The organism is Cupriavidus metallidurans CH34 (assembly GCF_000196015.1).
Classification (GTDB): domain Bacteria; phylum Pseudomonadota; class Gammaproteobacteria; order Burkholderiales; family Burkholderiaceae; genus Cupriavidus; species Cupriavidus metallidurans.
Genome location: NC_007974.2, coordinates 515,165 through 629,222, shown reverse-complemented (window position 1 = coordinate 629,222; position 114,058 = coordinate 515,165). Strand labels below are relative to the sequence as shown.

The 114,058-nt window shown below is 63.9% G+C and carries 108 protein-coding genes (2 of these 108 cut by a window edge); 64 read left to right on the top strand and 44 right to left on the bottom strand.

What is annotated here, in order from left to right; genetic code table 11:
* From napA to RMET_RS32595, 16 genes are all read left to right on the top strand, one after another.
* On the top strand, positions 1–1,361 hold the 3' portion of the coding sequence (napA, locus tag RMET_RS21010) for a periplasmic nitrate reductase subunit alpha (protein ID WP_011518558.1). The gene continues 1,135 nt to the left of window position 1, outside the view; only the last 1,361 of its 2,496 coding nucleotides appear in the window; its start codon lies off the left edge, out of view; it ends in the stop codon at positions 1,359–1,361.
* Between the two features lie 17 nt (positions 1,362–1,378).
* Complete coding sequence (locus RMET_RS21005; RefSeq protein WP_011518557.1) at positions 1,379–1,870, top strand: nitrate reductase cytochrome c-type subunit; 492 nt, start codon at positions 1,379–1,381, stop codon at positions 1,868–1,870.
* Positions 1,871–1,890: 20 nt separating this feature from the next.
* Positions 1,891–2,478, top strand: coding sequence for a cytochrome c3 family protein (locus RMET_RS21000; RefSeq protein WP_008644358.1), 588 nt, complete (start codon positions 1,891–1,893; stop codon positions 2,476–2,478).
* 3 nt (positions 2,479–2,481) lie between these two features.
* Positions 2,482–3,117 (top strand): cytochrome c biogenesis heme-transporting ATPase CcmA, encoded by a 636-nt coding sequence (gene ccmA / locus RMET_RS20995; protein WP_011518556.1) that lies wholly within the window; start codon positions 2,482–2,484, stop codon positions 3,115–3,117.
* Positions 3,114–3,782: a heme exporter protein CcmB gene (gene ccmB, locus RMET_RS20990; RefSeq protein ID WP_011518555.1), complete on the top strand. Its 669-nt coding sequence runs from the start codon at positions 3,114–3,116 to the stop codon at positions 3,780–3,782. Before ccmA ends, ccmB begins: the two co-directional genes overlap by 4 nt.
* A 4-nt stretch (positions 3,783–3,786) precedes the next feature.
* On the top strand, positions 3,787–4,566 hold the full coding sequence (gene ccmC / locus RMET_RS20985) for a heme ABC transporter permease CcmC (protein ID WP_011518554.1): 780 nt from the start codon (positions 3,787–3,789) through the stop codon (positions 4,564–4,566).
* Positions 4,563–4,709, top strand: coding sequence for a heme exporter protein CcmD (gene ccmD / locus RMET_RS32600; protein WP_011518553.1), 147 nt, complete (start codon positions 4,563–4,565; stop codon positions 4,707–4,709). The genes ccmC and ccmD overlap by 4 nt, the downstream gene beginning before the upstream one ends.
* A complete protein-coding gene (gene ccmE / locus RMET_RS20980) occupies positions 4,706–5,155 on the top strand; it encodes a cytochrome c maturation protein CcmE (RefSeq protein ID WP_011518552.1) in 450 nt (149 codons plus the stop codon). Before ccmD ends, ccmE begins: the two co-directional genes overlap by 4 nt.
* Positions 5,152–7,194 (top strand): heme lyase CcmF/NrfE family subunit, encoded by a 2,043-nt coding sequence (locus RMET_RS20975; protein WP_011518551.1) that lies wholly within the window; start codon positions 5,152–5,154, stop codon positions 7,192–7,194. Before ccmE ends, RMET_RS20975 begins: the two co-directional genes overlap by 4 nt.
* Positions 7,191–7,742, top strand: coding sequence for a DsbE family thiol:disulfide interchange protein (locus tag RMET_RS20970; protein ID WP_011518550.1), 552 nt, complete (start codon positions 7,191–7,193; stop codon positions 7,740–7,742). Before RMET_RS20975 ends, RMET_RS20970 begins: the two co-directional genes overlap by 4 nt.
* The gene (locus RMET_RS20965) at positions 7,735–8,769 is read left to right on the top strand and encodes a cytochrome c-type biogenesis protein CcmH (protein ID WP_011518549.1); all 1,035 of its coding nucleotides are present in this window, start codon (positions 7,735–7,737) and stop codon (positions 8,767–8,769) included. Before RMET_RS20970 ends, RMET_RS20965 begins: the two co-directional genes overlap by 8 nt.
* 98 nt (positions 8,770–8,867) lie before the next feature.
* On the top strand, positions 8,868–9,953 hold the full coding sequence (locus tag RMET_RS20960) for an AI-2E family transporter (RefSeq protein ID WP_011518548.1): 1,086 nt from the start codon (positions 8,868–8,870) through the stop codon (positions 9,951–9,953).
* Positions 9,954–9,965: 12 nt separating this feature from the next.
* Positions 9,966–10,868, top strand: a complete 903-nt coding sequence (locus tag RMET_RS20955) for a LysR family transcriptional regulator (protein ID WP_011518547.1) — start codon at positions 9,966–9,968, stop codon at positions 10,866–10,868.
* Between the two features lie 156 nt (positions 10,869–11,024).
* Positions 11,025–11,636, top strand: a complete 612-nt coding sequence (locus RMET_RS20950; protein ID WP_029310069.1) for a glutathione S-transferase family protein — start codon at positions 11,025–11,027, stop codon at positions 11,634–11,636.
* Positions 11,637–11,691: 55 nt separating this feature from the next.
* Positions 11,692–12,684 (top strand): pyridoxamine 5'-phosphate oxidase family protein, encoded by a 993-nt coding sequence (locus tag RMET_RS20945; RefSeq protein WP_011518545.1) that lies wholly within the window; start codon positions 11,692–11,694, stop codon positions 12,682–12,684.
* A gap of 7 nt (positions 12,685–12,691) precedes the next feature.
* A complete protein-coding gene (locus RMET_RS32595; RefSeq protein ID WP_011518544.1) occupies positions 12,692–12,901 on the top strand; it encodes a hypothetical protein in 210 nt (69 codons plus the stop codon).
* 16 nt (positions 12,902–12,917) lie between these two features.
* Here RMET_RS32595 and RMET_RS20940 read toward each other — a convergent pair whose 3' ends face one another.
* The 3 genes from RMET_RS20940 to RMET_RS20930 all read right to left on the bottom strand — a co-directional run bounded on the left by RMET_RS20940 (position 12,918) and on the right by RMET_RS20930 (position 16,312).
* Positions 12,918–13,418 (bottom strand): hypothetical protein, encoded by a 501-nt coding sequence (locus RMET_RS20940; protein WP_029309338.1) that lies wholly within the window; start codon positions 13,416–13,418, stop codon positions 12,918–12,920.
* 17 nt (positions 13,419–13,435) lie between these two features.
* Entirely contained in the window at positions 13,436–14,413 is a 978-nt protein-coding gene (locus tag RMET_RS20935; protein WP_017512336.1) for a Bug family tripartite tricarboxylate transporter substrate binding protein, read from the bottom strand.
* Positions 14,414–14,482: 69 nt separating this feature from the next.
* The gene (locus RMET_RS20930; RefSeq protein ID WP_029309337.1) at positions 14,483–16,312 is read right to left on the bottom strand and encodes a gamma-glutamyltransferase family protein; all 1,830 of its coding nucleotides are present in this window, start codon (positions 16,310–16,312) and stop codon (positions 14,483–14,485) included.
* Positions 16,313–16,470: 158 nt separating this feature from the next.
* Between RMET_RS20930 and RMET_RS20925 the strand changes: the two genes are divergently transcribed.
* Genes RMET_RS20925 through RMET_RS20910 form a run of 4 tightly spaced genes read left to right on the top strand, consistent with a single transcriptional unit; the run spans position 16,471 to position 20,953 of the window.
* Entirely contained in the window at positions 16,471–18,153 is a 1,683-nt protein-coding gene (locus tag RMET_RS20925; protein WP_011875634.1) for a Mu transposase C-terminal domain-containing protein, read from the top strand.
* Positions 18,154–18,155: 2 nt separating this feature from the next.
* Entirely contained in the window at positions 18,156–19,064 is a 909-nt protein-coding gene (locus RMET_RS20920) for a TniB family NTP-binding protein (RefSeq protein WP_009687862.1), read from the top strand.
* Positions 19,061–20,278: a TniQ family protein gene (locus RMET_RS20915; protein WP_011517528.1), complete on the top strand. Its 1,218-nt coding sequence runs from the start codon at positions 19,061–19,063 to the stop codon at positions 20,276–20,278. Before RMET_RS20920 ends, RMET_RS20915 begins: the two co-directional genes overlap by 4 nt.
* Before the next feature lie 60 nt (positions 20,279–20,338).
* The gene (locus RMET_RS20910; protein ID WP_011517527.1) at positions 20,339–20,953 is read left to right on the top strand and encodes a recombinase family protein; all 615 of its coding nucleotides are present in this window, start codon (positions 20,339–20,341) and stop codon (positions 20,951–20,953) included.
* Positions 20,954–21,019: 66 nt separating this feature from the next.
* Here RMET_RS20910 and RMET_RS20905 read toward each other — a convergent pair whose 3' ends face one another.
* The 8 genes from RMET_RS20905 to RMET_RS20870 all read right to left on the bottom strand — a co-directional run bounded on the left by RMET_RS20905 (position 21,020) and on the right by RMET_RS20870 (position 26,584).
* A complete protein-coding gene (locus RMET_RS20905) occupies positions 21,020–21,451 on the bottom strand; it encodes an EamA family transporter (RefSeq protein WP_005797960.1) in 432 nt (143 codons plus the stop codon).
* Positions 21,452–21,479: 28 nt separating this feature from the next.
* Positions 21,480–22,832: an ATP-binding protein gene (locus RMET_RS20900; RefSeq protein WP_029310059.1), complete on the bottom strand. Its 1,353-nt coding sequence runs from the start codon at positions 22,830–22,832 to the stop codon at positions 21,480–21,482.
* On the bottom strand, positions 22,808–23,473 hold the full coding sequence (locus RMET_RS20895) for a response regulator transcription factor (protein WP_005797956.1): 666 nt from the start codon (positions 23,471–23,473) through the stop codon (positions 22,808–22,810). The genes RMET_RS20900 and RMET_RS20895 overlap by 25 nt, the downstream gene beginning before the upstream one ends.
* Positions 23,474–23,495: 22 nt before the next feature.
* Complete coding sequence (locus RMET_RS20890) at positions 23,496–24,254, bottom strand: COG4705 family protein (RefSeq protein WP_005797954.1); 759 nt, start codon at positions 24,252–24,254, stop codon at positions 23,496–23,498.
* A gap of 9 nt (positions 24,255–24,263) precedes the next feature.
* Entirely contained in the window at positions 24,264–24,713 is a 450-nt protein-coding gene (locus RMET_RS20885) for a hypothetical protein (RefSeq protein WP_005797953.1), read from the bottom strand.
* A gap of 29 nt (positions 24,714–24,742) precedes the next feature.
* Positions 24,743–25,525, bottom strand: coding sequence for a COG4705 family protein (locus RMET_RS20880; protein WP_005797951.1), 783 nt, complete (start codon positions 25,523–25,525; stop codon positions 24,743–24,745).
* 70 nt (positions 25,526–25,595) lie between these two features.
* Complete coding sequence (locus tag RMET_RS20875; protein ID WP_011517526.1) at positions 25,596–26,192, bottom strand: undecaprenyl-diphosphatase; 597 nt, start codon at positions 26,190–26,192, stop codon at positions 25,596–25,598.
* A 56-nt stretch (positions 26,193–26,248) separates the two neighbouring features.
* The gene (locus tag RMET_RS20870) at positions 26,249–26,584 is read right to left on the bottom strand and encodes a PepSY domain-containing protein (RefSeq protein ID WP_011517525.1); all 336 of its coding nucleotides are present in this window, start codon (positions 26,582–26,584) and stop codon (positions 26,249–26,251) included.
* Between the two features lie 259 nt (positions 26,585–26,843).
* Here RMET_RS20870 and RMET_RS20865 point away from each other — a divergent pair, with 259 nt between their 5' ends.
* Together RMET_RS20865 and RMET_RS20860 are read left to right on the top strand one after the other, a co-directional pair.
* Entirely contained in the window at positions 26,844–27,782 is a 939-nt protein-coding gene (locus RMET_RS20865) for a LysR family transcriptional regulator (protein ID WP_041240731.1), read from the top strand.
* A gap of 37 nt (positions 27,783–27,819) precedes the next feature.
* Entirely contained in the window at positions 27,820–28,137 is a 318-nt protein-coding gene (locus RMET_RS20860; RefSeq protein ID WP_011518539.1) for a YnfA family protein, read from the top strand.
* 84 nt (positions 28,138–28,221) lie between these two features.
* Here the strand turns inward: RMET_RS20860 and RMET_RS20855 are convergent, their stop codons facing one another.
* Together RMET_RS20855 and RMET_RS20850 are read right to left on the bottom strand one after the other, a co-directional pair.
* The gene (locus RMET_RS20855; RefSeq protein WP_011518538.1) at positions 28,222–28,611 is read right to left on the bottom strand and encodes a c-type cytochrome; all 390 of its coding nucleotides are present in this window, start codon (positions 28,609–28,611) and stop codon (positions 28,222–28,224) included.
* Positions 28,608–29,015, bottom strand: coding sequence for a VOC family protein (locus RMET_RS20850; protein WP_011518537.1), 408 nt, complete (start codon positions 29,013–29,015; stop codon positions 28,608–28,610). Before RMET_RS20850 ends, RMET_RS20855 begins: the two co-directional genes overlap by 4 nt.
* A 346-nt stretch (positions 29,016–29,361) precedes the next feature.
* Between RMET_RS20850 and RMET_RS20845 the strand changes: the two genes are divergently transcribed.
* Positions 29,362–31,779 carry a DUF3772 domain-containing protein gene (locus tag RMET_RS20845; protein ID WP_029309920.1) on the top strand — a complete coding sequence of 806 codons (2,418 nt, stop codon included), beginning with the start codon at positions 29,362–29,364 and terminating at the stop codon, positions 31,777–31,779.
* 396 nt (positions 31,780–32,175) lie between these two features.
* On the opposite strand, the gene pip is transcribed toward RMET_RS20845, so the two are convergent.
* Positions 32,176–33,132 (bottom strand): prolyl aminopeptidase, encoded by a 957-nt coding sequence (gene pip / locus RMET_RS20835; RefSeq protein WP_011518534.1) that lies wholly within the window; start codon positions 33,130–33,132, stop codon positions 32,176–32,178.
* Between the two features lie 132 nt (positions 33,133–33,264).
* On the opposite strand from pip, the gene RMET_RS20830 reads away from it, so the two are divergent.
* Positions 33,265–33,984, top strand: coding sequence for a DUF2076 domain-containing protein (locus RMET_RS20830; RefSeq protein ID WP_011518533.1), 720 nt, complete (start codon positions 33,265–33,267; stop codon positions 33,982–33,984).
* A 64-nt stretch (positions 33,985–34,048) separates the two neighbouring features.
* Here RMET_RS20830 and RMET_RS20825 read toward each other — a convergent pair whose 3' ends face one another.
* On the bottom strand, positions 34,049–35,314 hold the full coding sequence (locus RMET_RS20825) for an MFS transporter (protein ID WP_029309921.1): 1,266 nt from the start codon (positions 35,312–35,314) through the stop codon (positions 34,049–34,051).
* A 361-nt stretch (positions 35,315–35,675) separates the two neighbouring features.
* Here RMET_RS20825 and RMET_RS20820 point away from each other — a divergent pair, with 361 nt between their 5' ends.
* Entirely contained in the window at positions 35,676–36,083 is a 408-nt protein-coding gene (locus RMET_RS20820; RefSeq protein WP_011518530.1) for a hypothetical protein, read from the top strand.
* A gap of 122 nt (positions 36,084–36,205) precedes the next feature.
* Here RMET_RS20820 and RMET_RS20815 read toward each other — a convergent pair whose 3' ends face one another.
* The gene (locus tag RMET_RS20815) at positions 36,206–37,102 is read right to left on the bottom strand and encodes a LysR family transcriptional regulator (protein ID WP_011518529.1); all 897 of its coding nucleotides are present in this window, start codon (positions 37,100–37,102) and stop codon (positions 36,206–36,208) included.
* A gap of 93 nt (positions 37,103–37,195) precedes the next feature.
* Here RMET_RS20815 and RMET_RS20810 point away from each other — a divergent pair, with 93 nt between their 5' ends.
* Positions 37,196–37,981 carry an NAD(P)H-dependent oxidoreductase gene (locus RMET_RS20810; RefSeq protein ID WP_011518528.1) on the top strand — a complete coding sequence of 262 codons (786 nt, stop codon included), beginning with the start codon at positions 37,196–37,198 and terminating at the stop codon, positions 37,979–37,981.
* Here the strand turns inward: RMET_RS20810 and RMET_RS20805 are convergent.
* The 3 genes from RMET_RS20805 to pobA form a co-directional block, all read right to left on the bottom strand.
* Entirely contained in the window at positions 37,978–38,274 is a 297-nt protein-coding gene (locus tag RMET_RS20805; protein WP_008648027.1) for a nicotinamide mononucleotide transporter, read from the bottom strand. The genes RMET_RS20810 and RMET_RS20805 overlap by 4 nt on opposite strands.
* A 124-nt stretch (positions 38,275–38,398) precedes the next feature.
* A complete protein-coding gene (gene surE, locus RMET_RS20800; RefSeq protein WP_011518527.1) occupies positions 38,399–39,178 on the bottom strand; it encodes a 5'/3'-nucleotidase SurE in 780 nt (259 codons plus the stop codon).
* A gap of 166 nt (positions 39,179–39,344) precedes the next feature.
* Positions 39,345–40,541 (bottom strand): 4-hydroxybenzoate 3-monooxygenase, encoded by a 1,197-nt coding sequence (gene pobA, locus RMET_RS20795; protein WP_011518526.1) that lies wholly within the window; start codon positions 40,539–40,541, stop codon positions 39,345–39,347.
* A 127-nt stretch (positions 40,542–40,668) separates the two neighbouring features.
* Here pobA and RMET_RS20790 point away from each other — a divergent pair, with 127 nt between their 5' ends.
* Complete coding sequence (locus tag RMET_RS20790; RefSeq protein WP_011518525.1) at positions 40,669–41,598, top strand: helix-turn-helix domain-containing protein; 930 nt, start codon at positions 40,669–40,671, stop codon at positions 41,596–41,598.
* 3 nt (positions 41,599–41,601) lie between these two features.
* Here RMET_RS20790 and pcaDC read toward each other — a convergent pair whose 3' ends face one another.
* The 4 genes from pcaDC to pcaH all read right to left on the bottom strand — a co-directional run bounded on the left by pcaDC (position 41,602) and on the right by pcaH (position 45,578).
* Complete coding sequence (gene pcaDC, locus RMET_RS20785) at positions 41,602–42,780, bottom strand: bifunctional 3-oxoadipate enol-lactonase/4-carboxymuconolactone decarboxylase PcaDC (protein WP_011518524.1); 1,179 nt, start codon at positions 42,778–42,780, stop codon at positions 41,602–41,604.
* A gap of 33 nt (positions 42,781–42,813) precedes the next feature.
* Complete coding sequence (locus RMET_RS20780; protein WP_035821481.1) at positions 42,814–44,169, bottom strand: 3-carboxy-cis,cis-muconate cycloisomerase; 1,356 nt, start codon at positions 44,167–44,169, stop codon at positions 42,814–42,816.
* A gap of 121 nt (positions 44,170–44,290) precedes the next feature.
* Positions 44,291–44,860 carry a protocatechuate 3,4-dioxygenase subunit alpha gene (pcaG, locus tag RMET_RS20775; protein WP_011518522.1) on the bottom strand — a complete coding sequence of 190 codons (570 nt, stop codon included), beginning with the start codon at positions 44,858–44,860 and terminating at the stop codon, positions 44,291–44,293.
* 4 nt (positions 44,861–44,864) lie between these two features.
* Positions 44,865–45,578, bottom strand: coding sequence for a protocatechuate 3,4-dioxygenase subunit beta (gene pcaH / locus RMET_RS20770; protein ID WP_011518521.1), 714 nt, complete (start codon positions 45,576–45,578; stop codon positions 44,865–44,867).
* Positions 45,579–45,683: 105 nt separating this feature from the next.
* Between pcaH and RMET_RS20765 the strand changes: the two genes are divergently transcribed.
* From RMET_RS20765 to RMET_RS20735, 7 genes are all read left to right on the top strand, one after another.
* Positions 45,684–46,637, top strand: coding sequence for a LysR substrate-binding domain-containing protein (locus RMET_RS20765; protein ID WP_011518520.1), 954 nt, complete (start codon positions 45,684–45,686; stop codon positions 46,635–46,637).
* Between the two features lie 278 nt (positions 46,638–46,915).
* Positions 46,916–48,295 (top strand): aromatic acid/H+ symport family MFS transporter, encoded by a 1,380-nt coding sequence (locus RMET_RS20760; protein ID WP_011518518.1) that lies wholly within the window; start codon positions 46,916–46,918, stop codon positions 48,293–48,295.
* A 127-nt stretch (positions 48,296–48,422) separates the two neighbouring features.
* Positions 48,423–48,929 (top strand): shikimate kinase, encoded by a 507-nt coding sequence (locus tag RMET_RS20755; protein ID WP_029309323.1) that lies wholly within the window; start codon positions 48,423–48,425, stop codon positions 48,927–48,929.
* Between the two features lie 99 nt (positions 48,930–49,028).
* On the top strand, positions 49,029–49,406 hold the full coding sequence (locus tag RMET_RS20750) for a hypothetical protein (protein WP_011518516.1): 378 nt from the start codon (positions 49,029–49,031) through the stop codon (positions 49,404–49,406).
* Positions 49,407–49,421: 15 nt separating this feature from the next.
* A complete protein-coding gene (locus tag RMET_RS20745) occupies positions 49,422–49,913 on the top strand; it encodes a type II toxin-antitoxin system VapC family toxin (protein WP_011518515.1) in 492 nt (163 codons plus the stop codon).
* A 65-nt stretch (positions 49,914–49,978) separates the two neighbouring features.
* Positions 49,979–50,365, top strand: a complete 387-nt coding sequence (locus tag RMET_RS20740) for a cupin domain-containing protein (RefSeq protein ID WP_011518514.1) — start codon at positions 49,979–49,981, stop codon at positions 50,363–50,365.
* A 62-nt stretch (positions 50,366–50,427) separates the two neighbouring features.
* The gene (locus RMET_RS20735; protein WP_232310528.1) at positions 50,428–51,024 is read left to right on the top strand and encodes an MliC family protein; all 597 of its coding nucleotides are present in this window, start codon (positions 50,428–50,430) and stop codon (positions 51,022–51,024) included.
* 127 nt (positions 51,025–51,151) lie between these two features.
* Here RMET_RS20735 and RMET_RS34550 read toward each other — a convergent pair whose 3' ends face one another.
* The 3 genes from RMET_RS34550 to RMET_RS20725 form a co-directional block, all read right to left on the bottom strand.
* A complete protein-coding gene (locus tag RMET_RS34550) occupies positions 51,152–51,583 on the bottom strand; it encodes a fimbrial protein (protein ID WP_409365170.1) in 432 nt (143 codons plus the stop codon).
* 507 nt (positions 51,584–52,090) lie between these two features.
* On the bottom strand, positions 52,091–53,110 hold the full coding sequence (locus tag RMET_RS20730; protein ID WP_011239917.1) for an IS30-like element IS1086 family transposase: 1,020 nt from the start codon (positions 53,108–53,110) through the stop codon (positions 52,091–52,093).
* Positions 53,111–53,700: 590 nt separating this feature from the next.
* Positions 53,701–54,429, bottom strand: a complete 729-nt coding sequence (locus RMET_RS20725) for an aspartate/glutamate racemase family protein (protein WP_011518511.1) — start codon at positions 54,427–54,429, stop codon at positions 53,701–53,703.
* A 195-nt stretch (positions 54,430–54,624) separates the two neighbouring features.
* Between RMET_RS20725 and RMET_RS20720 the strand changes: the two genes are divergently transcribed.
* The 6 genes from RMET_RS20720 to RMET_RS20695 all read left to right on the top strand — a co-directional run bounded on the left by RMET_RS20720 (position 54,625) and on the right by RMET_RS20695 (position 61,146).
* On the top strand, positions 54,625–55,839 hold the full coding sequence (locus RMET_RS20720; RefSeq protein ID WP_011518510.1) for an EAL domain-containing response regulator: 1,215 nt from the start codon (positions 54,625–54,627) through the stop codon (positions 55,837–55,839).
* A gap of 237 nt (positions 55,840–56,076) precedes the next feature.
* Positions 56,077–56,586 carry a sigma-70 family RNA polymerase sigma factor gene (locus RMET_RS20715; RefSeq protein WP_011518508.1) on the top strand — a complete coding sequence of 170 codons (510 nt, stop codon included), beginning with the start codon at positions 56,077–56,079 and terminating at the stop codon, positions 56,584–56,586.
* The gene (locus tag RMET_RS20710; protein WP_029310137.1) at positions 56,583–57,560 is read left to right on the top strand and encodes a FecR domain-containing protein; all 978 of its coding nucleotides are present in this window, start codon (positions 56,583–56,585) and stop codon (positions 57,558–57,560) included. Before RMET_RS20715 ends, RMET_RS20710 begins: the two co-directional genes overlap by 4 nt.
* A gap of 96 nt (positions 57,561–57,656) precedes the next feature.
* Complete coding sequence (locus RMET_RS20705) at positions 57,657–60,122, top strand: TonB-dependent siderophore receptor (protein ID WP_011518506.1); 2,466 nt, start codon at positions 57,657–57,659, stop codon at positions 60,120–60,122.
* Between the two features lie 9 nt (positions 60,123–60,131).
* The gene (locus RMET_RS20700) at positions 60,132–60,842 is read left to right on the top strand and encodes a hypothetical protein (protein ID WP_011518505.1); all 711 of its coding nucleotides are present in this window, start codon (positions 60,132–60,134) and stop codon (positions 60,840–60,842) included.
* A gap of 73 nt (positions 60,843–60,915) precedes the next feature.
* Positions 60,916–61,146, top strand: coding sequence for a DUF3820 family protein (locus RMET_RS20695; protein WP_008643829.1), 231 nt, complete (start codon positions 60,916–60,918; stop codon positions 61,144–61,146).
* Between the two features lie 12 nt (positions 61,147–61,158).
* Here the strand turns inward: RMET_RS20695 and RMET_RS20690 are convergent, their stop codons facing one another.
* Complete coding sequence (locus tag RMET_RS20690) at positions 61,159–62,730, bottom strand: glucan biosynthesis protein G (RefSeq protein WP_196776422.1); 1,572 nt, start codon at positions 62,728–62,730, stop codon at positions 61,159–61,161.
* 246 nt (positions 62,731–62,976) lie between these two features.
* On the opposite strand from RMET_RS20690, the gene bglX reads away from it, so the two are divergent.
* Positions 62,977–65,301 (top strand): beta-glucosidase BglX, encoded by a 2,325-nt coding sequence (bglX, locus tag RMET_RS20685; RefSeq protein WP_011518503.1) that lies wholly within the window; start codon positions 62,977–62,979, stop codon positions 65,299–65,301.
* A 6-nt stretch (positions 65,302–65,307) separates the two neighbouring features.
* Here bglX and RMET_RS20680 read toward each other — a convergent pair whose 3' ends face one another.
* Positions 65,308–65,541: a hypothetical protein gene (locus tag RMET_RS20680; protein ID WP_011518502.1), complete on the bottom strand. Its 234-nt coding sequence runs from the start codon at positions 65,539–65,541 to the stop codon at positions 65,308–65,310.
* Positions 65,542–65,685: 144 nt separating this feature from the next.
* On the opposite strand from RMET_RS20680, the gene RMET_RS20675 reads away from it, so the two are divergent.
* The 5 genes from RMET_RS20675 (at position 65,686) to RMET_RS20655 (ending at position 71,212) form a co-directional block, all read left to right on the top strand.
* The gene (locus RMET_RS20675; RefSeq protein ID WP_011518501.1) at positions 65,686–66,576 is read left to right on the top strand and encodes an alpha/beta hydrolase; all 891 of its coding nucleotides are present in this window, start codon (positions 65,686–65,688) and stop codon (positions 66,574–66,576) included.
* Position 66,577: 1 nt separating this feature from the next.
* Positions 66,578–68,641 carry a penicillin-binding protein 1A gene (locus RMET_RS20670; RefSeq protein WP_011518500.1) on the top strand — a complete coding sequence of 688 codons (2,064 nt, stop codon included), beginning with the start codon at positions 66,578–66,580 and terminating at the stop codon, positions 68,639–68,641.
* 11 nt (positions 68,642–68,652) lie between these two features.
* On the top strand, positions 68,653–69,912 hold the full coding sequence (locus RMET_RS20665) for an arsenic transporter (protein ID WP_011518499.1): 1,260 nt from the start codon (positions 68,653–68,655) through the stop codon (positions 69,910–69,912).
* 107 nt (positions 69,913–70,019) lie between these two features.
* Positions 70,020–70,745 carry a GTP cyclohydrolase I gene (gene folE, locus RMET_RS20660; RefSeq protein ID WP_011518498.1) on the top strand — a complete coding sequence of 242 codons (726 nt, stop codon included), beginning with the start codon at positions 70,020–70,022 and terminating at the stop codon, positions 70,743–70,745.
* A gap of 23 nt (positions 70,746–70,768) precedes the next feature.
* Positions 70,769–71,212, top strand: coding sequence for a BLUF domain-containing protein (locus RMET_RS20655; protein WP_011518497.1), 444 nt, complete (start codon positions 70,769–70,771; stop codon positions 71,210–71,212).
* A gap of 57 nt (positions 71,213–71,269) precedes the next feature.
* Here the strand turns inward: RMET_RS20655 and RMET_RS20650 are convergent, their stop codons facing one another.
* Entirely contained in the window at positions 71,270–71,524 is a 255-nt protein-coding gene (locus tag RMET_RS20650; protein WP_008643850.1) for a hypothetical protein, read from the bottom strand.
* Between the two features lie 258 nt (positions 71,525–71,782).
* On the opposite strand from RMET_RS20650, the gene RMET_RS20645 reads away from it, so the two are divergent.
* The 4 genes from RMET_RS20645 (at position 71,783) to RMET_RS20630 (ending at position 78,808) form a co-directional block, all read left to right on the top strand.
* Entirely contained in the window at positions 71,783–72,718 is a 936-nt protein-coding gene (locus tag RMET_RS20645) for a hypothetical protein (protein ID WP_011518495.1), read from the top strand.
* Between the two features lie 378 nt (positions 72,719–73,096).
* Positions 73,097–73,750 carry a response regulator transcription factor gene (locus RMET_RS20640; RefSeq protein WP_011518494.1) on the top strand — a complete coding sequence of 218 codons (654 nt, stop codon included), beginning with the start codon at positions 73,097–73,099 and terminating at the stop codon, positions 73,748–73,750.
* 8 nt (positions 73,751–73,758) lie between these two features.
* A complete protein-coding gene (locus tag RMET_RS20635) occupies positions 73,759–77,229 on the top strand; it encodes a hybrid sensor histidine kinase/response regulator (RefSeq protein ID WP_011518493.1) in 3,471 nt (1,156 codons plus the stop codon).
* Positions 77,230–77,419: 190 nt separating this feature from the next.
* Positions 77,420–78,808 carry an MFS transporter gene (locus RMET_RS20630; RefSeq protein WP_080710387.1) on the top strand — a complete coding sequence of 463 codons (1,389 nt, stop codon included), beginning with the start codon at positions 77,420–77,422 and terminating at the stop codon, positions 78,806–78,808.
* Between the two features lie 55 nt (positions 78,809–78,863).
* Here the strand turns inward: RMET_RS20630 and RMET_RS20625 are convergent, their stop codons facing one another.
* The 3 genes from RMET_RS20625 to RMET_RS20615 all read right to left on the bottom strand — a co-directional run bounded on the left by RMET_RS20625 (position 78,864) and on the right by RMET_RS20615 (position 81,612).
* Positions 78,864–79,811: a Bug family tripartite tricarboxylate transporter substrate binding protein gene (locus tag RMET_RS20625; protein WP_409365169.1), complete on the bottom strand. Its 948-nt coding sequence runs from the start codon at positions 79,809–79,811 to the stop codon at positions 78,864–78,866.
* A 108-nt stretch (positions 79,812–79,919) separates the two neighbouring features.
* On the bottom strand, positions 79,920–80,732 hold the full coding sequence (locus RMET_RS20620) for an SDR family oxidoreductase (protein WP_011518490.1): 813 nt from the start codon (positions 80,730–80,732) through the stop codon (positions 79,920–79,922).
* A gap of 37 nt (positions 80,733–80,769) precedes the next feature.
* On the bottom strand, positions 80,770–81,612 hold the full coding sequence (locus RMET_RS20615) for an IclR family transcriptional regulator (RefSeq protein ID WP_011518489.1): 843 nt from the start codon (positions 81,610–81,612) through the stop codon (positions 80,770–80,772).
* Positions 81,613–81,920: 308 nt separating this feature from the next.
* On the opposite strand from RMET_RS20615, the gene RMET_RS20610 reads away from it, so the two are divergent.
* The 5 genes from RMET_RS20610 (at position 81,921) to RMET_RS20590 (ending at position 86,558) form a co-directional block, all read left to right on the top strand.
* Positions 81,921–82,784: a branched-chain amino acid ABC transporter permease gene (locus RMET_RS20610; RefSeq protein WP_011518488.1), complete on the top strand. Its 864-nt coding sequence runs from the start codon at positions 81,921–81,923 to the stop codon at positions 82,782–82,784.
* A 19-nt stretch (positions 82,785–82,803) separates the two neighbouring features.
* The gene (locus RMET_RS20605; RefSeq protein WP_011518487.1) at positions 82,804–83,832 is read left to right on the top strand and encodes a branched-chain amino acid ABC transporter permease; all 1,029 of its coding nucleotides are present in this window, start codon (positions 82,804–82,806) and stop codon (positions 83,830–83,832) included.
* Complete coding sequence (locus RMET_RS20600) at positions 83,825–84,589, top strand: ABC transporter ATP-binding protein (RefSeq protein WP_011518486.1); 765 nt, start codon at positions 83,825–83,827, stop codon at positions 84,587–84,589. Before RMET_RS20605 ends, RMET_RS20600 begins: the two co-directional genes overlap by 8 nt.
* On the top strand, positions 84,576–85,283 hold the full coding sequence (locus tag RMET_RS20595; RefSeq protein WP_011518485.1) for an ABC transporter ATP-binding protein: 708 nt from the start codon (positions 84,576–84,578) through the stop codon (positions 85,281–85,283). The genes RMET_RS20600 and RMET_RS20595 overlap by 14 nt, the downstream gene beginning before the upstream one ends.
* Before the next feature lie 102 nt (positions 85,284–85,385).
* A complete protein-coding gene (locus RMET_RS20590; protein ID WP_011518484.1) occupies positions 85,386–86,558 on the top strand; it encodes an ABC transporter substrate-binding protein in 1,173 nt (390 codons plus the stop codon).
* Between the two features lie 193 nt (positions 86,559–86,751).
* Here the strand turns inward: RMET_RS20590 and RMET_RS31820 are convergent, their stop codons facing one another.
* Positions 86,752–89,259: a DUF6600 domain-containing protein gene (locus RMET_RS31820; RefSeq protein WP_011518483.1), complete on the bottom strand. Its 2,508-nt coding sequence runs from the start codon at positions 89,257–89,259 to the stop codon at positions 86,752–86,754.
* Positions 89,260–89,447: 188 nt separating this feature from the next.
* On the bottom strand, positions 89,448–90,773 hold the full coding sequence (locus RMET_RS20580; RefSeq protein ID WP_011518482.1) for a putative bifunctional diguanylate cyclase/phosphodiesterase: 1,326 nt from the start codon (positions 90,771–90,773) through the stop codon (positions 89,448–89,450).
* Positions 90,774–90,996: 223 nt separating this feature from the next.
* Here RMET_RS20580 and RMET_RS20575 point away from each other — a divergent pair, with 223 nt between their 5' ends.
* The 8 genes from RMET_RS20575 to RMET_RS20540 all read left to right on the top strand — a co-directional run bounded on the left by RMET_RS20575 (position 90,997) and on the right by RMET_RS20540 (position 102,490).
* A complete protein-coding gene (locus RMET_RS20575) occupies positions 90,997–92,667 on the top strand; it encodes a methyl-accepting chemotaxis protein (RefSeq protein ID WP_051723380.1) in 1,671 nt (556 codons plus the stop codon).
* Positions 92,668–92,694: 27 nt separating this feature from the next.
* Positions 92,695–93,168 (top strand): chemotaxis protein CheW, encoded by a 474-nt coding sequence (locus tag RMET_RS20570; RefSeq protein ID WP_011518479.1) that lies wholly within the window; start codon positions 92,695–92,697, stop codon positions 93,166–93,168.
* Positions 93,165–94,454, top strand: a complete 1,290-nt coding sequence (locus tag RMET_RS20565; RefSeq protein WP_011518478.1) for a CheR family methyltransferase — start codon at positions 93,165–93,167, stop codon at positions 94,452–94,454. The genes RMET_RS20570 and RMET_RS20565 overlap by 4 nt, the downstream gene beginning before the upstream one ends.
* Positions 94,447–95,199: a chemotaxis protein CheW gene (locus RMET_RS20560; RefSeq protein ID WP_011518477.1), complete on the top strand. Its 753-nt coding sequence runs from the start codon at positions 94,447–94,449 to the stop codon at positions 95,197–95,199. Before RMET_RS20565 ends, RMET_RS20560 begins: the two co-directional genes overlap by 8 nt.
* The gene (locus RMET_RS20555; RefSeq protein ID WP_011518476.1) at positions 95,196–97,502 is read left to right on the top strand and encodes a hybrid sensor histidine kinase/response regulator; all 2,307 of its coding nucleotides are present in this window, start codon (positions 95,196–95,198) and stop codon (positions 97,500–97,502) included. The genes RMET_RS20560 and RMET_RS20555 overlap by 4 nt, the downstream gene beginning before the upstream one ends.
* On the top strand, positions 97,499–98,515 hold the full coding sequence (cheB, locus tag RMET_RS20550) for a chemotaxis response regulator protein-glutamate methylesterase (RefSeq protein ID WP_011518475.1): 1,017 nt from the start codon (positions 97,499–97,501) through the stop codon (positions 98,513–98,515). Before RMET_RS20555 ends, cheB begins: the two co-directional genes overlap by 4 nt.
* A 23-nt stretch (positions 98,516–98,538) precedes the next feature.
* Positions 98,539–99,546 carry a response regulator gene (locus tag RMET_RS20545; protein ID WP_011518474.1) on the top strand — a complete coding sequence of 336 codons (1,008 nt, stop codon included), beginning with the start codon at positions 98,539–98,541 and terminating at the stop codon, positions 99,544–99,546.
* 745 nt (positions 99,547–100,291) lie between these two features.
* Positions 100,292–102,490 carry a TagA domain-containing protein gene (locus RMET_RS20540; RefSeq protein ID WP_035821184.1) on the top strand — a complete coding sequence of 733 codons (2,199 nt, stop codon included), beginning with the start codon at positions 100,292–100,294 and terminating at the stop codon, positions 102,488–102,490.
* Between the two features lie 222 nt (positions 102,491–102,712).
* Here RMET_RS20540 and RMET_RS20535 read toward each other — a convergent pair whose 3' ends face one another.
* The 4 genes from RMET_RS20535 to RMET_RS20520 form a co-directional block, all read right to left on the bottom strand.
* Positions 102,713–103,012 (bottom strand): helix-turn-helix transcriptional regulator, encoded by a 300-nt coding sequence (locus tag RMET_RS20535; protein ID WP_029309297.1) that lies wholly within the window; start codon positions 103,010–103,012, stop codon positions 102,713–102,715.
* Between the two features lie 171 nt (positions 103,013–103,183).
* Entirely contained in the window at positions 103,184–104,686 is a 1,503-nt protein-coding gene (locus RMET_RS20530; protein WP_011518471.1) for a tripartite tricarboxylate transporter permease, read from the bottom strand.
* Positions 104,687–104,699: 13 nt separating this feature from the next.
* On the bottom strand, positions 104,700–105,161 hold the full coding sequence (locus RMET_RS20525; protein WP_008644611.1) for a tripartite tricarboxylate transporter TctB family protein: 462 nt from the start codon (positions 105,159–105,161) through the stop codon (positions 104,700–104,702).
* A gap of 413 nt (positions 105,162–105,574) precedes the next feature.
* Positions 105,575–107,053, bottom strand: a complete 1,479-nt coding sequence (locus tag RMET_RS20520; protein ID WP_011518469.1) for an MATE family efflux transporter — start codon at positions 107,051–107,053, stop codon at positions 105,575–105,577.
* 232 nt (positions 107,054–107,285) lie between these two features.
* Between RMET_RS20520 and RMET_RS20515 the strand changes: the two genes are divergently transcribed.
* On the top strand, positions 107,286–108,713 hold the full coding sequence (locus RMET_RS20515) for an NAD-dependent succinate-semialdehyde dehydrogenase (RefSeq protein ID WP_011518468.1): 1,428 nt from the start codon (positions 107,286–107,288) through the stop codon (positions 108,711–108,713).
* An 88-nt stretch (positions 108,714–108,801) separates the two neighbouring features.
* Here the strand turns inward: RMET_RS20515 and RMET_RS20510 are convergent, their stop codons facing one another.
* The 6 genes in view from RMET_RS20510 to RMET_RS20485 are tightly spaced (at most 59 nt apart) and all read right to left on the bottom strand, a layout consistent with a single transcriptional unit that may run on beyond the window.
* A complete protein-coding gene (locus tag RMET_RS20510; protein WP_011518467.1) occupies positions 108,802–110,001 on the bottom strand; it encodes a DUF2252 domain-containing protein in 1,200 nt (399 codons plus the stop codon).
* Positions 110,002–110,060: 59 nt separating this feature from the next.
* Positions 110,061–110,414 (bottom strand): cytochrome C oxidase subunit IV family protein, encoded by a 354-nt coding sequence (locus tag RMET_RS20505; protein ID WP_011518466.1) that lies wholly within the window; start codon positions 110,412–110,414, stop codon positions 110,061–110,063.
* 8 nt (positions 110,415–110,422) lie between these two features.
* Complete coding sequence (locus tag RMET_RS20500; RefSeq protein ID WP_011518465.1) at positions 110,423–111,127, bottom strand: heme-copper oxidase subunit III family protein; 705 nt, start codon at positions 111,125–111,127, stop codon at positions 110,423–110,425.
* Positions 111,128–111,139: 12 nt separating this feature from the next.
* Positions 111,140–111,808 (bottom strand): cytochrome c oxidase subunit 3 family protein, encoded by a 669-nt coding sequence (locus RMET_RS20495; protein WP_011518464.1) that lies wholly within the window; start codon positions 111,806–111,808, stop codon positions 111,140–111,142.
* Positions 111,805–113,562, bottom strand: a complete 1,758-nt coding sequence (gene ctaD / locus RMET_RS20490) for a cytochrome c oxidase subunit I (protein ID WP_011518463.1) — start codon at positions 113,560–113,562, stop codon at positions 111,805–111,807. Before ctaD ends, RMET_RS20495 begins: the two co-directional genes overlap by 4 nt.
* 37 nt (positions 113,563–113,599) lie before the next feature.
* Positions 113,600–114,058, bottom strand: the end of a protein-coding gene (locus RMET_RS20485; RefSeq protein ID WP_011518462.1) for a cytochrome c oxidase subunit II. The gene runs 717 nt beyond the window's last position; 459 of the gene's 1,176 nt are visible here — the last part of the coding sequence; its start codon lies beyond the right edge, outside the window; it ends in the stop codon at positions 113,600–113,602.

Genomic DNA, 114,058 nt, shown 5'->3' with positions numbered 1-114,058 from the left:
AGCACACGCGCGGCACGTGGGTCAACAACATGGCCTACAACGTCCACCTGCTGACGGGCAAGATCGCCACGCCGGGCAACAGTCCGTTCTCGCTGACAGGGCAGCCATCCGCCTGCGGCACGGCACGGGAGGTAGGCACGTTCTCGCACCGGCTGCCGGCCGACATGGTCGTCACCAATCCCAAGCACCGCGAGGAAGCCGAACGTATCTGGAAGCTGCCGCCGGGGACTATCCCCGACAAGCCCGGCTACCACGCCGTCCTGCAGAACCGGATGCTCAGGGACGGCAAGCTCAACGCGTACTGGGTGCAGGTCAACAACAACATGCAGGCGGCAGCCAACATGATGGAGGAGACCCTGCCCGGCTACCGCAATCCGACGAACTTCATCGTCGTCTCCGACGCCTACCCGACGGTCACCGCGCTGTCGGCCGACCTGATCCTGCCCACCGCGATGTGGGTCGAAAAGGAAGGCGCGTACGGTAACGCGGAACGCCGCACGCAGTTCTGGCACCAGCTCGTAGACGCCCCGGGCGAGGCGCGCTCCGATCTCTGGCAGTTGATGGAATTCTCGAAGCGCTTCAAGGTCGAGGACGTCTGGCCGGCGGAACTGATCGCGAAGAAACCCGAGTACAAGGGCAAGACGCTCTTCGACGTGCTGTATCGCAACGGCCAGGTCGACAAGTTCCCGCTCAAGGAAACCGCCTCCGACTACAACAACTACGAGTCCAAGGCTTTCGGCTTCTACGTCCAGAAGGGCCTGTTCGAGGAATACGCGACCTTCGGCCGTGGCCACGGCCACGACCTGGCGCCGTTCGACATGTACCACGAGGCACGCGGCTTGCGCTGGCCGGTGGTCAACGGCAAGGAAACGCGCTGGCGCTATCGCGAAGGCTCGGACCCGTACGTGAAGGCGGGTACCGGCTTCCAGTTCTACGGCAACCCGGACGGCAAGGCCGTGATCTACGCCCTGCCCTACGAGCCGCCGGCCGAGTCCCCGGACAAGGAATACCCGTTCTGGCTGGCCACGGGCCGCGTGCTCGAACACTGGCACTCCGGCTCGATGACGCGGCGCGTGCCGGAGCTGTACCGCGCCTTCCCGAACGCGGTGTGCTTCATGCATCCGGAAGACGCCAAGGCACTGGGGCTGCGGCGCGGGGTGGAAGTGGAAGTGGTCTCGCGTCGCGGCCGTATGCGCACGCGCATCGAAACCCGCGGACGCGACGCGCCGCCGCGCGGTCTGGTATTCGTGCCCTGGTTCGATGCCAGCCAGCTGATCAACAAGGTCACGCTCGACGCCACCTGCCCGATCTCGCTGCAGACCGACTTCAAGAAGTGCGCGGTCAAGATCGTCAAGGTATGAGTACAGGAGGACACGCCATGTTGCCAAGCCGATCCTGGGTCCCCCTGCCCCTGCTGGTCCTCATGCTGGTGGTCATGCTGCTCAGCGTGCCGCTGGCGCGCGCGCAGGGCCTGGTGGACTCGATGCGTGGCCCCACGCCGGTGGCCAACGAGACCTCGCCGCCAATACTGTTCCCGACCGAGAACAAGGACATCCGCCGTACCCGCAACTACACGATGCAACCGCCGACGATCCCCCACAAGATCGACAGCTACCAGCTCGACAAGGACTTCAACCGCTGCATGTTCTGCCACGCGCGCACGCGCACGGAGGAAACGCAGGCCATCCCGGTCAGCATCACGCACTACATGGATCGTGACAACAACGTGCTGGCCGAGATCTCGCCACGGCGCTACTTCTGCACGCAATGCCACGTGCCGCAGGCCGACGCCAAGCCACTGGTGAACAACACGTTCGTCGATGTGGAGGCGATCCTCAAACGCAGTGGCGGCACCAAGGGTGCCAAATAACCAGGCGACGGTGACCGATCATGTGGGACCTGATCAAGCGCTACTGGCATACCATCAACCGCCCCAGTGCCTACTTCAGCCTGGGATTCCTGACCCTGGGCGGCTTCATCGCCGGCGTGGTGTTCTGGGGCGCGTTCAACACGGCGCTGGAACTCACCAACACCGAGCAATTCTGCACCGGCTGCCACGAGATGCGCGACAACGTCTACCAGGAACTGCAGGGCACGATCCACTTCACCAACCGCAGCGGCGTGCGCGCCAAATGCTCGGACTGCCACGTGCCGCACAACTGGACCGACAAGATGGCGCGCAAGATGCAGGCGTCGAAGGAAGTCTGGGCCAAGATCTTCGGTACCGTGGACACGCGCGAGAAGTTCCAGGCGCACCGGCTGGAGCTGGCGCAGCACGAATGGGCCCGCTTCAAGGCCAACGATTCGCTCGAATGCCGCAATTGCCACGACTACCAGTCGATGGACTTCACGCGCCAGAGCCCGCGCGCGCAGGCCATGCACTCGACCTATCTGGCCAACAAGGAAAAGACCTGCATCGATTGCCACAAGGGGATCGCCCACCATCTGCCTGACATCTCCAAGGCCGAGGAGCAATAGCCTATGGCCGACGCGGTACTGGAGGCCCGCGAGCTTGGCGTCCGGCGCGGCCATTGCGCTATCTTCCGTGGCCTCGGCATTTCCCTGGCACCCGGCGACCTGTTGCAGGTGATGGGCCCGAACGGTGCTGGCAAGACCAGCCTGCTACGCGTGTTGTCCAGCCTGATGCCACCCGCCGAGGGCGACCTGTACTGGCGAGGCCGCGCGGTGCGGGCCGGAGACCCCGACTATCTCGCGCAGGTTGCCTACCTCGGCCACGTCAACGGCATCTACCCCGACCTGTCCGCTTTCGAGAATCTTCAGTTCGCCGCTCGCATGGCTGGCCAGCAGCCCGATGCGGATGCCATGCACCATGCTCTTGCCCGGTTCGGTCTCGATCGTGTCGCCGATGCCCCGGCGCGCACGCTCTCGCAAGGACAGCGCCGCCGCGTGGCGCTGTCCCGGCTGGCGCTGACGCCACGCGCGCTATGGCTGCTCGATGAACCGCTGACTTCGCTCGACGACGCATCGACCGACTGCTTCCACACGCTGCTCGCCGAGCACCTGCAGCGGGGCGGCATCGCCGTGGTCGCCACGCATCAGCGGCTGCCCGCCGAGGGTGCGGTGCTCGATCTCGCCACAGACGCGGGTTCGCCATGATCCAGGCCATCGGCACGATCATCGCGCACGACCTGTCGATCGCATGGCGGCGGCGCACCGGGCTGCTTTCCAGCCTGGTCTTCTTCGTCATCGCCACGAGCCTCTTTCCGCTGGCCATCGGCCCGGACCCGCAGCAATTGCGCGCGCTGGCGCCGGGCATCCTGTGGGTGTCGGCACTGCTCGCGTCGATGCTGTCGCTGTCGCGGCTGTTCACACAGGAACACGAGGATGGCAGTCTCGACCAGCTCCTGCTGTCACCCCACCCGCTGGCCTTGCTCGTGCTGGCCAAGATCGGCGCGCACTGGCTGACCAGCGGCCTGCCGCTGCTCGTGCTGACGCCGCTGCTGGCCCAGCAATACAGCCTGCCGGCCGGCTCCGCGCTGCTGCTGTCGGCCTCGCTGCTGGTGGGAACCCCTGCACTTAGCCTGATCGGCGCCGTTGGCGCGGCATTGACGCTGGGCGTACGCGGTGGCGCCGTGCTGTTGTGCATCCTGGTGCTGCCGCTGTCAATTCCTGTGCTGGTGTTCGGCGCCAGCGCGGGCGCGGCGGCCGATGCCGGACTCGACGTGATCCCGCAATTTTCGCTACTCGGGGCCTGCCTGGCGCTATCGCTGTTCCTGTGTCCGCTGGCCACGGCGGCAGGCTTGCGCATCGCCATGGAGTAACACGATGCAGCGCGACATTTCCCTCGACGCCAACGCCCATTCCCCACGCACCGCGCGGGCGCGCTGGCTGGCCTTTGCCGCGCCAGTGCGCTTCTACCCGCTCGCGGGACGGCTTGCGCCCTGGTGTTTCGCCGTTGCGGCGCTGTTCCTGGCCCTCGGCCTGTACCTCGGATTCGTGGTGGCGCCCACCGATGCCCAGCAGGGCGAGGTCTACCGGATCATCTTCATCCACGTGCCGGCAGCGTGGATGTCGATGTTCATCTACGTGGTCATGGCGGGCTGGTGTGCGCTGGCGCTGGTGCTGCGCACGCGGCTGTCCTCGATGATGGCGTCGGCGCTGGCGCCCACGGGCGCGATGTTCACGGTCATCGCGCTGTGGACCGGGGCACTCTGGGGCAAACCCACGTGGGGCACGTACTGGGTCTGGGACGCACGGCTGACGTCGGAGCTGATCCTGCTGTTCCTCTACCTCGGCTACATGGCGCTGGAGGCGGCCATCGACGAGCCCCGTCGCGCCGAGCGCGCCTGCGCCGTGCTGGCGTTGGTCGGCGTGGCGAATGTGCCAGTGATCTACTTTTCCGTGCAGTGGTGGAACACGCTGCACCAGGGCGCATCGGTCAGCCTGACCGCCGCGCCAACCATGGCGGCCACGATGCTGGCCGGCATGTTGACGATGACGGTGGCCTGCTGGCTATACGCGATCGGCGTGGCGCTGGTGCGCCTGCGCTGCATCCTGCGCGAGCGCGGCGAGATTGACACCGGCACCCTGGAGACCATGCCATGAGCACGCTGAATCTCGACATGCTGGCCGGACACGCCGGCTATATCGCAAGCGCCTTCGGCATGACCTTCGTGCTAATCGCCGCGGAACTGATCCTGCTCTGCGCGCGGCGCCGCAACAGCCTGCGGGCACGGTCGCGCCGATGACGCGCAGGCAACGTCGCCTCGGTCTGCTGCTGGCCGCGCTGCTGTGCGGCGGCACGGCACTGGCATTCGTACTGAATGCGTTTCGCTCCAATCTCGTCTTCTTCTTCAGCCCGACCCAGGTGGCCGCGCACGAAGCGCCGGCGTCACGCAATTTTCGTCTCGGCGGCCTGGTCGCCCCCGGCTCGCTGAAGCGCGATCCAGAAAACCTGACGATCCGCTTCGTCGTGACCGATACACGGCACGACATACCCGTGGTCTACCGTGGCCTGCTACCGGACCTGTTCCGCGAGGGCAAGGGCGTGGTGGCACGCGGGGCACTCGATCGCGACGGCACGTTCGTCGCCAGCGAAATCCTGGCCAAGCATGACGAGAACTACATGCCGCCCGAAGCCGCCGACGCGCTCAAACGCGCCGCATCGGACAACCCCACGGAAAAAACGCGATGAATCCGGAACTGGGCCACTTCGCACTGATCCTGGCCATGCTCGTGGCGCTGGTGCTGGCAACGCTGCCGATGGTGGGCGCGGCGCGCGGCAATGTTGCCTGGATGTGCCTTGCACGGCCCGCCGCCTTCCTGCATGGCACGCTGCTGATCGCGGCCTACCTCTCGCTGACATACGCTTTCGTCGACAACGACTTCAGCGTGCTCTATGTGGCGGCGAACTCTAACAGCGCGCTGCCACTGATCTACCGCATGGCGGCGGTATGGGGCGGCCATGAGGGGTCGATGCTGCTGTGGTCGCTGATGCTGGCGCTGTGGGCAATGGCCGTGGCTGGCTTCAGCCGCCGCCTGCCACTGGCGTTCGTCGCCCGCGTGCTTGGCGTGATGGGGGGCATCAGCACCGGACTGCTGCTGTTCGTGCTGTTCGCATCGAATCCGTTCCTGCGTCTGTTGCCCCGCGCGATGGAGGGGCGCGACCTCAATCCGCTGCTGCAGGACCCCGGCATGGTGTTCCATCCGCCATTCCTGTACATGGGCTACGTCGGCTTCGCGGTGGCATTCTCATTCGCGGTGGCGGCCTTGCTTGAAGGACGACTCGACGCGGCCTGGGCACGCTGGTCGCGCCCGTGGACGATCCTGGCGTGGATGTTCCTGACCATCGGCATCGCGATGGGCAGCATGTGGGCCTACTACGAACTGGGCTGGGGCGGCTGGTGGTTCTGGGACCCGGTGGAGAACGCGTCGTTCATGCCCTGGCTGGCCGGCACCGCGCTGATCCACTCGCTGGCGGTCACCGAGAAGCGCGGCGCGTTCCGCGCCTGGACCGCTCTGCTGGCGATCTTCACGTTCTCGCTGAGCCTGCTCGGCACGTTCCTGGTCCGCTCTGGCGTGCTTACCTCGGTCCACGCGTTCGCGGTGGATCCCCGGCGCGGCATCTTCATCCTGACGTTGCTGGGACTGGTCACGGGGCTGGCGCTCGCGCTATTCGCGTGGCGCGCGCCCCGGCTGACCCAGCGCACCGATTTCAACCTGACCTCGCGCGAGTCTTTTCTGCTGGCCAATAACGTGCTGCTGGCCGTGGCCGCCTCGGCGGTGCTGCTCGGCACGCTGTATCCGCTGCTGCTCGACGTGCTGGACCTCGGCAAGGTATCGGTCGGCCCCGAGTACTTCGAAGAAGTGTTCGTGCCGCTGATGGCCCCCGCCGTGCTGCTGATGGGTGCCGCCCCGCTGGCACGCTGGGGACGCAGCGACCTGCCCGACATGGCCAGGCGACTGCGCTGGGCGGCCGTGGCAAGTGTGGTCATCGCGCTTGGGCTGCTGGCCGTGCTGCGCAACAGCTCCGCCATGACCGGGCTCGGCCTCACGCTGGCCGCGTGGTGTGCAATGAGCGGGCTGGCCAGCCTGGCCACGCAGATGCGGCACGCGCGGGACTGGCGCTCCGGCCTGCGCCAGTTGCCGGCCGGCTACTACGGCATGTTGCTGGCCCACATCGGCGTGGGCGTGTTCATCACCGGCGTCACGCTGGTCAAGAGCCAGGAGAGCGTGCGCGAGTTGTCGATGCGCGTGGGCGATTCGGTCGCGGTTGGCGGCTACGATTTCCGCTTCGACGGTGTGGCGCCGGTCAGGGGACCGAACTACGACGCGCTGCGGGGCACGGTCACGGTGACGCGGCAAGGCCGTCCGGTCACCACGCTCGCCACCGAGCGGCGCGTCTACCGCAGCCAGGACATGCCGACCACCGAGGCCGCCATCGACACCGGGCTCGCACGCGATCTCTATGTGGCGCTCGGCGATTCGTCGGATGCCACGTCCGCCGATGCCCGCTGGGCGCTGCGGGTCTACGTGAAGCCCTTCGTCTCGTGGGTCTGGGGCGGCTGCGCGTTGATGGCGCTGGGCGGACTCCTTGCCGCCAGCGACCGCCGATATCGCGCGCGCCATCCGGCGGCAGCGGTCACGTCTGCGGTCACGGCCAATGACGATGCGGGGGCCCGGCCCGCCACGCCACCGCTGACGCTGCCTGCTGGCAAGGAGTCCGAAGCATGATGCGCTTCCTGCTTCCATTGGGCGTATTCCTGGCGATCGTGATCGCCCTGGCGGCGGGGTTGCGCCACGATCCGCGCGAGCTGCCTTCTTCGCTGGTGGACAAGCCTGCGCCCGCATTCGTGCTGCCGGTACTCGAGACCTCTGCAAACGCCAATGCGCAAAAATTCGACCCGGCCAGCCTGCGCGGCAAGGTCTGGGTGTTGAATGTCTGGGCGTCCTGGTGCACCGCGTGCCGCGCCGAGCATCCGGTCCTGCTCGGCATGGCCGGGCAAACGCAGGTGCCGCTCTATGGCCTGAACTACAAGGACACGCGCGGCGCGGCGCTGGAGTGGCTGCAACGGATGGGCGACCCGTACAAGGCCTCGGCCGTCGATGCGGATGGCCGCGTCGGCATCGACCTTGGCGTGTACGGCGTGCCGGAGACCTTCATCATCGACGCAGCGGGCGTGGTGCGCTATCGCCAGGTCGGCCCGGTCACGCAGCAGGTTCTCGAACAGAAGCTGCTGCCACTCCTGAAATCGCTCGAAAACGGGGGCAGCCGTGCCTAGAACCTGGCTCTCCACGCTGACGCTGCTGATCGCGCTCCATGCCGGGGCGGCATTCGCGCTGACGGATGCGGAACTCGACGCGCGCGTGCTGGCGCTCTCCTCGCAGCTTCGGTGCCTGGTCTGCCAGAACCAGACACTGGCTGATTCGAACGCCGACCTGGCCGTCGACCTGCGCCGCCAGATCCGGGCCCAGATGGCGCAAGGGGCCAGCGACGACGCGATCAAGACCTATCTGGTGCAGCGCTACGGCGACTTCGTGCTCTACAAGCCGCCGTTCAAGCCGCAGACGTGGCTGCTGTGGCTCGGCCCCTTCCTCCTGCTCATGGCGGTGCTGGCCTGGCTCTGGCGCGGCAGGCGCCGCCAGATGGCCGCAGGCAATGCCGTGGAGGAGACGGAGCGGGACATGCAATCGCCCGCGCGCCGCCAGTCGCTGCTGACCAATGCGATGCTGTTTACCGTGTTGCCACCGGTGGCCGTCGCGCTGTATCTGCACCTGGGCTCGCCAGTATCGCTGCTCGGGTCTGCGGTGGCGCACGATGGACCTCATGGCCCCGATGGCGAGGTCACCTTGACGGCGGCCCGCGTCGAGGACATGGTCGACCAGCTCGCCGCGCGCCTGCGCAAGAATCCGAACGACGCCGAGGGCTGGGTCATGCTGGGGCGTTCGTACACCGTGCTCGAACGCAACGACGACGCGGCGGAAGCATTCGCCCGCGCGGTGGCGCTGGAGCCGAAGGTGGCGTCGCTGCGTTCCGACTACGCGGACGTGCTGGCCAGCGTCAACGGCGGATCGCTGGAAGGCCCGGCGATGGCACAGATCGACGCCGCGCTGCGGCTCGACCCCGACGACCCGAAGGGGCTGGCGCTGGCCGCCAGCGCCGCGGCCGAACGCGGCGACAAGGCCGGCGCGATCGCCTACTGGGAGCACCTGTACCGGCTGCTGCCCCCGGATTCGCAGACCGCCGGCCGGGTCGCCGCCAATCTGGCGGCCGCCCGGTCGGTAGCGGAACCCGGACAGCGCAAATAGCGCCATTCACGGCCGTGCGGCCACACCTGGCACATGTCACGGGTGGCGACCTCACGGCATCGTAGAATGGCTGCTGGCTTGCGCTTAAGGATTCCACCATGGCCGAATCACCCGGTCTGTATCACAAGACGTTCCTGCTGTTGCTCGCGGCGGTCTCCATCGCGTTCTTCTGGATTCTGCTGCCCTTCTATGGCGCCGTTTTCTGGGGCGCCGTCCTCGCCATCATCTTCGCCCCGCTGCAACGGCGCCTGACGGCTGGGCTGCGTGGGCGCAACAACGTGGCCGCGCTGCTCACGCTGCTGCTCGTGCTAGTGCTGGTCATCCTGCCGCTGACGATCATCACCGCCTCGCTGATCAACCAGGGCGTCAGCCTCTACGACAGCATACGCTCGGGCCAACTGAATTTCGGCGTGTACTTTCAGCGCGCCGTGGACGCCCTGCCGCCCTACGTGCGCACGCTGCTGGCGAAGGTGGATCTGACCAGCATTGCGGACTTGCAGGAAAAGCTGAGCGCCAGCGCGTTGCAGGCCAGCCAGTTCGTGGCTACGCGGGCGCTGAGCATCGGCCAGAATACGGCCCAGTTCGTGATCAGCTTCGGCATCATGCTGTACCTGCTGTTCTTCCTGCTGCGCGACGGCCCGCGGCTGTCCCGCAAGATCCGCACGGCCGTGCCGCTCAGCGATTTGTACAAGCAGCACCTGATCCAGAAGTTCACCACCGTGGTACGCGCCACCGTGAAGGGCAACGTGGCTGTGGCACTTGTGCAGGGGACACTCGGCGGCGGCATCTTCGCGGTCCTTGGTATCCAGGGCGCGCTGCTCTGGGGCGTGATCATGGCGTTCCTGTCACTGCTGCCCGCCGTGGGCGCAGGTCTGATCTGGGCGCCCGTCGCGGTCTACTTCCTGCTGACCGGATCGACGGTCACGGGCCTGGTGCTGATTGGGTTCGGCGTGCTGGTGATCGGCATGGTCGACAACGTGCTGCGCCCGATCCTGGTTGGCAAGGACACCCAGATGCCGGACTACGTGGTGCTGATCTCCACGCTCGGCGGCATGGCGCTGTTCGGGCTCAACGGCTTCGTCATTGGGCCGCTGATCGCCGCGCTGTTCATCGCCTGTTGGGACCTGAACGCCCACGGTATCGACGAGAACGGCGATATCGGCAGCAACGGCCCCGCCGCCTGACGGAGAACGACGGTGGATCGCCTGCAGGCCATGAAGACGTTCGTAACCGTGGTGGATACGGGGGGTTTTACGCCCGCGGCCCGGAAGCTCGACGTGTCGCTCTCGGTGGTCAGCCGGGTCATCACCGAGCTGGAGACACACCTGGGCGTGCGCCTGCTCACGCGCACCACGCGGCTGGTGCGCCCGACGGCAACCGGCGCCACCTACTACGAAAACTGCCGCCGCATCCTGGCCGAGATCGAGGAAGCCGAGCTTGCCACCACGGGCGCCCATGCCGCGCCGCGCGGCAAGCTGTCGATCACGGCTTCGGTCCTGTTCGGCCGTCGGTTCGTCACGCCGATCGTGGTCGAGTATCTGCGACGCTATCCGGAAGTCGATGCCGAATGCCTGTTGATCGACCGCAACGTCAATTTTGTCGAGGAAGGCATCGACGTCGGGGTCCGCATCGGCCCACTGCCCAGTTCGTCGTTACAGGCCATCCCGGTCGGTCGGGTCCGCCGCGTGGTCTGCGCCGCGCCTGACTATCTGGCCCGGTTCGGCACGCCAGCCACGCCCGACGATCTTGCCCACCACACCGTCATCCAGACCACGGGTATCTCCACCCTGCCCGAATGGCGCTTCATGCGCGATGGGGAGACCGCGCCCACGCGCCTGACGCCGCGCCTGGCCACCTCGACCAACGACTCGGCCATTGGCGCGGCGGTTGCGGGCTTCGGGCTGGCGGCGGTACTCTCTTACCAGATCGCCGACGAAGTCCGCGACGGCAAGCTGCGCATCGTGCTCGATAATTTCGAGCAACCGCCGCTGCCGATCCACGTGATCCATCGCGAAGGCCGCCATGCCATGCACAAGGTGCGCGCCTTCATCGATCTGGCCGTTGATACGCTGCGCGGCACGGCGTCGCTGAATCCGTAGGACGCCCCATCGTCGGGTTCTCCGCGGATTCTTCTCGAATCCGCAAGAGTCACTTCTTCCCCCGGCCGTTTTTCGTGGCACGGGACGCCCCTATATTTGATGCGAGCCCGGCATTTGCCGTCGCGCCGAACCATCGCATCCAAGGACGTCCCGACCATGAAACTCTATGTGCACCCGCTTTCCGGCCACGCCCACCGCGCACAGCTGCTCCTGTCCCTGCTCGGCCAGCCGGCAGAACTGATCGAAGTGGACCTGATGACCGGCGCGCACAAATCGCCCGAGTTCCTGAAGCTGAATCCGTTCGGCCAGATCCCGGTGCTGGTCGATGGCGAAACGGTCGTGCCCGATTCGAACGCGATCCTGGTCTACCTGAGCAAGAAGCTTGGCCGCACCGACTGGCTGCCCGAAGCACCGGCGACGGCAGCGGCTGTGCAACGCTGGCTGTCGGTCGCCGCAGGCGACATTGCCTTCGGACCTGCCCGCGCTCGCATCGCCACGCTGTTCAACGCGCCGTACGATCTGGATGATGCTGTCGCGCGGGCCCACGTCGTGCTCAAGCGCATGGACGATGCGCTGGCCGATCGTCCATGGATCGCCGCCGATCATCCAACGATTGCAGACGTGGCGCTCTACAGCTACACCGCGCGGGCGCCGGAGGGCTTTGTCGATCTGCGGGACTACGGCAAAGTGCGCCAATGGCTGGCTCGCGTGGAGGCCCTGCCGGGCTTCGTGCCGATTGTGAAAAGCCCGGTCGGACTCGAAGCCTGAATCCGCCTGCCTGCCTGAAATCGCCTGTCCGAGAAGTCGCCACCTGGAGCGCGCCATGAACCGTCAACCTGCCCCCCATGCGGAGCTGCTGCCCGGCACGCCCTGGCATACCGGCGAGCGCATCCTGCAATCCCGGGCCGGCGTGGAAGAGCGTCTGGCCGAAGTGGGTCCGCGCGTGGTGCGTGATTACATGCCCGACCAGCATCGCGAATTCTTCGCGATGCTGCCTTCCGTCGTCATTGGCGCCGTGGCCCCGGACGGCCACGTCTGGGCCACCCTGCGCGCGGGACAGCCCGGCTTCCTCCAATCGCCCAATCCGTACCTGCTGGAAGTCGCGAGCCCGCGCGATGCCGATGATCCCGCCGACAGTGGTATGGAAGACGGCAACGCCATCGCGCTGCTCGGCCTCGACCCAATGACCCGCCGCCGCAACCGGCTGAACGGCATCGTGCGCCGCGATGACGCGCGCGGCTTTGGCGTGACGGTCGGACAGAGCTTCGGCAATTGCCCGCAGTACATTCAGAAGCGCGAGTTCGTGGTCACGCGTGACCACGCGACGCCAGGCACCGTCGCGCCCCAGATCCTGACCGCACTCGATGCTCGGGCGCGGACGTTGATCCGCCATGCCGATTCGTTCTTCGTCGCGACTTATGTGGATCTGCCGGGAGGACGCCAGGTGGATGTATCCCATCGTGGCGGCCGACCCGGCTTCGTGCGCGTGGATGCCGATGGCAGCCTGACGATTCCGGACTTCCCCGGCAATACGTTCTTCAATACGCTTGGCAACATGCTGGTGAATCCGGTGGCGGGACTGGTGTTCGTCAGCTATCCGACCGGCGACCTGCTGCAGATGACGGGCCGCGCCGAGGTCATCACCGATTCGCCCGAGATCGGCACTGTCGAGGGTGCGGAGCGGCTGTGGCGCTTTTTCCCCCAGCAGATCGTGCGCCGCGATCGGGCGCTGCCGCTGCGCTGGGATTTCATGCCCGGCGGCGAATCGCCGCAGGCGCTGCGGACTGGCGTCTGGCCCGGAGATCCAGCTTCATGACAGGAACATGAAACCCCGACGGGTGTCAGGGAGCGCAGTGCCTGTGCCACAATCGCGCGACTTGGAGGTCCGCGCGTTCGGTGATCAGGATGTGGAAATCGAGGCAGCACTGGTGGCCACCTCGGCGGACGGCGACGCGCTCGACGCGAGCGTCGCCCGACTCGGCGGCACCAGCGTGGTCAGTCAGGCGTTCTGGAGCGCGAGCACGACGGAATAGAAGCGGGGTCGGCCCTTCAACCGGCAATCACTTCAACGACAGCCGGCGCCACAAGCTGCCCCAGCAGCCGCAGCGCAGTAATCTCATCGGCCGTCCACGCCTGCACATCCGCCAGATAGTTGAACGTACCGATCACCGCGCCGCGCCGGCTCAGCGGCACGTTGACCACACCGTTCAGGCCAAGGCCACGAATCACGGCGATGTCGTCGAACACCGCTGCCAGCGCCTCGTCACCCTCACCGACGAAGACCTCCCCGCGCACCAGCAACTGGCGCGTCCAGGCCGTATCGCCCTTGATCTTCTTGCCGCCCACCGGATAGGCCGCCGAGTCCGACGACCATAGCCGTTCGATCTCGCCCGTCCTCACGTGCCATGCGTTGATCGTCAGCAGGCCGGGGCCGACCATCGCCAGCGTGGCCTGCCCAACGGCATCCATCGCGCCCTGCGGCGTGGCCGCATCGCGCAGGCGGTCCAGCAGTGCATTCAGTTGTGCCTGCCAATGCATCGGCAATGTCATGTTCGCCGCGTCCACCATCATTCGCCCTGGATGCCGAGTTCGCGGATCAGCTTGCCGTAGCGGTCCGCATCGCGGCGCAGGATCTTGCCGAATTCCTGCGGGGTGGACGTCGCCGTCTCGACGCCGATCGACTCCATCTTGGCCTTGACGTCGGGCAGCGCCATCGCGCGGTTGATCTCGTTGTTCAAGCGCGTCACCAGTTCCGCAGGCATGTTCTTCGGGCCAAAGGCGCCGTACCAGACCGAAAGCTCGTAGCCGGGCAGGGTCTCGCCCACCGTTGGCACATTGGGCAGCAGCGGGGAGCGCTTGGCTTCGGTCACGGCCAGCAGGCGCAGCTTGCCGGACTTCACGTGCGTCAGCGTCTGGGTACCCGCCGAGAACAGCAATTGCGTCTGGCCCGCCACCGTATCGACCACGGCCGGCGCGCCACCCTTGTACGGCACATGCAGCAACTGCACGCCGGCCATCTTCTCGAACAACACCGCGCTCAGATGATTGGTGGAGCCGGGGCCCGCGCTGGCGTAGGCGACCTTGCCCGGATTGGCCTTCGCGTACGCGATCAGTTCCTTGACGTTGTGCACCGGCACGGACGCGTTCACGACCATCGTGTTGGTCACATAGGCCAGCAATCCCAGCGGCGTGAAATCATCCACACCCTTGAACGGCATGTTCGGCATCAACGCCGGGTTCATCGCGTGCGTGCTCATCGAGCCGATCAGCAGCGTGTAGCCGTCCGGCTTCGCGCGTGCCACCATTGCCGAACCGATGTTGCCGGAAGCACCCGGCCGGTTGTCGACGATGACCGGCTGGCCGAGCGACTTGGTCAACTGCTCGGACAGCGTGCGCGCCAGGATATCCGTCGAACCACCCGCCGCCCACGGCACGATGAGCGTGATCGGCTTGGTCGGCCAGGCATCGGCCGCGCTGGCCAGGTTCGCAAACGACATCGTCAATGCGGCGGCACCGCACAGCAGGCTTCTCAATACGGACTTCATCTCGGACTTCATCTCCAACCCCCTTCGGTTTCTGTTTCTGTCTCGGTCTTCGGTAATGTCGTGTGTGTATCAGCGGCCGACGGCATAGCCCTGCATGCCGCGCGCGTTGGCGCCGGCGCGCAGCACGAGCCGCCCTCTGGCATCGCGCTCGCGTGTGCATGCCGACATGCGGCCCTCCGACCAGTCATCACCGACGCGAACCTCGTGCCCACGGGCACGCAGCGCTTCGATCGTGGCAGCGGGAAAGCGCGATTCGACGGTGATGCGGTTCAGTGTGGTCTGGCGCGGCCAGAACGACTGCGGGAAGTGGTCGATATGCCAGGCGGGCGCGTCGATGGATTCCTGCAGGTTCATGCCATGCACCGCGTGGCGCATGAAGAATGCCAACGACCACTGGTCCTGCTGGTCGCCGCCGGGCGTGCCGAACACCATGTAGGGCTCGCCGTCGCGCATCGCCAGTGACGGCGACAGCGTGGTGCAGGGCCGCTTGCCCGGCGCCAGCGTGTTGGGCAGGCCCGGTTCGAGCCACGTCATCTGCAGGCGCGTGTTGAGCGCGAAGCCGAGCGACGGAATCGTCGGGCTCGACGACAGCCAGCCGCCCGAGGGCGTGGCCGCCACCATGTTGCCGTGGCGGTCGATCACGTCGATATGGCAGGTGTCGCCGACGAACAGCTCGCGTTCGGCCCATTCGGTTACCGGCGGCAGCGCGGCGAAGGTCGGCTCGCCCACGCCGAAGCGCGTATCGGCGGCAGTCAGCGTGCGCTCGGCCACGGCGGGGTCAGGCATACGCGGCGCGCGGCCACCCAGCGCGCCGGGGAACATCGTCAGCGCCGCCCGATCACCGATCAGCGCCGCGCGGCTGGCCAGATAGTGCGGATTGAGCAGCGCGGCCAGCGGGCTATCGACGAAGCGCGGATCGCCATACCAGGCGGCGCGGTCGGCCATCGCCAGCTTGGCAGCCTCGGCGATCGTGTGGACGAACTCGGGCGATGTTGGCGCGTGCGCCTCCAGCCCCGCATGGCGCAGCATCCCGAGTTGCTGCAGGAACACCGGGCCCTGGCTCCAGATATCGCACTTGGCCACGCTGTAACGGCCAAAGTCCAGCGAGACAGGCGCCTCGACCGTGGCTTGCCAGTGCTCCATGTCCTCGAAGCGCAGCAGGCCGACGTGCTTTTCGCCAGTGGTGTCGCGTACCGGCGTGTTGCGGCAGTACGCGTCGATCTCCTCGGCCACGAAGCCCTGATACCAGCAGCGCATGGCCGCGTCGATCTGGCCCTCGCGGGTGTCGCTCTGCGCGATCGCAGTCGTCACGATGCGCGTATAGGTATCGGCCAGCACCGGCAGCGTGTGCAAACTGCCGGGGCGCGGCACCTTGCCGTCCGGCAGCCAGGTATCGGCCGAGCTGTGCCATTCGTCGCGGAACAGCGCCTGCACGGCAAGGATTGCCTGCGAGATGCGAGGCACGAGCGGAAAGCCATCGCGCGCGTAGCCGATGGCCGGCTCAAGCACGTCGGCGAGCGACCAGGTGCCGTGATCACGCAGCATCGTCATCCATGCGCCGAACGCCCCCGGCACCGTCGCCGGCATCAGCCCGATGCCGGGCATCATCTCCATGCCCATCTTCCGCAGCGCTTCCGGATCAGCCAGCGCCGGGGCGGGGCCCTGGCCGCAGACCGAGCGCGCGGCACGCTCACGCTCGCTCCAGAACAGGATCGGCACCTCACCGCCAGGCCCGTTCAGATGTGGCTCCACCACCTGCAGCACGAAGCCGGCTGCCACGGCGGCATCGAACGCATTGCCGCCGCGTTCGAGCACGCCCATGGCGGTCTGCGTCGCAAGCCAGTGGGTGGAAGCGGCAACGCCGAACGTGCCGACGATCTCGGGGCGTGTCGTGAACATGAAGTGTGCGCGCAATGTGTCATTTTCAGAAGACGACTGCACCATTCAGCGCGGTTTGAAGCCTCTTGTGCATACGGCTCCTGACAGCCAGATATCAGGACTCCTCTGCACGAAACTCGTCTATGCTCAATACTCGTGTGCACCAAAGCGAGATGAGCATGGCGACCGATACCGCACCGATTACCGAGCACGGCGTGGCCACCCTGCCAGAACAGGCATGGGAGCGTGCGCGTCGTCGCGCGGAGATCATTGGGCCGTTGGCGCAGTCGGAGACGGTTGGGCATGAAGCGGCCGACGCGGCAGCCCAGGCATTGGGGCTGTCCCGGCGGCAGGTCTACGTCCTGATCCGCCGTGCCCGGCTAGGATCGGGGCTGGTCACTGACTTGGCTCTTGGGCAGTCGAGCGGTGGCAAAGGTAAAGGCCGCTTGCCGGAGTCGGTCGAACGAATCATCCGCGAGTTACTGCAAAAGCGCTTCCTGACCAAGCAGAAGCGTAGCTTGGCGGCGTTCCACCGCGAAGTTGTGCGGGCGTGCAAGCTGCAAAAGCTGCGGGTGCCGGCGCGCAACACGGTGGCTCTGCGGATCGCCGGCCTCGATCCGCGCGAGGTCACTCACCGCCGGGAAGGACAAGATGCCGCCCGCGACCTGCAAGGTGTTGGTGGTGTTCCGCCACCCGTCTCCGCGCCGCTGGAGCAGGTGCAGATCGACCACACAGTCATCGACCTGATCGTGGTGGACGAGCGCGACCGGCAACCGATTGGCCGTCCATACCTGACCCTCGCCATCGACGTATTCACCCGCTGCGTGGTTGGCATGGTCGTTACGCTGGAAGCCCCGTCCGCCGTCTCGGTCGGCTTGTGCTTGGTGCATGCCGCCTGCGACAAGCGCCCTTGGTTGGAAGGGTTGAACGTAGAGATGGATTGGCCGATGAGCGGCAAGCCCAGACTGCTCTACTTGGACAACGCGGCTGAGTTCAAGAGCGAGGCGCTGCGCCGTGGCTGCGAGCAGCATGGCATCCGGTTGGACTATCGCCCGCTTGGGCAGCCGCACTACGGCGGTATCGTGGAACGGATCATCGGCACGGCGATGCAGATGATCCACGACGAATTGCCGGGGACGACCTTCTCCAATCCTGACCAGCGCGGGGAATACGCCTCCGAGAAGATGGCCGCCCTGACACTGCGCGAGCTGGAGCGCTGGCTCACATTGGCGGTCGGCACCTATCACGGCTCCGTGCACAACGGCCTGCTCCAACCGCCGGCCGCGCGCTGGGCCGAAGCTATCACGCGGACCGGCGTGCCAACCGTCATCACTCGCGCTACGGCTTTTCTGGTCGATTTTCTGCCCATCATCCGCCGCACGCTGACCCGCACCGGCTTCGTCATCGACCACATCCACTACTACGCCGATGCGCTCAAGCCGTGGATAGCTCGGCGGGACCGCTTGCCTGCGTTCCTGATCCGGCGCGACCCGCGCGACATCAGCCGCATATGGGTGCTGGAACCAGAGGGGCAGCACTACCTGGAAATTCCCTACCGTACCTTGTCGCACCCGGCTGTCACCCTCTGGGAACAACGACAGGCGCTGGCGAAATTGCGGCAGCAAGGGCGCGAACAGGTGGATGAGTCGGCGTTGTTCCGCATGATCGGCCAGATGCGCGAAATCGTTACCACCGCGCAGAAGGCTACGCGCAAGGCGCGGCGCGACGCGGATCGACGCCAGCATCTCAAGGCAACGGCAACGCCTGTCAAAACCACGCCACCACCGGGCGCTGACATGGATGGGCAGCAGGCAGACAACCAGCCGCCGGCCAAACCGTTCGACCAGATTGAGGAGTGGTAGCCGTGGAAGAATATCCCATCATCGACTTGTCCCACCTGCTGCCGGCGGCCCAGGGCTTGGCCCGTCTCCCGGCGGACGAACGCATCCATCGCCTTCGCGCCGACCGCTGGATCGGCTATCCGCGAGCAGTCGAGGCGCTGAACCGGCTGGAAATCCTGTATACGTGGCCAAACAAGCAACGCATGCCCAACCTGCTGCTGGTCGGCCCGACCAACAACGGCAAGTCGATGATCGTCGAGAAGTTCCGGCGCACGCATCCGGCCAGAGCCGACGCCGACCAGGAGCACATTCCGGTACTGGTCGTGCAGATGCCATCCGAACCGTCGGTAATCCGCTTCTACGTCGCGCTGCTCGCGGCGATGGGTGCGCCATTGCGACCGCGCCCACGGCTGCCAGAAATGGAACAACTGGCGCTGGCACTGCTGCGCAAGGTCGGCGTGCGCATGCTGGTGATCGACGAGTTGCACAACGTCCTGGCCGGTAACAGCGTCAATCGCCGGGAATTCCTCAATCTCCTGCGCTTCCTCGGCAATGAACTGCGCATCCCACTGGTCGGGGTCGGCACGCGCGACGCCTACCTGGCCATCCGCTCCGATGACCAGTTGGAAAATCGCTTCGAGCCGATGATGCTGCCGGTATGGGAGGCCAATCACGATTGCTGCTCACTGCTGGCCAGTTTCGCCGCTTCGCTTCCACTGCGGCGACCCTCGTCGATTGCCACGCTGGACATGGCCCGCTACCTGCTCACACGCAGCGAGGGCACCATCGGCGAACTGGCGCACTTGCTGATGGCGGCGGCCATCGTCGCCGTGGAGAGCGGCGAGGAAGCGATCAACCATCGCACGCTGAGCATGGCCGATTACACCGGTCCCAGCGAGCGGCGGCGGCAATTCGAGCGGGAACTGATGTGAAGCCAGCGCCACGCTGGCCACTGCATCCGGCCCCCAGAGAAGGCGAAGCCTTGTCTTCGTGGCTCAACCGCGTGGCCCTTTGCTATCACATGGAGGTGTCCGAGCTGCTGGAGCACGATCTTGGTCACGCTCAGGTTGATGACCTGGATACCGCGCCACCACTGGCGCTGTTGGCGATGCTCTCCCAGCGGAGCGGCATCGAGCCGGACCGGCTGCGTTGCATGAGTTTCGCCGGCTGGGTGCCTTGGCTACTGGACAGCCTTGATGATCAGATTCCAGACGCATTGGAAACCTATGCGTTCCAGCTCTCGGTGCTGCTGCCGAAACTCCGCCGTAGGACGCGATCCATCACGAGCTGGCGTGCCTGGCTGCCCAGCCAGCCGATACATCGCGCCTGTCCTCTCTGTCTGAACGACCCGGCAAACCAAGCCGTACTGCTTGCATGGAAGCTGCCCCTGATGCTGAGCTGCCCGCTGCATGGCTGCTGGCTGGAATCCTATTGGGGCGTGCCTGGGCGGTTTCTCGGCTGGGAGAACGCCGACACTGCGTCGCGCACCGCCAGCGACGCGATTGCAGTGATGGACCGGCGTACCTGGCAGGCACTGACGACCGGCCATGTGGAACTGCCGTGCCGACGCATCCACGCTGGATTGTGGTTTCGACTGCTACGCACGCTGCTCGATGAGCTGAACACCCCGCTTTCGGCGTGCGGAACCTACGCGGGGTATCTCCGCCAAGTCTGGCAAGGCTGCGGGCATCCGCTGCGTGCTGGGCAAAGTCTGTGGCGACCGTATGAAACCCTGAACCCGGCAATACGGTTGCAGATGCTGGAGGCGGCGGCAACGGCAATCAGCTTGATCGAGGTGAGGGATATCAGCCCGCCAGGCGAGCATGCAAAGCTGTTCTGGTCCGAGCTCCAAACCGGGTTCACCAGTGGTCTGCCGGCGAAACCGCCGAAGCCCGAACCCGTCAATCATTGGCAACGGGCGGTCCAAGCTATCAGTGAGGCGATCATTGAAGCCCGGCACGACCCCGAGACGGCACGCTCGCTGTTCGCGTTGGCTTCCTATGGTCGGCGCGATCCCGCTTCCCTGGAACAGTTGCGCGCCACCTTTGCAAAGGAAGGCATTCCCCCGGAATTTCTGTCACATTACGAGGCTGATGGACCCTTTGCATGTCTTAGACAGAATGACGGGTTAAGTGACAAATTTTGACGACCAGAACTTTCCGGTGCACACTGTCACATAATCGAACGTATATGTGACAGGTGCAAGATGCTGATTGGCTACATGCGGGTATCGAAAGCAGACGGCTCACAGGCCACCGACTTGCAGCGTGATGCACTGATCGCTGCCGGCGTCGATCCGGCCCATCTCTACGAGGATCAAGCGTCGGGCAAACGCGAGGATCGTCCCGGCCTGTTGAGCTGCCTGAAGGCGCTACGACCGGGGGATACGTTGATGGTGTGGAAACTTGACCGGCTCGGGCGCGATCTGCGGCATCTCATCAACACCGTGCATGACCTGACCGGGCGAGGCATCGGTCTGAAAGTGTTGACTGGGCACGGTGCAGCCATTGACACCACGACGGCCGCCGGCAAGTTGGTCTTCGGCATCTTCGCCGCGCTGGCCGAGTTCGAGCGCGAACTGATTACCGAGCGCACGATTGCAGGATTGGCTTCGGCGAGGGCGCGCGGTAGGAAGGGCGGCCGGCCCTTCAAGATGACTGCCGCCAAGTTGCGGCTGGCGATGGCCGCTATGGGGCAGCCCGAAACCAAGGTCGGCGATCTATGTCAGGAACTGGGCATCACAAGACAGACCTTGTATCGGCACATTTCGCCGAAGGGCGAGTTGCGCCTTGATGGCGAGAAACTGCTCAGTCAAATTTGATGACAGGACAGCGGTTACTGTAGACGAATCGTGACGACTGGTTGAGTCAGTATGTCCTACCTGTTATCACTTGAACGCCAATAACAGAACGCCTCCGGCGACCATCGAAATGCCGGACCACTCCCTCAGTGACGGGCGTTCGCCCAAAAAGGCGAAAGCAAATACCGCCACCAGGACAAGACTGAGTTTATCCACTGGCGCAACCTTGGATGCATCGCCAATCTTGAGTGCGCGGAAGTAGCAGACCCACGATGCCCCTGTCGCCAAGCCGGACAGCCCGAGAAAAAGCCATGTCTTGGGTGATAACTCCAAGGGGTTGGTCCATTTCCCCGTGTAGGCAACAAACGCCGACAGGACGACGATGATGATGGCCGTGCGGATCAAGGTGGCCAGATCGGAATCAACTCCCTGAATGCCAACCTTGGCAAAAATAGCCGTCAGTGCCGCAAGGATAGCGGACAGCAAAGCCCAATAAAACCACCCCGCCGAATTAACCATTTAGCCTGCCTCCGCGTTTCTCAAACCGCTACCGCATGGGAGCGATAACGGCAACATTTAAGCCAGTTTGCTTCTCTTGATCTGAGAAGTCGAGGCGGATTTCAGCACCGATGCGATTGGCAATCGTCTGGACAATGGATAGTCCCAGACCCGAGCCGATCTGCTCGCTCCCCAGCGTGCGGTAGAAGGGATCAAACACTCGATCCCGTTCAGCCAACGGAATGCCAGGCCCACTGTCCTGAATACGTAGTACGACCTTCCCTTCCGAAACACCCACAGAAAGATCAACACGCCCTCCCTCTGGCGTGTAGCGGATGGCGTTATCGACTAGGTTCTTGACCACAGCGATCATGTCCAGCTCGCTTGCCCACACTTCGGCGTCCAGCGCGCCTTCGACACCGATGTCGATGTGCTTGGCCTCGGCCAGCGGCATGAGGTCTTCCAGCACGCGGCGGTAGATGCTCTGGACAGATACAGGCGACTTCGGCAGGTCGGTGGCCGACTGTGCCTTGGCCAAGGTCAAGAGTTGATCGAGCAGGCTGCGGCCGCGCTCGATCCCTTGGCGCAAAACCGTCAGCCGTTCGCGCGCCACGCTGGACATTTCCGCTTCCGCGAGCCGTTCTGCTTGCAGCGACATGGCTGTCAGCGGCGAACGTAGCTCGTGCGCGGCATCCGCCACAAAGCGGCGCTGAGATTCCATCGACTGGCTGACACGAGCGAGCAGGCGATTGATCGCCACGACAAACGGACGTACCTCGACCGGAAGGTGGCGGTCTTCGACGGGATGCAGTTCCTGCTCTGCCCGCTGGTCTATTTCCTTGGACAGCGCCGCGATGGGCTGGAACATCTTGCGCACCAGGTCAGCAACGATCAACAGCAGCACCGGCACGAGAATCAAGAAAGGCATCACCGTGCGCAGTGCCCCGTCGCGGGCAATTTCATTGCGGAAACCGGACTCCTGAGCCACAGCAATGCGTTCGCCGCTCGCCGTGGTCTTGACCAGCACGCGAAACGTCTCGCCACCAACTTCCAGCGTGTGCAATCCATCCGCCAAGGTCGCCGGGAGCGGGAGCACGCCTCCTGCATCCACGCCTACCGTAGAGGGACTGACCTCACCCAAGCGCTGGACGATCACGCGCGACTCTTCATCGACATCCTTGAGACGGATATCGGTGGTTGGCACGGCAGGCAACAAGCGCTGGCGATCCATGAGCTGCGCCACCTGGCGCAGTACATCGTCCTGTAGTTCGTGCGCTTCATCGAAGGCGGACAGGAACGAGAATACGCCCGCCACAACGGCCACCACGAGGATGGCCAGCGACAAGGTGAAGGACAGCTTGAGCTGAACTGATTCGTTCAAGCGCCTTTTGAGACCATCCATCCGACCCCCCTGACGTTCTTGATGACCTCGCCACCGAGCTTGCGCCGCAGTGCGTGGATTAGATATTCGACGGCATTGCTTTCGACTTCTTCCCCCCAGCCATAGATGCGATCCTCCAGTTCGCTGCGCGAAAGGATGGCACCAGGCCGAACCAGCAAGGCTTGCAGTAACGAGAACTCGCGGTTGGACAGTTGCACTTGGGGGCCATCATTGGCACAAGCCTCTTTGGTGGCCGGGTCAAGCGTCACCACGCCGTTGCTGAGCACGGGAGCTGCCGTGCCACCTTTGCGCCTCAGGACGGCGCGCATCCGGGCCAGCAGTTCCGCCATCTGAAAGGGCTTGGACACATAGTCGTCGGCCCCGCCATCCAGGCCGCGCAGGCGATCATCCAGACCATCGCGAGCCGTGATGATGAGCAGGGGAACCGGGTTGTCCTTGGCTCGGATGCTGGCCAGCACCTCCAGCCCATCCTTTCCGGGCAGACCGAGGTCGAGTAGCACCAGGTCGTAATGCTGGCAGCCCAGCGTGGTGAGCGCCGTCTGCCCGTCCTTCACCCAGTCGGCGGCGTAGGACGCATCCTTCAATGCGCCCTGGATCGCGTCACCGATCATGGGATCGTCTTCGACAAGCAATACCCGCATTCCCCCTCCGTTCAATCGTTGTTCAATGTGCCGTCCTGGCTGCTCTCTGCCTGAACAGCAGGATCGCAGTCAGCATGAAGGCCAACAGTGCGGCCGATGCCGAATAGCGGCTCAACGCCAGACCACCCGCGCTCAGTGGCTTGTCCAGAAAATCCCCGACCACGGCACCCAGCGGGCGAGTCAGGATGAACGCCGCCCAGAACAGCAGCGTGCGGGACACGCTCGTCCAGTAGTAGGCTGCCACGACCAGCGCGAGCAGCCCGCCGAACACGACGGCCGCACCCGTGTAGCCCAAGCCCGCCGTGTCGGCTGTCCAGTCGCCTAACGCGGTGCCCAGCGTTTGGGAGAACATGATCGTCAGCCAGTAGAAGGCTTCTGCCTTGGGCGAGCTGACCGTGCTCACCGACACGGAGCCGAGGGTGCGATGCCAGACGAAGAGCGAGCCGAGCAGCAAGGCCAGCAGCAAGCTCGAACCTCCAGCGTACCCGATTCCCAGCGATCGATCCGCAAAATCGGCCAATGTCGTGCCGACCGTGGTCGTGGCGATGATGGTTGTCCAGTACAGGAAGGGATGGAAGCCTTTGGCCTTGACCTGCGCGACGACGGCAGCCAGGAAGATCGCCGCGAAGATGGCTGTACCGACCAGGTAGCCCAGGTTCATGGACATCGAAACCGCATCACCGCCAGTTTCACCGAGCGTCGTGGCGGCAATCTTGATGAGCCAGAAGCCCAGCGTGACTTCGGGCACCTTGGCCAGCGCGTGTTCAGTGGATGTTTTCATGGGGCGCGCTCACTTTCCTTCGAGCGTGTTAAAGGTTTTCAGCAGGGCATCCATCGCAGCCTTGCAGTCAGCCTGGCTTGGCGTGTCTGCGCGAAGCGTCGCAAGCGACTTGTCGATGGCCTTGTCGAGCAGATGCCAGTCATCTGCCGCGCGCGGTTTGAGTCCGGCTTCGGCCGAATCCCATGCGACTTCCAAGTCCTTGATGCGTGACTTGGCAGCAGGCAGATCGCCCTTGTCAACGATGGCGGCGACATCAGTGGCGATGCTGCGGAAGGCCGACAGGTCGCCCAGCTTGGATGCAGTTTTGACTTGCAAGGCCGAGACAGTCTGGGCCGGTGTAGTTGATGCCGAGCTTGCGTTGTTCTGATCGGCAGATTTGGAACAACCAGCCGCGAGGACCACGAGCACGGCGGCCGAAATGGCGGCAACAGGGCGAGCGATTGAGTGCTTTATGAGCATGTTTTTCTCCTTGTGTAGAGCGAAGATGGTTATTCGACGAGCTGGGCCGAGCGGCGTCCATTCATGCCGATCTGCGCGACGGCCACCAGCATGACGATCACCGTGAGGAACAAGGCGCTTGTCCACATGGCACCCATGCCAAGGCCGCCATAGGTCTTGGCCTGAGTCAGCAAGTCGCCGAGTGCGGCCCCGAAGGGGCGGGTCAATATGTAGGCGATCCAGAAGGTCAGAACGGCGTTGCCGCCCATGCGCCAGGCGGTATAGGTGATGCCAATCAGCACACCGAACGCCACCGCGCCCCAGGTAAAGCCCAAGCCCAATGCCTCGGTCGCCAAATCGCCAGCAGCCGTGCCCAGCGCGAACGTGCAGAGGATGGCAGCCCAATAGAACAGCTCCCGGCTGCGCGTCACAATGTCGTGAATGGACAGGGTGCGCTCGATCCGATACCAGACGAAGAAGATCGCGGCGAGCGCAACGGCGAACGCCGAGGTGCTGATGTACAGGCTGACGCCAAGGCCATCGGTCAGCAGATCGGTGATCTGGGTGCCGACCACGCTGACCAGTACCACCGTCAGCCAGTAAATCCAAGGGGTATAGCGTCGGGTGCGCAACTGCATGAACAAGGCGGCCGCCAACAGGGCAGCCATGACGGTTCGAGTCACGCCTTGCCCCCACCCTGCGTTGACCGCCAGGAAATCGGCTCCCGTCTCGCCCACCGTGGTGGACATGATCTTGATGATCCAGAACGACAGCGCGACTTCCGGGACTTTATTGAGCCAGCCAGTGGTGCTGCTCGTGGGCAATTTGTTCATGGTGTTCTCCTGCCGGGGGTGAAATGGTTTGCCAGCAGTTTGAACATGCTGACTTAGCCCGCCCATAGGCTCACTCGCGCACCCATCCAAGCGCGATCAACCCGCTGAAAAGCCGCCGATGGATTCCGGTGGAAAGTTGATAACTTGGCAATAGATACCAGTGTGCTTCACGTAACGTCAGCCAGGCACAGATTGCAGCAACGGCGATGGCCCCGAGCATGTCGAATGGGAAGTGCACTCCAAGGTAGATGCGCGCCCAGGCAATGGGAACGCCCAGCAAAGCCAAAGTCACGCCTGCAATTCGTGGGCCTCGTTGCAGCGCGAGGCTGAAGGCAACCGCCCACCACAGCGTCAGGTGATCGCTTGGGAAAGACGAATCGGCAACATGAGGGATGAGGGTGTGACCCAGGCCGATCATGAAAGGTCGAGGATGCAACCAAGCCAGGCCGATGATCTGGTTGATGAGCAGGCCCAGCAATCCCGATGCGCTAGCAACGAGCATCGTCTTGCGGGTAGGCTCGCCGCCGCGAAGCCAGCCGATGCCGATCAGGAGTGGAACCGCCCAGATGAGCTGTTCGGCAAAGAAGGTGGCCAACGTCAGAGCCAAAGCACTGGGATGCTCCGGTGCGTTGAGCCAGAGAAAAAATGTATGGTTGAGTGATTCCATGAGGTCTCCGGGCCGGATCGCCTCCGAGGGAAACGATCCGGCCATACTGTCGGGAGTCAGTCCCGCTTGTCGTGGTCATCATCGTGATCCGCCTTGTCCTCGGTAGACGAGATGACCGTGCCCTTGTCGGCATCGACCCGGACATCGAAGACCTTGGCCCCGCTGACGACTTCCACGTCGTAGACCCAGCCTTGCTTCGAGTTCTCGTACTCGGCGCGTGACGCCTTGCCATTGGCGTGCTGCTCGGCGACGGTGACCGCCTGAGTGAGGGGAATCTTGGCCTTGCTGATTGCCAGTGCGTCGTTTTCCATACCGCCATTGGCGGCGTAGGCGACCGCGCCGGTTGCAGCGATGGCGACGGCCAGAAGGGAAAGTTTGGTATAGCGGTACATGATGCTTCTCCAGAAGAGTGCAGGGATTTGCACAGTGGAGAAGGTACGCAGGCAGACTTAGCTCGCACTGAGCCGGGAAGTTTTCGCTCTCGCCGATGTAGTGTTATCGACTCCTGACAATTGGTGCAGTCGTCTTCTGAAAATGACACAATGGCTGGATCGGAATGTATTCGAGTATAGGCAAGTGAAATAACCACCAAGAGCCAAATACTTATCGATGCATTACCATTTGGTTATACAACTCCTTCCCATTGCCGCCATGCCGATCGCCACCGACAAGCTGCTGCACAACATCGTCTCCCGGCTGCGCCTGCGTCACCTGCCGCTGCTGCTTGCGCTCGAGCAGCAGCGCTCGATCTCGCGCGTGGCGGCCGAAATGAACCTGTCACAGCCGGCCGTGACCAAGGCGCTGCGGGAAATCGAGGACATTTTCACCACGCCGCTGTTCACCCGCACCCGCAACGGCCTGGAGCCAACCGCAACCGGCACGGCAGTGCTGGGCCATGCGCGCATGGCGCTGGCCGACGCTGACGCGCTGGGGCGCGAGCTGGCCGTGATCGAAGCCGGTCTGAGCGGCCGGCTGCGCATCGGCGCCATCCCCTATACGGCGCGCGCCGTGCTCGATGCCGCGCTCGCCTACGGGCTGAACCGCACGCCGCGCATCTCGGTGCTGGTCAGGGAGGGCACCACCGACGAACTGGTCGTCGCGCTGCGCCAGCATGAACTCGACTGCGCGATCGCGCGCTCGTTCTACCTGGCGGGGGAAGACATCGTCCAGCAACCGCTCTATCGCGAGGAGCCGGTGCTCGTGGTACCGTCACGCGCTGCCGCGCGGCTGTCGCGCGGCGGACTGGACTGGAAGCGGCTGGCCGAGCTCGACTGGATTCTGCCGCCGCACCATACGCCGGTGCGCCGCACGATCAATACGATGTTCGCACTGGCCGGCGTGGCGCCGCCGCTGCCGATCGTCGAGACCTATTCGGTCAAGCCCATGGCCACGCTGCTACGCAGCCAGCCGCACGTGATCACGATCGTGCCGAGGTCAGTTGGGGCCGAACTGGTCGAACTGGGCGATGCCGCGATGCTGCCGTTCTCGCTCTCGTGGGACCTGCCACCCGTGGGCTTGATGTGGCGGCGCGAGTCGCAGGAAAACGAACTTGTGACGGGGCTGGCAGCGGCACTGCGCCAGGCCATCTGAATCGACAGCAGGAAAAAGGAAAAGGCTGAAAACCGGGATGAAAACCGTCGGACTCTATCTGCTTACCGCGCTGGCCGAGATTCTCGGCTGCTATCTGCCCTACCTCTGGCTGCGCCAGGGTGCTAGCCCGTGGGTACTCCTGCCCGGCGCGGCATCGCTGGCCGTGTTCGCGTGGCTGCTGACACTGCATCCGGACGCCTCCGGCCGTGTGTATGCAGCCTACGGCGGCGTCTATATCGCGATGGCCATCGCATGGCTCTGGGCGGTGGATGGCGTGCGCCCGAGTCCGTGGGATATCGCGGGCGTGGCGGTGGCGCTGGGTGGCATGGCCATCATCGTGTTCCAGCCGCGCTGACGCGCTGCCCTTCTCTTCCTGCTTTCCCTGCGCTCCCGCCATTGCCGCCGCCATTGCCGCCGCCTTTTCCCGCCGCCTTTGCCGCTATTGGAAGGTGCGTAGGTAAGCAAGAAGATCGGCGATCTGCTGCGGATCGCTCATGCCCCAGAAACGCATCTTCGTGCCCGGCACCACCTTGCCTGGCGACTGTACAAAGGCACCCAGCGTGGCATCCGACCAGACCACGTTCGACGTCTTCATCGCATCGGAATAACGATAATCCGCCGTACTGCCGGCCTTGCGACCGAACACGCCATTGAGCTGGGGTCCGAATGCGCCACGCGCCGACGGGCCGACGCGGTGGCATGAGGCGCAGAGCCGAGTGAAGGTCTCCTTGCCAGTCTGGACATTACCGACGGTGGCATTGGCTGCATTGGCTGCGTTGGCGACTGGATGGACAAGCAGGGCAAGAACGAGGGGTAATGCGTATTTCATGCTGCGGGATAGCTCGCCACCTCGATCAGGTTTCCATCGGGATCACGGCAATAGACCGACGTGATCGCCCCCAGCGCCCCGGTGCGCTGCACCGGCCCGACTTCCACGGCCACCTTGTGGGCCAGGAAATGCGCAACCACCTCCTGCGGCGGCATGTGCGTGATGAAGCAAAGATCGTCGCTGCCGGAGGTCGGATGCACACCCGTGAACCATGCAACGGTGTCTTCGCCCACCGGGCGCAGATTGATCTTCTGCTGGCCGAACTTCACCGATACCCGTTTGCCGGAACGTGACTCGAAGTCCTCACGCTTCATGCCGAGCACCTGCTCGTACCACGCGGCGCTGGTTTCCACGTCCTTCACATTGAGCACGATATGGTCGAAGCGATCGATTGCGAGCGTCATGGGGGCCTTTTTCCTGAAGGGATTGTCGGGGTCCGTACGATACCGACAGCGAGATGTAACAAGACGTTTGGCTGTGAAACAAGCGGTACTGTACACCCCGTGTGATGCATACGCGTACGTATAATGCGGTCTTCCACGACGGGCGCGTAGTACGTAACTGACGCGCCCAGACTCAGTCTCCTCCGCCGGGCGGCATCCCATCCGCATGTCAGCCCGCACTCGTTGAAAGTGGCGGCCCAGCGCACCGTGCGCGGCTGCGCTTTCGTTGTTCATCCTGGCGCGTCGCGCCCGGCACTGCCTGCCGGGACTGGCAAACCCGGAAAATTTCCACGAAGTGCAATTCGCCATGAGCAAGATTTCCAGGCTCGCCTTGAGCCTTGTATTGGCCGCACTGTTTCATGTCGCCGCCCCCGCGCTTGCCGCGGAAAGCGCCTCGGACGCGGAGGCCCAGCAGATTCCCGTGCTGACGCACGCGGAGGCCGTTGCCGAACTCAAGCGCCTGCAGACCGCGCAGGACCAGATCAAGCAGCAGGCCTCCAGCGCCTTGGGGCGCACCAAAATCAATGGACTCGACGACGACCTCAAGCAACTGGCCACCGATGTCGACAAGCTCGCTGCATCACTGACGCCGCAACGCGCGCAGCTGCAATCCCAGCTTGATGTGCTGGGCCCGCCGCCCGAAACCGGCAAGGCAAAGGAAGCCCCCGCCGTGGTCGCGCAGCGCGCCGAACTCACCGCGCGCAAGACGCAGCTCGACGACGAACTGAAGCAGGCGGCCAACAGCAAGGACAACATCGCGCACCTGCAGGAACAGCTGGCCAAACTGCAACGCACGCAGATGAAGGACCAGCTTGCTTTGCGGTCCGAGAGCATCCTGAATCCCCAGTTCTGGAAGCCGCTCTTCGGGCGCGCGCCCGAGGACCCGGAGCAGCCCGGCGCCTTCACCGACGAGATCGTCCCAATGTTCGAGCACGCCTGGGCGTCTGGGCAACGGGCGACCACGGTCATCCTGCTCGTGATCGCACTGGCCGCGTGGACACTGGGGCGTCGTCTGCTCGAACGCGGCGCGGCGTGGCTCTGCCTGACGCAGTTGCCCGAAGCTCGCATCCGCCGTAGCGCGCTGGCGTTCGCCACAACACTGGCCACGGTGATCGCCACGGCCACCGGCGTGCGCATTGCATTCGCGGCGTTCACCGGCGGAGAGGACGTCCCGCCCGAAATTCAGGACCTGCTGAACGAGATCGCCAAGCTGGCAATGACCAGCGCACTGATCGCGGGCCTGGGCCGCGCCCTGCTCTGCACGCGGCATCCTTCATGGCGGCTGCCTGCGCTGGCCGACCGGCTGGCGCTCGCCATGAAGCCGTTCCCGACGGTGCTGGCAGGCTTGCTCCTGCTGGCCGGCACGCTTGAGCAGTTCAACCGCATGGCCGATACGAGCCTGCCGGTCACGCTGCTCGGCAGAGGCGTTGTGTCCTTGGTGGTGGTGTTGACGATTGGCGCCGCACTGCTGCGTGCCAGTCGCGTGCGCGCCGAACTGCTCGCAGCCGGAGAACAGCCCGAAGCCCGCGCCACGCTCGTCGGATTGATCCACGTCGGCGTCACGCTGACCGTGGCGATCTCGTTCGGCGCGCTGCTGATCGGCTACATCAGCATCGCGCGCTTCCTGACCTACGAACTGGTCTGGTTCGATATCGTGCTGTGCAGCCTCTACCTGCTCACGCAACTGACGCGCGACATCTGCGAGGCCACGTTCTCCACGCAGTACGGCGGCGGACGCGTCATCAAGCAACTGTTCGGCGCAGGCGATACCCAGCTCGAACAGGCCTCCACGGTCTTTTCCGGTCTCGGCTCCAGCGTGCTGCTTCTGCTGGCCGTGCTGGCGCTCCTCACCGGCGGCTTCGGCACGACACCCGCCGATCTCTTCAACAGCCTGCTGGCCATGCTCGGCGGCGAGAAGCTACGCGCGCTGAACATCATGCCGGACCGCATCATGAACGCGGTGATCGCGCTTGTGGTCGGCATCTGGCTGCTACGCTCGGTACGCCGATGGCTCGATGCGGAACTGCTGCCGAAGCTTTGCTCGGAGTCCGGGCTGCGTGCGTCGCTGATCACGCTGTTCAGCAATATCGGCTATGTGCTGCTGGTGCTGCTGGTGCTCTCGTTGCTGGGCGTCAAATGGGAAAACCTGGCGTGGATCGTCAGCGCGCTGTCGGTCGGTATCGGCTTCGGCTTGCAGGAGATCGTCAAGAACTTCGTCTCCGGCCTGATCCTGCTGACCGAGCGCCCGGTCAAGGTAGGCGACATGGTCAGCCTGGCCGGCGTCGAAGGCGATATCCGTCGCATCAACGTACGCGCGACGGAAATCCAGCTGGCCGACCGCTCGACCGTGATCGTGCCGAACTCGCAGTTGATCTCGCAGAACCTGCGTAACGTCACGATGCACAACAACACGCAAGGCGTAGCCACGCTGCAGTTGACGTTCCCGCTGAACACCGACCCCGAAGCCGTGCGCGACCTGCTGCTCGACGTCTACCGCCAGAACGAAGCGATCCTCGACATCCCCGCGCCATCGGTGACGTTCAGCCAGTTGGCGCCGAACGGCATCACGCTGAGCGTCACCGGCTATGTGAACAGCCCCCGCATCGCTGGTGGCACCAAGAGCGACCTGCTGTTCGAGATCCTCAAGCGGCTACGCGCCGAGGAGATTCCACTGTCGGCGCCACAAACGCTGCGGCTGGAAAATATGGAGGCATTGGGGACGTAAATAGGGGTGTAGATCAGGGACGTAGATTGGGACGAGTTGACTCCCCGTCACCCCATCACCACGTCACCCCATTGCTCCTTCGTGCCCAGTCCAATAATCGGCGCCATCGTCATGGGTGGCGAGCGCGATCACCTGGGTGCACCGTTGGCATGTGTAGAGAAAGGCCTGCGCACCGGTGCCGGATATGGCATCGCCGGTGCGGATCAGGCGGGGGTGTGGCGGAACATAACCGGGACGACCCAGCAGGCTCTTGCAGAGTTCGCAAGGAACCATGGCGCTCTCCAGATTCTGGTGCGATTCGCGGCAATGACACCCGCGACAGGTGATTTTTGTGCAACGCAGCAGAATCCAGTATAGGCGCACGATCGTTCGATCGCCACGCCCGGGCGGTGTGACTTATTCCTTACCGGCGAAGTGGTCCGTTGCGGCAATCAATTGGTCGAGAATGCCGGGTTCGCTCCAGGCATGGCCCGCGCCTTCGATCAGATGAAAGTCCGCGTCCGGCCAGGCCTGATGCAGGGCATAGGCGTAACGCACCGGACAAGGCATGTCGTAGCGACCATGCACGATCACGCCAGGGATGCCGGCCAGACGATGGGCGTCGCGCAGCAGTTGCCCGTCGTCAAGCCAGGCACCGTGTGTGAAGTAGTGGTTTTCGATGCGCGCGAATGCCAGCGCGAAATGTCCGTCGGCATGTTTGGTGCTGATACCGGCGTCCGGTAGCAGCGTGATCGTCTCACCTTCCCAGACGCTCCAGGCCTGAGCGGCCTCGACCTGTTTTGCCTTGTCGTCGCCGGTCAGGAGCTTCCGATAGGCGGCCATCATGTTGCCGCGCTCGGCCTCCGGCACCGGCGCCTGAAAACGCGCCCATTTGTCGGGGAACATCTCCGATACGCCGAACTGGTAATACCAGTCGACTTCGGCCCGCGACACCGTATAGACGCCACGCAGCACCAGTTCGCTCACGCGCTGAGGATGTGTCTGCGCGTAGGCAAGCGCCAGCGTCGATCCCCATGATCCCCCGAACACAAGCCAGCGCTCGACGCCGATCCGCTCGCGCAGCTTCTCGATGTCGTCGACCAGATGCCAGGTGGTATTGGCCTCCAGTTCGGCATGAGGCGTCGACTGGCCGCAGCCGCGCTGGTCGAACAGCAGCACGTCGTAGCGGGCGGGGTCGAACAGACGTCGATGATCTGGCGAGATGCCGCCACCCGGCCCGCCGTGCAGGAACACCGCCGGTTTGGCACCGCGCGTGCCGACGCGCTCGTAATACAGCACGTGGCCATCACCGACGTCGAGCGTGCCGGTCTCGTAGGGTTCGATAGCGGGATAAAGGGTGCGCGGTTCAGGCATGTCGCCTCCCGGAAAGCCTTGAGGGAAGCCAAGTGTAGCGCCATCGTGCAGTGCAACGCGCCTTTAAGTTTCGTTTAAGTCTTGGTCCCTACAGTGGAGCCGTACCGCAACCGCCTCCTGGAAAGGTGACGTATGACCCCTCAAGACATGCAAGCACTGGAAACCTTCCTGAGCCAACTCGTGCAGGCTCGCGCCGATGGCAAGGACCCGCAGGCCGCGGCGATGATCGCCGATGCGGCCGGCCGGCAGCCCGACGCCGCCTATCTGCTCGTGCAGCGCGCCATGTTGCTTGATCGCGCACTGGTGAATGCCCAGGCCCAGATTGCATCGCTCCAGCAGCAGCTTCAACAAATGCAGCAGGGCCAGGGCTCGCGCAGCTTTATCGATGACGCCAACGCCTGGGGCAACCATCCCGGCCGCGCGATGCCCGGCGCCGCTCCGTCCGCGCGACCGCCCTATCAGGCCGCCCCGCAGTATCCATCCACGCCGCAACCCGCCCCGCAGCCACCGCAAGCGGCCCGGCCCGGCTTCCTGAGCGGAGGCCTGGGCGGCACGCTTGGCAGCATCGCCACCACGGCAGCGGGTGTCGCGGGCGGCGCGATGCTATTCCAGGGCATCGAAAATCTGTTCCACCGCAACAGCGGCGGCTTCTTCGGGCAACCTGCAATGGGTTCGGCGCCCACCGAGACCGTGATCAACAACTACTACGAGGATGGCAGCGGTAGCAACGGCGGCAGTGGTGGCAGCAATGCGCTGCTGGCCGACAACGGTAACCTCGACAGTGGCAACCTCGACAATGGTCTGGACGACTTCGTCGACGACGACTACCGCAACGACGACTCGATCTTCTGATTCTTCTGGCCGTCCTGAGCCCGGCGCGGGATCCTGCCTCCGGTCCCGCGCCTTGGGGTCTTGCTCAGGCTGTCACGGTGATGTCACGGCGAGAGGCACTCATCAGTGACCACCCAAACACGACCATACCGGCCAACGCCAGCAGCATCCCGACCCAGCCGGTTGAGGTCCAGCCGAGACCGGCGGCGATCGTCACGCCACCAAGCCATGCGCCGAGCGCGTTCGCCATATTGAACGCCGAGTGATTGAGCGCGGCGGCCAGCGTCTGGGCGTCTCCGGCCACGTCCATCAGGCGTATCTGCAACGGCGGGCCCAGCGCCACGGCGGTGCCTACCAGCATCACATTGAGCGAAGCAAGCCACGGGTGTGGCGCGGTGTACACGAAGGCGCCCAGCACCAGCGCGGACCAGAGCAGCACACCACCGATGGTTGGCATCAATGCCTTGTCCGCCAGCTTCGCGCCGGCCAGATTGCCGGCCACCATGCCGACGCCGAACAACGCCAGCACGATGGGAATACCGCTGGCGGGCATATGCGCCACCTCGAGCATCGTCGGCTTGACATAGCTGAACACCGCGAACATGCCACCAAAGCCGATGGCACCAATGCCGAGGGTGAACCAGACCTGCTTGCGCGCCAGCGCGGACAGTTCGCGCAATGGGCTTGCATGGCGATCGGCGGGCACAAACGGCACCCAGCGCCACACCAGCAAAGCCGTGAGCGCGCCGATGGCGCCCACGATCACGAACGCGGTGCGCCAACCCAGCCACGTGCCAATGCCGGCAGCGATCGGCACTCCCACAAGGGTCGCCACGGTCAGCCCGAGCATGACCAGGCCGACGGCCTGCGCACGGCGCTCGCGCGCCACCAGACTCGCCGCCACCAATGCGGCCACGCCGAAGTAGGTGCCATGCGGAAATCCTGTGAGCAGGCGCACGGCGAGCATCGGCAGATACCCCGGCGCCAGCGCGCTGGCGAAGTTGCCCAGGGCGAAGACGCTCATCAGCGCAATCAGCAGGTTACGGCGTGGCCAGCGCGCGCCCAGCACGGCCAGCAAGGGCGCGCCGATGACCACACCCAGCGCGTACGCGCTGATCAGGTGGCCGGCCTCGGGAATGGTGATTGCCAGATCGCGCGCGGCGTCGGGCAGCAAGCCCATGATGACGAACTCGCCGGTGCCAATGCCAAAGCTGCCAACGCCTAGCGCCAGCAAGGCACGGCGGTCAGCCGCGCGATCACGGGCCGTGGCGGCATCGCCTTCGGTAGATGAATTCGGGGACGAACGGGTGAGATCGGGAACGCTGTCGAAGTTTCCGTGTGGGGCGGTCATGAGCAGAGAGATTGCGAAGCACTTGTCATAGCTTGTCGCCGCTCACTGGCGGACAGGATCTTGCGTCCTGTCTCGGGGGCTCCAGCGTGCTCCGCGCGGCGCGAAGGCGCTATTGTGAAGCAAAACGGCGCAGCCTGCCGGACACGGCCCGGTGTGGATGAAAAGGCCGATCGACGCACAATCCGCGCGCAATCCGCGCACGATCGCGCCATGGTGGTCGATCCCACGATTCGATCGCATCAGTACTGCGCGCAGGGCTATCGGCGCACGATGCGCCGCCCTATGCTGAAGTTATGCGACGCCCGCGTCCCGTACCCGTGAACCACGGCCCGGGTGCCGCGACTCGTGTGTGGGAGGGGATATGTCCCTGCGTAGCATCCTGTTCATCGCCGCCGTCACCATTACCTGGAATTCGCCTGCAGCCGCGGCGGGCTGCCAATACGACATGCAGTGCAAGGGCGACCGAATCTGTCAGCAGGGCCAGTGCATGACGCCCGACAGCGACGACTCCGACGCCGCCACTTCCAAGGGACAATCGGGACAATCTGGGCAACCGGCACAACCTGTACAGCCGGCACCACCCGCGCAGTCGGCCATGAGGCTGGCTCCCGCGTCTACCACCGCGAGCGCGCCGCGCAACTGTTGCACCGTGGCAGGTAAGTTGCGGTTGACCACACCTCAATCGGGCGATGCCGCGCTGATGGTCGGCGACGCCTGTCAGGGCCTGACTGCCACGGGCAAGCCAGTTCCCGGAACGGCCTGCAACTAACGCTTGCAGACTTCCCCATCGACATCCCAACGTCATCCCGACGACATCTGACTGTCATCCGGCGGCCGCCATCACACCACCATCACACCGCCATCACGGGCCCGGAGCCATCCGGGCCCCACCTATCGCACCGCCGCCGCGATCGACTCCCGCAGCCACTGATGCGCGGGGTCGCGATGGACCCGCTCGTGCCACAACATCGACATCTCGAATCCTGGCACCTCCACTGGCGCATCGACGATCTGCAGCCGGTCGTTGTCCCGCACCAGCCGGGCCGGCAGCATCGCGACCAGATCGGTGCTGGCCAGCACCGATTCAAGGTAGAGGAAGTGCGGCACGGACAGCACGACCCGTCGCGACAGCCCCACCTCGGCCAACGCCTCATCGGTGGCACCGACGAATCCCCCGCCCTCGGGCGACACGATCACATGCTCCAGTGCGCAGAACTGGGCGATGGTCGGCTTGCGCTTCAGGCGTGGGTGCCCACGGCGGCCGGCCAGCACGAAGCGCTCGGTGAACAGCGGAAGGAGATGCAGGCTTTCCGGGGCATCGGTGGTGATATGGAACACCAGATCGACGTCACCTTGCTCCGCCTGACGCGCAATCCGTGGCGGCGCCAGTTCAATGACCGCCATGCGGGTGCCGGGCGCAGCCTGGCGCAAGCCGGCCAGCGCCGGCAGCAATACGGTTGTTTCGCTGTAGTCGGTGGCGGCAACGCGCCATGTCTGCGTGGCCTCGGCGGGGTCGAACGGATGCTCTGGCGAGATGGCCGCCTCCAGTGCGGCCAGCGCCTCGCGCAGCGGTTCGCGCAGTGATTCGGCGCGGGCGGTGGGGCGCATGCCACGTGGCCCGGGCAGCAAAAGCGGATCGTCAAAGATCTCTCGCAGCCTGGCCAGATGCACGCTCACCGAGGGCTGGGAGTAGTGCAGCCGCTCGGCCGCGCGCGTGACGTTATGCTCGGCCAGCAGCGTGTCGAGTGTGACGAGCAGGTTCAGATCGAGACGCCTCAAATTAATCATGGCAATACCTGGGATATTAGGAATTCATTTCCAATATAACTCAGGCGAACCTAATCTTGGTCCTGCCCCATCCTCAGTCATCAGGACACCGACATGAACGTACTGCTTGTCTATGCTCACCCCGAACCGAAATCGCTGAATGGCTCGCTCAAGGACTTCGCCGTGCAACGGCTGGAGGCAGCAGGCCACCAGGTGCGGGTCTCGGACCTTTATGCCATGCAATGGAAGGCGCCGCTCGATGCCGGCGACTCGCTGGCACCTGCGAATGGCACGCCGTTTCATCCGTCGCTCGCTTCGAAGCACGCATTCGAGAACGGACTGCAAAGTCCTGACATCGCACGCGAGCAGGAAAAGCTGAAGTGGGCCGACGCGGTAATCCTGCAGTTTCCGCTCTGGTGGTTCTCAATGCCCGCCATCCTCAAGGGCTGGATCGAGCGCGTCTATGCCTTTGGCTTCGCCTACGGTGTGGGCGAGCATTCCGATTCGCGCTGGGGCAATCGATATGGCGAGGGCACGCTTGCAGGCAAGCGCGCCATGCTGATGGTGACGACTGGGGGGTGGGAATCCCACTACGATGCGCGCGGGATCAACGGACCGATCGAGGACATCCTGTTCCCGATCCATCACGGCATCCTGTACTACCCGGGATTCGACGTGCTGCCGCCCTTCCTGGTGTTTCGGTCGGGCCGGATCGACGGCGATCGCTATGCCGCGGTGACCGAAGAACTTGGTCAGCGGCTGGACACGCTGTTCACGACGGAACCCATCGCCTTCCGGCCACAGAACGGCGGCCAGTACGAGATTCCGTCACTGATCCTGCGGTCGGACATCTCACCCGGACAGACCGGATTCGCGGCGCACGTGGCGCTGGAGAACTAGGCCGCTGCGGCAGCCGTGGGCGTGTGGGCAGCCAGTTCGCGGTAATAACGCGTATGACGATAGAGCCCGTAGAGGCTGGTTGCCGTGAAACCGAGCTGCTGCACGAACAGGCCATAGGTGCCGGTGGCCAGCGCGAAGGCACTCCACACCAGGTTCGAGCAGATGTAGGCAATCCAGCCCCAGCGCGACGCGCGGTTGTGGAGTGCAACAAGGAAGGAGCCGCTCATCGCGAGGGCGCAGCCCGACCATTCCAGTCCGTTGAGCAGGTTGGGGATTTGGGCCGCAAGCTCCATCTTTGTCTCCGTTTTGCGTTCATTTTTTGTATGCAAACAGAAGACTATCGTCACTGACAAATTCTGGCAAGAGGGGCTACCCCGAGGTCTGCCTCGGACTTCCCCCTCCACCTTTGTGCCGCACTCAGGCCCGCATCAGGTTGTCCGCCAGCGCCACTGCGGCTTCCTCGCTGGTGCGCTCGAAACGCAGCGGCGTCACCGACACCGCGCCACGCGCCACCACCATCGCCTCCGCATCGTCCACATCGGGCCTCGGGCCGCGCGAGAACTGCAACCAGTGATAGGGGAAGCCGCGCGGGTCCACGTGCGCGCGGACGTCGATCGCATTGATCAGCCCGACGCCCTGCCGCGATACCGTCAGCGGACCGGCCGCATCGGCTTCAACGTCCGGGAAATTGACGTTCAGGCACGCGTCATCACTCCAGCCCGCCGTCACCAGTCGACGAATCACATCACCTGCCAGCGCCCGGGACGTCCCCCATTTCACCGCATTGCGATCCTTGAAAACCTGGCTCAGCGCGATCGAGCGGATGCCCAGCAGCATGCCGGTCATGGCTGCGCCGACGGTGCCAGAGAATACGGTTTCGAGACCGAGATTGCCACCACGATTGATGCCGGACAGCACCAGGTCCGGGGGCGTATCGCGCATCACGTGGCGTACTGCCATCACGACGCAATCTCCCGGCGTACCGCTGATGCCGAAGCGGCGCGGGCCATGCTCGGTGATACGCAGCGGATCATGCAGGCTGATCGAGTGCGAGGTGCCGCTTTGATCGTGCTCGGGCGCGACGATCCAGACTTCGCGCGCGATCGTGGCGGCGACCTCCGCCAGCACCGCAAGGCCCGGCGCATCGATGCCGTCGTCATTGGTCAGGAGCACGCGTTCGACTACAGGTTCAGACATGGAATAGGCTCAGGTGGTTGGAGAAGGCCCGCCGCGCAGCCCCGAAGCGCCGCGCGAAAGCGACCCTTACTTTAGCCGATCCCGCTCCATTCCCGCTGACTATCAGCCCTTGATATGGGTTCGCGACTGCCCCGACGTGGACGTCGGGCGCAAACCCTCGTCACACTCAGCGCGGCAGGCCGACATAGTTTTCCGCGAGCGAACGGCATGCGGCTTCGGAGCCGACCAGGTAGTCGAGTTCGGCTTGCTGGATGCGGTGCGCAAACGCGTCGGCGTCTGGGAATCGGTGCAGCAACGACGTCATCCACCACGAGAAACGCTCCGCCTTCCAGACGCGGCGCAGGCACCTCTCCGAGTACATGTCCAGTTCGTGCGAGTCGTCGTGCTGGTAGTGCGCGATCAGGCCATCGGCCAGGTAGAGCACGTCGCTGGCGGCCAGGTTCAGGCCCTTGGCGCCTGTTGGCGGCACGATGTGCGCCGCATCGCCCGCCAGGAACAGCCGACCGTAGCGCATCGGCTCGCACACGAAGCTGCGCAGCGGGGCGATGCTCTTTTCGATGCTCGGGCCAGTGACCAGCGCCTCTGCCGCGGCCGGGTCCAGGCGATGGCGCAGTTCGTCCCAGAAGCGGGCATCAGACCAGTCCTCGGGTTTCTCCGTGGACGGCACCTGCACGTAGTAGCGGCTGCGGGTCTTCGACCTCATGCTGCACAGCGCAAATCCGCGTTCGTGGCTGGCGTAGATCAGTTCGTCGGCCACCGGCGGGGTCTCGGAAAGAATCCCAAGCCAGCCGAACGGATAGACACGTTCGAAGATGCGCTTCGACGGTTCCGGCACGCTGGCACGGCTGACGCCGTGGAATCCATCGCAACCGGCGATGTAATCGCAGACCACCTCATGCTCGACACCATCCTTGCGATAGCACACACGTGGGCGATTGCTGTCGAAATCGTGCAGCGAAACATCCTCGGCCTCATAGACCGTCGGCACGCCCGACGCCTGACGCGCGGCCATCAGGTCTCGCGTGACCTCGGTCTGCCCATAGACGGTAACGTCACTGCCGATCAGCGCATGGAAGTCGATGCGGTGGCGCTCGCCGCCGAACGACAGTTCGATGCCGTGGTGCACCAATCCTTCTTCACGTAGCCTGCCGTCAACACCGGCACGCTTCAGCGCCTCTACCGTCACGCATTCGAGAATGCCCGCGCGAATGCGGCCGAGAACATACTCGGGGCTGCGTTGCTCGATGACGATGTTGTCAATGCCCGCGACGGTCAGCAACTGCCCAAGCAGCAGCCCGGCAGGACCTGCGCCAATGATGGCGACGCGCGTGGAACGGGAATTGATCGAGCCATTGGGGGCCATGGCGAGTCTCCTGGTTTGTGTGTGTTTGTTGGGCCTAACGATAGAGCCTCGCGCGCCCTGCAGGAATGGACAGATCGAACCATCGAAGTGACAATCCGAACATTCAGGGTTCACCCGATATGCCCCCATGAGAACCGTTCCGACCTACTCGCTCTATGGCGTGAATTCCTCGGAGCCCCTGCTGGATCAGCTCCATTTCGAGTCCATCGCCTCGCGCAGCCAGCTCTACGCATGGGAGATCAAGCCACACCGGCACGAACGCTTCCTTCAATTTCTGTACATCCATCGCGGCAGTGGGGAGGCCCTGCTGGAGGGCCGCAAGGAACGACTTGCAAGCGGGTCGCTGATCACGGTGCCACCGCACCACGTGCACGGTTTCGTGTTCGCGCCCGACGTCGACGGCATCATCGTGACGATGACCGACACCTACCTGCGCACGTTGCTGGCCGGCTTGCCTGGGACGGTGCCGCTGTTCGAGCACCCACGGCATGACCGCGTGGCGCGACGCCACGCGCTGGCGGGCACGCTGGCGCTGTTCAGGGAGGAGATGGAATCGGTATCGCCGTGGCGCGGCGCATCGCTATCGGCGTTGCTGACGCTGATGCTGGTGGGCATCGCGCGCATCGCCGAGGCGTCGGCCCCGGCGAAGACGCAGGCCGGCAGCCGGCCGGCCCGGCACTTCCGGCAGTTCCAGCAACTGTTGGAGACCGACTATCGCGAACAGAATGACATCGCGTACTACGCCGGGGCGATCGGCGTCACCCCGACGCAGCTCAACCGCATCTGCCGCCAACTGGCCGGGCATAGCGCATTGCAGCTCATTCACGCACGCGTGCTGGCCGAAGCGCAGCGCGACCTGCTCTTCAGCGATCTCGACATCAAGCAGATCGCGATGACACTCGGCTTCTCGGACGCAGGCTACTTCTCGCGCTTCTTCGCGCGGCTGACCGGGCAGACGCCCACCGCATTCCGTGAATCGGGCCGCGCCCGCCTGCCAGCGTTCGCAATCAAGGACGCCTTGAACGCGACAGATATGGCAGGCGCGGCGGACGCCTAAGCATCAACCGCGTGCGCGATCCAATTCTGCAAACACTTCCCCGGCCATGTGGAATGCCGAGTTGGCCGCCGGCACACCGCAATAGATCGCGGTCTGCAACAGGACTTCCTTGATCTCGTCGCGCGTGACGCCATTGTTGGCGGCTGCACGGAGGTGCAGCTTCAGTTCCTCGGAACGGTTCAGCGCCACCATCATCGCGATCGTGATCAAGCTGCGCGAATGACGTGGCAGCCCTTCACGCGTCCAGATCTCGCCCCAGGCATAGCGCGTGATCAGGTTCTGGAATTCCTCGTTCAGCGGCGTCAGCCGTTGCAGCGAACGGTCGACGTGCGCGCTGCCAAGCACTTCCCGGCGCACGGCGAGGCCCGCATCGTAGCGCGCCTGATCATCCGTCACCGGCAGGCGGCCGTTGATGAAGTCAAGCAGCGCGGCAGTAAAGCGCCCCGGCTGCTCGCGGTTCGAGAGATGCGCGGCGTGGAGCTCTACATAGATGGCCCCGGGAATGGCTGCGGCCAGTGCCCTGCCCTCTTCCGCGGTGGTCGACGGATCGTCGCTGCCGGCGATCACCAGCACGGGTACCGGCATCGTCTTGACCGCCTCGCGCAGGTCGGCATCGCGCACGGCGGCGCAACTCGCCGCATACCCACGCGGATCGAGCCCCGCCAGCACGGCACGCAGATCATCGAGCGCGCGTCCGGACGTGGCGACGAACGTCGGCGTGAACCAGCGGCCCAGCGATGCATCGACCATGCCGCCCAGGCCATCGCGAATCACCGCGTCGATGCGCGTATTCCAGGATTCGGCCGTGCCAATCTTCGGCGCGGTATTGGCCAGCACGATCTTCGAGAAGCGTTCTGGCGCATACGCGCCGAGCCACATGCCCGTCAGACCGCCCATCGAAAGCCCGCAGAACACGGCCTTGTCAACGTGAAGCGCATCGAGGATGGCCAGCACGTCGCGGCCCAATGTCTCCACGGTCAGCGAAGTCTCGGTCGTAGTGGATCGGCCGTGGCCGCGCACGTCGTAGCGCACCACGCGAAAACGGCCAGCCAGCGCGTCGGCCTGGGGCTGCCACATCGTGTGATCGGTGCCGAGCGAGTTCGAGAAAACGATGACCGGTGCGTCTTCCGGTCCGTCGACGGTGTAGAACAGCCGGGCGCCGGCTTGATCGAGGTAAGGCAAGGGAGTCTCCTGTCGGGCCTGGTCTTGGTTCTCTTAGTTCTGTGGGTTCGCGCGTAGCGCCTGCCATGCGGCAACGGCGGCATCGGTGAAACGTTCGGATTGTCCAGCGTACTGCGCCGGATCGCTCAGTCGGTCGAGCGCGGCGTCGTCGAGCAATCCCGCGTGATTCGCATCTTCGGCCAGCGTGCGGGCCAGCGCGATACGCAGCGTGGTGTCTTCCGCCGCCGCGCGGCGCGAAGCCTGCTCCACGAGATGGTGAGCCTGCAACCGGCCGATGCGCCGCCCCAGTTCGAGCATGGTTGCCTCACCGAGGATCAGGCCGTGCGTGATATCGAGGTTCGCGCGCATACGGGCCTCATCGACCTCCAGCCCGGACGCGACGTCTGCCATCTGGCGCAGCGCGCCTGCCGCCAGCGTGACGATCTGCGGCAGCGTGTCCCATTCGGCCTGCCAGCCACCGAGCGCACGCTCATGCTCCTGCGTCATGCCCGCAAGCATCGTCGCCACCAGCGGTGGCACACGCGTCGCCGCGGTCAGCACCGCCGCGCATCCCACCGGGTTGCGCTTGTGGGGCATCGTGCTCGATCCACCGCGTCCCGGGCCAGATGGCTCGGCTACCTCGCCAACCTCGGTCTGCATCATCAGCGAGACGTCGCGTGCCATCTTGCCCAGCGTGCCGGTCAACATACCGAGCGCGGTGGCCACTTCGACCAGACGATCGCGATGCGCGTGCCACGGCAGCGCGGGCACATCGAGCTGGAGTTCGGCGGCGAAGCGGGCCGCCACGGCCGGCGCGTCATCGCCCAGGCTGGCAAGGGTGCCGGCGGCGCCACCGAACTGGATCACGCGGACCTGCGCCCCAACGTGGTCTAGCCGCGTCAGATCGCGACGCAAGGCATCGAGCCAGCCGCCGGCCTTGCAGCCAAACGTGGTGGGCAGCGCATGTTGCAGCCATGTGCGTGCCACCATGGGCGTGGCGCGATGGGTCGCGGCCAGCGTCGCGCAGGCATCGCCCGCGCGCAGCAAATCGACGACGATCTCGCGCAGGGCATCGCGCAGTTGCAGCACGAGCGCGGTATCGATGATGTCCTGGCTGGTTGCGCCCCAATGCACGTAGCGGCCAGCGTCGGCGTCGCGCTGGGTGACGGCTGCAGTTAATTGCTTGACGAACGGGATGGCGAGATTGCCGGCGGATACTGCCGCCTGCGCCAGCGCCTCGAGGTCGATCACATCGACCCTGCCGCAGACTTCAGTAATGACGGCGGCGGCAGTGGCGGGAATCACGCCGCACTGCGCTTCGGCACGCGCGAGCGCGGCCTCGGCATCGAGCATCCGGCGTACGGTGCCAGTATCGGAGAAGACCTCGAGCACGGCGGGACTGCCGAACATCGGGTCGGTCAGGCGAGAAAGCGTGGGCATCGTCGGTGGGGGCAAACCGGTGGTAATGCGCCGATTGTCATGCAAAGCAGGGCACGGGGGAAACCCCGCGCCCTGCTTGCAGTGCATCAGATCAGATATCGAAGAACACGGTCTCGCCCGCGCCTTGCAGCACGACGTCCCAGCGGTAGCTGTTCTGGCCGTTCGGCTGCGCGATCAGCGTGGCGCGACGCTCGGCCGGCACCAGCGCCAGCACGCCGTCGGCGGCGTTGGCCGTGGTTTCCTCGGGGAAGTAGATGCGCGAGGCGACGTGCTTGACCAGCCCGCGCATGAACACCGACACCATGATGTGCGGCGCCTGTGGGCGGCCTTCCACGTCGGGCACGGCGCCGGGCTTGACGGTAACGAAGCGGAACGACCCGTCGCCCTCGGTCGGCACCCGGCCGAAACCGGTAAAGCCGGGGACCAGCCCAAGCTCGCGCTTGTCTTCCGGATGGCGATAGCGGCCAGCCGGATTGGCTTGCCAGATCTCGACCATGCCATCGGGCACAGGCTCGCCGTTGCCATCGATAACGCGGCCTTCGATCACGATGCGCTGCGCGGCCAGGTCGGGCGCGTCGGCGGTCAGGTCGGCGCAGTTCAGGCCGGCCAGGCCGATATGCAGGTAGGGTCCAACGGTCTGGGATGCGGTGGCGTACAGCATGGCCTTACTCCATCGGCGTGGCATCGCGGCCGCGCAGCACGATATCGAAACGGTAGCCGAGCGCGTACTCGGGGGCGGTGTTTTCCCAGTCGAAGGTCGAGATCAACCGATTGCGTGCCTTCTCGTCCGGCACGCAGTTGAAGATCGGATCGAACGGCAGCAGCGGATCGCCGGGGAAGTACATCTGCGTGACCAGCCGCGTGGCATACGCGTTGCCGAACAACGAGAAATGGATGTGCTGCGGCCGCCAGGCGTTATGGTGGTTGCGCCACGGATAGGCGCCGGGCTTGATCGTCTTGAACTGGTAGCGGCCGTCGGCATCCGTGATGGTGCGGCCCTGGCCCGAGAAGTGCGGGTCGAGCGGCGCATCGTGCTGGTCGCGCTTGTGCACGTAACGACCGGCGGCGTTGGCTTGCCAGACCTCGATCAGCGCATTCGGCACCGGGTGGCCGTTTTCATCGAGCACGCGGCCTGTCACCAGGATACGTTCGCCGATCGGCTCGCCACCGTTGCCTACGGTCAGGTCGTTATCGCCCTCACGGACAAACTCGGGGCCAAAGGTCGGGCCGGTGACCTCGGAAAGCGATTGCGGCAAGGCGATCAGCGACTGGCTCGGCGAGCGGAGTTGCGTCGAGGCATACGGATCGAAACGGTACTCGGGCTGGGTGTTCCAGTACGGCCGACGGTACTGGTCCGGGCGGGCGGAGCGTGGGGGCATCGTGCTGTCTCCGTGGTTGTGTTGTGTGAGTGAATGGGCTCGACTGTATTCAACGCCATAAGTCATGTAAATTGAGTTTTTCCGCAATTTGAATGATTTTTTGTTATGCATAGTAGCTCGCCGTCACGTGAAGCCCGCATCGACACGTTCCGCAGCCGGATCCGGTTACGCCATCTGCACTGCTTCGTCGCTGTGGCGCAAACCCAGCATCTGGGCCGGGCCGGGGAGCGCCTCGGCCTGACACAGCCGGCCGTCTCCAAGACGCTGACCGAACTTGAGGAACTGGTCGGTGCCCGGCTGCTGGTGCGGCAGCGTGCAGGCACGGACCTGACCGCCGCCGGGATGCGCTTTCTGCGCCAGGCGCTGCGCGTGCTCGAGGACCTCGACGCCGTGGCGGACAGCCTGGCCGGCGCTGACGCAGCGCGGCAGGAGCGCATTCGCGTGGGTGCGCTGCCGAGCATCGTCCCGGCTTTGCTGCTCGAGGCAGTGACCGACTTCCGCGCGAATCACCCGGAAGTCGGACTTGCGGTGCAAAGCGGCATGAACCGGACGCTGATCGACCTGCTCAAGGCTGACGTGCTCGATGTGGTGATCGGCCGCATGGACGACCCCGGCGCGATGGAGGGGCTGTGGTTCGAATCCCTCGCAGCCGAACCACTGGTGCTCGCGGTGCGGGCGGGCCATCCGCTTGCCGGCAATGCTCGCCCGACGATGCGCGACGTGCTGGCCTGGCCGATGGTGGTGCCAGCGGTGGGCTCGATCCCGCGCCACAGCACCGAGAGCCTGCTGGCGCGACACGGATTCGCCTTGCCGGCCGGCTGTCTGGAAACGGCCGATGGCTACTTGGGCCGGCTCGTGACACAGCAAGGCGACAGCGTCTGGGCGGCACCGCTTTCGGCAACGCGCCGCGCCGTCGCGGCCGGCGAACTGGTGCTGCTGTCCTTCGACACGCAAGGCACCGAAGAGCCGATCGGATTGCTCCGCCGGAGCGATCGCACACTTGAGCCGGTGGCCGAAGCATTCGCCGATACGATCCGCCGCATCGCGGCCAGCCGATAGGGTTGCCGTCGGCACTCTCTGCCGCCTGCCCGGTCTTTTCCGATATTCCGCATTCCCCGCGCGCCCTTTTCCGCTGAGGCAGCGCGGCGGATACGCGGGCTCCAGCCAACCGTGTCTTGCGGGTTTACGCCGATATTTCGCGCGCCGAAACGCTGCGTATGATCCGTTCCTACTGAGAACAGTGGTTCGCCCTTAGAACAATAAAGGCGAAACGGCCGCGCCAAACGCCCGTCAGAAATGCGAGAGCGGTCGCCGACAGATCCGAAACGGAGACAATCATGTCCCATGCCCCGCACTCAGCGACCAGTACGCTAGACGTCCAGTCGCTCATCGACAGCCAGCGCTTCTCCGCGTATCAATGGCTCATCCTAGTCCTATGTTTCCTTATCGTCGCCGTAGATGGCTTTGACACAGCGGCCATGGGCTACGTTGCGCCGGCCCTGGTACAGGATTGGGGCATTGAGAAATCGTCACTTGGCCCCGTCATGAGCGCCGCGCTGTTCGGCCTGGCCTTCGGCGCGATCTTTGCGGGGCCGATGGCCGACCGCGTCGGCCGCAAGAAGGTGCTGGTGCTGTCCGTGTTCTTCTTCGGTGCCTGCAGTCTTGCCACGGCATTTGCGCCGACGATCCGGTGGCTAACTGTCTTGCGATTCCTGACCGGCCTCGGCCTGGGCGCCGCCATGCCCAACGCGGTAACGCTGATGTCCGAGTACGCGCCAGCGCGCCGCCGCGCGGTACTGGTCAACACGATGTTCTGCGGCTTCCCGCTGGGCTCGGCCGCCGGCGGCTTCTTCGCGGCGGCGATCATCCCGCAGTTCGGCTGGCATAGCGTGCTGGTCTTCGGTGGCGTAGTGCCGCTGGTACTTGCGGTGGTGCTGGTGACTACGCTGCCGGAGTCGGTCCGCTATATGGTCGTGCGCCAGTACCCCGCCGACCAGATCCGGCAGGTGCTGGCGCGCGTGACCGGCGCCCGAGTGGATGGCGCAGGCGTCTTCACGATCAGCGAGGCCGCGCCCGCGTCGTCGTCGGCCATCGGCACTGTGCTGGCGCCGCGCTATCGACTGGGCTCGACCATGCTGTGGCTTACCTACTTCATGGGACTGGTGATCTTCTACCTGCTGACGAGCTGGATGCCGACGCTGATGAAAGACGCCGGTTTCTCACTGCAGCGTGCGTCCTTCCTGACCGCCCTGTTCCCACTTGGCGGCGGCATCGGCACCATCGCGGCTGGCTGGTTCATGGACCGCTTCAATCCGAACAAGGTCATCGCCATGACCTACGCCCTGACCGGCGTGCTGATCTATGCCGTGGGCCAGGTCGCCAGCGGCGATCAGGTGGTGCTGGGCGTGTTGATCTTCCTGGCCGGCACCGCGATGAATGGGGCGCAGTCGTCGATGCCGTCGCTGGCCGCCGCGTTCTATCCGACGCAAGGCCGCGCCACCGGCGTGGCATGGATGCTCGGCATCGGACGATTCGGCGGCATCACCGGCGCACTGCTCGGCGCCGAACTGTTGCGCCTGCATCTGGGCTTCGACGTCATCTTCACGCTGCTGGCGATCCCCGCGTTCGCCGCCACTGCCGCGCTGGTCGCCAAGCATGTGGGCGCCCGGGGCGCGGCCCCCGTCGACACTGGCGGAGCCATGGTGTCCGGGCACTGAGACCGGCCGGCGCCGCCCAGGCGCCGGTGAAGTTGCCCCATACGTGCTACCGTTCGGAGGTACCAGTGTCCAGCGCGCGATCTTGGATCAGCAAACCTCCGGAGACAATCTCTTCTTCATCGGCTTCATGGGCGCCGGCAAGACGACGATCGGGCGCGCCGTGGCGCACGAGCTCGGCCGCCCGTTCTTCGACACCGACCACGAGATCGAGACGCGCTGCGGTGTGCGGATCGCCACGATCTTCGAGCTCGAGGGCGAGGAAGGCTTCCGCCAGCGCGAGTCGCGCGTCCTGGATGAACTGACGCAGCGCAGCGGGATCGTGCTGGCCACCGGCGGGGGCGCGGTACTGCGTCCGGAGAACCGCGCCATGCTGCGTGCGCGCGGCCAAGTGGTCTACCTCGACGCCTCGCTGCCCGAGATCTGGCGCCGCACGCGGCGCAACCGCAACCGTCCGCTGCTGCAGACCGACAATCCGCGCGCGCGGCTCGAGGCGCTGTTTTGCGAACGCGACCCGCTGTACCGGGAAATTGCCCACATCGTCATGCCAGCCCATGGTGGCAGCATTGCCCAGGCTGTCGCCAATGTCCTGGCACGGTTGGACCTTGCGCCTCCCGATCCATTCCCCCACGCATGAAGTGACCACTCATGACCAATAACTCAAGTGAGTTATTGGTCCGCAAGCTACTCTGGATGCACACTTGCCGGGGGTCAGTCGACACGACCCTGAAACGACTTGGCAACTCTTGCTGCCCCGGCGATCCCGCGCGCCGGGGTATTTTCTTTTGCGGCACCGCTTCTGCCGACAAGGGCCGACTCGATTGCCCTGTATCAAACCTCAAACCTCTCGGCACAGACGGACACAACTTTCCACCCCGCCATGGTGCACGATGGCGACCTCTTCAACGACTCAGCAAGGAGGTCCACCATGGAGATGACACACCACCCCGACACGCAATGCCTCAACCGGGCGACAGATGGTCAATGCCCCGTCGAAGCGCAGGACCAGCCCTCGAATCCAGCAGTCGCGCAATCCAGATCCCTTGCCGCGCTAATCCTGGCAATTCCTCCCGGCGACGCCAGCGATGAATGGGATTTCGCGCGGGTCCAGTGAGCGGAGCGACCGAGCATGTATCTGGTCGACACCAACATCATCAGCGAGCAACGCAAGAGCGCCCGGGCGAACCCGGGCGTGCTCGAATTTTTTGAGGATGCCGCCGCCAACGGTCGCGAGATATTTCTCTCGGTCATCACACTTGGAGAACTGCGACGCGGCGTGGAGCTCAAGCGCTTCCGCGGGGACCACAAGCAATGCCAGGTCCTGGATGACTGGGTGCTGACGGTACACCGGCGCCATACCCACAACATCCTCGGCATCGATGCGCAAATCGTCGAACTCTGGGGCCATCTGAGCGTGCCCGACACGCAAAACTCACTCGATAAACTGATCGCTGCCACAGCGCTCGTGCACGGACTGACAGTCGTAACGCGCAACGTCCGGGACTTCGCGAACACCGGCGTCCGAATCCTGAACCCCTTCAGCGACGTGCCGTCCGTGCGACGGGTTCTCGCTTTATGCCCACGCTTACTCCGCGGGCGATGCCAGGCGGCACGGTGCTGAGTCAAGGAAGCAGCCGGCCATGAGACTACACTTACAGTTTCAACGCCGTCTTTATCGCTTCCGCTGTGAACTCCACGACTCAACCCTCTCTGCCAACCTTGACCGACTTCCTGGGCCGTCCGGCGCCGAGCCACGACAATCCGCGGCCGGACCGACTCGTGAAAGGCAACCCTGATCGCACCACCTGGACGCACTACAGCGCCACCCAGGGCGACTTCGACTGTGGCATCTGGGCGTGCGAGCCAGGCGCGTGGCGCATCGCTTTCCCCGCCGGCAAGGAAGAGTTCTTCCACGTCATCAGCGGCCGCTTGCGCATTACCAGCCTGGCCGGCGAGGCCCGTGAGTTCGGGCCCGGCGACGCCTGTGTGATTCCCGCCGGATTCGAGGGCGTGTTCGAGGTGCTCGAGCCCGTGCGCAAGCATTTCGTCGTTATCGATCGCAACGCCAGTTGATTTCATTCTCAGGAGACCGTGCCATGCCCATCCGTCTATCCGTTCCGACCGTAGCACTGGCAATGCTTGGCACCACCAGCGTGGCAATGGCCGCCAGCCCAAGCTTCGATTGCGGGAACGCCAAAGGACAGGTGGAGCAATTGATCTGCAAGGACGATACGTTGGCACGACTCGATCGAGAAACCACCCGGCTCTACGGAATGGCGCTCGACGCCCGATCATTGCCGGCCCCACAGAAGAAAACGCTCCTGGCGGAGCAGCGCGGCTGGATCAAGGGCCGCAACGACTGCTGGAAAGCCAGCGATGCCGGGGTCTGCGTCGCTGCCAGCTATCTGGAGCGCATCCACGAGCTGCGCCACGCCTATGCTGGTGCTCGCACGCAGGACGACAAGGGCATCAGCCGCGGCCCGTTCGATATCCGCTGCCCAGACGTCAAAGCCGTGATTGCCGGCACATTCGTACAGACAGAGCCGGGGTTCGCCTATCTGCGCTGGCTCGATCAACAACTGGTACTGACGCAAACGCCTGCTGCTTCAGGCGCACGCTATACGGCCACGACCGCTAATGGGGAAGCAGTGTTCTGGGACAAGGGGCCGGACGCACAGTTAACGCTCCCCGGCAAGGCGGATATGAACTGCCGCGTAGGCATAAGAGACTGACAAGCGCGGGGACCACGAATCACCAGGTCCATTCAACGGGCCCAAGCGGACCCTCGGAGCGATTGCACCCAAGATGTACAACACGCTCTGTTCATGACCAGACAATCAGATACTCAGTGCTCGTACCCTACTCGTACACCATGGTGAAGATCGAAGTTGCATCCGCTCGCCCGCCTCTTACAGGCTCGCCAGTCAAAATATATCGTCCACCAAAACTGTAGGTACTTGCACCATCTGGCGCCCGCGCTGTCAGCAGCACCGGCGTCCGCAGTTGCAGCGGTACTCCAACCGAACTCAGCAATTGCACGCCTATGCCCGAGGCATTCGATGAGTTAGGTGTGAGGCCAAGGATATCGGGCTTTCCGGCTATCGCCGTCACTGGATCGAACTGGATAGATGTTCTCGGGCCAGAAACGCAATTCATAGTAATCCGGAACGGTATCGTGGGTCCGTAAGCACCTGCCTGACGCCCACTGAACCCGTTTGGATAGGCAACCTCTCGCATATTGACGCTTACATTCCGGGAGCCCGCGGCAACCGAGCAGGAACGCGTATTCATTGTTCCCATGATGCTGACTTGCGTGAGAGTCACGCTGTTGCTTGCGTTATCGGCTGCGGTCACTCGCAACTGGCCCCCAACAAATCGAAGTGATCCCGCCTGCCAATTTGGCGCTGTCTTGATGACTTCCACGCGTACTCGCAGACCGCCTGTGCCATATGCGGGTCGCATGGATGGCAGGGAATTCTGCAAGTCTGCGGTGAACGACAGTGGGATAGCGGTCGCTCTGGTGGGTGTGCCGTAATACGAACTCGGATTCCAGATATAGATCCGCACGCCAACGCCCGCCAAATTCGTGGGGTAAACATCATTCCAATACCTTTGCACCGGGGTGCCTAGCATCGAGAAATAGACTTTTGTCTTGACCCGGAGATTTCCGATAGGGCTTAGATTCCCAGCCGGAAGATTTTGGCACCAGCCCGCATTATGACCGCCGTAAGCATCCCAGTCGCCAGACACGGTGTAAATCACCGGGCGGTTTCAAGTGCGAAGCGCAACACCCCTTGGTTATTGAACAGGAAGCCGGTCCGTGGGATTGGCCAGAACCTGAGCGAGGACTTGTAGCGGGGAGTGCCAGTTCAGGGTTTTGCGCGGGCGGCCGTTGAGGCTGTCGGCGATGGCGTCAAGTTCCTCCTGCGAGTAGACGGACAGGTCGGTGCCCTTGGGTAAGTACTGGCGCAGCAGACCATTGGTGTTCTCACAGGTGCCGCGCTGCCAGGGGCTGTGCGGGTCGCAGAAGTACACTCGCACGCCAGTGGCGGCGCTCAGTTCGGCGTGCCTGGCCATCTCTCGACCCTGGTCGTAGGTCAGGGTCTGGCGCAGCGGCGCCACCAGGGATTGCAGCTTCCCGGTAAAGCCGGCCAGAGCCGATGCAGCGGTGGCGTCTGGCATCTTGACCAGCAGTACGGCGCGGCTCATGCGCTCAACCAGCACGCCTACGGCGGATTGGTTGCCCGCCCCCTTGATGAGGTCGCCCTCCCAGTGCCCGGGCATCAGCCTGTCGTTCACCTCGGGCGGGCGCACGTGAATGCTGACCATGTCGGGAATCTGGCCGCGCCGGTCGGTTCCACGCGAGCGCGGCAGACGCTTGGTTCGGGCCTGTCGCAAGCAGGCGATGAGCTGGCGGCGCAGCTCACCCCGCGGGTATGCGTAGATGGCGTTGTAGATGGTCTCGTGGGACACGTTGAGGTCGGGTTGGTCAGGAAAGGCCCGCTTGAGCGTAGCGGAGATTTCCTGGGGCGACCACTTCTGATCGAGGAAGTGGCGCACCACGCCCCACAATACGCCATCAGGAGCGAGCTTAGCGACCGGACGGCTGGCCTTGAGGCGTTGCGTACGGCAGGCTTGTGCGCTCATTGCGCCATAGCCGCCACGGGCGGTGGCATTGCGGCGAAGCTCACGCATCAGTGTCGAAGGCGCGCGGCCAAGCCTGCGGGCCATGGCCCGCAGGCTGACATCTTCTGCCTTCCAAATCTCGATGCGCATGCGTTCTTCGGGTTGTAGTTGTTGGTACTTCGTTCTCGTCATTCACCACACCTTACCGAATGGCAAGGTGTTGCACTTCAGATTTGAGGCCGCCCCGATCCAACTGGCATACGGTCGGCGGTAGCTTCAGAAACAGTGCCAAGATTAATATTCAAGGTAGCCACTGGTGACGTCGAGGTACACCAGGCTGCCATAGCAGGAGACCAGGCCAAAAACAAGAACACGGACGCCAGCCAACGGTTTCTCCAATTTGAGGCAAGTATTTTCAACAATGCAACCCCGACGATTTCGAATGACAAACGTACATCCGCATACGTTAAGGCTGCACAGAGTGCCACAAGGACCCGGCCCCCTCCATCGCAGTTGTCCGAATATTGGACTGATAGCCGCAAGCGGCAAGCATCACGCACAAGCGATACAAGCCGCCCTGCCTTGCGGCGCTCAGGGCAAAAAAATGCCTCAAGTCGCAGGACAACTTGAGGCAAGGGAAACATGGCTCCGGGGAGTCACTCCTCGAACCAGCGATGTCCACGCCATTCGGCGCGGACAGGCCCGAGAATAAAACGCCCCCTGACGCAACAACATAGAGAACGTTCGAATCCGGGTGACAAGTCCATCTTGGAGCGTCGCATCTATCCGGGCAGAAGCGCCTCAGGCCACCTGGCCACCTCCCCGGCTGCAAGCGCCACCGCTGCCATGGCATGTAGCTCGGTGGTATCGAATGTCGGCAATGCCGAATCCTCGGGCTTGATCAGCAACGTGATTTCCGTGCAGCCGAGAATCACGCCCTGCGCACCACCGGCTTTCAGCGATTCAATGATGCGCTGATAGACTGCGCGCGATTCACTCCGCACGACGCCGTGACAAAGCTCGTCGTAGATGACGTCGTGCACAAGCGTACGGTCATCCTGATCCGGTATCACAACCTGGATACCATGGCGCTGTTCCATTCGGGCGCGGTAAAAATCCTGCTCCATGGTAAATCGCGTGCCGAGCAGGCCGACCCGTTCGATACCGGCACGGCGCAGCGCGTCCGCGGTCGGGTCGACGATATGCAGGAAGGGCACGTCGAGCACCGCTTCAATAGCGGGGGCCAGCTTGTGCATTGTGTTCGTGCAAAGCACGACAAAATCGGCGCCGCCGGCTTCGACCTGGCGTGCCGCCTGCTGCATCTGGTTTCCCAAGTCCTCCCATCGCTCCGCGTGCTGTAACGTTTTGACCTCTTCGAAGCAGACAGTGACCATGACGCTACGGGCATTCCTGTGTCCGCCCAGGCGGGCCTTCATCCCCTGGTTGATCAGCCGGTAGTACTCGGCCGACGACTCCCAGCTCATGCCGCCAATCAGTCCTATTGTTTTCATCCTGCGCATCCCTTTGCTTTCATCTCCGCTCAAGCATGGACAAATCACCCCCGAGTGCCGTGGAGAAACCTCTGCATCTTCGCCGAGAAACCTCGGATCGAATGGCGTTGCCCCTACCAATATGGCCTGTCCTTTCTCATAAAGCTCCGTAGAATTCAAGTACTTCGCTCTCCACCTGCCATCGCAGAAAGCCCCATGCCCGCCCAATTCGAAGCCCTGCGAGTCCTGATCGTCGAAGACCATCCGTTCCAGCGTGCGGTAGCGGGCCACTTGCTCCACCGTCTGGGTGCCATGAATACCCATGCGGCGGCAGACGGGCGCGAGGCGGAACAGGCATTGCGCGAACAGGCGTTCGACCTGGTCCTCTGCGACATTGATATGCCCAACTGCAACGGACCGGAACTGATGGCGCGGCTGACCCGCGATCGCGAGCACGCGTTCTTTGGCACACCGCCGACTTGGGCATGGACCAGCAGTCTGGCACCAGACATCCTCGATTCGCATCGCGCCTTCGCCAGCGAGCACATTTTCCCGCGCGTGTACGCGCTGGCCAAGCCGCTGAATTTGATAACGCTTCAGGCCATCCTGGAAGAGGTCGCAACCAGCAAGAGCGTGCTGAACATTGCGAACCACAACGGGCCAACCGACGACGAGTTGCGTGATCTGACCAGCCACCCGGACGCGCTCGTCTTCATGCTCCAGCCACAGTTTCACATTGCGACCGGTCGCCTTGCTGGTGCGGAAGCGCTTTGCCGCTGGCAGCATCCGAGACTGGGCCTGATACCGCCCACGCTCTTCATCCCCCGGCTCGAAGCGCTGGACGCCGCCGATGTGATCTTCCTCACCGCGATCGACCGGTGCCTTGCGGCTCTGATTCTTCTGGCCAAGGCCGGCGTTGCCGTGCCAATCAGTGTCAATGCGTCGGCGCAGACGCTCTGCCGACCTGGCCTCGTGGAGCGGCTCGAAAGCGTGGTCGCCGCAAGCGGCGTGCCGCGCGCACGGCTGACACTCGAATTGACCGAGGAAACCACCGTCCGGGATCCTTTCGCGCTCGGCATTGCGCTCAACCGCCTGCGGCTGCTCGGCTACCGCATTGCCATCGACGACTTCGGTATCGGCATTGCCACGCTGAAACTGCTGGCGGACCTTCCATTCACGCAGATGAAGGTGGACAAGTCGTTTGTCAGCCAGATGCTGGCCGGAAACCAGCGCGCCACGATTTGCCGCAGCATCATCCGGCTGGCCAAGGATCTCAGCATGGAGTGCGTAGCCGAAGGCGTGGAAACGCCTGCGCAGTGCGCGGCGCTTCACGCACTCGGGTGCGATATCGGCCAGGGATACCTGTGGGCACCGCCCGAGCCCATCGACGTGTTTCTCAACGCCGCGCCCGGCCGTTACGGACAGGAATGATTGCCGCACGATGGCACGCCATCCCGTCACCCTGAAGCACCGGCCTTGACAGCACCCGCGAGCGCCTTAATCATCTCTTTCGATTCACCTGCTGTGCCCCCAGGCGCAACCAGGCGCTCGGCGTGGTAGCTACACCACTCCGAGCATTGCATGACTTCGCGGCAATCCATACAATAACGATTCTCATTTACAAGCAATCTAACCTCCGCCGGCCCATCGGGCGACAAGGAATGGACGATGGCCGCCGACGCTGGCCCACATCACGATATCCAAGCGCTCTACAGCTGCCACCATCGCTGGCTGCTCGGCTGGCTGCATCGGAAGATCGGCTGCTGGCACCGCTCAGCCGATCTCGCACATGACACCTTCATGCGTCTGCTGGCGCGTGAGGAAGCCCTGGCGATCGCCGAACCCCGCGCGTTCCTGACGACCGTCGCCCAACGGGTGCTGGCCAACCAGTGGCGACGCGAGAAGCTCGAGCAGGCGTATCTGGAAGCCCTCGCCAGCCGGCCGGCCGCACTGGCTCCTTCCGAGGAAGAACGCGCGATCCTGCTGGAAACCCTCAACGACATCGCTGAACGGCTCGACGGATTGCCTGTGGTGGTCAAGCGCGCGTTCCTGATGGCGCAGCTCGAAGGCCAGAGCCAGGCCGAAATTGCTTCCGCCTTGCGAATCTCGGTGACGACGGTCAAGCGCTATCTGGTTCGCGCCGGCACAAAGTGCTATTTCGCGATGTCCCTCGCATGAGCGCGCAAGATCTGGGGATACCACCGCACGTGGCACTCGCCGCAGTGGAATGGTTGGTAACGCTGCAAGGCGGTGAAACGGATGGGGCATCCCACGCCGCGTGGCGCCATTGGCTCTCTCAGCATCCCGACCACGCGCGCGCCTGGGCGCGGATCGAGGCAGTGAATGCGCGGCTGCGCGACGTCGCGTCGCCACTGACCACGGCCGTCGCGCACGCGGCGCTGACTACGCCGCGCTCCGCGAGTCGCCGCCGGGCCGTCCAGGCGCTGGTGGTTGCCTTCACCGGCGGCGCGGCAGCATGGGCTGCGCGAGATCACGCGCCATTGCAGGACTGGCTGGCCGATGTAAGTACGGCCGTGGGTGAGCAACGTCTTCTGTCGCTCGCGGACGGCACGCAGATCAGACTCAATTCCGATACCGCCATCGATATCGCCTTCACGGCCACCGAGCGGCGTGTTGTCCTGCGACGCGGCGAGATCCATGTCCAGACAGCCCCGGATCGACACTGGCCAGCGCGCCCATTCATCGTCGCAACCGCCTCGGCCACGCTACGCCCAATGGGCACCCGGTTCGCGGTGCGCGTATCGGGTGACGCCGGCTGGATCGCCGTCACCGAAGGCGCCGTCGCGGTTCAGCCACAGGCGGACCCTACTGGCGGACGCATCATCGCCGCGGGCAAGCAGGCACGGTTCACCCCGGCGAGCGTCGGTGCGCCCACGCCGCTGCCCGAGAGCGATACCGCCTGGACCGACGGCATGATCGTCGCCACGGACATGCGCCTGGCGGATTTCCTCGCCGAGGTCGACCGTTACCGACCCGGGCGGCTGCGCTGCGCCCCGGACGTGGCCGATCTGCGCGTGTCCGGCACCTTTCCAGTAGCCGATACCGATCGCATCCTCGATGCCCTTCGCACCGCCCTCCCCGTGCGCATCCATTTCCTGACGCGCTACTGGACAACGGTCCTTCCCGCCTGACGTTTCGTTTTTTTCCGCCAAGGAGTGGTCTGTTCTGGATTCTCGCGTGACATAGGAGATGAGACCTACTTTCACGCCTCTCCCGCAGTCGAATCCATGCCATCCCGAATCCTGGCGCTGCCGCGCCGCCGCTCCACCGCTGTTCTGAAAAACACGATCCTGCTGGCCGCCCTGTACGGCGCCGGCGCCCTATCGGCGATCGATGTCATCGCGCAGGGCACGACCGCACAGACCATGTCACCGCTTCGCACCTATGACATTCCTGCTGGGCCGTTGCAGGCCACGCTGAACCGCTTTGGCCGCGAAGCCGGCATCCTGCTGGCATTCACGCCCGAACAGGCCGCCAACCACCAGAGTCCGGGCCTCCGAGGCCAGTACAGTGTGCACGACGGACTCGATACGATCCTGCAAGGCACCGGCCTCGCCGCATCAGCACAGGCCAACGGCAGCTACGTGCTGGCACGCAAAGTCACCCATGCCGAGGGCCAGCCTGCCACCGATGGCCACGTGGCCGCGCTGCCGCCCGTCACGGTCAGTGCCGATGCCGAGAACTATCGCGCGCCACCCACCACATCGGTGCTTCGGTCGGACGTACCGTTGATGGATACCCCGCAGGCCGTCAATGTCGTGCCGGCGCAGGTCATGGCCGACCAACGACCACGCAATCTCGACGACGCCGTCAACAACATCAGTGGCATCACACAGGGCAACACGCTGGCCGGCACGATGGACGCCATCATGAAACGCGGCTTTGGCAACAACCGCGACGGCTCCATCATGCGTAATGGCATGCCGCTGGTACAAGGCCGCAGTCTCAACGCTAATGCCGATAGCGTCGAGGTACTCAAGGGACCTGCGTCACTGCTCTACGGCATCATGGATCCAGGCGGCGTGATCAACATCGTCAGCAAACGCCCGTCGCTGCAGCGTTCCACCTCGCTTTCGCTGTTGGGCACGACCTACGGGCACGGCAAGAACGGCGCAGGCGGCACGATCGACACCACGGGCGGCATTGGCACCACCGGACTGGCCTACCGGCTGGTGGCCGACTACGTCGACGAATCGTACTGGCGCAATTTCGGCGAGCACCGCGAGACGTTGATCGCACCTTCGATAGCCTGGTATGGCCAGGATACCCAGGTCAATCTGTCGTACGAGTACCGCAAGTTTCTCTATCCATTCGATCGCGGCACGGCACTTGATCCGCGCACGATGGAACCACTACCGATTCCAAGCCGCCGGCGCATCGACGATCCGCTCAATGAAATGCATGGCGAATCGCACCTCGCGCAACTGACCGTCGACCATCAGTTCCATACGGACTGGCGGGCCCATTTCGCCTATAGCTACAACCGCGAAGGCTATGACGCCGGACAGTTGCGCAATACCAGGATTAACCCCGTCACCGGCGCCGTCACTCGCCGCAACGATGGCACGGACGGCGCGTTGAGCACCGACAGCTACGGCGTGGCGTACGTCAGCGGCAATTTCCGCGTCGCCGGCTTGCGCAACGAACTGCAGATGGGCATGGACAGCGAATACCGTCGTATCTATCGACAGAACATGTTGCGCCAGAAGGCCACCGCACCATTCAATTTCTGGAACCCGGTCTATGGCCGCGAGGTTCCATCAACCACGATCTCAGCGAGCGACAGCGACCAGACCGACACCCTGCACGCCACGTCGCTGTTCTTCCAGGACAGCCTGTACCTGACGGACAAATGGATCCTGGTCGGCGGCGCACGCTACCTGAGCTACAGCCAGGTAGCCGGACGCGGCCGACCGTTCGTCACGAACACGAATATCTCGGACCAGAAGTGGCTGCCGCGCGCCGGCATCGTCTACAAATGGACGCCGGCGCTTTCCCTCTACGGTAGCTATACCCAATCGCTGAAGCCGAATTCGACGATCGCACCGCTCAGCGGCGGCGCGGTGATCGACGCGTCGATCGCCCCGGAACAGGCCCAATCCTGGGAACTCGGTGGCAAGGTCGATCTGGCCAGCGGGGTGAGCGGCACGCTGGCGCTGTTCAACATCGACAAGCGCAACGTGCTCGTCTCGCAGTTCAACCCGACCACCGGACTGACCGACTGGCGCACATCGGGGCGCGCACGATCGAGCGGCGTGGAACTCGACGTAACTGGCCAGATCGGCCTGCGCTGGAACGTGATCGCGAGCTACGCCTATATCGACGCCAAGACCACTGAAGACCCCAAGTACGCCGGCAACCGGCTCTGGAACGTTGCACAGCACACGGCCGCGTTGTCGGCGGTCTACGACTTCGGCGAGATATTCGGGGGTGACCGCCTCCGGCTCGGCGGTGGCGCGCACTACGTCGGCAATCGTCCCGGCGATTCGGCCAACAGTTTCTGGCTGCCAGCCTATACGGTGTTCGATGCCTTCGCCACCTACGAAACGCGGGTCAGCGGACAAAAGATGCGTATGCAGCTCAACGTCAAGAACCTGTTCAACCGCGTGTACTACCCGTCGGCGGTCAACCAGTATGCGGTCGCCGTTGGCAACCCACGTCAGGTCACGTTGCTGACCACTTTCGAGTTCTAAGGATTCACGATGCCAGTTTCCCTGCTCCGCCGCGCGCTGACAATCGGCGTCATGCTCGCCACCTGCGGCATGACGTCCAACACCCTTGCGACCACCGCTTCGCGCGGCACCATCGCGCTTGTCATGCAATCCAATGGGCCGAATGCCGACGTCGACCAGAATATCCGTATCCGCCTGGAAGGACGCGGATTCACCGTCAGGATGCTGAACCAGGACACCCCGGCATCGAACGCAGGTGACGTCCGCCTCGTGATCCTGTCGTCAACGATCTCCGCCAAGCAGGTCAGCGCGGGCTGGCGCGAATTGGCGGTGCCGCTGCTGACCTGGGAGAACGACTTGCTGGACGATCTGGCCATGACAGGCAAGCGTCTGGACACCGACTACGGCGAATCCCGGCGCGAGCGCTTCGTGTGGCTGGTCAACGCCCCGCATCCGGTCGCGGCAGGGCTGCCGGCTGGCGCCACGAACGTGTATCGGAAACAGGCGGCGATGAATTGGGGCAAGCCCGGACTCGGTGCCAGCATCATCGCCACGCTCTACGGGCAACCCGAGAAGGCGGTGATCTTCACCTACGAGAAAGGGGCAACGATGGACTACGAGTCGCTCGCGCCCGCCCGTCGCGTGATGTTCTTCCTCGGCAACGATACGTTCACGAACCTGTCCGGCGCGGGTATCAAGCTATTCGATGCTGCGATCGACTGGGCCACGGGAGACAGGTAGAGCGGCCTGGCAAGGCTGGCAGGCCGCTGCCGGCGCTACAATGCGCGCTCGACCATTCCCGGAGATCGCCATCATGTTGCCGGACAGCGAATCCCTACTCCTGCTCGTGACACGCGAAATGCCCTTCGGCAAGCACAAGGGCACACTGATCGCCGACCTGCCGGGCAACTACCTGAACTGGTTCGCCCGGGAGGGCTTTCCTCCGGGGGAAATCGGCCGTCTGCTGGCACTGATGCATGAGCTTGACCACAACGGCCTGGCCCATCTGCTCAAACCATTGCGGGCACAGATGGGCCGCCGCTGACACCGGGTACGTCTAGCGCACCGTCTGCCCCGACACCACCTGATTCACCGTGTCGGGCGGAATCTGGTAGCTCCAGGTCTCGCTAAGCACCTTGCCGTTCGATACCAGCGCCTCGCGCATTTCCACCACCTTCTTCGGGTCCTTGACCTTGATGCGCAGCGTCACACGATAGCCCTTGGTCACGGGATTCGGCTGGATCACGTTCTCGATCACCTCCGCGTTGTCGCTGACGCTGAACGACGGCTGCACCTGCGTGTTCGGCGGCAGATTCGCCAGCACCGGGCCTTCGAAGTCGATCACGAATCCAAGACTGCCGTCGAGATGGCGAATCAGGTTGGCCTGCGTGATCTCGCCCGCGGTCCGCATCGTCTGCTTGACCCATGCAAGGTCCTTCGCGAAGATCGCGCGCTCGTCCATGGTCCAGTGCATCGTGTAGTCGGCGCGAATCGGCTGCCCCTTTGGCGGCAACTGGTCCGGCGTCCAGAACGCGACAATGTTATCGTTGGTCTCGTCGGGCGTGGGAATCTCCACCAGTTCGACCTTGCCCTTGCCCCAGTCACCCTGCGGCTCGATCCACGCGCTCGGGCGCAGATCGTAGCGGTCCTTCAGGTCTTCATAGGCAGAGAACTCCCGCCCGCGCTGCAACAGGCCAAAGCCGCGCGGGTTGTTGACTGCGAACGTGCTCAGCGCCACGTGCTTCGGGTTGTTCAGCGGACGCCACAGCCATTCCCCGTCGCCAGTATGGATGGCCAAGCCATTCGAATCGTGCAACGCCGGGCGGAAATTGTTGGCGTCACGCTGCTGGTTCGGGCCGAACAGGAACATGCTGGTCAGCGGGGCGATGCCAACCTTCGTCACCGGGCCACGCATGAAGACGCGTGCCTGCACCTTGAGCGTCGCGTCCTCGGCCGGATGCAGTTCGAAGCGATAGGCGCCCGTGGCGCTCTTCGAATCGAGCAGCGCATAGAACACGACGCGCTTGTCTTGCGGGTTCGGCCGCTCGATCCAGAACTCGCGGAAAGCCGGGAATTCCTCGGGCTCGGACAGACCCGTATTGATGGCCAGGCCACGGCTCGACAGGCCATAAACCTGCCCCTTGCCGATCACTCGGAAATAGCTGGCGCCAAGCACGCTCATGACTTCATCGAGCTTGTCGGGCCGGTTGACCGGATACAGCACGCGGAAGCCGGCATAGCCCAGCTTGTTCGTCGCCGCGCGGTCCAACTTCAGATCGCCGAAGTCGAAGCGGCTTGCGTCGTAGCGAATCTCCTGGACCTTGCCGCCGGCGATTTCGCTGATGCGGACCGGCGAGCTGAATTGCATGCCCTGGTGATAGAAGCCCAGGCGGAATGGTGTGCCCTGATCGTTCCAGGCCAGATGATCCAGCTTAGGCTGGATCTTGATGTAATCGGCGAACTGCATCTGGGCGAACACCGGCGGCAGGTTGCTGACTGGCGCCGCATAGGGCTGCTCCGCCAGTTTCTTGGCACGCGCGGTCACGTCGTCGAGCGAAAAGGCATGGGCGGCCGGCGACACGCCGACAAGGCACCCGGCAAACGCAAGCCCCGGCAAGAGAAGTTTCATCCTGTTACGCAAAGACGCGGCAAAGACGGCAAGAACCACAAAACCCTCCAGGTACAGACATCGATCAAAGGCCACAAGATTGCCAGTGTATGGCGTATAAGGCTGTAGACTTGCGGCGCAGTTCACAAAAATAACCCATTTCGCCTGACTAGCCTGTCAGACACATGGCGACAGCCGGCTCATCCTCCGTGCCGCATCATTGCCGGACGAGGCTACTGCAATCCGCCCATCAGAGACAAAAGCAACATGCGAATGCTTTCCACGCTGGCCCTCGCGGCTGGCCTTGCCTGCGCGCCCTTGATTGCGCCAACTTCCGTATCGTCAGCCTACGCGGCGGACATCCAAGCCACCGGCAAGTCCGACAAGCAGGCGCTCATCGCCGATCTGATCGGCCGGATGACGCTCGACGAGAAGATCGGCCAGCTCCGCCTGATCAGCATCGGGCCCGAGATGCCGCAGCCGCAGCTCATCAAAGAGATTGCGGCAGGCCGCGTGGGCGGCACGTTCAACTCCATCACGCAAGCGGAAAACCGTCCGCTGCAGGATGCGGCAGTCATGCAGAGCCGGCTGAAGATTCCGATGTTCTTCGCCTACGACGTGGTCCACGGCCATCGCACCGTGTTCCCGATCAGCCTTGGCCTGGCGTCGAGCTGGGACATGGGTCTGGTGGAAAAGACCGCGCGGATTTCAGCCGTGGAAGCCGCAGCAGATGGCATCGACGCCACGTTCGCGCCGATGGTCGACATCTCGCGCGATCCGCGCTGGGGCCGCACCTCGGAAGGATTCGGCGAGGACCCGTATCTGGTATCGCAATGCGCGCGCGCAAGCGTCAAGGGCTTCCAGGGCGCGTCCCCGGCCAATGCCGACAGCCTGATGGCCTTCGTCAAGCATTTCGCGCTGTACGGCGCGGTAGAGGGTGGGCGTGACTACAACACCGTGGACATGAGCCTGCAGCGCATGTACCAGGACTACCTGCCGCCCTACCGCGCCGGTCTGGACGCGGGTGCCGGCGGCGTGATGATCGCGCTGAATTCGATCAACGGCCAACCCGCCACGTCCAACAGATGGCTGCTGCATGACCTGCTGCGCAAGGAATGGGGCTTCAAGGGCGTCACCGTCAGCGACCACGGCGCGATCGACGAACTGCTGCGCCACGGCGTGGCCAGCAACGGCCGCGAGGCGGCTAAGCTGGCCATCGAAGCTGGCGTGGACATCAGCATGGCGGACACGCGCTATCTGGAACAACTGCCGACCCTCGTGAAATCGGGTGCCGTGCCGGTAGCGCTGATCGACGATGCCGTGCGTGAGGTGCTTGGCGCGAAGTACGACATGGGCCTGTTCGCCGACCCGTTCCGCCGTATCGGCGTCGCGGCGCAGGACCCGGCCGATGTCGACGCGGAGAGCCGCCTGCACCGCGCCGAAGCACGCGAGGCTGCCCGCAAGTCCATCGTGCTGCTGGAAAACCGCAACCAGACGCTGCCGCTGCGCAAGTCAGGCAAGGTAGCCGTGATCGGCCCGCTGACCGACGCGCAGATCGACATCCTGGGTAGTTGGTCCGCTGCGGGCAAGCCTCGTCAATCGGTCTCGCTGCTGCAGGGTATGCGCGACGCGCTGGCCGGCAAGGGCGAGGTGATTTACGCGCGCGGCGCCAACGTGACCGACGACGCCCGCGTGGTCGGCTATCTGAACTTCCTGAACTGGGACAGCCCCGAGGTGGTGCAGGACAAGCGCTCGCCGGGAGAGATGATCGACGAGGCGGTACGCACGGCACGCGATGCCGACGCGATCGTCGTGGCCGTGGGCGAGTCGCGCGGCATGTCCCATGAGGCCTCGAGCCGCACGAGCCTGTCACTGCCGGGCAGCCAGGAGGCACTGCTCAAGGCACTGAAGACCACCGGCAAGCCGCTGGTGGTGGTACTGATGAACGGCCGCCCCCTGACAGTCAATTGGGAGAAGGACAACGCTGACGCGATGCTCGAGACCTGGTACGCCGGTACCGAAGGCGGTCACGCGATCGCGGACGTGCTATTCGGAGACGAGAATCCGTCGGGCAAGCTGCCGGTCTCGTTCCCGCGCTCGATCGGCCAGATTCCGACCTATTACAACCACCTGCGCATTGGCCGGCCGTTCACGCCAGGCAAGCCAGCCAACTACACATCGCAGTACTTCGAGGAAGAATCCGGCCCGCTCTACCCGTTCGGCTACGGCCTGAGCTACACCACGTTCAGCGTGTCCGAAATCCGGCTGTCGAGCCCGAAACTGGCCCGCAACGGGACGATCAACGCCAGCGTGACCGTGAAGAACACCGGCAAGTACGCAGGGGAAACGGTAGTGCAGTTCTACGTGCAGGACGTGACCGCATCGGTCGTGCGCCCCGTCAAGGAACTCAAGGGATTCCGCAAGGTGTTGCTCGCGCCCGGCGAATCGCGCGCGATCGAATTCCCCGTCACCGAGGACACGCTCAAGTTCTATAACGCGCGCCTTGAGTACGTGGCCGAACCGGGCGATTTCAATCTTCAGATCGGCCTGGATTCGGCTTCGGTGCGCGAGGCGCGATTCACGCTGGAATGAGGCGCGTCAGCGGTTGCCGTCGAGCAGGTCGTTGAGGATCTCGTCGAAGGCGGCCTGAGCGTCTTCAAGACCCTGCAGGGCTGCGTCGAAGGTTTGCAGCGCAAGCTTCGACGGCTTGCCGGCGCCCTGCGGGGGATACTGGCTCAGCAGGGCGGTAAACGCCACCTGGACCTGGCGCGTGGCATTGACCACACGCTCCATGGCTTGCGCTTCTTCGGCGCGCTTCTGTTCGTCGTTCATGCGCAACAGCCCTCCTGGGCCTGGATTCGATATGCGGCATATCGTACAAGAACTCGCGGGCACCCGGCCCAGTCCAACGCCGCATTACCCATTTTTCGGTTAGGCTGGGCAAGATCGTTCGCCCGTGACCAACCCTTCGCCCCCATGTTTTCACTCCTGCGCAGAACGCTGGCCGCCACGCTCGTGACCGCCGGAGGCTTCGTCTGCTACTGGACCTACCTGACCATCAACCAGGAACGGCTGCTCTTCGATGCACGCCGGCGCCCGCCGCGCGATCTGCCGGATGGCATCGTCGGCTACTCTCATGCCGTGCCCGGCGGCCAGTTTCGCGGCTACTGCTACCACGCCGACCACGAGGGCGTGGGCGACCTGTTGTTCTATCTGCCGGGACGGGGCGAGGATGTGCTGGAAACGCTTCAGTTCGTGAAGTGGCTGCCGCACGGAATGGGCTTCGCGACATTCGACTATCGCGGAATCGGTCACTCGGACGGGATGCCCTCCGAGGCGGCTGCCGTTGCCGATGCCAGCCAGTTCCTGCTGCATCTTCGCCGGGCCTTCCCCGGCGTGCGGGTGCATGTGGTGGGCCGTTCGCTCGGCACCGGCGTGGCAATCCAGCTTGCTGACCTGCAGGATTTCGAAAGCCTGCAACTGATCACGCCGTACGATTCCCTGCTCGAGATCGTGCGAAAGCGTTTTCCGCTGGTGCCCCTGCGTCAGTTGATGCGGCATCACTTCGATTCGATCTCGCATTGCAAGAAGGTGGTCCAGAGCACCAAGGTCCTTCTGGCCGAGAGCGACGACGTTGTGCCCCACGAATGCTCTGAACGGCTGATGGCGGCCTGGCCCGGCCCGGTCGCGCTGCAGATGATCTCCGGGGTCGATCACTACACGATCATCGAACGTTGGGAGACATGGCACGCGCTGTGCGAATTCGCGCGGGAAGTGCCGCATCAGCCGCCAGACCGCACCCAACAGCATCCTCCCTCCGACCATACCGAATCCGGTGTGCCTTTGCCGCTCCCCGCAGCACGGTAGAATGCGCGCCATGAAAAAGATTGCAGTCAAGGCTGCCGGCGTCGTCGCGGCGCTGGGAGCCGCCGGCGTCCTGCTCGTCGGCTTTGCCGCGGTAGTCAGCCTGCGGCAACTTCCCTCGGTCGACGCATTGCGCGACTATCGTCCCCAGGTACCGCTGCGCGTGTTCACCAGCGACGATGTTCTCATTGGCGAGTTTGGCGCCGAGCATCGAGAGTTCATCCCGATCGAGAGAATGCCGAAGCTGATGACCGAGGCACTACTCGCGGCCGAGGACGACCAGTTCTACAACCATGCCGGCGTGGACATCCCCGGCCTGGTCCGCGCGGCGCTGGCAGACCTCGGCGAGGGCTACGCGCAGGGCGCATCCACCATCACGATGCAGGTGGCGCGCAACTTCTACCTGTCCCGCGAAAAGACGCTCGCCCGCAAATGGTACGAAGTCCTGCTGGCATGGCAGATCGACCGCACGCTGCCCAAGGACCGCGTCCTTGAGCTCTACATGAACCAGGTCTACCTGGGCGAGCACGCCTACGGCTTCGGCAGCGCCGCGCAGACGTACTTCGGCAAGCCGCTGGCGTCGCTCTCTCTGGCGGAGACCGCAATGCTGGCGGGGCTGCCCAAGGCACCCTCGACGATGAATCCGCAGGTGAACTACCCGCGCGCCAAACGTCGCCAGGAGTATGTGCTCGGCCGGATGCTGGCGCTGGGCATGATCACGCAGGACCAGTATCGCGAGGCGCGCGGCGCGCAACTCGTAGTGAGCCGCGACGCCAACGGCAGCTTCAGCGGGCACGCGGAGTACGTGGCCGAACTGGCACGGCAACTGGCGTTCGACCGCTTCGGCGACGAAGCCTATACGCGCGGCATCAATGTCTACACCACGGTGTCGTCGGTGCGCCAGACATTGGCGTACGACGCCGTGCAGGCCGGACTGGCCAGTTACGGCAAGCGGCACGGCTCGGCGAAGGCACAGGTCGCGCTGCCCCAGGCGGCGCTGGTCTCGCTCGATGCGAGCACCGGCGCGATTGAAGCCATGGTGGGTGGCGCCAGTTTCGATACGAGCCGGTTCAACCACGCCACGCAGGCACAGCGCCAGCCGGGATCCACGTTCAAGCCGTTCATCTATTCGGCCGCGCTGGAGCGCGGCATTTCGCCCGGCACGCTGATCAACGACGCGCCGCTCGACGACCCGCGCTGGCAGCCGTCGAATGATGACAATCGCTTCGTCGGCCCGATCACGGTACGTCAGGCGCTGGCGGAATCGCGCAACCTGCCGGCTATCCGCACGCTGCGCGCCATTGGCATCCCCTACGCAATCGACTTCGCGGGCAAGTTCGGCTTCTCCACCAAGCGGCTGCCGCCGTATCTGCCGCTTGCGCTGGGCACGGGCACCACGTCGCCGCTGCGACTGGCTGCCGCCTATGGCGTGTTCGCCAACCAGGGCCACCGCATCGAACCCTACCTGATAGACAAGATCACGGATGGCGACGGAAACGTGCTGTTTGCCGCGCAGAACGCAGCGGAGGTGACGCGTGTGATCTCCGAGCGCAATGCGTTCGTGATGAACAGCCTGCTGCAAAGCGTGGTGGACGAGGGCACCGGTACCGGCGTGAAACGCTATCTGCGCCGGGACGATGTGGCCGGCAAGACCGGCACCACCAACGATTCGGTAGACGGCTGGTTCGCCGGCTACGCGGGTGATGTGGTAACCGTGACGTGGATGGGCTTCGATGACAATCGCAGCCTGGGCCGGCACGAGTTCGGCGCGACCACCGCGCTGCCCATCTGGGCTGCCTACATGGAAGGACGCCTGGCCGGCGCGCCAGAAGCCAGCTTCCCGACGCCACCGCAGCTTGCCCGCCTTAATGACGACTGGGCCTACGCGGAGAACGCGGACGGATCCCACGGAATTGCATCGATTGGATTCCCGCCACCGACTGTCACGCCGGACGTACCTGCCGAGGGCAGCCCTCCCGGCGCACCGACAGCCGCGGCGCCGACCCCTGCAGCGCTTGAGGTATCGCCGCAGGTATCGTCCCAACGTCCTGCCGCTACCGGCCTGTGACCACGGCCGACATGCCCGCCTACGCGACACCGCTGATCTGGAGCGTCGCGGCACTATCCACGGCGGGCGTGCTGTTCCGGCCCTTTCGCCTGCCCGAGCCGTTCTGGGCAATGGCTGGCGCGCTGGTGCTATGCGTGGCAGGACTGCTGCCATGGCGCGACGCCCTGCAAGCCGTGGCACGCGGCAACGACGTCTATCTGTTCCTGGCCGGGATGATCCTGATCTCGGAACTCGCCCGCAAGACAGGTCTGTTCGATCATGTGGCCGCGCTGGCCGTGCGCGCCGCGCGGGGGTCGGCGCGCAAGCTATTTGCGCTGGTCTATGGCTTCGGCATTGCGGTGACAGCGTTCATGTCGAACGATGCCACGGCAGTCGTCCTCACCCCCGCGGTCATCGCCGCGACACGCGCGGCACGGGTCAAGCACCCGTTACCCTATCTCTACGCCTGCGCGTTCATCGCCAATGCGGCGAGCTTTCTCCTGCCGATCTCTAATCCGGCCAACCTCGTGCTGTTCGGTGACCGCATGCCACCTCTGACCAGTTGGCTGGCACGCTTCACGCTGCCGTCGGTGGTGGCCATCGCCATGACGTTCATCGTCCTGTACTGGACGCAACGCGATGCACTGGCCGAGCCGATTGAGAACGACGTGCCGACGCCCCCTCTGACGCTCCAGGCCTGGCTGACGACGCTGGGCATCATGCTGACCGGAGCGGCACTGTTGACGGCCTCGCTGCACGGGCAGGATCTCGGCTGGCCGACGTTCATCGGTGGTCTGTTGACCCTGGCTGTCGTCTGCGCCACCCAGCCGCGACTGCTTGTGCCGGCGCTCAAGGAGGTGTCCTGGGGCGTATTGCCGTTGGTGGCCGGACTGTTCGTCCTGGTTGCCGGCCTGGCCCAGACCGGCTTGACCGCTCAGCTTGCACATTGGGTGCGGATGCTATCCGGGCTGCAAGGGCCGGAGGCCGTGCTTGGCGCCGGTGTGGCGGGCGTGCTCGTCGGCATCACGAGCAACATCGTCAACAACCTGCCGGCCGGACTGTTCGCAGCCTCGGCGCTGGCGGCAGGCCACGCCTCTGATACCGTCACGGCTGCCGTGCTGATCGGTGTGGACCTGGGCCCGAACCTGTCCATTACCGGCTCGCTGGCCACCCTGCTCTGGCTGACCGCCCTGCGCCGTGAAGGTCATATGGTCGGCGCCGGCACCTTCCTGAAGACCGGTGCGCTCGTCATGCCGCTGGCACTACTCCCGGCCCTGGCGGTACTGCGCTGAGGCCATGCCCAGCAGCGGGCTGTTGCAGGTTGTGGTGCAATGCCAACTGCCATATAGTGAAGCACCGCGCACCGCGTGCGCCGACGCCCAACTCCCTGCGGCCACACATGTCACACAAGGATCAGTCCGATCGCCCCGAGCACACGCCCACCGCCTCGCCCGTATCCAACCGGATTCGGGCGCGCATCGAGGCTGCCGGCGAGCGCTTCCACGCCAACGACAATATCTCTCGCCATATCGAGCACGGTGAACTCGAAGCCCTGCAGGCCGAGGTCGAAGCCCGCATGGAAGACGTATTACGCACGCTGGTGATCGACGTCGACCAGGATCACAACACACGCGAGACCGCTCGCCGCGTAGCCAAGATGTATCTCAAGGAGATCTTCGCGGGACGCTACGCGAAGGCGCCGGATGTGACCGAGTTTCCGAACGTGGAACAGCTCAACGAGCTGATGATCGTCGGGCCCATCCGCGTGCGCAGCGCCTGCTCTCATCACCTGTGCCCGATCATCGGCAGCTTGTGGGTGGGGGTGATGCCGAACCGCCACTCCAATCTGATCGGCCTGTCCAAGTATGCGCGACTGGCGGAATGGATCATGTGCCGGCCGCAGATCCAGGAAGAAGCCGTGGCACAGGTCGCCGATCTGCTGCAGGAGAAGATGAATCCAGACGGCCTGGCAATCGTCATGGAAGCCGAGCACTTCTGCATGCACTGGCGTGGCGTGCGCGATACCGACGCCAAGATGACCAACAGCGTCATGCGCGGCTCGTTCCTCAAGGACGACAAGCTGCGCCGTGAATTTCTCACCCTGCTGAATCTCAATCGCCGCTGACTCGCTGCCCGGAGGGAACACCGATGCTAGTCCGCCTGCTCTACGCCAGCCGCGCCAGACAACCGCTTGACGCCGATGTGCTGGACGCCATCCTCGACACCAGCCTGGAACAGAACCTACGTCACGGCATCACCGGCGTGCTGTGCCACAGCAACACCGTCTTCCTCCAGGCACTGGAAGGTGATCGGGAAGCCGTCTCTCGGCTTTTCCTGAATATCGGCCGCGATGATCGCCACCACCACGTCGTGCTGCTGAGCTACGAAGAGATCGCCGAGCGGGCCTTCGCCGGCTGGTCGATGGGACGCGTCAACGCGGGCCGGATCAATGCCGCGACGCTGCTCAAGTACTCCGCGCAAGGCGAACTCGACCCCTGCCGCATGCCCGGTGCGGCATCGCTGGCACTCCTCACGGAACTGATCGCCGGAGCGTCGATCATCGGCCGCGGTGGCGAGCGAGGACGCCACTGACGACCGAAGGCGAGCCCGACCGCCACATGACCACGTAAATGCCTGCGCGTTTGCGTATTACTGTGTAGATACCTGCCCGAACAGGCCGCATTCCAGATCGCTCTCGAATTCCTCGATCCACGCCGACCCCGGGCCGGCCTCGTAGACGCTTTCCGCGCCGGTACGCTGCCGCCGCACCGTCACCTGACGGGCGGACGTTCCGTTTACATCGAAAACTTCGAACTCCTGGGCTGCAAGACCAACCTGCCGGAACAAGGCTTCGAGATCCTGGCGTTCGTTGGCGGGAAACTCGGCGAATTGACGCATTGCCATGGCACACCTCCATGCGGGGGTTGTACGGCGCGATGCAACGAATACAAGCTGCCACGCGCGGCTTAGAGAATGCCACCAAAACCAACGGCAAGTGGCGCGCGACAAAAGACCATGGCCATATCGAATGTATTGTGACGCAGCCGACGTTCGTAGCGTGACGGTGTATATCGCACATTTCAAGGAACAGCGATGGACCCGACACTCCCCAGCCCGTAGTGTTTTTGCTCATCCACTCATTCATCACGGGCGAGACACACAATGCAGACGAAATCCAGCACGTTACGGGAGACGGAACAACAGCGACAAACCATCCTGCAAACGGCACGGGCCCAGGCGGAAGCGCTCAACGGGATGTATCAGAACACACTCTCAGCTTTCCTCGTCGCGCCAAATGCCATGCCGCTGCCACGAGCCGCCCGCGCGATGTTCTGGCTCGGGCGGCTGCGGCAATGGCGCGCGATCGACCTGAGCGGCGACGAAGCGTGCTCGCCTCCCAACGTGACCTCCCTGCAGCTCGGCGTCATCGAGTCCATCGCCGGCACACATGCGCTGGCGCTCCACAAAGAAAAATGGAGTGGTCCGCACAGCCGTCAGGCTTACGAACGCGATATGGCCCTGCAGGTAGCGATGCTGCTAGCGCTGGAGTGGCGCGAACTTGCCGCCTTCGCACTGCAAGCCTGGTTCGGCACCAACAGCGAGCTGGCTTCCCTGCACCCGGTCAGTGGCATGACCGGCTTGATCATCGGTGTCGCGGGTCAAGCGCTTGGGGTCGGTGTGCCGCAAGTCACGTTCCAGAAGGGTGACGCCGTGCTCTCAAAGATCGTCAATCACTGGCAGGATAGCGATATCGCATTCGCGCCGCTGGCTCGTGAACTGGCCGACAGGCACGTCAACCAATGCCGGCTCGACACCGACCACTCGCTGTTCGACTTCGATCACCCCGTCGAGCAGGCCATTCCCGTCGAGCTTCTGATGCTTCTGCGCTTGCGCGACGGCGACAAGGTCCCGGCATGGCTCGCCCGCCACGGTGCTTTCTCCCACCCTGCGGCGGTCATGCTCAAAGCGACCACCCCATCTCAATCGCAACTGTGTCACAGCTTCATCACCAGCGCCACAACGCTTCTCCCTCAGTATGGAGACTTGTCCGCCGCGCTTGACCGTCAGATCTCCGCATCGCGCAAACTTTCAAGCTAGATCTTCGATTTTTCAACCTATCGTTTTACCGGCCTTCGATTTATTTGCATCGAAACCATCAAAATCAGTCGAAGTACGATTTTCGTTTGATTAGTTAATTGCGAGAATCTTCGCCTTACGACTCTTGCCTGAACGCCTCGCATGACCTTCCCATATCCAACTCAACTGCGACGATAGTCGTGCAGTTGAGATTTCATAGCGACATTCGCTATCGGACAGTTACACCACAAGTTGATCACAAACAATTTCGACTAAACAGGTGCGACTATCTCGTGCCGATACGATATAGAGTGCATTCCCTAATTTTCAGATAGCTAAACCCTCTCACGCAGCGCGTTCGCCAGAATGCGTTGCCTGGCTGCGAAAGGACATTGATGCATGATTGCGAAAACCATTCGGGTGGCGCTGGCGGATGATCATCCGCTCGTCGTTGTCGCTTTGCGAGATTGCTTGCAGCGTACTCCGGGCTTCCAGGTGACATGTGAATGCACCAACGGCAGTGAACTGGTCGACGCCTTGACGCAGAATCCGGTCGACGTTGCCGTCACCGACTTCAGCATGGGGCATGGCGATACGTCGCTGGACGGATTCAATCTGTTGCGCAAACTGCACAGACGCCATCCGGACACGCGTATCGTGGTGGTCAGCGCCCAGACGAATCCTGGTGTGGTCAGCCGCGCGATGAAGCTCGGCGCGCGTGCGTTCGTCAGCAAAGAAGACGAACTCGACGAAATCGTGCGCGCCTGTATCCATGTCACCGTCAGCAACGGCCACTTCTATTCGCCGTCGATTCGGGCGGTGCTGGACAGCGCCACCGCGGCGGCCACAGCCGCCCCCGCCACGGATCTGACATTGCGTGAGCTCGATGTCGTGCGGCTCTATGCGCAGGGCTTCCAGCTCACCGAGATCGCCAACAAGCTCGGGCGGTCGGTGAGCACGATCTCCAGTCAGAAAACCGTTGCCATGCGCAAGCTGAGCGTCCAAACCAATACGGACCTTATCCGCTATGCCTATGAAAACGGTCTGATCTGATCCTTCAAATGCAGCAAGTTCTCGATCGCACTCAGGAGTCGCTGGCGCAGGCGTTTGCTTCCCTGGCGCGCAACGCAAGACGGCAGCGTCAGCTCTACTACGCCACAGTCGGCCTCCTGATTGCGATCGTCATCGTATCGGCCATCCTGCTCGGCGGACTCGCGGCTGCCAAGCAGCTCGACATCCGGCGCAGTCGTCTTGCCCAGTATGTCAGCGCGATCTCCCTTCAACTCCAGAGCGATGCCTCATTCCTGCGCCGAACGACGCTGACGGTGGCGCATTACCTGAATGCCCACAGCGATTCGCCTACCGATCCCGATCTGCTCGAACGCATTCGTCGGACTGGCGTCGCCGTTGCTCCTGATGGCCGCTACACATTGCTGATACCCTCGAGCACGCAGCAGGCTTGGGGCCGTTCGCTCCCAGAACGCGTCTGGCAATTGCAGCAGATTGCCATCGCCGCGCTGACCACCCGCCTCGCCTTCGAACTCGACAATCCCGCCTACGTGGTCGACGCGAATGCCGAGTACGCGGTCATCCTGACACCGTCTCCAATGTCACTCGATGCGGTGCTTCTGATTTCAGAGCAAAGCGACCCTGTGACAGTACTGCGGGACAAAATCGTTCAGGCATTGCAGGCCCAGACTGGTCAGGAACTTCCGCGTAGCGGCGAGCAAGTATGGATCGGCCCCGTCGAGGATCCGGTGCTGCACTCGCAAGTGATGACGTCCGTGGCCGCTACAACGGCAGGCGACGGACACCGACCTGCGCTCATCGCATCGAGTACACCTGTCAATGCCTTCCTGTCCCAGCTCAAGCGCCCGAGCGGTGCGGCCATGCTGCTGTTGCTCAATCGCGCCGAAGACCGCATCGACATCTCCCCGTCGGGAAGCTCACTCGAAGTCGCGGAACGCATTCTCTCGCGCACGCGCCGCCTGCCCCCCGATACACTCCGGCTCGGAAGATCCGGGTTGGTGCTGGTGCAGCCATTGCGCCAGGAGTTTGGCTCCCTCGTCTATTTCCTGTCCTATGGCAAGCTATTCAGTTCGATCTACTACGAACTGATAGCCATTGGCTCCCTGAGCATGATGTTGATCATCGCAATCGTGATATCCGCGCGCTATTGGGACATTCATCTGCTGCGGCACGGCCAGGCCGAAGCTACTCGCGCGCTTGAAAACGAAACGATCAACCATATCCTCGTCAATGCCACCCCGATCGGGCTTTGCATCGTCGGCCAGCAAGACCACGTCATCGTGACCTCGAACTTGGTTGCCGACACGTTGCTTGGATTCAGTCAGGGAGCAACCATGCCCGCCCGGATCATCGACGCCCTGCGCCAACGCCCCTCGCAGGCTTTCAGTGACGCGTTCGGGCCAATTGCACAGATCAGGGTGCCCGGGTGCGCCAATGCCGACGCAGCCCAGCAGTGCAATTCCACGACGGAAGCCGCACCTGCTTCGAAGCCACAGTTTTTGCAGATTACATCAGCCCCCGCCAAGTACCGCGGAGAGTGCGTGCTCTTCTGTGCCATTCAGGACGTAACAGCACAACAACAACTCGAACAGAAGCTTCGCTCGGCCCAGCAAGCTACGGAAGCCATGATGCGTGCCCGATCAAACTTCTTTGCCGCGATGAGCCATGAGATACGCACACCACTGAATGCGCTTCTGGGCAATCTCGAACTGCTTGGGCGTAGCGCCGGCCTCGAGGCACACGCAACCCGGCTGCGCGCATTGCAGTCGTCCTCCGAAGGGCTGCGCCGCATCGTCAACGATATTCTTGATTTCTCGAAGATAGATGCTGGCGAGATGAAGCTCGTCTCCGCGCCTTTCAATCCGCTCGACGAACTTGAGAGTCTGTCCCTTTCCTACGCGCCCATGGTGACGGATCGACCGATCCGCTTCTACGCCCACCTTTCGCCTACCCTGAGTACGCTTCTGAGGGGCGATCGTATGAGGCTGGCGCAGATCGTCAACAATCTGCTTGGCAATGCGTTCAAGTTCACGGCGAGCGGGAAAATTTCGCTTAGTGCGGAAATCTCTCGAGATGCGCAAGGACTGGCGACGCTGGTCTGCCGGGTGCGAGACACCGGAGACGGCATGTCTCAGGCGCTGGCTTCCCGTGTGTTCCAACCCTTTGTGCAAGGCGAGACCAGCACCACGGCTCAATACAGCGGCACTGGACTCGGCCTCTCCATCTGCGCCCGACTTAGCGAGCTGATGGGCGGACACATCAGCGTTGAAAGCGTCGAGGGCGTGGGCAGTGCCTTCACGGTAGTCATTCCGTTTGCCGAGCCCGCGGCAACGGCCCCTCCACATGGACTGACGATGCTCGGTGGCATGGTCATGGTGCTGTGCCAGGAAACGGAATCCGGCGCCACGCTGGAAGCGTGGCTGACAAGGGTAGGCTGCCAGGTGCATGTACTGCCTGCCAGTTGCGCCGCCCACGCGTGGCTGTGTACCAGCCACCCCCAGATTATGGTTGTGACCGGAGAGTATGGACTCGACACAATCAGATCACTTCGAACCGTTTGCCCGACAAACGCCGTGTGGATCACGCGCAATGGGCCGGATCGCCCAGCAGAGCTGGAATCGGGGATCTTCGAGGTTTCCGCATACAGCCACACCGCCATCCTGGCGGGCGTCAAGGCCGCATTGGTCGCTCCTCCGCGACTGGTCGAGACAACGAACCGAACCGCCAGCGCCAGTGAAAACGCGCGGCCCGAAGCGGCTTCCCACTCGCCCCATCAGCACGGCACGGTTCTGGTCGCCGAAGACAACCCACTGAATCGCATGCTGATTGCCGAGCAACTCGAGACGATCGGCTGGGCGTCAATCGTGGTCAACGATGGGCGCCAGGCACTCGCGGTGCTCGATCAACGAGTTGTCGACATCGTGCTGACCGACATTCAGATGCCGGTAATGAACGGATATGAACTGCTATCTGCAATCAAGACCAAAAGGCCGCCGCTGCCGGTTTTCGCATTCAGCGCAGTCACGCACGCCGGTCAGGCCTCTGACTGGCAAGCGCGCGGATTTGACGGCTACATTGCCAAGCCCGTGTCGCTGGCGGAGCTAGAGCACGCCCTGCACGGCGTGTCCTCGCAACTGGCCGTAGATGCCGCGCGCTCCACGCCCGCCTCGACCGGAAGCCCCACCGACATCGTCGCGGGGGCGGATCGCGAGCGCTACCTGGCGCTGCTGCGCGAACACCTGCAAACGGACGAGCCCAAGCTTGCCGGCATCCTGCTCAGCCGCAATACCCAGGCGTTGGGCCAATGGGCTCACCGTTGCGCGGGGGCATTCCTGATCGTCGGCGCAACCACCATCGTCAAGCTTTGTCGAGCCGTAGAGCGGCTCTGCGATGACGGCAACGAGTGGTCGCCCCTCCTGGAAACAGAAGCCCGGGCATTGCAGGCTGCGGTGCATGACTTCCGTGCCAGCCCGAATCAGCCCGAGGAAACGTCAACCACCTGATCCGGCGGCGCAGGAAAGCGTTGTCACGTAGCCGCATGACACGCCGCCAGAGATTTCCAGATTTGCGCTGCATGGCCTGACAGGACGATAATGGCGGGGCCGTTCTCTTCCAAATCCAGGGCGCCAAAAGCGGTCTGACGGGGTCTCCGGGCCCGGAATGGCAAGCCCAAGCCGCTCTCCGCCCCGTTCCATGCAGCCCCATCAAGGACTCCCCTATCCCCAGCGCGTCTGGGCAATCCTGACCGTCTTCTGCGGTCTCATCATGGCCGTGCTCGATGGCTCGATCGCCAATATCGCCTTGCCATCGATCTCCCGTGAGCTCAACGCCGAAGCCGCCAGCACGATCTGGGTCGTCAACGCCTACCAGTTGACCGTTACCATCTGTCTGTTGCCGTTGTCGTCACTGGGCGACATCCTCGGCTACAAGCGTGTGTACCGGACAGGGCTGGCAATCTTCCTCATCGGATCGCTGATCGCCGCATGCGCGGTGAACCTGCCAATGCTGGTGGCGGCCCGCGTCATCCAGGGCATCGGCGGCGCCGGAATCATGAGTGTCAATACCGCGCTCGTGCGATTCATCTATCCGCCGACCAAGCTCGGACGCGGCATCGGACTCAACGCGCTGGTGGTTGGCGTGACGATCGCCGTTGGCCCGTCACTCGGCGCGCTGATCCTTGGCATCAGCAGCTGGCAGTGGCTGTTCGCGGTGAATGTACCGGTGGCCATCGTCGCGCTATGGATCTCGCGCTGGGCGCTGCCTGATACACCGGCCCAGCCGCGCGCGTTCGACTATCCCAGCGCCGTGCTGTCCGCAGTGGTCTTCGGCATGTTTATCCTCGGCGTCGACAGCATGGGCCACGCAACACTGCGCGTCGTTGGCGCGATCGGGATTGCGTTGGCCATCGTCCTTGGTTGGCTGCTGGTACGTCGGCAACGCGGACGTCCGGCGCCGCTGGTACCGGTCGATCTGTTCGCGAGCCGCGCCTTCACGCTGGCTGTCGGCACATCGTTCTGCTCGTTCATGACGCAGATGCTCGCGTTCGTGGCCTTGCCGTTCTATCTCGAGTATCAGCTTGGGCGCAGCCTGCAGGAAACAGGCTTGCTGATCACCCCGTGGCCGCTGATGGTCGCCTTAATGGCAGCGCTGTCCGGCAGGCTGTCGGATCGCTATCCGGCCAGCATCCTGGCGGGTGCGGGCCTGATCATGCTGACTACCGGGCTGATCGGCCTGGCCTGGCTCTCGCCAACCGCCAGCAGCTTCGATATCGCCTGGCGCACCGCGCTGTGCGGCATCGGCTTCGGCTTCTTCCAGTCCCCGAACAACCGGGCGATGATCGGCGCCACGCCACGTGAGCGAAGCGGCGGTGCCAGCGGTGCTCAGGCAACGACGCGTCTGCTGGGGCAGACCACGGGAACCGCGGTGGTTGCGCTGCTGTTCAGCCTCGACAACGCTGGTGCGGCGAGAACCGCGCTCTTCGCCGCCGCCGGCGTGGCAGCGATCGGCGCGATCATCAGCTTCAGCCGGCTGCGCGACGCCCAGCCCGCACCCGCCGAAGGCGCGGCCGAGCCGGACGCCTGATTACCCAAGGGCCGGGACTCGCGAGGGCCCCGGCCCGTGTTGGGATCATGCGGTATTAGTCCGCCTTCGCGCCAGAGTCCTTCACAACCTTCGCCCACTTGGCGATCTCGCTGCGTTGATACTCGGCCAGCTTCTCAGGCGTCCCGAGAATCGGATCGAGACCCAACGTCTTGAGTTTTGTCTGCACGTCGGGCAGCGTGAAAATGCGGTTCATCTCGGCGTTCAGCTTGGCCACGATCTCTTTCGGCGTATGCGCCGGCACGAAGACCGCGAACCACGATGTTGCCTCGTAACCGGGCAGGCCCTGCTCGGCGATGGTCGGGATATCTGGCGCGGAGGTCGACCGCTGCGCGCTGGTCACGCCCAGCGCGCGCAGCTTGCCCTCCTTCACCACCGGCAGCGCGGACGGCAGGTTGTCGAACATCATCGTGATGTGGCCGCCCAGCAAGTCCGGAATGGCCATCGCCCGCCCTTTGTATGGGACATGCTCGATTTTCGTTCCCGCCATCGTATTGAACAACTCGCCCGCCACGTGCAAGGATGTACCGATGCCCGGCGTGCCAAACGTCAACTGCCCCGGCTTGGCCTTGGCCAGCGCGATCAGTTCCTGCACGTTCTTCGCGGGCACGGAGGGGTGCACGACCAGCACGTTCGGCGTGGACGCCAACAGGATCACGGGCGTGAAGTCCTTGACCATGTCATAGGGCATCTTGCTGTACAGCGCGCCATTGATCGAGTGCGTGCCGACCGTGCCCAGCGCCAGCGTGTAACCATCGGGCGCCGAACGGGCTACCGTCTCCGCACCGATGTTGCCGCCCGCGCCCGGCTTGTTGTCGACGACAACGGGCTGCCCCAGTGAGATCTTCTCGGAGAAAATCCGCGCAAGAATGTCCGGCGCGCCGCCGCTCGGAAAGCCAACCACCATGCGGATCGGCTTGGACGGATAGGCATCGTTGGCCTGCGCGGCGGGAATCGCCGCCAACGAGGCCGTGGCAGCCAGCATCGCCACGACCTGGCGACGCGCGAACATTCGTACAAACATGGATCTGTCTCCTGATTTTCCGGGCTTTTCGCCTCTGGATATGGTATAGGCCCCGCGCGGGGCCCTGCGTTAAACGACGATGTTGCCGAACTCCTTGGTGACTTGGTCGTGCAGCCGACGCATGCCACGCAGCCACCGATCATAGTCCTGCCCCTTGCGACGGTAGTACTCCAACACCTCGGGGTGTGGCAGGATCAGGAAGCTCTCGTTGGCAACGCCTTCGAGCGTCTTCTCGGCAACGTGCTCGGCCGTGACCGAACCGGCCTGCAGGAAGCCCTTGCGCTCGCCGCCCTCGCCGAACAGCATCTTCGTCTGCACGCCCTGCGGGCAGATGCAACTCACCTTGATGCCGCGGTCGCCGTAGGTGATCGACAGCCATTCGGCAAAGCCGATCGCCGCGTGCTTGGTCACGGCATAAGGCGCCGATCCGATCTGCGAGAGCAGACCTGCAGCCGAAACCGTGTTCACGAAGTACCCATCGCCACGTTCGAGCATCTGCGGCAGCACGGCCTTGGCCGCGTGGATATGCGCCATGACGTTGATTTCCCAGATGCGCTGCCATTCGTCCGCGGTGGCATCCAGGCCCTTGCGCAGGATGATGCCGGCGTTCGAGCAGAACACGTCCACCTGACCGAAACGCTGCGTGGCAGTATCGACCAGCTTCTGCACGGCTTCGGCATTCGCGACGTCCACGCGTTGCGAGAAGATCTGGCAGCCTGGCGCGGCCGCCACGGCCTCGGCAGCCACCTGCGACGCCCCGGCCTCGTCAATATCCGCCACGGCGATGCCGCGTGCGCCGGCCCGGGCAAACGCCAGCACCAGGGCGCGTCCAATACCGGTGCCACCACCGGTCACGATTACGGTCTTGTTGCGAACTTCCATGCATGCCTCCAAGGTTCGATGTCTGCGTTGAATAAGATCAGCCTGGCCGCCAGAGTCTTGCCGCGAGCGCGTCCGCCAACTCGCGAATGCGGGGGCCAAGATTGCCTTCAAGAATTTCGGGCGAGAGCCGCGTGGACGCCCCGCCGATGTTGATCGACAGCACTTCCGAGCCATCCGCCAGACTCACCGGCGCGGCGGCGCCACTCACCGAACGGTCCCACTCGGCGTGCGCCATGCAGAAGCCGCGTCGCGCGTGTTCGCGCAGTCCACGCTCAAGCTTGGTACGGATGGATGCCCAACGCGCCCCATGGTGACGCTCGAGTTCGGCGAACACCGCGCCTCGCCGATCGGATGTCAGGCCCGCCAGCCACGCCTTGCCGATGGCCGATGTCGCCATCGGCAGCCGCGAGCCAGGCGTGAGCCTCATCACCAACGCACCACGCGGCTGGCACACCTCGAGATACACCATGTCGTGACGATCCGGCGCCGCCAGCGCCACCGTGCAGCCAGTGGCAAACGCCAGAGACTGCATCAGCGGCTGCGCGATATCGCGAATGCCGGCCCCCGAGAGATAGCGCTGCGCGGGCAGCATCGCCGCCTGGCCAATACGGTACTTCTCCTGGGCCTCGACGTACACGAGGTATCCGAGACTGGCCAGTGTGTACGTCAGACGCGAAACCGTTGGTCGGGGGATGCCGGTACGACGCGACAACTCCGCATTGCCAAGGAAGTCATCGTCCGGCCCGAACGCACGCAGCAACTCCACGCCGCGGGCCAGCGCCGTCACAAAATTCCGATCCCCGTCCTCGGCGGGACGCGCGGCATCGGCCGATACCAGGGCGGTATCGGCGGGCATCGGAATCGAGGTTGTGCGCTTCATTTCGACTTCATATCAGTTTCCGGCAAGGAACGACCGCGCTATGTGCGGAAAGAATAGAGGTCATACACACGGCAAGTAAGGCAAGGCCCGCCCGGAGGCCACTTGCACACTGAAATCAGGGATAACGCGGAGGTTCTGAAAGGCTTCCGCATGCCCATATTTCGCACAGCGGAATACTACGTCCGTTCGCTTGACGCTGCTTAAAACGCTATGCAACAGTGACCAAAAAAGAACGACCGTGCGAGAACGTCACGGCGTCAACAGACAGTGTCGGTACAAACCCCTGTATCGGCGCAAGGAGACAGTTCATGGCATTGTTTTTTCAGCAGTTTCTCAATGGCCTGACTTTGGGCGGCGTCTATAGCCTGGTCGCACTCGGGCTGACCCTGGTCTACGGCATCTTGCACGTACCAAACTTCGCGCACGGCGCGTTCTACATGGCCGGCGCGTATGTGTCGTACTACGCCATGACCACGCTGGGCATGAATTACTGGCTGGCCATGCTGGCGGCGGCCGTCGTGGTGGCGATGCTGTCGATGCTGGCGGACCGCCTGGTCTTTTATCCGCTGCGCCATGCGCCCGAGATTCACGACATGATCGCCGCCATCGGCATCCTGCTGTTTCTCGAAGCCGGCGCGCAGGCGCTGTGGGGGGCCGACTTCCACCGCATGCCCACCCCATATGGACAGATGGTCGAGATCTTCGGCCTGACCGCTCCACTGCAACGGCTGTTGATCATCGTCGCGGCATTCGGCCTGATGGTGCTGCTGCACCTGTTCCTGACGCGCACGGTCACGGGTTCGACGATCGTCGCCATGGCGCAGAACCGCGAAGGCGCCGCGCTGGTCGGTATCGACGCCATGCGCGTGACACTGCTTGTGTTCGCGATCTCTGGCGCGCTGGCCGCCATCGCCGCCACGCTCTACGCGCCGATCAACCTGGTCTATCCGAGCATGGGCAACCTTGTCATCACCAAGGCGTTCGTGATCATCATCCTCGGCGGCATGGGCAGCATCCCCGGCGCGATCGTGGGCGGGCTGATCATCGGCATGGCCGAAAGCTTCGGTGGCTTCTACATCTCCACCGACTACAAGGACATCATCGCCTTCCTGCTGCTTGTGATCATCCTGTCGGTGCGTCCGCAGGGCCTGTTCGCCGGCAAGACCGCCTGACAGGAACCAGGAGACCACCATGAAATCAATGCAAGGCAAAATCGGCTGGACGCTGTTGTTCGTCGCGGCCATCGTGTTCCCGCTGGCCGTCCCCAACAGCTACTACCTGACGGTGATGACGCTGGCCTTCATCATGGCCATCGCCACGCTTGGGCTGAACCTGCTGACCGGATACACGGGCCAGCTCAATCTCGCGCATGGCGGCTTCATGGCCATCGGCGCCTACACGCTGGGCATCCTGACCGTCGATCATCAGATGCCGTACTGGCTCGCGTTCGCGTTGTCCGGCGTGGTCTGCATGGTGCTGGGTTATGTCGTCGGCACGGTGTCGCTGCGCCTGAAAGGGCACTACTTCTCGATCTTCACGATGTGCGTAGGCTACATCATCTATCTGTTGATCGAGAAATGGGAAAGCCTGACCCATGGTGCGGTAGGCCTGATCGGCATCCCGGTCCCGGCTTCGATCGGTCCGATCGCCTTCGACAGCGTGCAGGCGCAGTACTACCTGGTGCTGGTCTTCCTGGCCCTGGGCACGTTCGTCATGCATCGCATCGTCAGCTCACTGGTCGGCCGCAGCTTCATGGCCGTGCGTAACAGCGATGCTCTCGCGGAAGCGCTCGGCATCAACCTGATGCGCACCAAGGTCTTGTCGTTCGTGCTCTCCGTGGGCTACGCCGGATTCGCCGGCGCGCTCTATGCCGGCCAGGTACGCTTCCTGGGTCCGGACATCGCCCGCACCGACATCACGTTCGACATGGTCATGGCGATGCTGGTCGGCGGCACGGGCACGCTACTCGGTCCGCTGCTTGGTTCGCTGCTGGTACCGTGGGTCACGCAGACCCTGCAGTTCCTGCAGGACTACCGGATGCTCGTGTTCGGTCCGGTGCTGATCCTGCTGATCATCTTCGTGCCGGATGGCATCGTCGGTTCGTTCCTGAAGCGGCAAGTCCGCCGAGCCGCCGCCGCGCGCCGTGGGCAGATGGCCGCCCCGCGCCCGACGCAAACCACGTCCGTCCCGACCACCCGCCCCGGAGCCGAGAATGCTTGAGATCCGCAACCTGACCAAGAAATTTGGCGGCCTGACCGCGGTACACGATGTGTCCGTAAAGTTCGAGACCGGCCATATCAACGCGATCATCGGTCCCAATGGTGCCGGCAAGACGACGTTCTTCAATCTGATCGCTGGCACCCACGCGCCGACATCAGGCCAGATCCTGCTCAAGGGGCAGGACGTCGCCGGATTACGCGCGGACCAGATCGCCCGCCTGGGCGTGGCGCGCACGTTCCAGGCAACCTCGCTGTTCGACCGGGCGACCGTGCTCGACAATCTGATCGTCGGCCATCGGCTGCGCACAAAATCCGGGCTGGCCGACGTGCTGTTCAACACGAGCCGCCTGCGCGAGGAAGAGAAGCTGTGCCGGGAAAAGGCCGAGGCCGCACTCGATTTCGTCGGGCTGTCACACCTCGCGCATGAACTGGCTGCCGATATCACCCAGGAGGCGCGCAAGCGCGTGGCGTTCGCGCTGGCGCTGGCCACCGACCCCGATCTGCTGCTGCTCGACGAACCTGCCGGTGGCGTGAACCCTGAGGAGACGGTCGGCCTTGCCGAACTGATCCGCAAGATGGTCCGGCACGGCAAAACCGTCTGCCTGATCGAACACAAAATGGACATGATCATGCGACTGGCCGACAAGATCATGGTGCTCAACTACGGCGAAAAGATCGCCGAAGGCACGCCGGCGCAGATCCAGCAAGATCCGCACGTCATCGAGGCCTACCTGGGAGCCGACCATGTTGCAGCTTGATCGCGTCTCGCTGTCGTACGGCAGCTTCCGCGCCCTGGACAATATCTCGCTGCACGCAGGCGCCGGAGAACTCGTGGTACTGCTTGGCGCGAACGGCGCGGGCAAGAGCTCCATCTTCCTGGCGATGAGCGGCATCCATCGCATCAGCGGCGGCAGCATGCGTTTCGACGGCCGCGAGCTTAGCGGGATGAAACCGTCGCAAATCGTGCAGGCGGGACTCGTGCACTGCCCAGAGGGCCGCAAGCTGTTCCCCGCAATGAGCGTCGAGAAGAACCTGACGCTTGGCGCGTATGTGCATCGCCGTGACCGCGCCGGCATCCGCAAGACGCTCGAAGAGGTCTACGAGATGTTCCCGATCCTGTTCCAGAAGAAGGACGATCCCGCGGGGTCGCTGTCTGGCGGGCAACAGCAAATGGTGGCACTGGGCCGCGCGCTGATGAGCCGCCCGCGCGCGCTGCTGCTCGACGAGCCGTCGCTGGGTCTTGCACCGCTGGTGGTCAAGCAGATGTTCGAGATCATCCAGCGCATCAACCGCGCTGGCACCACCGTGCTGCTGGCGGAACAGAACGCCTACGCGGCGCTCGGCATCGCCCATCGCGCCTACGTGATCGAGAACGGTCACATCGTGATGGAAGGTGATCGCGATACGCTGCTGAAGGATGAGGGGATCAGGAAGGCGTACATCGGCGGGTAATTCGATTCGCCGAACCGAGTAGATACACCCTTCTCTCACTCGCGGGAAAAGGGCGATAAGGGCGTAGAGAACAAGCGCAGTCAATACTCAAAGGAGACAGCAATGCAGTACAAGACATTGGGTCGTTTCTTCCCGCTGGCCGCGTGCGCGGTGGCGGCATTGGTCGCATCGGCACCGACACTGGCGCAGGAAGTGGTCAAGATCGGCTACACGGGCCCGCTGTCGGGTGGCGCGGCGCTCTACGGCAAGAACGTGCTGTCGGGCATCCAGATGGCTGTCGACGAGATCAACGCCAGCGGCCTCGAGGTCAAGGGTAAGAAGATCAAGCTGGAAGTCGTCTCGCTCGACGACAAGTACGCGCCTGCCGAAGCCGCGATCAATGCGCGTCGCCTGGTGCAGCAGTACAAGACCCCGGCGGTGTTCGTACCCCACTCGGGCGGCATCTTCGCGCTGCAGGCCTTCAATGAGCAGGAAAAGTTCATGGTGATGGCGTACTCGAGCGTGCCGCGCATTACCGACGCCGGCAACAAGCTGACGATCCGCATCCCACCGGCATACACCGGCTACATCGAGCCGTTCGTCAAGGCGCAGATGAAGCGCTTTGGCAAGAACGTGGCGCTGGTACCTGCCGACCATGACTACGCCAAGGCCTGGGTGCAAGCGTTCGTGCCCGCCTGGGAAGGCGCGGGCGGCAAGGTGGTGGGCAACAATCCGATGTCGTACACCAAGGCCACCGACTTCTACACTGGCGTTTCGCGCGCCATCGCCGACAAACCCGACGTGATGTTCGTCGGCGGCCCGTCGGAGCCGACCGCGCTGGTGGTCAAGCAGGCACGCGAGCTTGGCTTCAAGGGCGGCTTCATCATCATGGACCAGGCCAAGATGGACGAAATGGCCAAGGTCACGAACGGTCTGGCCATGCTCGAAGGCTCGATCGGCGTGATGCCGCTGGTCAACGATGCACGCCCGGTGGCACAGGCCTATAACGCCCGCTACAAGAAGCTGCACGACGGTCGCGATGCCACCACGGAAATGTCGCTGAACTACACGATGACCTGGGCGCTGGCCAATGCCATGAAGCTGGCCGGCACCACCAGCGACGCAGCGGCCATCCGCGCGAAAATGCCCGAGGCGGTCAAGACGCTGCCGAAGGATGTCAATCCGAACGAGGTGGAAGGCATCGACGCCAAGGGCGGCTCCATGGCCGATACCGTGGTGGGCTGGGTGCAGAACGGCAAGATCGCGCCGGTACGCCTGTCGGAGTTGGGCAAGTAAGCAGTCCGCCGGAGAGAGACGACGGAGGAGTGGGACCCTGCTGGCGGGCAAGCCAGCGCCATAACTAGAATCGCAAGTGGAGAGAAAGCAAAGGGCGTCCGATGATTCGGACGCCCTTTGTCTTTCAGGCGGTGGCGCTGGACATCCGCCCCCCTATCCCGCCAGCTGGCGAAGGTAGAACACCACGGGCTCATCAACGACCGTCGTTATGTGCCTGTTCCTCGCGGCTCTGACGCGCGCGCTCCTGCTGCGCACGTTGTTGCTGCTGTTGCTGTTGCTGTTGCTGCTGTTGCTGCTGGATCTGGCGCTGGCGGTCCTGCTGCTGGCGCTGTTGCTCCTGCATCTGCCGTTGCTGCTCCTGTACCTGCCGCTGTTGTTCCTGCGCCTGGCGCTGCTGATCCACCTGCTGCCGCTGCATGGCCTGCTGACGCTGCTGCTCGAATTGCTGGCGCTGTTGCTCCTGGAGCTGGCGTGCCTGTTCTAGCTGCTGTTGCTGACGCTGCTGCACCTGCCGTTGTTGATCCATCTGCTGGCGTTCTTGCGCTTGCCGCTGCTGGTCCATCTGCTGCTGCCGCTGCTGCGCCTGCCGCTGTTGATCCATTTGCTGGCGTTCTTGCGCTTGCCGCTGCTGATCCATCTGCTGCTGCCGCTGCTGTGCCTGCCGCTGTTGATCCATTTGCTGGCGTTCTTGCGCTTGCCGCTGCTGGTCCATCTGCTGCCGCTCCTGCGCTTGCCGCTGCTGGTCCATCTGCTGCCGCTCCTGCGACTGCCGCTGCTGGTCCATCTGCTGCTGACGCTGTTGCGACTGCCGTTGCTGGTCCATCTGCTGGCGTTCTTGCGCTTGACGCTGCTGATCGAGTTGCTGCCGCTGCTGGTCCTGCGCCTGTCGCTGCAGCGCCTGCTGCTGACGCTGCTGGAAATCCGCCGACTGCCGCTGGCGTTCTTCCGTCTGGCGTTGCTGGTCGAACTGCTGACGCTGGATCGCCTGCTCCTGTCGTTGGGACTCCTGCGGCAGACCACGCATCTGGTCCGGGCGCGGCGCGAAGCCGCGACCGCTCTGGGCCGCCTGGCTGACGCGCACATCGGGTTGCCACGGCATGGCCTGGGCTGGCTGCCCACCCCGGCGCGAACTCTGCTGCGGCCGCGCGTCCTGCGTCGGCCCCCGCCATGCCGGCCCCGCGCCCGCCGTGCCGCCCTCGCGCGCGAAGCGGTTTGCCAGTTCGTCGGGTCCCACCCTGCCGGGCTGACGCGCGGCGATCGCCTGCCGCTCAAACCCCGCGCGCGCCATCGGCGGCAGCCCGCGCGGCTGGGCCGCGCCAATCAGGCTGGTCTTGACCGGCGCCATCGGCGGCGCGCCAAAGTTGCCCTCGCCGGCGGGCAGATGCCGCCACTCGTCGCGCGTACGGGCACGCGGCACCGGCCGGCCTTCCACGAAGCTGCGCGACGACATGCCAGAGATCGCGCCAGGTACCTCGCGGTTGTTCCAGCGATCCCGATCGCCACGGGCGATAAAGTTGTTGTTGATCGTGACGTTGTTGATGCGCGTGATATACGTCGGGCTGGCGCGATAGATCGGGCGATACACGTCGCGCGGGCCCAATGGATACCAGGCCACCCCCGGCCCGCCGCCGATGCTGATCGTCGCGCTCACACCACCAACGAATCCGACCACCGCCGGCGCATAGTAAGGCCGCACCGCGATCGGCCCCGGCACCCATCCCCACCGGTTGCCAAAGTAGGCCCAGCGCCCGTAGTGAGAAGGCGCGAAGCCCCACGGCGCGTCGTCGACCCAGGTCCAGCCCCAGGGCGCTACCCAGGCCCAGTAGCCCGAACTGTAGGGTGCCCAACCGGCTGGCTCGGCGCGAGGAAACCACACCGCGCCGTAGCCCGGGTCCTGCTGCCAGTCGCCATAGTCGTCCAGCGCGGTATAGCCCGTCATATCGCGCGGCACATAACGCGCCGATACGGACTCGTCCTCGCGCGCGTCGCGCGCGGCCGTCCACTGATCGAAGCTGTCGGGTCCACCGGCGTTGCCCGGCCCGGCGTCCGAGAGATCGGCGCCGGCAAAGCGCATCCGCTGCCCACGGCTCATTTCGATCGAACGCGTGTCGCCATAAAGCACAGCGGTACCGTGGCGGATCGACACCTGCGTCGTTGTGCCGTCGGGGGAAACATCAAGCCGATAGTCACCCGGCTCTCGTGGCACGAACGCCAGATTAGGCGTATCAATCTCCACTTGTTGGTCGGGTGGCAGCGCGCGCACGCGCAACTGGAGCGTGCCTTGTGTCAGTTTTACCTGCGTGGTGTGATCGTCGAGGTTCAGCACCCCTGCGGCGGTGCCGCCACCCAGCCGGATCGCAGTGGCGCCGGCGTGGAGCTCCGCCCGGCCGCCCGGATCGACCCAGACCCGGTCGCCAGTGGTCACTGGCCGATTCAGGCCGATCGCAGCCCATTCGTCGGAGCCCGCCGGAGCAAAACTGAGGCCGCCCGCCGCATCAGTCACCGTGGCGATGCGCGAGGAAGGGTCCGCCGACTGCGCAGTTTCCGGGCCGACGGGCATTCCGGCCCCGCCTTGCCCCTGCTCGACGTAGCCGGGAGGCATGTTCGGGTTGTAGCCCTGAGCGCCGGCCGGTGCCTGCGCGAGCAGCGCGGCCAGGCCGAACGCCACAGGCGCCAGCGCGAATCTTGTATGGGATTGCATGTGTGTTACCTGAGTCCGGTGGGCCACCGCGCCCACGCGCGGCCGCCATCGTGGCGACCTGTCAGTGCCACCCTACATCTGATAACGATGCAGTGTTCTACCTGTGTACCGGACTTTGTAAGTACATATTTCCCCGCAGCCCGGCCAGGCGATGGGGGATAAAGGTGGAAACAAATCCGTCGCCGGCGTCAGCGCGGCTGGTGGCGGAGGTGCTCCGTCAGGAGGTCAGCCGACATCGGGCGCCCATAGAGATAGCCCTGCGCCTCGACGCATCCGTTGGCCAGCAGGAATTCCCGTTGGGCGGCATTCTCCACCCCTTCGGCGACCACGCCGATGCGCAGGCTCTGCCCGACGTTGATGACCGAACGCACGATCGCCGCATCGACACTGTCTTGCGTGACGTTGCGAATAAACGACTGATCGATCTTGAGCCGGTCCACAGGGAAGGACTTCAGGAAGCTCAGTGATGCATAGCCGGTGCCAAAATCGTCGCAGGTCAGTGTCACGCCATCGCGGCGCAGCGCCTGGAGTTGGCCCGACACCTCATCGCCCTGCTGCAGTGCGATGGTCTCGGTGATCTCGATCTCCAGCCGGTCGGGCGGCAGCTCGAGCGCCCGCAGCACATGGCGGACCTCGGTCAGCAACCGGCTTTCGGACAGCTGGGCGGCAAACAGGTTGATCGCCACCCGGGGGGCGTCGGGAAATGTCAGCGACCACGCCCGCGCCTGCGCGCAAGCCGTGTGCAGTAGCCACATACCGACGTCCGCCGCCACGCTGCTCGCGGCCAGGGCGTCGATAAACGCGGCCGGGGCGAGCAGGCCCAGCGTCGGATGCCGCCAGCGCATCAGTGCCTCCGCGCCCAGCACGCGGCCATCCCGCAGATCCACCTGCGGCTGGTACAGCAGTTCGAACTGCCGCTGGGCATAGGCTTCCCGCAAGGCCTGGACGAGCGACAGTCGCGTCATCACGTCCGTGCGCATCTGCGGCTTGAAGAAGCGAATCGTGCGCCCGCCATCGTGCTTGGCCCGGGCCAGCGCCAGGCTGGCGGCAGCCAGCACGTCGGAAGTGGTATCTCCGCCGGTCGGCATCACGCACGCGCCCAGACTGGCCAGCACATGGTGGCGGCGGCCATTTAGTTCGTGGGGGGCAGACAGCATCGACAGAATGGCGGCGCTTACGTGCCGCACCAGCGTCGGGTCCGAGATGGAGGTCAGCAGTACGGCGAACTCGTCGCCGCCCACGCGGCCAACCACGGCGTCGCGCGGCGCGGCATCACGCAGCCGGCGGGCAACCTGCAGGAGGATTGCATCGCCCTCCATGTGGCCATGCATGTCGTTGAACGCGCGGAAATCGTCGATGCCAACCAGCAACAGGGAAAAGCGGGGCGTCGCCTCGCTATGCAGGCGCGTTTCCAGCCGATTCAAGAATGACTGGCGAGCGACCACGCCGGTCAGCGGATCAACATCCGCCGGCGGCAAGGCACCAGTCGCCTGCGCCTCCGACTTGGCCACCATCCCTGCCCTATCTGTTGTGATGAACATGTTCCCTGCTCAAGCTATTTGGCAAGTGTGACGAAAACCTTGGAAAATGCAAGCGCTTCCAATTTCCGGCGCAACGGCGCAACGCCCCGGGCACCGCGTTGAAATGGCTTGGGCGTTACAGTACCCTACGCCGCAAAAGGCTACCACCCAAACGAGGGATACCCCCAACTGGGTGACGGCGCCCCCGCCCCAAAGCATGACCCAGCCGGCCCCAACCCCGGCGGCTTCACCGGAGACGATCCTGATCGTGACCCACTGGACCATCCGCACCCGCATTCTGGCGAGCTTCACCATCATCCTGCTGGTCATGGCCCTGATGAGCGGCGTCGCCTACCGAAGGCTGTCCGCCATCGAGCACGAAACCACCGTGATGCGCACCGATGCGCTGCCGGGCCTGAACTTCAGCGCCGGAATGCGCGGGGTCTGGGGCGAAATCTACGTGCTGGCCTGGCAGACGGTAACCGCGGCCGATGCTCCCCAACGCGCCCGCCTGCTTGCGCAGACGCAGGACGCCATGCAGCGTCTGGACCGTTTGGAACAGCAGTACGACGCCACCATCGTCCGTGACGACGACCGTGCCCGCTTCCACAACTATCAGGCCGTCCGCGCCCGGTACCAGCAGGCCGCCCAGCCGTACCTTGACCCCGCTCAGTGGAAGGATGCCGCCACGGCCCAGGCCGCCTTGCGCGGCAGCGCGCACGACCTCTGGTCTGATGGCCGGAAGCTGCTGCAGGACATCGTCGACGACAACGGCAAGGTCAATGAGCGGGCCTCCACTGGCATCGTCGACTCGGTGGTAACGGCTAAGGTCAGTATCGAAGTGGCATTCGGCATCGCCGTGCTCGCCGCCCTGATCGCCGGCTATCAATTGCTACGCGCCATTACGGTGCCGATGGGCAAGATCGTCTCGCTGCTGAAGACCATGCGCGGCGGCGACCTGCGCCAGCGGATGGTGTTGCATCGGCGAGACGAGTTCCAGGCCGTGGAGGAAGGTTTCAACCAGATGGCCGACGAGCTGACGTCGCTGGTCGGACAAGCGCAACGCTCGGCAATCCAGGTCACGACCTCGGTCAACGAGATCGCCGCCACGGCGCGCCAGCAGCAGGCCACCGCCACCGAAACGGCCGCCACGACCACGCAGATTGGCGCGACTTCGCGCGAGATCTCGGCTACCGCGCGCGACCTGGTCCGCACCATGAGCGAGGTTTCCCACGCCGCCGACCAGACAGCCGGACTGGCTGGCACAGGTCAGGTGGGTCTGTCGCGCATGGAAGCGACGATGAACCACGTGATGGAAGCCGCCGGCTCGGTCAACGCCCGTCTGGCCACGCTCAACGAGAAGGCCGGCAATATCAACCAGGTGGTGACCACCATCGCGCGCGTAGCGGACCAGACCAACCTGCTGTCGCTGAACGCCGCGATCGAGGCCGAGAAGGCTGGCGAGTACGGCCGCGGATTCTCCGTGGTGGCCACCGAGATTCGGCGCCTGGCGGACCAGACCGCCGTGGCCACCTACGACATCGAACAGATCGTGCGCGAGATCCAGTCGGCCGTGGCCGCCGGGGTGATGGGCATGGACAAGTTCTCGGAGGAAGTCCGCCGCGGCATGTCCGAGGTCACCCAGGTTGGCGACCAGCTTTCGCAGATCATTGGGCAGGTTCAGTCCCTGGCGCCACGCGTGCAGATGGTCAACGAAGGGATGCAGGCGCAGGCAGGCGGTGCCGAGCAGATCAATCAGGCGCTGATCCAGTTGTCCGAAGCCGCGCAGCAGACGGTGGAGTCGCTGCGTCAGTCCAGCCAGGCCATCGACGAACTGACGCTGGTTTCCAACGAACTGCGCAGCGGCGTCTCGCGCTTCAAAGTCTGAACAGGCGATCCCGGAGCCACCATCGCCATGGCCCTTTTCCTGCTCTTCCGCATCGGCGCCGATCGCTACGCGCTCGATAGCGCCGAGGTGGCCGAGGTCCTGCCGCTCGGCCCCGTGAAACAGATTCCCGGCGCGCCGGAGTGGGTCTGCGGACTGATGACCCGGCACGGACAGCCCGTGCCCGTCATCGACATCACCGCGCTGGCCACTGGCACACCCGCCACTGCGCGCGCCAGCACCCGCACCGCGCTGGTGCATTATCGGCGCGCGCGCGACTCCGGCACCCAGCCTCGCGTGCTCGGCCTGCGGCTCGAGCACGCCAACGAAACGTTGCGCTGCGATCCCGCATCGTTCATCGATGGCGGCATCGACCCGACACACGCCCGCTACCTTGGACCGGTGCGCCACGATCCGCGTGGCCTGATCCAGTGGGTACATGTCGGTGCGCTGCTGCCCGACGCCGTCCACGCCATACTGTTTCCCGCATCGTCCCCGGCATGACCGACGCCCCCCACCCGTCCACCTTGATCGAGGCGCTGCTGAAGGAGCGCATCGGGCTCGATGCGGCATCGGTCGGCCGAGGCACGATCGAGCGCGCGGTGGAAGAACGGCGCCAGGCCATGGGCGCCGATGACCCGGCGACCTACTGGAACCTGCTTCATGCGGTGCCGGACGAACTGCAGGCGCTGATCGAGTCCGTCGTTGTCCCGGAAACCTGGTTTTTCCGGCACCGCGAGGCACTGCTCGCGCTGGCCCGATTCGCCGCGCAACGGGTGTTTGGCGCCGGGGAGCCGATGCTACGCATCCTCAGCCTGCCCTGCTCGACCGGCGAAGAACCCTATTCGATCGCGATGGCGCTGCTTGACGCCGGCATTCCGGGCGATCGCTTCCGCATCGATGCCATCGACATCAGCGCCCGCGCCCTGGAACGCGCGCGCGCCGCCGTCTATGGCGACAACGCGTTTCGCAGCCAGCCGCTGGACTTCCGCGACCGCTACTTCATGTCGGTCACCGGCACTCAGGCGACCTATCAACTGCTGCCAAAGGTCCGCAATCAGGTACGGCTGCTATGCGGCAATCTGGTCGACCCTGACTTGCTGAGGCACGAAGCGCCATACCACTTTGCGTTCTGCCGCAACCTGATGATCTATTTCGATCCGGCCACGCAGTGCGAAGCGATCCGGACCCTGCGCCGCCTGACCCGGCCAGACGGCATGATCTTCGTTGGGCCCGCGGAAGCAAGCCTGCTGACGCGCGAGGGGCTGGCCGGCGCAGGGGTCCCGCTGGGCTTCGCCTTCCATGCTCAGCCAGCCAGCCCATCGAGCCACGCGTCAGCAGCGCACACGGTGATGCCGCCACAGCCAATGATCGCGAGGGCCCGATCGGCCGCCACCGCCCCGGCAAAGCACGCGGCGCGCGCGCCGGATGTGGCGGCGAGCAACCCGTCAGCGCAGCCGGCATCCGCACCCAGCCGCGACGCCGCGCTGGCTGCCATTGCAGCCATGGCCGATCGCGGCGAACTCGATCGCGCCCTGGCGGCGTGCCAGCTATTCCTGACCGAACACGGAACATCCGCCGACGGCTGGTGCCTGCTGGGCGTGCTGCACGATGCCTCTGGCCGCGCCACCGAGGCGCACGCGGCCTACCGCAAGGCGGTGTATCTCGACCCTGGCCATGAAGAAGCGCTCTATCATCTGGCCGCCCTGCTCGACAGCGCAGGCGACGCCGCCGGCGCGCACCGCTTGCGCGAACGCGCCCAACGTCATGCCCGAATGAGCCATGGCTGAACCGAATTCATTGTTGCCCCATGCCGCCCCGGCAGGCGCCATCGACGACTGCTGGCGCCGCATCGGCGTGACCGGCGACCGCACCTGCCCGCTACTCGCCACGCACATCACCTGCAGGAATTGCCCGGTCTACGCCCAGGCCGCCTTGGTGTTGCTCGACACACTGGCAATCGACCCGATCGTCCAGCCTGCCAGCGATAGCGATACGCCCATCGACCAATCGTCAGCCGACCGGCTGGCCGGAGAGTCGTACATGGTGTTCCGCGTCGGCGACGAATGGCTGGCCTTGCCGACGGCCACGCTCGGCGAAGTCACTGCGCCCGCACTGGTCCACTCGCTGCCGCATCGGCGCCATGCCGCGCTGATCGGGGTAGCGGCCGTGCGCGGCGCGCTGCTGACGTGCATCTCGCTGGCGCTGCTGTTTGGCGAATCGGCCGAACCCACTGAATCCACTGAATCCACTGAATCCACTGAATCCACTGAATCCAACGGGCGTGGCGGCCAGGATGCCCAGCGCGCGGCGCGCTTCCTGATTCTTGGCCAGGGACGCAATGCGATCGCGCTGCCCGTTGCCGAGGTAGCCGGCGTCGAGCGCGTCACGCAGGATGTCTTGCTGCCCTTGCCGGCGACGCTCGCGCGCGCCTCCGCCCGCTATTCACGCGCGCTGTTCGATTTCAACGGCCACAGCGTCGGTCTGCTTGATGCCGACCTGCTGCGGCAGGCGTTGACCCGGAGCCTGTCATGAATCCGGAACAGCTCCGTGATGCCTCGTTGCTGGACCTGTTCGCGCTCGAAGCCGACGCGCAGGCCGATGTGCTCAATGCCGGCCTGCTGGCCCTGGAGCGCGATCCCACGGCAGCCGTCCAGCTCGAGGCATGCATGCGCGCCGCGCATTCGCTAAAAGGGGCCGCGCGCATCGTCGGGCTCGAAGGTGGCGTGCGCGTTGCGCATGTGATGGAGGATTGCCTCGTCGCCGCGCAACGTGGCGGCCTTCTGCTGAGCGCCTCCCATATCGATGCACTGCTGCAAGGCACTGACCTGCTGCAGCGAATCGGCCATCCGCCCGATGGCAACGCCAATTGGCCGGAGCTTGGCGGCAAGGCAGAGATCGACGCTTTCGTCGCCCGTCTCGAGGCGCTGCTCGATGGCGGCGCGGATGTGGCGGCACTGGCAGCACCGACAGTGTTGCCGCCGGCCGCCGAGCCCGCGCCGCCGGAGCCCCCGTTACCCACGGTCAATCACCCGTCAACGAGCACCGTCGTCCCGGCGCAGCCACAGGAGTACACCGGCAGCAACCAGGAACGCATCCTGCGCGTCAATGCCGAACGGCTGGACCGGCTGCTGGCGATGGCCGGCGAGTCGATGGTGGAGACGCATTGGCTACGGCCGTTCGGAGTTGCGATCCAGCAGGCCAGGCGTCAACAGATGCGCGTGATGCAGGCGCTCGATGGCGTTCAGGCGCTGCTCGACAGCCCCGATAGCACCGTGCCACGCCTGCGGGCGGCACTGATGGAGACTCGCCAACTGCTTGAGGACAGCCACGGCCAACTCACCCAGCGCGTGGAGGAATTCGACCAGTACGATCACCGCCAAAGTGGACTGTCGCGCCGCCTGTACGACACGGCGCTGTCGTGCCGGATGCGCCCACTGGCCGATGGCATCACCGGCTACTCGCGCATGGTGCGCGACCTGGGCCGCTCGCTCGGCAAGCGTGTCCGACTGGAGTTGTCCGGCGAGCAAACCCAGGTCGACCGGGACATCCTGGAGCATCTCGACGCGCCGCTGGCTCACCTGCTGCGCAATGCCGTGGATCATGGCATCGAAGCGCCGGACACGCGCCGCGCCGCCGGCAAGCCGGAAGAAGGCCGCGTATCACTCCATGCGTGGCACAACGCCGGCCGGCTTGTGATCGAGATCTTCGATGACGGCGCGGGCGTCGATCTGGAAGCGTTGCGCGCCGCCATCGTGCGGCGAGGCCTCGCCCAGGCGGACACCGTCGCGCGGCTATCGCAAGCCGAATTGCTCGAGTTCCTGCTGCTGCCGGGTTTCAGCATGCGCGAGACCGTTTCCGAGGTCTCCGGCCGCGGTGTCGGGCTCGACGCCGTGCAGGACATGGTGCGTGCCGTGCGGGGCAGCCTGAGGCTTTCCCAGCAGCCTGGCAGCGGCCTGCACTTCCATCTCGAGTTGCCCCTGACGCTGTCGATCGTGCGGGCGCTGCTCGTGGAAATATCGGGCGAAGCCTATGCCTTCCCGCTGGGCCACGTGCTGCGTGCCGTGGCCGTGCGCCGCGAAGACATCGAACAGACCGAGCAGCACCAGCACTTCCGCCACGATGGCAAGCCGGTGGGGCTGATCAGCGCCGCGCAGGTGCTCCAGCGTCCCGAGCGTGGCCAGGATGGAGATACCGTTCCCGTGGTCGTCATCGGCGAGCAGGATCGTGTGTATGGCATCGCAGTGGATCGCCTGATCGGCGAGCGATTGCTGGTGGTGCAGCCACTCGCGCAGGCCCTCGGCAAGATCAAGGACATCGCGGCGGGCAGCCTGACCGACGATGGCATGCCGGTCCTGATCTTCGACGTCGAGGACATGCTGCGGTCGGTGGAGAAACTCGTCTCCGATGGCCGCATCGAACGGGTGCGCCACGGCGGCGAGGAAGCCACCCAGACGCGACGCAAGCGCGTGCTGGTGGTGGATGACTCGCTGACCGTGCGGGAACTGGAGCGCAAGCTGCTGAGCGGACGCGGCTACGACGTGGCCGTCGCGGTGGACGGCATGGATGGATGGAACGTGCTCCGCGCGGAATCGTTCGATCTGGTGATCACCGACGTCGACATGCCACGCATGGACGGCATTGAACTCGTCAGCCGGATACGAGGCGATACCCGCCTGACGCATCTCCCCGTGATGATCGTCTCTTACAAGGACCGCGAGCAGGATCGCGAGCGCGGCCTGCAGGCTGGCGCGGATTACTATCTGGCCAAAGGCAGCTTCCACGATACCGCGCTGCTCGACGCGGTACGTGACCTGATCGGCGAGGCACGCTCATGAGAATCGGCATCGTCAATGATTCCGCACTGGCTGTTGCCGCGTTGCGGCGCGCGCTTGCGCTGGACACCACGCTCGAAATCGCCTGGATCGCCGGCGACGGCGAGGAAGCCGTGCGGATGGCCGCGACCCAGACCCCCGACCTGATCCTGATGGACCTGCTGATGCCGGTCATGGACGGCGTGGAAGCCACACGGCGCATCATGGCCGAATCGCCGTGCGCGATCGTCGTGGTGACCATGGACCTCGGTCGTAACGCGAACCAGGTGTTTGATGCCATGGGGCACGGTGCGATCGATGCCGTGGACACCCCGACGCTCACCGACTCTGACACCAAGCTCGCGGCCGGCCCGCTATTGCGAAAGATCCGAAACATCGCACGCCTGCTTGGCGGACGCGGGCAGGCGCCCCATCCGCTCGCGGCGGCCACGCCAACGCCCACCGCACCCCGGCTGGTCGCGATTGGCGCATCGGCCGGCGGCCCGGCCGCGCTGGCCACGCTGCTCGGCGCGTTGCCAGCCGACTTTGGCGCGGCGGTCGTCGCCGTGCAACATGTCGACGAAGCGTTCGCCCAGGGCATGGCCGAGTGGCTCGACGCGCAGTGCCAACTACCAGTGCGCCTTGCCCGGGCTGGAGAGGTACCGCAGGCTGGCGCGGTGGTACTGGCCGGCACGAACGATCACTTGCGCCTGACCAGCGCGGGACGCCTGATCTACACCCCCGACCCTTGCGACTACCTGTATCGCCCTTCGATCGATGTGTTTTTTGAAAGCGTGGTGGAACACTGGCGCGGTGAAGCAATCGGAGTATTGCTGACCGGCATGGGACGCGATGGGGCGCAAGGCCTGAAGGCCATGCGTGAGCGCGGCTTCCAGACCATCGCGCAGGATCAGGCCACGAGCGCCGTCTACGGGATGCCCAAGGCGGCGGCCACGCTGGGCGCGGCGAGCGAGATTCTGCCACTGCAGAAGATCGCGCCGCGGCTAGTCATGACGTGTGGTGGTGGTCGGCGGTAAAAGAAAAGAACAGGAGGCGAATAATGCCCAGACAACTCAATTCGGCCGATGCGGCGGCCACCCATGAATACCCGGCAATGGTGCTGCTGGTCGACGACCAGGCCATCATCGGCGAGGCTATCCGGCGTGCGCTGGCCAGCGAGTCCGATATCGACTTCCACTATTGCTCGCAGCCCGAAGAGGCCGTGACGGTGGCCGAGCGCACCAAGCCCACCGTGATCTTGCAGGATCTGGTCATGCCCGGCACCGACGGGCTGACGTTGGTGCGCCGCTACCGCGAAAACGCCACCACGCGCGATATTCCGATCATCGTGCTGTCGACGAAGGAAGAGCCCACCATGAAGAGCGCGGCTTTCGCGGCCGGCGCCAACGACTATCTGGTGAAGCTTCCGGATTCGATCGAGTTGATCGCGCGAATCCGCTACCACTCTCGCTCTTACCTGAATCTGCTGCAACGTGACGAGGCATATCGGGCGCTGCGCCAAAGCCAGCAGCAATTGCTTGAGACCAATCTCGAACTGCAGCGGCTAACCAATTCCGACGGACTGACCTCCCTGTCGAACCGTCGCTACTTCGACGAGTACCTGGGCGCGGAATGGAAACGCGCCCAGCGCGAACAGACCCAGCTCGCGCTACTGATGATCGACGTCGATGCATTCAAGGGCTACAACGATACCTACGGCCACGTGGCGGGCGACGAGGTACTGCGCCGCGTGGCCGCCGTGATCCGCGAGAACTGCGCACGCCCGGCGGACCTGCCCGCGCGCTTCGGCGGTGAGGAATTCTCGATGATCCTGCCGGCCACATCGCCCGGCGGCGCACGACTGCTGGCCGAGAAGGTCAGGCGCGCGATCGAGACGCTGCGCATTCCGCATGCCTGCTCCCCAACTGGCGGATTTGTCACGGTCAGTATCGGCGGCGCGGTGATAGTGCCGGGAGGCGATGCCGATTTCAGCCGGCTGATAGAGGCTGCCGATGCTGGCCTCTATCAGGCCAAGCGTAATGGACGAAACCAGGTAGTGATGGCGTAGTTCCGAATCTTCGGTTTCCTGGGCATCCAGTTTTTGGTTTCCACAGCCAAAGCCAACGTAGATCCTCGCCTGGGACGCGACAAGTCAACTCATTGATACGCATCGGCATTCCGATGCGTCTGGGAACCATCGCCCTCATTCCCCCGGCAGATGGCCCGGCGCAATGCCGTGCCGGATATTTCTTAGTTTCAACCCCCTTCTTGCCCGATATTATGCTCCGCATTTAAATGCGAGGCGCCCCAATCCACAAAAATCGGCCTTCTTTCTTGCGCGCCAATATCAAAATTAATGCGCAAGATAAATAGTATTTTCATTAAAAACGCAGAAATACATTTATTTGCCTCAGAGCAAGAAATACCGCCAGAATAATATCTAGCATCCGGCTAAGATTATTGATTCAACAACCAATTGAATTTAATCGAAAATAATAAATGACAAAAACATTATTATTTACACCGAAATGCACGAGGGCATTGAAATGACAAACAACCATCGTTCACAGTACTTCGCATCAGCGTCACCTGTTTTCAGGGCCTCAATGCTTCGCCGGCCGCGCATGGAACTCCTTCGCATTGCAGCGGCATCGGCTTTAGCCCTTGCGACGATGGCCGGATGTGGGGACGGTGGAGACAGCAGCCCGTCATCGAGCAGCGCGCAACCGACTCCGACTCCGACTCCGACTCCGACTCCGACTCCGACTCCGACTCCGACACCAGCGCCTGAATACCCACGCACGACATTCGCGTTGGCCGGCTCGGTCGAATATGGGCAAACCAGTGTTGTGAGGCAGAATGAAACGCGCATCGCACCACGCCTGGTCGAAGGCCGCAGCACGCTCCTGCTGTTTACGCCAACCAACCCCATCAGCAAAGATCAAGAGGTATTTGTCGAAGCAACGCTGAACGGCGTATCGATGGGGCGCCTCCGCCTGAAGAAACCCGCCGGCCTGGTTGGCTATGCCGAAGACAGGATTACCCAGGACACCTTGCCACGCTACAGCACACAAGCGTGGAGCACGCAAATGCCCACCGGGTGGATGAAGGCCGATGTCCAGCTAGCCGTTGGCTATGACGAAGTGCGCCACGATGAAAAACGGATCTACGCATATCGCATAACGAATGGCCTCCCCCCACTGGCGGGTCCATCGGAACTCACATACACACGAACCAAGGTATTGTTCTGGGAGGATGCTGATTCCAATGCCGATACCCTCGATTCGGACAAGCTCGCTGACGAAATCCACGCCCGCATGCCGGTGAGCAGAATATCCGTCGTGGACTACCTGCCCGCACGCTGGAACAGCGTCATCATGATGGCCCCCCCCAGGAGGTTTGATTCACTGAGGCAGATACCGGCCCCTAGAATCAGTCCAACCAGCAACACTGCATGGGCCGCGAACATCATGGTGGACAAGGCAAACACCGGACGCGGTTTGCAGGCCATCTACGTCTACTCCATGTTCAATCAGTCGTCGCCACTTGCCTATGGCGCCACCCTCTCCCAAGGACGGTACAAGGACCTCGACGGAAATCTCCAGGACGCCTTCCCCATTGATATCGCCTTCTCTGGCTGGGCTCAGACGCAATGGAACAGGGAGTGTGCCCCTCAGATGAACGAGGCACTAGGCAGCGTCATAGGCTTGTCCCCAGTCTTTCGAGGGGAGCCCTGGAAGTTCGGTAGCGAGTATCCCGATGGTCTCGTATGGACAGCCTCGCACCCGCAGCCATTCGATACCGCGCGCGGTGTATTCAGAACATGGTATGCGGCCACCGATGGATTTACCATGCGGTCGTCAGACAAGCCGCGAGGCCGGATTGATCCACAGTTCTACGGTGATAAAGAGCCTGCCGACAGTCAGAGCTGCTTCTCTCCTTACACAAACTACAACACGCGCGCGATCCAGCTGCGGCTGGATTCAACGCCAACCCTGCGGACCGTGGCTGGAAGCCCAGGTTACTATCGTTGGGATAACACGACTCGAACTTTCGCTCCCGTCGCGCCAGACTGGGAAGGTGCGGCGTTGCAGTTGAAACCGGATCGTATGGGCATTCCGGTGGTTACCGTGATCGGCTCGCTGACATCCAGCGAGAATCCGGGCGCCAGCATGCTCTTCCCGCCGTTGTTCGCGGCCAGCGGGAACACCTTTGTCATGGAAGAAGCCGGCACTACTTCCAACAATTACAGAGGGGCAAGGTACGCGGCACGGGTCCGCTACGCTGATGGCAACCAGCGAATCTTCATTATCCCGAAAGAAATGGCTGGCAAGGACCGCGCATACTATTTCTCGTTCAACCTTCCGATTGCCGACAAGCCTGTCGAAGTATCCTTGTACCGCTTGCAGTTGCCGTACACCGCAAACAGTTTCCACGCGCTGTCCTCCGTTGACACACTCCTGTCTACCCAGGCCATCACGATACCCGCCTCCATGCCTTCGCCCGTGACTCGGGGCGGTGATTCCCTGCAAGAATCGCGTACGGCAATGGTGAGCAAGCTATGCACGACTCAGACATGCGAGACAGAGAGTATCGATATCGCCTGGCATCCGGATGACGAGTCGCAACTGTATTTCGTCGCCGGGCGGCCTTCGCTCGGCCTGACGACTCCCGTTGGGAACCCCAAGGGCGCGCCGATGCGGCTTGAAGTACTGATGAACGGTCCGGACGGCAATCAACGCGTCGTGGTATTCCGAGCCTCGCGCGCCGTCAATACGACCTCAGATGGTTATCGCCTGAGCCCGGCGAACTATTGGACCGCGCCGGAATTGCTCAAGGACAAACTACAGCGCCTCAGTATCTGGGTTCATGCCGACGATAACACCGCGTTGCCGGCCGGACGCTACACAATGACAGACGCCGTAAAGCTGCTCGACGTGCATGCCGTCAGCAGTGCCGGCGACAGAATCGTTGACAGGGTCAAGCTGAACGCCGCATTCGAAAAGCTCTGACGCACTAGCAAAGTTGCCACCCCGGCGCCGGTGCAGCGTTTCCAACAAGACGCTGCACCGGCGCTTTTTCACACTGCGCGCCGACGCGCATCTCATCTCTCGTGAACGAAGCCAGCGGAATCGTTGAATGCTTCGATCGTGAATCCCTGATACCGATAATGCTTGCATGACGATGCCGGTACCGCGCCTCATTCCAGGCAACGTACCGGCATTTGCATTGGTCTATTCGGCTGTCTCGCTCATGTCGTCCTGAAGGACGTTGAGATGTGCAAGGTAGGCGTCCAGTTCGGCCCGTCCGGCATCCGTGATGCTGTAGACACGGCCATTTCCCTCGACAAGTTCGGCGGTAATGGATCGCGCCATCATCAGGCTACGCAGGATTGGGCGCAGCGCGCGGATATTCTTGTCGATGCCTCGCTCGCGCAGCCGCTCCATCAGGTTGAATACCGTGGATGGACTGGCCTGGACAAGCCGGAGGATATAAAGCCTGGAAACGATACGATCGAGCGATGGCGTTTTCATGGGCGCAGGCAACGCAACTAGCGGTGCGGAGAATCGAATCATCGTGCGCAGCCCATGACTGCAGCGCAGTCGGGCAGTCCTTTCAGTGCATCAAAGAAACGGGGGCGCTTTTGGCACCCCCGAAAGCTTACTCGGTTCGCGCCGGCGTGACGCCGGCGCTTGTCGTCAGAATTACTCTTCCTGGAACGCTTCTTCGCGCTTCGCCTTGATCGACGGCAGTGCCACCACGGCCACCAGTGCGGCAGCGGCGATCAGCAGGCCCATCGACAGCGGACGCGTCACGAACACGGTGAAGTCACCACGCGACAGCAGCAGCGAGCGGCGGAAGTTCTCTTCCATCATCGGTCCGAGCACGAAGCCCAGCAGCAGCGGTGCCGGTTCGCACTTCAGCTTCAGGAACAGGTAACCGATCACGCCGAAAGCGGCAGCCATGAACACGTCGAACGTCTGGTTGTTCACCGAGTACACGCCGATGCAGCAGAAGACCAGAATCGCCGGGTAGAGGAAGCGATACGGCACGGTCAGCAGCTTCACCCACACGCCAATCATCGGCAGGTTCAGGATGATCAGCATCAGGTTGCCGATCCACATCGAAGCGATCAGGCCCCAGAACAGCGCAGGGTTGCTGCTCATCACCTGCGGACCAGGCTGGATGTTGTGGATCGTCATCGCACCGACCATCAGCGCCATCACGGCGTTGGGCGGAATGCCCAGCGTCAGCAGCGGGATGAACGAGGTCTGGGCAGCGGCGTTGTTGGCCGATTCCGGACCTGCCACGCCTTCGATCGCACCCTTGCCGAACTCGTGAGCGTACTTCGACGTCTTCTTTTCCAGCGAGTAGGCCGCAAACGAAGCCAGCGCAGCACCGCCACCCGGCAGGATACCCAGTGCCGAACCCAGCGCCGTGCCACGCAGCACGGCCGGAATCATGCGCCTGAAGTCTTCCTTGGTCGGCCACAGGTTCGTGACCTTGTTCGTGAACGTCTCACGGGCTTCCTTCTGCTCGAGGTTCGCGATGATTTCCGCGAAGCCGAACATACCCATGGCCAGTGCCACGAAGTCGATGCCGTCGGTCAGTTCAGGCACGTCGAACGAGAAGCGCGCGGCGCCCGAGTTCACGTCGGTACCGATCAGGCCCATCAGCAGACCCAGCACAATCATCGCCACGGCCTTCGGCAGCGAGCCCGAAGCCAGCACCACGGCGCCGATCAGGCCCAGCACCATCAGCGAGAAGTACTCGGCGGGACCGAACTTGAACGCCAGTTCCGACAGCGGTGTAGCGAACGCAGCCAGGATCAGCGTGGCCACGCAGCCAGCGAAGAACGAACCAAGGCCAGCAGTAGCCAGCGCCACACCGGCGCGGCCACGACGTGCCATCTGGTAGCCGTCGATCGTGGTCACCACCGACGACGATTCGCCCGGCAGGTTCACCAGAATAGCGGTGGTCGAACCGCCATACTGCGCACCGTAGTAAATACCGGCCAGCATGATCAGCGCGGCCACCGGCGGCAGCGAGTACGTCACCGGCAGCAGCATGGCGATGGTTGCCAGAGGCCCAAGGCCCGGAAGCACGCCGATCAGCGTCCCGAGCACGCAGCCCAGGAACGCGTACGCGAGGTTTTGCAGCGACAATGCCGTGGAGAAGCCCAGGGCAAGATGGTCAAACAATTCCATTTCGGGCGACTCCTTAGCCGGTAATGAAGGCAGGCCAGACCGGCATCTGCAGGTTGATGCCGTACACGAAGGCGCCCAGGGCGATCAGCACGAGCACCACGCTGTTGAGCAGGGCACCCTTCCAGCTGAACTCATGGCTGGCCATCGACGACACCATCACCAGCACGAACACCGACAGCACCATGCCGAGCGGCTTGAGCAACAGGCCGAACAGCACGACGGAGCCGAGAATCCACAGAAGCGTCTTCAGATCCCAGCGGGCAAGTTGATCTTCCTCACCCTTCGACGACAACGACCCCATCAACACTAGCGCGCCCAGGATGGCCAGTACTAGGCCAAGCAGGAACGGAAAGTAACCGGGGCCCATCTTGGCGGCCGTCCCCATGCTGTAGCCGCGCGCGACGAAGGAAAAGCCCAGACCGACCAGAATAAACATCAGGCCGGAGGCAAAGTCCTTTTGGCTGCGTATGCGCAAAACGATTCTCCTCAAGGTTGTGAATTGCGGCACCGTGCGACACACCGGCTCTGGGGCATCTCCACGGCGAACGTATCAACTTCGACACGTTCATCGCAGCGAACAGTAGAGTCGGGAACTTTCAGGCTCCTTTCATTTGTCTGGGGTGTAGGGTATCCCCCAATCCTCAGCGCTCGCGTCGATTTTTCATTTCCATCACGTTATGATGTATTCAGTGGGCAACCGAATGCACCACTGAAAGTTAAATGAAAGACGACGTGGAAAGGTGTTTGAAAGGGAAGAACGCGGATTGGCGCGGCACTGCGCGGCAGAGGATGCCGCGCAGCTTTCGACTTGCTTACACCGCCGGGCGGTGCGTAAGCGACGCGATCAAATGTCTCTCATCCATACATTCAGAAACCTGTCTGGATGCATTAGGAAGGTTGTCGTGCGACTCCCTCATCGGCTTCCGCGCCCGCATCGGCATCCTCGCATGGCACACCCATGCTGGTATCGGGTGCATTCCCCACCGCTTCCGGATGTGGCGCGACCGGCAGGATATGGCTGCGGCGCCAATTGCCATATCGGTAGTAGCCAAACGAAAGCAGCACCGACACCACCGAGCCGAGCGGGAAGCTCCACCAGATCGATTCGGCGCCGATGTGCGGGCCGAGCAGCCACGCGAACGGCAGCCGGATCAGCCACATCGACACGAACAGAATGACCAGCGGCGCCATGACGGCGCCCGTGGCGCGCACGGCGCCGAACACGACAATGGTGAAGCCGAACAGGATGAACGACCACAGCACCACGTTGTTGATGTGCTGAGCAATCTCGATCGCGACGCTGTCCTCCCCCAGGAACAGACCAAGCGAGTGACGATTGAATACATAGACCAGCGCCACCAGCGCGCCGGTCATCAACATGTTGAAGAGCATGCCAACCTGCGTGACACGCGCCACACGCACCCACAATCCCGCCCCTACGTTCTGCGCAACCATCGATGACACACTGGCGCCAACAGCCAGAGCCGGCATCTGCACATAGGTCCAGAGCTGCGATGCCACACCGTAGGCCGCGGTCGTCCGCGAGCCGTACGTATTGACCAGCGACATCATCACGATGGCCGACGACGAGATCACCACCATCTGCAGGCCCATCGGCAGCCCCTTCATCACCAGCGCGCGCAGGATAGCCATGTCCGGCCGGAGCAGCGCAAGTTGCTCCCGGTGCAGCAGCAGGAAGTGCCGGCGCCGGTACAGCAACCCGATCATCGCCGCCAGGCTGGTCAGTTGCGCAATCAGCGTGGCGAGCGCCGAGCCCGCGATGCCGAGCGGGGGAATCGGGCCTACCCCGAAGATCAGCACGGGATTCAGCACGACGTCCAGCACCACCGACAGCAACATGAAGTAGAACGGCGTGCGCGAGTCACCGGCGCCGCGCAGCGTCATCATCACGAAGTTGTAGAAGTACATGAACGGCAGCGCGATGAAGATGATGCGCAGGTAGATGATGGCCAGCGGCGTGGCATCGTCCGGCGTATGCATCGCGGCCAGGATATGCGGCGTGAAGACAAAGCCCAGCACGGCGGCCAGCACCGACAGACCGACGAAGAACGTGGTGCTGGTGCCCACCACGCGTCGCGCCTCTTCGATGTCACGCCCGCCGACTGCCTGGCCGATCATGATCGTATTGGCCATGCTGATCCCGAACACCACGCCGAGCAGGAAAAACAGAATGATGTTGGCGTTCGACGTGGCCGTGAGCGCCGCCTCACCAAGGTATCGGCCGACCCAGACCGAATTGATCGAGGCGTTGAGCGACTGCAGGATGTTGCTGCCAAGCACCGGCAGCGAGAACATCAGCAGCGTGCGGCCGATCGGGCCGGTGGTCAGTCTGGCGTCAGGCTTCATTGGGACAGGTTTTCCGCACCGCAGCAGTGCGAGGGTTGCGAACGTGTCAGTCTAGTCCCTGGCTGGGCACCATGCCAGCCGCCGTGCACATGACCGTCGCGGCAGGGCGATAATCGCCCGCAAGTCTGCCAGTGCGGACTTCCGTCCAAAGCGTTAAGCTTGCGCTTTCATTCTTCGACCACCCGCGGCGCGCCCCTTTCGCTGCGCCGTCCATTTCCTTCAGGAGACAGGCATGTACCAGGATCTCGCCCTCTACATCGATGGAGAATTCATCAAGGGAGGCGACCGCCGCGAGCAGGACGTCATCAACCCGGCGACGCAGGAACTGCTCGGCAAGCTGCCACACGCCACCACTGCCGACCTGGATCGTGCGCTGTCTGCCGCGCAGCGCGCCTTCGAAACCTGGAAGAAAACGTCGCCGCTGGAACGCTCGCAGATCCTGCGCCGCGTAGCAGAACTGACCCGTACCCGCGCCAAGGAAATTGGCCGCGACATCACGCTGGACCAGGGCAAGCCGCTGGCCGAAGCCGTGGGCGAAGTGATGATCTGCGCCGAACATGCCGAATGGCACGCCGAGGAATGTCGTCGTATCTACGGCCGCGTGATTCCGCCGCGCAACCCGGCGGTGCGCCAGATCGTGGTGCGCGAGCCGATCGGCGTCTGCGCCGCGTTCACGCCTTGGAACTTCCCGTTCAACCAGGCCATCCGCAAGATCGTGGCTGCGCTGGGCGCCGGCTGCACGCTGATCCTGAAAGGTCCGGAAGACTCCCCGAGCGCCGTGGTGGCGCTGGCCCGCCTGTTCCACGATGCAGGCCTGCCCCCGGGCGTGCTGAATATCGTATGGGGCGTGCCGAGCGAAGTTTCGACCTATCTGATCGAATCACCGATCGTGCGCAAGATCTCGTTCACCGGCTCGGTACCGGTGGGCAAGCAGCTTGCCGCGATGGCCGGCGCGCACATGAAGCGCGTGACGATGGAGTTGGGCGGCCACTCGCCCGTGCTGGTGTTTGGCGACGCAGACATCGAACCGGCCGCGGAAATGCTGGCCCGCTTCAAGCTGCGCAATGCCGGCCAGGTTTGCGTATCGCCCACGCGTTTCTATGTTCAGGAAAAGGCCTACGACAAATTCCTGGCGCGCTTCACCGAGGTCATCGGCTCGATCAAGGTCGGCAACGGCCTGGACGACGGCACCCAGATGGGCCCGCTCGCACACGAACGCCGCATCGCGTCGATGGAGCAGTTCCTGGACGATGCCAGCCATCGCGGCGGCAAGATCGTCGCCGGCGGCTCGCGCATCGGCGACAAGGGCTTCTTCTTCGCGCCGACCGTCGTCACGGACCTGCCCGACGATGCCAAGCTGATGGTCGATGAACCGTTCGGCCCGGTAGCCCCGGTCACGCGCTTCAAGGATGCGGAAGAAGTGCTGCGCCGCGCCAACAGCCTGCCGTTCGGCCTGGCCTCGTATGTCTTCACCAACTCTCTGAAGACGGCCAACCTTGTATCGAACGGACTTGAAGCCGGCATGGTCAACATCAACCACTTCGGCATGGCGCTGGCCGAGACCCCGTTTGGCGGCATCAAGGATTCGGGAATCGGCAGCGAAGGTGGCCAGGAGACCTTCGACGGTTACCTGGTGACCAAGTTTATTACCCAGGTTTGATGGCGTAATTCGCTGGGATCTCCCCTCTCACATGCATGTGAGAGGGGAACGACCGAGCAGCCGCTCAGTTGTTTAGCTGCTCAGTTGATCAGGCGCCCTTCCCCCGCGCCTTCGCATAGTCCTCCCGGAACTGCTTCCACTGCGCGAGCGAAACATCGCGCCCGTGCTTTGCCAGCCGCAGCACAGTGGATTGCCAGCGCCCACCTGCGGCGAAATCCTGCAACTGCTCGACACGATCCGCCGCCTGATGGCCACAGCCCCGCAGATGGGCCGAGGCTGCGGCACGCGCCATCGTGGCGAACACGTCTTGCAACACAGTCTTGTCCCGGCAGTGCTCCAGATTCACTCGGTCGGTGCTCGGCTGCAAGCTCTTGACCAGGTACGAAGCCTTGCCCAGCGGCACGTATGAGAGCAGTGCGGGCGATGCGGCCTGCATGATCTGCTGGATGGTCGCCACGCGTTGCGCATCGCTGCCCCAGCGCGGTTGGCCGCGTGTGCGCATCCCGGTCCAGGCGCTCGGTGCCGCGCGTTTGATATCGATAAGCCGCTGACTTGCCGGCATGTCACGCTCATGCGCCAGCACGACGTAGCGTTCGAGCCCCAGGCTGCCCACACCAGCCACGCGTCGCGCCGAGTCTTCGGCGACGAAGCGATGACCGTGATGTTCCTGCTTCGAGTAGATCCCCAGAATTTCGGAAGCGCGTTCACGCTGCATCTTGTCCGCGCGTAGCGCATGGCCGTCGAACTTCAGACGCCGCCGCCCGCCACGCATCTCCGTGCGCGCGTTCAGCAGCGCGCCGCGCTTGCGGCGCTTGACCTGCCGCAGCAGCATGGCCACCAGACCGCTCGCCGTGGCACGCTCCAGCCAGCGCGGCTTGCCCGCGCGCAGCATGGCCGTGTAAACCGACAGCATCTGTGCGCAGGCCGTACGGGCATCGGCTTCCGACAGGCCAATGCTTTCTCCGGCCACCAGCACGCTCGACAACATACGGATGACGTCGACCGTCAGCGGCGCCAACATGGCATCGTCGAAATCGTTCAGATCGAAGTACACGAGTCCGTTGTCGCCCTTGAACGTGCCGAAGTTCTCCACATGGAGATCGCCACACACATAGGTGCTAGGCGCATCGAGCAGACCAGCCTCGCGCTCGAGCGATGCCGCGTACAGGTGGTTGGTGCCTCGGAAGAAAGCGAACGGGTCGGCTGCGATCGCCGCCAGCTTCATCGTCAGCCGCTCGGGATCGCGGCCGTGGTTGTAGATCAGGATGCTTTCGGTAGCAGCGTGCATGGGCGGCGGAGTCCTCGATCGGGTTGCGCAGCGCCCTCATCGCATTCCATCATGCGACTTCAGTGAAAAAACACGCCGCGAGTCAGGAAAGTGTAATCCGCTTCGGCCGCCATGAGAAACACCAGCACGAGCAGGCACAGCGGCGGGATCAGGATCGCGCAGATCAGCGCCATGCGCTCCCAGGCCATGTGCATGAATACGCTGACGATCAGGCCGGCCTTCAGGATCATCAGCAGCAGAATCAGGAACCAGCGCAGGTATCCCGTGAACCCGAAGTAGTCCACCAGATAGGACATCGTGGAGAGCACGAACAGCAGTCCCCAGACCTTCAGATAGAGGCCGATAGGATGTTCCTGTTTGCCGTGACCACCGTGGGCCGCCTCGGGGGCCGGAGTGATGGGTGTCGATGCCATGGTCGCCCTCACCAGAGATAGAACAGCGCGAAGATGAAGACCCAGACCAGATCGACGAAGTGCCAGTAGAGGCCGGCGATCTCCACGACCTGGTAGTTGCCGCCTGGTTCGTAGTGCCCGCGCACGACCTTGCTGGCGATCGTCAGCAGGTAGATCACGCCGCAGGTCACGTGAAAGCCGTGGAAGCCGGTGATCATGAAGAACGTGGAGCCGAACTGCGCGGCGCCCATTGGATTGCCCCAGGGCCGCACACCCTCGTGCACGATCAGTGTGGTCCATTCGAACGCCTGCAGACCGACGAACGTTGCCCCGAGCGCGGCGGTCGCCAGCATCAGCAGGCCGCAGGGGCGCCGCTCGCGACGGTAGGCGAAATTCACGGCCATCGCCATCGTGCCACTGCTGGTGATCAGCACGAAGGTCATGATTGCGATCAGGATCAGCGGTAGCGTATGACCGCCGATGTTCTCGGCGAAAGCCTTGCTGGTATCCGGCCATGGCACCGTGGTGGAGATGCGCACAGTCATATAGCCGATCAGGAAGCAACTGAAGATGAAGGTGTCGGAAAGCAGGAAGATCCACATCATCGCCTTGCCCCAGGACACCTTGAATGCGCGCTGGTCGGATGACCAGTCAGCGACGAGGCCCCTGAAGCCGCCCGGCGGATTCCAGGCTTCCGGATGCGATCCTGCCGAAGAAGGAACTTGCGAATGCATGGGCGCTCTCCGTCAAGACCTGCCACAGATGTACGCGACGAGCTCCGGCGTGAGCCAGCCCAGCGCGCCGAGCAACACGACCCATACCGCCAACAGGAAGTGCCAATAGCGCGCGCACAGCCCGATGCGCGTCACCGTGCGCGTGCCACTACCGCGATCCACCGCCACAAACGCGAAGGCCACCAGCCCGCCAAGCATGTGCAGACCGTGCATGGCCGTGAGCAAGTAGAAGAAGCTGCCCGCTGGATTGTTCGCTGGGACGACGTGAAGCGCGTACAGCGCCTGCCACGCCCACAACTGCACGCCAACGAACGCCACGGCGCCCATCCCCCCAAGGCGAAACGCATGACGTGCTCTCACCATGCGGCCCGAGTGCGCCGCCCGCCTGGCGATCTCCATCGCCACACACGCGGCGGCGAGCACGGCCGTGGACAGCCAGACCTGCCACGGCAGCGCAATGCGCTGCCAGTCCGGACTGTCCATGCGCATGATGTAGGCGGCCAGAAACAAGGTGAACAGCGCCGTGACTACGCCCATGAATACCCACAACCCTAAGCTGCCGGGGGTGCGGGCCCCATGTCCATGCAAGGCGTCGCCACCGGCGGGGCTGCCTCCGGGTGCTTCACGCGAAGCCCGGAAGACGCCGCCACCCGTATCCACCGCGAACGATTCGGCTTTCATGCCACGGCCCCCCTTCTCGCGTGTGGCTCGGGTTCGCTCCCACCTGCGTCTGGCGGCGCATTCTGCGCAATGAAGTCCTCCTTCGCACCCGGCACGCTGTACGCGTAAGCCCAGCGATAGACCACGGGAAGATGCGCACCCCAGTTGCCGTGCGCCGGCGGCGTCTGCGGCGTCTGCCACTCCAGCGAGGCGGCACGCCACGGGTTGGCGCCTGCAGGCTGTCCACGCCGCACGCTCCACGCGAGGTTGAAGATGAAAAGCAACTGCGCCGCCGCGACGATGAACGCTGCGATCGAGATGTACATGTTCAGGGTGTGCGCGGACTCGGGTATGAAGTCATAGCCCTGCCACGCGTAGTAGCGCCGCGGCATCCCCAGAATACCGAGGTAGTGCATCGGAAAGAAGATGGCGTAGGTGCCGACGAACGTGATCCAAAAATGAATGCGGCCAAGCGTGTCGTTGAGCATGCGTCCGGTGACTTTCGGATACCAGTGGTAGATCCCGCCGAAGACGACCAGGATCGGCGAGACGCCCATCACCATATGAAAGTGCGCCACGACGAAGTAGGTGTTCGACAACGGAATGTCCACGCTGACATTGCCGAGGAACAGGCCCGTCAGGCCGCCAATCACGAACGTGCTGATGAAGGCGATGGCGAACAGCATCGGCACCGAGAAATGGATGTCGCCCTGCCACAGCGTGATCACCCAGTTGTAGACCTTGATGGCGGTGGGTACCGCGATGATCAGCGTCGTGGTGGCGAAGAAGAAGCCGAAGTACGGATTCATGCCGCTCACGAACATGTGGTGCGCCCACACCACCACCGACAGCACACCGATGGCCAGAATCGCCCACACCATCGTGCGATAGCCGAAGATGCTCTTGCGCGAATGCACGCTGATCAGATCGGAGACGATCCCGAACGCGGGCAGCGCGACGATATAAACCTCGGGATGACCGAAGAACCAGAACAGGTGCTGGAACAGCAGAGGGCTGCCGCCCTTGTAGTTGAGCTGCTGCCCCATCGAGACGACTGCGGGCATGAAGAAGCTGGTACTGAGCGTCTTGTCGAGCAGCATCATCACACCGGAGACGAACAGCGCCGGGAACGCCAGCAGTGCGAGAATCGTCGCCATGAAGATACCCCACACGGCCAGCGGCATCCGCAGCATCGTCATGCCCTCGGTACGCGCCTGCAGCACCGTGGTCACGTAATTCAGGCCACCCATGGTAGCCGCCACGATGAAGATCAGCAGCGACACCAGCATCAGGATGATGCCCCAGTCATGCCCTGGCGTGCCGGGCAGGATTGCCTGCGGTGGATAGAGCGTCCAGCCCGCGCCGGTGGGTCCGCCCGGCACGAAGAAGCTGGCGAGCAGCACGAGCACCGACAGGAAGTAGACCCAGAAGCTGAGCATGTTCAGGAATGGGAATACCATGTCGCGCGCGCCAACCATCAGCGGGATCAGGTAATTGCCGAAACCGCCAAGAAACAGTGCCGTCAGCAGGTAGATCACCATGATCATCCCGTGCATCGTCACGAACTGGTAATAGCGATTGGCGTCGATGAAATCGAACCTCCCCGGAAAACCCAGTTGCATCCGCATCAGATTCGACAGCGTCACACCGATCAACCCGACCACGATGGCGACCAGCGTGTACTGCACGGCGATCACCTTGTGGTCCTGGCTCCAGATGTAGCGCGTCCAGAAACTCTGTGGGCCGTGGTGGGCGGCATCATCGGCATAGGCCATCTTTTTGCTCTCCGATCTCTGACTGTGCACCGGGCCGCTATTTGCCGGCCTGCGGGGTGCCCGTTGCGCCAGCACCCAGCGAACGGATATACGCCGACAGCGCCACCACGTCGGCATCGGTAACAGGCAACTTGGGCATGACGGGCCCGAAGCCCTTGACGATGCGGGCCTGCGGGTCCTCGATCTCCGTCTTCAGGAACGCATCGTTCACGGTCGCGCTGCTGCCGTTGCTGAAGGTCTGCGTGCTGCCGTACAGGCCCTTCCAGCTTGGGCCGACACCCACGCTGCCATCGACGCTATGGCATCCCACGCATCCTTTGCTTTGCGCCAGTGCGCGGCCCTGCGCCACGAGATCGGCGGCGCCAGCCGACGCGCCCGCCACAGCGGGGCCTTCGGCTGGCGCAGCGGTGGGAGCGGCGACCTTTGCCAGCGTCATCGCGAACGTCTGCTGCTTCGCAAGCCACGTGTCGAAAGCGGCCTGCTCCTCGACCACGAC

What these genes read in the sequence shown, in the direction of transcription:
- RMET_RS21005 (WP_011518557.1), top strand. Translation starts at nt 1,379, where the DNA reads ATGTTGCCAAGCCGATCCTGGGTCCCCCTGCCCCTGCTGGTCCTCATG.
- RMET_RS21000 (WP_008644358.1), top strand. Translation starts at nt 1,891, where the DNA reads ATGTGGGACCTGATCAAGCGCTACTGGCATACCATCAACCGCCCCAGT.
- ccmA (WP_011518556.1), top strand. Translation starts at nt 2,482, where the DNA reads ATGGCCGACGCGGTACTGGAGGCCCGCGAGCTTGGCGTCCGGCGCGGC.
- ccmB (WP_011518555.1), top strand. Translation starts at nt 3,114, where the DNA reads ATGATCCAGGCCATCGGCACGATCATCGCGCACGACCTGTCGATCGCA.
- ccmC (WP_011518554.1), top strand. Translation starts at nt 3,787, where the DNA reads ATGCAGCGCGACATTTCCCTCGACGCCAACGCCCATTCCCCACGCACC.
- ccmD (WP_011518553.1), top strand. Translation starts at nt 4,563, where the DNA reads ATGAGCACGCTGAATCTCGACATGCTGGCCGGACACGCCGGCTATATC.
- ccmE (WP_011518552.1), top strand. Translation starts at nt 4,706, where the DNA reads ATGACGCGCAGGCAACGTCGCCTCGGTCTGCTGCTGGCCGCGCTGCTG.
- RMET_RS20975 (WP_011518551.1), top strand. Translation starts at nt 5,152, where the DNA reads ATGAATCCGGAACTGGGCCACTTCGCACTGATCCTGGCCATGCTCGTG.
- RMET_RS20970 (WP_011518550.1), top strand. Translation starts at nt 7,191, where the DNA reads ATGATGCGCTTCCTGCTTCCATTGGGCGTATTCCTGGCGATCGTGATC.
- RMET_RS20960 (WP_011518548.1), top strand. Translation starts at nt 8,868, where the DNA reads ATGGCCGAATCACCCGGTCTGTATCACAAGACGTTCCTGCTGTTGCTC.
- RMET_RS20950 (WP_029310069.1), top strand. Translation starts at nt 11,025, where the DNA reads ATGAAACTCTATGTGCACCCGCTTTCCGGCCACGCCCACCGCGCACAG.
- RMET_RS20945 (WP_011518545.1), top strand. Translation starts at nt 11,692, where the DNA reads ATGAACCGTCAACCTGCCCCCCATGCGGAGCTGCTGCCCGGCACGCCC.
- RMET_RS32595 (WP_011518544.1), top strand. Translation starts at nt 12,692, where the DNA reads ATGAAACCCCGACGGGTGTCAGGGAGCGCAGTGCCTGTGCCACAATCG.
- RMET_RS20940 (WP_029309338.1), bottom strand. Translation starts at nt 13,418, where the DNA reads ATGACATTGCCGATGCATTGGCAGGCACAACTGAATGCACTGCTGGAC.
- RMET_RS20935 (WP_017512336.1), bottom strand. Translation starts at nt 14,413, where the DNA reads ATGAAGTCCGTATTGAGAAGCCTGCTGTGCGGTGCCGCCGCATTGACG.
- RMET_RS20930 (WP_029309337.1), bottom strand. Translation starts at nt 16,312, where the DNA reads ATGTTCACGACACGCCCCGAGATCGTCGGCACGTTCGGCGTTGCCGCT.
- RMET_RS20925 (WP_011875634.1), top strand. Translation starts at nt 16,471, where the DNA reads ATGGCGACCGATACCGCACCGATTACCGAGCACGGCGTGGCCACCCTG.
- RMET_RS20910 (WP_011517527.1), top strand. Translation starts at nt 20,339, where the DNA reads ATGCTGATTGGCTACATGCGGGTATCGAAAGCAGACGGCTCACAGGCC.
- RMET_RS20905 (WP_005797960.1), bottom strand. Translation starts at nt 21,451, where the DNA reads ATGGTTAATTCGGCGGGGTGGTTTTATTGGGCTTTGCTGTCCGCTATC.
- RMET_RS20900 (WP_029310059.1), bottom strand. Translation starts at nt 22,832, where the DNA reads ATGGATGGTCTCAAAAGGCGCTTGAACGAATCAGTTCAGCTCAAGCTG.
- RMET_RS20895 (WP_005797956.1), bottom strand. Translation starts at nt 23,473, where the DNA reads ATGCGGGTATTGCTTGTCGAAGACGATCCCATGATCGGTGACGCGATC.
- RMET_RS20890 (WP_005797954.1), bottom strand. Translation starts at nt 24,254, where the DNA reads ATGAAAACATCCACTGAACACGCGCTGGCCAAGGTGCCCGAAGTCACG.
- RMET_RS20885 (WP_005797953.1), bottom strand. Translation starts at nt 24,713, where the DNA reads ATGCTCATAAAGCACTCAATCGCTCGCCCTGTTGCCGCCATTTCGGCC.
- RMET_RS20880 (WP_005797951.1), bottom strand. Translation starts at nt 25,525, where the DNA reads ATGAACAAATTGCCCACGAGCAGCACCACTGGCTGGCTCAATAAAGTC.
- RMET_RS20875 (WP_011517526.1), bottom strand. Translation starts at nt 26,192, where the DNA reads ATGGAATCACTCAACCATACATTTTTTCTCTGGCTCAACGCACCGGAG.
- RMET_RS20870 (WP_011517525.1), bottom strand. Translation starts at nt 26,584, where the DNA reads ATGTACCGCTATACCAAACTTTCCCTTCTGGCCGTCGCCATCGCTGCA.
- RMET_RS20865 (WP_041240731.1), top strand. Translation starts at nt 26,844, where the DNA reads ATGCCGATCGCCACCGACAAGCTGCTGCACAACATCGTCTCCCGGCTG.
- RMET_RS20860 (WP_011518539.1), top strand. Translation starts at nt 27,820, where the DNA reads ATGAAAACCGTCGGACTCTATCTGCTTACCGCGCTGGCCGAGATTCTC.
- RMET_RS20855 (WP_011518538.1), bottom strand. Translation starts at nt 28,611, where the DNA reads ATGAAATACGCATTACCCCTCGTTCTTGCCCTGCTTGTCCATCCAGTC.
- RMET_RS20850 (WP_011518537.1), bottom strand. Translation starts at nt 29,015, where the DNA reads ATGACGCTCGCAATCGATCGCTTCGACCATATCGTGCTCAATGTGAAG.
- RMET_RS20845 (WP_029309920.1), top strand. Translation starts at nt 29,362, where the DNA reads ATGAGCAAGATTTCCAGGCTCGCCTTGAGCCTTGTATTGGCCGCACTG.
- pip (WP_011518534.1), bottom strand. Translation starts at nt 33,132, where the DNA reads ATGCCTGAACCGCGCACCCTTTATCCCGCTATCGAACCCTACGAGACC.
- RMET_RS20830 (WP_011518533.1), top strand. Translation starts at nt 33,265, where the DNA reads ATGACCCCTCAAGACATGCAAGCACTGGAAACCTTCCTGAGCCAACTC.
- RMET_RS20825 (WP_029309921.1), bottom strand. Translation starts at nt 35,314, where the DNA reads ATGACCGCCCCACACGGAAACTTCGACAGCGTTCCCGATCTCACCCGT.
- RMET_RS20820 (WP_011518530.1), top strand. Translation starts at nt 35,676, where the DNA reads ATGTCCCTGCGTAGCATCCTGTTCATCGCCGCCGTCACCATTACCTGG.
- RMET_RS20815 (WP_011518529.1), bottom strand. Translation starts at nt 37,102, where the DNA reads ATGATTAATTTGAGGCGTCTCGATCTGAACCTGCTCGTCACACTCGAC.
- RMET_RS20810 (WP_011518528.1), top strand. Translation starts at nt 37,196, where the DNA reads ATGAACGTACTGCTTGTCTATGCTCACCCCGAACCGAAATCGCTGAAT.
- RMET_RS20805 (WP_008648027.1), bottom strand. Translation starts at nt 38,274, where the DNA reads ATGGAGCTTGCGGCCCAAATCCCCAACCTGCTCAACGGACTGGAATGG.
- surE (WP_011518527.1), bottom strand. Translation starts at nt 39,178, where the DNA reads ATGTCTGAACCTGTAGTCGAACGCGTGCTCCTGACCAATGACGACGGC.
- pobA (WP_011518526.1), bottom strand. Translation starts at nt 40,541, where the DNA reads ATGGCCCCCAATGGCTCGATCAATTCCCGTTCCACGCGCGTCGCCATC.
- RMET_RS20790 (WP_011518525.1), top strand. Translation starts at nt 40,669, where the DNA reads ATGAGAACCGTTCCGACCTACTCGCTCTATGGCGTGAATTCCTCGGAG.
- RMET_RS20780 (WP_035821481.1), bottom strand. Translation starts at nt 44,169, where the DNA reads ATGTTCGGCAGTCCCGCCGTGCTCGAGGTCTTCTCCGATACTGGCACC.
- pcaG (WP_011518522.1), bottom strand. Translation starts at nt 44,860, where the DNA reads ATGCTGTACGCCACCGCATCCCAGACCGTTGGACCCTACCTGCATATC.
- pcaH (WP_011518521.1), bottom strand. Translation starts at nt 45,578, where the DNA reads ATGCCCCCACGCTCCGCCCGCCCGGACCAGTACCGTCGGCCGTACTGG.
- RMET_RS20765 (WP_011518520.1), top strand. Translation starts at nt 45,684, where the DNA reads ATGCATAGTAGCTCGCCGTCACGTGAAGCCCGCATCGACACGTTCCGC.
- RMET_RS20760 (WP_011518518.1), top strand. Translation starts at nt 46,916, where the DNA reads ATGTCCCATGCCCCGCACTCAGCGACCAGTACGCTAGACGTCCAGTCG.
- RMET_RS20755 (WP_029309323.1), top strand. Translation starts at nt 48,423, where the DNA reads ATGGGCGCCGGCAAGACGACGATCGGGCGCGCCGTGGCGCACGAGCTC.
- RMET_RS20745 (WP_011518515.1), top strand. Translation starts at nt 49,422, where the DNA reads ATGTATCTGGTCGACACCAACATCATCAGCGAGCAACGCAAGAGCGCC.
- RMET_RS20735 (WP_232310528.1), top strand. Translation starts at nt 50,428, where the DNA reads ATGCTTGGCACCACCAGCGTGGCAATGGCCGCCAGCCCAAGCTTCGAT.
- RMET_RS34550 (WP_409365170.1), bottom strand. Translation starts at nt 51,583, where the DNA reads ATGAATACGCGTTCCTGCTCGGTTGCCGCGGGCTCCCGGAATGTAAGC.
- RMET_RS20730 (WP_011239917.1), bottom strand. Translation starts at nt 53,110, where the DNA reads ATGACGAGAACGAAGTACCAACAACTACAACCCGAAGAACGCATGCGC.
- RMET_RS20725 (WP_011518511.1), bottom strand. Translation starts at nt 54,429, where the DNA reads ATGAAAACAATAGGACTGATTGGCGGCATGAGCTGGGAGTCGTCGGCC.
- RMET_RS20720 (WP_011518510.1), top strand. Translation starts at nt 54,625, where the DNA reads ATGCCCGCCCAATTCGAAGCCCTGCGAGTCCTGATCGTCGAAGACCAT.
- RMET_RS20715 (WP_011518508.1), top strand. Translation starts at nt 56,077, where the DNA reads ATGGCCGCCGACGCTGGCCCACATCACGATATCCAAGCGCTCTACAGC.
- RMET_RS20710 (WP_029310137.1), top strand. Translation starts at nt 56,583, where the DNA reads ATGAGCGCGCAAGATCTGGGGATACCACCGCACGTGGCACTCGCCGCA.
- RMET_RS20705 (WP_011518506.1), top strand. Translation starts at nt 57,657, where the DNA reads ATGCCATCCCGAATCCTGGCGCTGCCGCGCCGCCGCTCCACCGCTGTT.
- RMET_RS20700 (WP_011518505.1), top strand. Translation starts at nt 60,132, where the DNA reads ATGCCAGTTTCCCTGCTCCGCCGCGCGCTGACAATCGGCGTCATGCTC.
- RMET_RS20695 (WP_008643829.1), top strand. Translation starts at nt 60,916, where the DNA reads ATGTTGCCGGACAGCGAATCCCTACTCCTGCTCGTGACACGCGAAATG.
- RMET_RS20690 (WP_196776422.1), bottom strand. Translation starts at nt 62,730, where the DNA reads ATGAAACTTCTCTTGCCGGGGCTTGCGTTTGCCGGGTGCCTTGTCGGC.
- bglX (WP_011518503.1), top strand. Translation starts at nt 62,977, where the DNA reads ATGCGAATGCTTTCCACGCTGGCCCTCGCGGCTGGCCTTGCCTGCGCG.
- RMET_RS20680 (WP_011518502.1), bottom strand. Translation starts at nt 65,541, where the DNA reads ATGAACGACGAACAGAAGCGCGCCGAAGAAGCGCAAGCCATGGAGCGT.
- RMET_RS20675 (WP_011518501.1), top strand. Translation starts at nt 65,686, where the DNA reads ATGTTTTCACTCCTGCGCAGAACGCTGGCCGCCACGCTCGTGACCGCC.
- RMET_RS20670 (WP_011518500.1), top strand. Translation starts at nt 66,578, where the DNA reads ATGCGCGCCATGAAAAAGATTGCAGTCAAGGCTGCCGGCGTCGTCGCG.
- RMET_RS20665 (WP_011518499.1), top strand. Translation starts at nt 68,653, where the DNA reads ATGCCCGCCTACGCGACACCGCTGATCTGGAGCGTCGCGGCACTATCC.
- folE (WP_011518498.1), top strand. Translation starts at nt 70,020, where the DNA reads ATGTCACACAAGGATCAGTCCGATCGCCCCGAGCACACGCCCACCGCC.
- RMET_RS20655 (WP_011518497.1), top strand. Translation starts at nt 70,769, where the DNA reads ATGCTAGTCCGCCTGCTCTACGCCAGCCGCGCCAGACAACCGCTTGAC.
- RMET_RS20650 (WP_008643850.1), bottom strand. Translation starts at nt 71,524, where the DNA reads ATGGCAATGCGTCAATTCGCCGAGTTTCCCGCCAACGAACGCCAGGAT.
- RMET_RS20645 (WP_011518495.1), top strand. Translation starts at nt 71,783, where the DNA reads ATGCAGACGAAATCCAGCACGTTACGGGAGACGGAACAACAGCGACAA.
- RMET_RS20640 (WP_011518494.1), top strand. Translation starts at nt 73,097, where the DNA reads ATGATTGCGAAAACCATTCGGGTGGCGCTGGCGGATGATCATCCGCTC.
- RMET_RS20635 (WP_011518493.1), top strand. Translation starts at nt 73,759, where the DNA reads ATGCAGCAAGTTCTCGATCGCACTCAGGAGTCGCTGGCGCAGGCGTTT.
- RMET_RS20630 (WP_080710387.1), top strand. Translation starts at nt 77,420, where the DNA reads ATGCAGCCCCATCAAGGACTCCCCTATCCCCAGCGCGTCTGGGCAATC.
- RMET_RS20625 (WP_409365169.1), bottom strand. Translation starts at nt 79,811, where the DNA reads ATGCTGGCTGCCACGGCCTCGTTGGCGGCGATTCCCGCCGCGCAGGCC.
- RMET_RS20620 (WP_011518490.1), bottom strand. Translation starts at nt 80,732, where the DNA reads ATGGAAGTTCGCAACAAGACCGTAATCGTGACCGGTGGTGGCACCGGT.
- RMET_RS20615 (WP_011518489.1), bottom strand. Translation starts at nt 81,612, where the DNA reads ATGAAGCGCACAACCTCGATTCCGATGCCCGCCGATACCGCCCTGGTA.
- RMET_RS20610 (WP_011518488.1), top strand. Translation starts at nt 81,921, where the DNA reads ATGGCATTGTTTTTTCAGCAGTTTCTCAATGGCCTGACTTTGGGCGGC.
- RMET_RS20605 (WP_011518487.1), top strand. Translation starts at nt 82,804, where the DNA reads ATGAAATCAATGCAAGGCAAAATCGGCTGGACGCTGTTGTTCGTCGCG.
- RMET_RS20600 (WP_011518486.1), top strand. Translation starts at nt 83,825, where the DNA reads ATGCTTGAGATCCGCAACCTGACCAAGAAATTTGGCGGCCTGACCGCG.
- RMET_RS20595 (WP_011518485.1), top strand. Translation starts at nt 84,576, where the DNA reads ATGTTGCAGCTTGATCGCGTCTCGCTGTCGTACGGCAGCTTCCGCGCC.
- RMET_RS20590 (WP_011518484.1), top strand. Translation starts at nt 85,386, where the DNA reads ATGCAGTACAAGACATTGGGTCGTTTCTTCCCGCTGGCCGCGTGCGCG.
- RMET_RS31820 (WP_011518483.1), bottom strand. Translation starts at nt 89,259, where the DNA reads ATGCAATCCCATACAAGATTCGCGCTGGCGCCTGTGGCGTTCGGCCTG.
- RMET_RS20580 (WP_011518482.1), bottom strand. Translation starts at nt 90,773, where the DNA reads ATGGTGGCCAAGTCGGAGGCGCAGGCGACTGGTGCCTTGCCGCCGGCG.
- RMET_RS20575 (WP_051723380.1), top strand. Translation starts at nt 90,997, where the DNA reads ATGACCCAGCCGGCCCCAACCCCGGCGGCTTCACCGGAGACGATCCTG.
- RMET_RS20570 (WP_011518479.1), top strand. Translation starts at nt 92,695, where the DNA reads ATGGCCCTTTTCCTGCTCTTCCGCATCGGCGCCGATCGCTACGCGCTC.
- RMET_RS20565 (WP_011518478.1), top strand. Translation starts at nt 93,165, where the DNA reads ATGACCGACGCCCCCCACCCGTCCACCTTGATCGAGGCGCTGCTGAAG.
- RMET_RS20560 (WP_011518477.1), top strand. Translation starts at nt 94,447, where the DNA reads ATGGCTGAACCGAATTCATTGTTGCCCCATGCCGCCCCGGCAGGCGCC.
- RMET_RS20555 (WP_011518476.1), top strand. Translation starts at nt 95,196, where the DNA reads ATGAATCCGGAACAGCTCCGTGATGCCTCGTTGCTGGACCTGTTCGCG.
- cheB (WP_011518475.1), top strand. Translation starts at nt 97,499, where the DNA reads ATGAGAATCGGCATCGTCAATGATTCCGCACTGGCTGTTGCCGCGTTG.
- RMET_RS20545 (WP_011518474.1), top strand. Translation starts at nt 98,539, where the DNA reads ATGCCCAGACAACTCAATTCGGCCGATGCGGCGGCCACCCATGAATAC.
- RMET_RS20535 (WP_029309297.1), bottom strand. Translation starts at nt 103,012, where the DNA reads ATGAAAACGCCATCGCTCGATCGTATCGTTTCCAGGCTTTATATCCTC.
- RMET_RS20530 (WP_011518471.1), bottom strand. Translation starts at nt 104,686, where the DNA reads ATGGAATTGTTTGACCATCTTGCCCTGGGCTTCTCCACGGCATTGTCG.
- RMET_RS20520 (WP_011518469.1), bottom strand. Translation starts at nt 107,053, where the DNA reads ATGAAGCCTGACGCCAGACTGACCACCGGCCCGATCGGCCGCACGCTG.
- RMET_RS20515 (WP_011518468.1), top strand. Translation starts at nt 107,286, where the DNA reads ATGTACCAGGATCTCGCCCTCTACATCGATGGAGAATTCATCAAGGGA.
- RMET_RS20510 (WP_011518467.1), bottom strand. Translation starts at nt 110,001, where the DNA reads ATGCACGCTGCTACCGAAAGCATCCTGATCTACAACCACGGCCGCGAT.
- RMET_RS20505 (WP_011518466.1), bottom strand. Translation starts at nt 110,414, where the DNA reads ATGGCATCGACACCCATCACTCCGGCCCCCGAGGCGGCCCACGGTGGT.
- RMET_RS20500 (WP_011518465.1), bottom strand. Translation starts at nt 111,127, where the DNA reads ATGCATTCGCAAGTTCCTTCTTCGGCAGGATCGCATCCGGAAGCCTGG.
- RMET_RS20495 (WP_011518464.1), bottom strand. Translation starts at nt 111,808, where the DNA reads ATGAAAGCCGAATCGTTCGCGGTGGATACGGGTGGCGGCGTCTTCCGG.
- ctaD (WP_011518463.1), bottom strand. Translation starts at nt 113,562, where the DNA reads ATGGCCTATGCCGATGATGCCGCCCACCACGGCCCACAGAGTTTCTGG.